Annotated in this window: 100 protein-coding genes and 2 tRNA genes (2 of these 102 cut by a window edge); 39 read left to right on the top strand and 63 right to left on the bottom strand. The window is 45.2% G+C overall.

Annotated features, from left to right (window positions below; translation table 11 throughout):
• The 4 genes from P2W84_RS08540 to P2W84_RS08525 form a co-directional block, all read right to left on the bottom strand.
• Positions 1-818, bottom strand: the 5' portion of a protein-coding gene (locus tag P2W84_RS08540) for a prolyl oligopeptidase family serine peptidase (protein WP_276089704.1). Its footprint begins 1810 nt before the window's first position; only the first 818 of its 2628 coding nucleotides appear in the window; it begins with the start codon at positions 816-818; the stop codon falls past the left edge of the window.
• A 20-nt stretch (positions 819-838) separates the two neighbouring features.
• On the bottom strand, positions 839-2290 hold the full coding sequence (locus tag P2W84_RS08535; RefSeq protein WP_276089703.1) for a RagB/SusD family nutrient uptake outer membrane protein: 1452 nt from the start codon (positions 2288-2290) through the stop codon (positions 839-841).
• Positions 2291-2306: 16 nt separating this feature from the next.
• Positions 2307-5663, bottom strand: coding sequence for a SusC/RagA family TonB-linked outer membrane protein (locus P2W84_RS08530; protein ID WP_276089702.1), 3357 nt, complete (start codon positions 5661-5663; stop codon positions 2307-2309).
• A gap of 277 nt (positions 5664-5940) precedes the next feature.
• Complete coding sequence (locus P2W84_RS08525) at positions 5941-7338, bottom strand: FecR domain-containing protein (RefSeq protein WP_276089701.1); 1398 nt, start codon at positions 7336-7338, stop codon at positions 5941-5943.
• A 218-nt stretch (positions 7339-7556) separates the two neighbouring features.
• On the opposite strand from P2W84_RS08525, the gene P2W84_RS08520 reads away from it, so the two are divergent.
• Positions 7557-8642, top strand: a complete 1086-nt coding sequence (locus P2W84_RS08520) for an ATP-binding protein (protein WP_276089700.1) — start codon at positions 7557-7559, stop codon at positions 8640-8642.
• A 54-nt stretch (positions 8643-8696) separates the two neighbouring features.
• Here the strand turns inward: P2W84_RS08520 and P2W84_RS08515 are convergent, their stop codons facing one another.
• Complete coding sequence (locus P2W84_RS08515; protein WP_276089699.1) at positions 8697-9263, bottom strand: RNA polymerase sigma-70 factor; 567 nt, start codon at positions 9261-9263, stop codon at positions 8697-8699.
• A 619-nt stretch (positions 9264-9882) separates the two neighbouring features.
• On the opposite strand from P2W84_RS08515, the gene P2W84_RS08510 reads away from it, so the two are divergent.
• Entirely contained in the window at positions 9883-10665 is a 783-nt protein-coding gene (locus tag P2W84_RS08510) for a sce7726 family protein (protein ID WP_276089698.1), read from the top strand.
• Here P2W84_RS08510 and P2W84_RS08505 read toward each other — a convergent pair.
• The 9 genes from P2W84_RS08505 to P2W84_RS08465 all read right to left on the bottom strand — a co-directional run bounded on the left by P2W84_RS08505 (position 10662) and on the right by P2W84_RS08465 (position 16042).
• Positions 10662-11729: a hypothetical protein gene (locus tag P2W84_RS08505; RefSeq protein ID WP_276089697.1), complete on the bottom strand. Its 1068-nt coding sequence runs from the start codon at positions 11727-11729 to the stop codon at positions 10662-10664. The genes P2W84_RS08510 and P2W84_RS08505 overlap by 4 nt on opposite strands.
• Positions 11730-12545, bottom strand: a complete 816-nt coding sequence (locus P2W84_RS08500; protein WP_276089696.1) for a hypothetical protein — start codon at positions 12543-12545, stop codon at positions 11730-11732.
• A 216-nt stretch (positions 12546-12761) separates the two neighbouring features.
• Positions 12762-13079: a DUF3892 domain-containing protein gene (locus tag P2W84_RS08495; protein ID WP_276089695.1), complete on the bottom strand. Its 318-nt coding sequence runs from the start codon at positions 13077-13079 to the stop codon at positions 12762-12764.
• Between the two features lie 44 nt (positions 13080-13123).
• A complete protein-coding gene (locus tag P2W84_RS08490; protein WP_276089694.1) occupies positions 13124-13336 on the bottom strand; it encodes a hypothetical protein in 213 nt (70 codons plus the stop codon).
• Between the two features lie 10 nt (positions 13337-13346).
• Complete coding sequence (locus P2W84_RS08485; RefSeq protein ID WP_276089693.1) at positions 13347-13943, bottom strand: DUF6338 family protein; 597 nt, start codon at positions 13941-13943, stop codon at positions 13347-13349.
• Between the two features lie 9 nt (positions 13944-13952).
• Entirely contained in the window at positions 13953-14330 is a 378-nt protein-coding gene (locus P2W84_RS08480) for a hypothetical protein (RefSeq protein ID WP_276089692.1), read from the bottom strand.
• A 1-nt stretch (position 14331) separates the two neighbouring features.
• On the bottom strand, positions 14332-15279 hold the full coding sequence (locus P2W84_RS08475; RefSeq protein WP_276089691.1) for a caspase family protein: 948 nt from the start codon (positions 15277-15279) through the stop codon (positions 14332-14334).
• Between the two features lie 2 nt (positions 15280-15281).
• A complete protein-coding gene (locus P2W84_RS08470) occupies positions 15282-15860 on the bottom strand; it encodes a toll/interleukin-1 receptor domain-containing protein (protein WP_276089690.1) in 579 nt (192 codons plus the stop codon).
• Positions 15861-15862: 2 nt separating this feature from the next.
• Positions 15863-16042 carry a hypothetical protein gene (locus P2W84_RS08465; RefSeq protein WP_276089689.1) on the bottom strand — a complete coding sequence of 60 codons (180 nt, stop codon included), beginning with the start codon at positions 16040-16042 and terminating at the stop codon, positions 15863-15865.
• A 758-nt stretch (positions 16043-16800) separates the two neighbouring features.
• Between P2W84_RS08465 and P2W84_RS08460 the strand changes: the two genes are divergently transcribed.
• Positions 16801-17037, top strand: a complete 237-nt coding sequence (locus P2W84_RS08460; protein WP_276089688.1) for a hypothetical protein — start codon at positions 16801-16803, stop codon at positions 17035-17037.
• Positions 17038-17049: 12 nt separating this feature from the next.
• Here the strand turns inward: P2W84_RS08460 and P2W84_RS08455 are convergent, their stop codons facing one another.
• The gene (locus tag P2W84_RS08455) at positions 17050-17223 is read right to left on the bottom strand and encodes a hypothetical protein (protein WP_276089687.1); all 174 of its coding nucleotides are present in this window, start codon (positions 17221-17223) and stop codon (positions 17050-17052) included.
• Between the two features lie 342 nt (positions 17224-17565).
• On the opposite strand from P2W84_RS08455, the gene P2W84_RS08450 reads away from it, so the two are divergent.
• The 3 genes from P2W84_RS08450 to P2W84_RS08440 all read left to right on the top strand — a co-directional run bounded on the left by P2W84_RS08450 (position 17566) and on the right by P2W84_RS08440 (position 20608).
• Positions 17566-17739 carry a PD-(D/E)XK nuclease family transposase gene (locus tag P2W84_RS08450; protein ID WP_276089686.1) on the top strand — a complete coding sequence of 58 codons (174 nt, stop codon included), beginning with the start codon at positions 17566-17568 and terminating at the stop codon, positions 17737-17739.
• Positions 17736-18113 (top strand): PD-(D/E)XK nuclease family transposase, encoded by a 378-nt coding sequence (locus tag P2W84_RS08445; protein WP_276089685.1) that lies wholly within the window; start codon positions 17736-17738, stop codon positions 18111-18113. Before P2W84_RS08450 ends, P2W84_RS08445 begins: the two co-directional genes overlap by 4 nt.
• Before the next feature lie 128 nt (positions 18114-18241).
• The gene (locus P2W84_RS08440) at positions 18242-20608 is read left to right on the top strand and encodes a PDZ domain-containing protein (protein WP_276089684.1); all 2367 of its coding nucleotides are present in this window, start codon (positions 18242-18244) and stop codon (positions 20606-20608) included.
• Between the two features lie 520 nt (positions 20609-21128).
• On the opposite strand, the gene P2W84_RS08435 is transcribed toward P2W84_RS08440, so the two are convergent.
• The 15 genes from P2W84_RS08435 to P2W84_RS08365 all read right to left on the bottom strand — a co-directional run bounded on the left by P2W84_RS08435 (position 21129) and on the right by P2W84_RS08365 (position 39011).
• Positions 21129-21953: an FkbM family methyltransferase gene (locus P2W84_RS08435; RefSeq protein WP_276089683.1), complete on the bottom strand. Its 825-nt coding sequence runs from the start codon at positions 21951-21953 to the stop codon at positions 21129-21131.
• Positions 21954-22067: 114 nt separating this feature from the next.
• Positions 22068-22697, bottom strand: a complete 630-nt coding sequence (locus P2W84_RS08430) for a hypothetical protein (protein ID WP_276089682.1) — start codon at positions 22695-22697, stop codon at positions 22068-22070.
• Positions 22698-22701: 4 nt separating this feature from the next.
• Complete coding sequence (locus P2W84_RS08425) at positions 22702-23391, bottom strand: glycosyltransferase (RefSeq protein ID WP_276089681.1); 690 nt, start codon at positions 23389-23391, stop codon at positions 22702-22704.
• A gap of 476 nt (positions 23392-23867) precedes the next feature.
• Complete coding sequence (locus tag P2W84_RS08420) at positions 23868-25157, bottom strand: hypothetical protein (RefSeq protein ID WP_276089680.1); 1290 nt, start codon at positions 25155-25157, stop codon at positions 23868-23870.
• 2 nt (positions 25158-25159) lie between these two features.
• The gene (locus P2W84_RS08415) at positions 25160-27331 is read right to left on the bottom strand and encodes a peptidase domain-containing ABC transporter (protein ID WP_276089679.1); all 2172 of its coding nucleotides are present in this window, start codon (positions 27329-27331) and stop codon (positions 25160-25162) included.
• Positions 27332-27340: 9 nt separating this feature from the next.
• Complete coding sequence (locus tag P2W84_RS08410) at positions 27341-29218, bottom strand: lanthionine synthetase LanC family protein (protein ID WP_276089678.1); 1878 nt, start codon at positions 29216-29218, stop codon at positions 27341-27343.
• Complete coding sequence (locus tag P2W84_RS08405; RefSeq protein ID WP_276089677.1) at positions 29205-30053, bottom strand: thiopeptide-type bacteriocin biosynthesis protein; 849 nt, start codon at positions 30051-30053, stop codon at positions 29205-29207. Before P2W84_RS08405 ends, P2W84_RS08410 begins: the two co-directional genes overlap by 14 nt.
• On the bottom strand, positions 30053-32683 hold the full coding sequence (locus P2W84_RS08400; protein WP_276089676.1) for a lantibiotic dehydratase: 2631 nt from the start codon (positions 32681-32683) through the stop codon (positions 30053-30055). The genes P2W84_RS08405 and P2W84_RS08400 overlap by 1 nt, the downstream gene beginning before the upstream one ends.
• Positions 32670-33398, bottom strand: coding sequence for a DUF6065 family protein (locus tag P2W84_RS08395; RefSeq protein ID WP_276089675.1), 729 nt, complete (start codon positions 33396-33398; stop codon positions 32670-32672). Before P2W84_RS08395 ends, P2W84_RS08400 begins: the two co-directional genes overlap by 14 nt.
• A gap of 7 nt (positions 33399-33405) precedes the next feature.
• On the bottom strand, positions 33406-34257 hold the full coding sequence (locus P2W84_RS08390; protein ID WP_276089674.1) for a hypothetical protein: 852 nt from the start codon (positions 34255-34257) through the stop codon (positions 33406-33408).
• A 7-nt stretch (positions 34258-34264) separates the two neighbouring features.
• Positions 34265-35362, bottom strand: a complete 1098-nt coding sequence (locus P2W84_RS08385) for a glycosyltransferase family A protein (RefSeq protein ID WP_276089673.1) — start codon at positions 35360-35362, stop codon at positions 34265-34267.
• The gene (locus P2W84_RS08380) at positions 35352-36350 is read right to left on the bottom strand and encodes a glycosyltransferase family 2 protein (protein ID WP_276089672.1); all 999 of its coding nucleotides are present in this window, start codon (positions 36348-36350) and stop codon (positions 35352-35354) included. The genes P2W84_RS08385 and P2W84_RS08380 overlap by 11 nt, the downstream gene beginning before the upstream one ends.
• Positions 36340-37344: an MsnO8 family LLM class oxidoreductase gene (locus tag P2W84_RS08375; RefSeq protein WP_276089671.1), complete on the bottom strand. Its 1005-nt coding sequence runs from the start codon at positions 37342-37344 to the stop codon at positions 36340-36342. The genes P2W84_RS08380 and P2W84_RS08375 overlap by 11 nt, the downstream gene beginning before the upstream one ends.
• 168 nt (positions 37345-37512) lie before the next feature.
• A complete protein-coding gene (locus tag P2W84_RS08370) occupies positions 37513-38067 on the bottom strand; it encodes a hypothetical protein (RefSeq protein WP_276089670.1) in 555 nt (184 codons plus the stop codon).
• 86 nt (positions 38068-38153) lie between these two features.
• On the bottom strand, positions 38154-39011 hold the full coding sequence (locus tag P2W84_RS08365) for a hypothetical protein (RefSeq protein WP_276089669.1): 858 nt from the start codon (positions 39009-39011) through the stop codon (positions 38154-38156).
• A 276-nt stretch (positions 39012-39287) separates the two neighbouring features.
• Here P2W84_RS08365 and P2W84_RS08360 point away from each other — a divergent pair, with 276 nt between their 5' ends.
• A complete protein-coding gene (locus P2W84_RS08360; RefSeq protein WP_276089668.1) occupies positions 39288-40070 on the top strand; it encodes a glycosyltransferase in 783 nt (260 codons plus the stop codon).
• A 363-nt stretch (positions 40071-40433) separates the two neighbouring features.
• Here P2W84_RS08360 and P2W84_RS08355 read toward each other — a convergent pair whose 3' ends face one another.
• A complete protein-coding gene (locus tag P2W84_RS08355) occupies positions 40434-40634 on the bottom strand; it encodes a hypothetical protein (RefSeq protein WP_276089667.1) in 201 nt (66 codons plus the stop codon).
• A 228-nt stretch (positions 40635-40862) separates the two neighbouring features.
• Between P2W84_RS08355 and P2W84_RS08350 the strand changes: the two genes are divergently transcribed.
• Positions 40863-42338 carry a PLP-dependent aminotransferase family protein gene (locus P2W84_RS08350; RefSeq protein WP_276089666.1) on the top strand — a complete coding sequence of 492 codons (1476 nt, stop codon included), beginning with the start codon at positions 40863-40865 and terminating at the stop codon, positions 42336-42338.
• Here P2W84_RS08350 and P2W84_RS08345 read toward each other — a convergent pair whose 3' ends face one another.
• Entirely contained in the window at positions 42339-43082 is a 744-nt protein-coding gene (locus tag P2W84_RS08345; RefSeq protein ID WP_276089665.1) for an NAD(P)H-binding protein, read from the bottom strand.
• A 177-nt stretch (positions 43083-43259) separates the two neighbouring features.
• Between P2W84_RS08345 and P2W84_RS08340 the strand changes: the two genes are divergently transcribed.
• On the top strand, positions 43260-44501 hold the full coding sequence (locus P2W84_RS08340) for a S41 family peptidase (RefSeq protein WP_276089664.1): 1242 nt from the start codon (positions 43260-43262) through the stop codon (positions 44499-44501).
• A gap of 12 nt (positions 44502-44513) precedes the next feature.
• Positions 44514-45623, top strand: coding sequence for a carboxypeptidase-like regulatory domain-containing protein (locus P2W84_RS08335; RefSeq protein WP_276089663.1), 1110 nt, complete (start codon positions 44514-44516; stop codon positions 45621-45623).
• 42 nt (positions 45624-45665) lie between these two features.
• Here P2W84_RS08335 and P2W84_RS08330 read toward each other — a convergent pair whose 3' ends face one another.
• The 6 genes from P2W84_RS08330 to P2W84_RS08305 all read right to left on the bottom strand — a co-directional run bounded on the left by P2W84_RS08330 (position 45666) and on the right by P2W84_RS08305 (position 51382).
• Positions 45666-45863, bottom strand: a complete 198-nt coding sequence (locus P2W84_RS08330; RefSeq protein WP_276089662.1) for a hypothetical protein — start codon at positions 45861-45863, stop codon at positions 45666-45668.
• Positions 45864-45896: 33 nt separating this feature from the next.
• Positions 45897-47330 carry a S41 family peptidase gene (locus P2W84_RS08325; RefSeq protein WP_276089661.1) on the bottom strand — a complete coding sequence of 478 codons (1434 nt, stop codon included), beginning with the start codon at positions 47328-47330 and terminating at the stop codon, positions 45897-45899.
• 18 nt (positions 47331-47348) lie between these two features.
• Complete coding sequence (locus tag P2W84_RS08320) at positions 47349-48188, bottom strand: SDR family NAD(P)-dependent oxidoreductase (RefSeq protein WP_276089660.1); 840 nt, start codon at positions 48186-48188, stop codon at positions 47349-47351.
• A gap of 79 nt (positions 48189-48267) precedes the next feature.
• Positions 48268-49170: an AraC family transcriptional regulator gene (locus P2W84_RS08315; RefSeq protein WP_276089659.1), complete on the bottom strand. Its 903-nt coding sequence runs from the start codon at positions 49168-49170 to the stop codon at positions 48268-48270.
• 50 nt (positions 49171-49220) lie between these two features.
• Positions 49221-50666 carry a serine hydrolase domain-containing protein gene (locus P2W84_RS08310; protein WP_276089658.1) on the bottom strand — a complete coding sequence of 482 codons (1446 nt, stop codon included), beginning with the start codon at positions 50664-50666 and terminating at the stop codon, positions 49221-49223.
• Between the two features lie 203 nt (positions 50667-50869).
• The gene (locus P2W84_RS08305) at positions 50870-51382 is read right to left on the bottom strand and encodes a hypothetical protein (RefSeq protein WP_276089657.1); all 513 of its coding nucleotides are present in this window, start codon (positions 51380-51382) and stop codon (positions 50870-50872) included.
• A gap of 191 nt (positions 51383-51573) precedes the next feature.
• Here P2W84_RS08305 and P2W84_RS08300 point away from each other — a divergent pair, with 191 nt between their 5' ends.
• From P2W84_RS08300 to P2W84_RS08290, 3 genes are all read left to right on the top strand, one after another.
• Complete coding sequence (locus P2W84_RS08300) at positions 51574-52473, top strand: winged helix-turn-helix domain-containing protein (protein WP_276089656.1); 900 nt, start codon at positions 51574-51576, stop codon at positions 52471-52473.
• Positions 52474-52550: 77 nt separating this feature from the next.
• On the top strand, positions 52551-52775 hold the full coding sequence (locus P2W84_RS08295; RefSeq protein WP_276089655.1) for a CDGSH iron-sulfur domain-containing protein: 225 nt from the start codon (positions 52551-52553) through the stop codon (positions 52773-52775).
• A 91-nt stretch (positions 52776-52866) separates the two neighbouring features.
• Positions 52867-53103: a hypothetical protein gene (locus P2W84_RS08290; RefSeq protein WP_276089654.1), complete on the top strand. Its 237-nt coding sequence runs from the start codon at positions 52867-52869 to the stop codon at positions 53101-53103.
• 23 nt (positions 53104-53126) lie between these two features.
• Here the strand turns inward: P2W84_RS08290 and P2W84_RS08285 are convergent, their stop codons facing one another.
• Both P2W84_RS08285 and P2W84_RS08280 read right to left on the bottom strand, forming a co-directional pair.
• Positions 53127-55163, bottom strand: coding sequence for a plastocyanin/azurin family copper-binding protein (locus tag P2W84_RS08285; protein ID WP_276089653.1), 2037 nt, complete (start codon positions 55161-55163; stop codon positions 53127-53129).
• 9 nt (positions 55164-55172) lie between these two features.
• Positions 55173-55898 (bottom strand): hypothetical protein, encoded by a 726-nt coding sequence (locus P2W84_RS08280; RefSeq protein WP_276089652.1) that lies wholly within the window; start codon positions 55896-55898, stop codon positions 55173-55175.
• A 162-nt stretch (positions 55899-56060) separates the two neighbouring features.
• On the opposite strand from P2W84_RS08280, the gene P2W84_RS08275 reads away from it, so the two are divergent.
• Positions 56061-57200 (top strand): serine hydrolase domain-containing protein, encoded by a 1140-nt coding sequence (locus tag P2W84_RS08275; protein WP_276089651.1) that lies wholly within the window; start codon positions 56061-56063, stop codon positions 57198-57200.
• Positions 57201-57234: 34 nt separating this feature from the next.
• Here the strand turns inward: P2W84_RS08275 and P2W84_RS08270 are convergent, their stop codons facing one another.
• From P2W84_RS08270 to P2W84_RS08215, 12 genes are all read right to left on the bottom strand, one after another.
• Entirely contained in the window at positions 57235-57789 is a 555-nt protein-coding gene (locus P2W84_RS08270; protein ID WP_276089650.1) for an NADPH-dependent FMN reductase, read from the bottom strand.
• The gene (locus tag P2W84_RS08265; protein WP_276089649.1) at positions 57764-58597 is read right to left on the bottom strand and encodes a hypothetical protein; all 834 of its coding nucleotides are present in this window, start codon (positions 58595-58597) and stop codon (positions 57764-57766) included. The genes P2W84_RS08270 and P2W84_RS08265 overlap by 26 nt, the downstream gene beginning before the upstream one ends.
• Positions 58598-58702: 105 nt before the next feature.
• Entirely contained in the window at positions 58703-59827 is a 1125-nt protein-coding gene (locus P2W84_RS08260) for a glycoside hydrolase family 43 protein (protein WP_276089648.1), read from the bottom strand.
• Between the two features lie 157 nt (positions 59828-59984).
• Positions 59985-62351 carry a glycoside hydrolase family 127 protein gene (locus P2W84_RS08255; protein WP_276089647.1) on the bottom strand — a complete coding sequence of 789 codons (2367 nt, stop codon included), beginning with the start codon at positions 62349-62351 and terminating at the stop codon, positions 59985-59987.
• Between the two features lie 25 nt (positions 62352-62376).
• Positions 62377-64062 carry a sodium/sugar symporter gene (locus tag P2W84_RS08250; protein ID WP_276089646.1) on the bottom strand — a complete coding sequence of 562 codons (1686 nt, stop codon included), beginning with the start codon at positions 64060-64062 and terminating at the stop codon, positions 62377-62379.
• A 21-nt stretch (positions 64063-64083) separates the two neighbouring features.
• Positions 64084-65574 (bottom strand): L-arabinose isomerase, encoded by a 1491-nt coding sequence (gene araA, locus P2W84_RS08245; protein WP_276089645.1) that lies wholly within the window; start codon positions 65572-65574, stop codon positions 64084-64086.
• Between the two features lie 22 nt (positions 65575-65596).
• On the bottom strand, positions 65597-66295 hold the full coding sequence (locus P2W84_RS08240) for an L-ribulose-5-phosphate 4-epimerase (protein WP_276089644.1): 699 nt from the start codon (positions 66293-66295) through the stop codon (positions 65597-65599).
• A 1-nt stretch (position 66296) separates the two neighbouring features.
• Entirely contained in the window at positions 66297-67991 is a 1695-nt protein-coding gene (locus P2W84_RS08235; RefSeq protein WP_276089643.1) for a ribulokinase, read from the bottom strand.
• A 31-nt stretch (positions 67992-68022) separates the two neighbouring features.
• Positions 68023-69792, bottom strand: a complete 1770-nt coding sequence (locus tag P2W84_RS08230; RefSeq protein ID WP_276089642.1) for an alpha-L-fucosidase — start codon at positions 69790-69792, stop codon at positions 68023-68025.
• A gap of 93 nt (positions 69793-69885) precedes the next feature.
• On the bottom strand, positions 69886-70641 hold the full coding sequence (locus tag P2W84_RS08225) for an NUDIX domain-containing protein (RefSeq protein ID WP_346348956.1): 756 nt from the start codon (positions 70639-70641) through the stop codon (positions 69886-69888).
• 1 nt (position 70642) lies between these two features.
• Entirely contained in the window at positions 70643-73009 is a 2367-nt protein-coding gene (locus P2W84_RS08220; protein ID WP_276089641.1) for a beta-galactosidase, read from the bottom strand.
• Positions 73006-75153, bottom strand: a complete 2148-nt coding sequence (locus P2W84_RS08215) for a family 43 glycosylhydrolase (protein WP_276089640.1) — start codon at positions 75151-75153, stop codon at positions 73006-73008. The genes P2W84_RS08220 and P2W84_RS08215 overlap by 4 nt, the downstream gene beginning before the upstream one ends.
• A gap of 186 nt (positions 75154-75339) precedes the next feature.
• On the opposite strand from P2W84_RS08215, the gene P2W84_RS08210 reads away from it, so the two are divergent.
• Together P2W84_RS08210 and pckA are read left to right on the top strand one after the other, a co-directional pair.
• Positions 75340-76458, top strand: a complete 1119-nt coding sequence (locus tag P2W84_RS08210; protein ID WP_276089639.1) for a histidine decarboxylase — start codon at positions 75340-75342, stop codon at positions 76456-76458.
• Positions 76459-76562: 104 nt separating this feature from the next.
• Positions 76563-78200, top strand: a complete 1638-nt coding sequence (gene pckA / locus P2W84_RS08205; RefSeq protein ID WP_276089638.1) for a phosphoenolpyruvate carboxykinase (ATP) — start codon at positions 76563-76565, stop codon at positions 78198-78200.
• A gap of 16 nt (positions 78201-78216) precedes the next feature.
• On the opposite strand, the gene P2W84_RS08200 is transcribed toward pckA, so the two are convergent.
• A complete protein-coding gene (locus P2W84_RS08200; RefSeq protein ID WP_276089637.1) occupies positions 78217-79260 on the bottom strand; it encodes a glycoside hydrolase family 43 protein in 1044 nt (347 codons plus the stop codon).
• Positions 79261-79384: 124 nt separating this feature from the next.
• Between P2W84_RS08200 and P2W84_RS08195 the strand changes: the two genes are divergently transcribed.
• Positions 79385-80119 carry a porin family protein gene (locus P2W84_RS08195; protein WP_276089636.1) on the top strand — a complete coding sequence of 245 codons (735 nt, stop codon included), beginning with the start codon at positions 79385-79387 and terminating at the stop codon, positions 80117-80119.
• 106 nt (positions 80120-80225) lie between these two features.
• Here the strand turns inward: P2W84_RS08195 and P2W84_RS08190 are convergent, their stop codons facing one another.
• Positions 80226-81209: an outer membrane beta-barrel protein gene (locus P2W84_RS08190; protein ID WP_276089635.1), complete on the bottom strand. Its 984-nt coding sequence runs from the start codon at positions 81207-81209 to the stop codon at positions 80226-80228.
• A gap of 173 nt (positions 81210-81382) precedes the next feature.
• Here P2W84_RS08190 and P2W84_RS08185 point away from each other — a divergent pair, with 173 nt between their 5' ends.
• Both P2W84_RS08185 and P2W84_RS08180 read left to right on the top strand, forming a co-directional pair.
• The gene (locus P2W84_RS08185) at positions 81383-82015 is read left to right on the top strand and encodes an NAD(P)H-dependent oxidoreductase (protein WP_276089634.1); all 633 of its coding nucleotides are present in this window, start codon (positions 81383-81385) and stop codon (positions 82013-82015) included.
• Positions 82016-82153: 138 nt separating this feature from the next.
• Positions 82154-84880: a carboxypeptidase regulatory-like domain-containing protein gene (locus P2W84_RS08180; protein ID WP_276089633.1), complete on the top strand. Its 2727-nt coding sequence runs from the start codon at positions 82154-82156 to the stop codon at positions 84878-84880.
• Between the two features lie 13 nt (positions 84881-84893).
• Here P2W84_RS08180 and P2W84_RS08175 read toward each other — a convergent pair whose 3' ends face one another.
• Positions 84894-86462, bottom strand: coding sequence for a PspC domain-containing protein (locus P2W84_RS08175; protein WP_276089632.1), 1569 nt, complete (start codon positions 86460-86462; stop codon positions 84894-84896).
• The gene (locus P2W84_RS08170) at positions 86459-86791 is read right to left on the bottom strand and encodes a PadR family transcriptional regulator (RefSeq protein WP_276089631.1); all 333 of its coding nucleotides are present in this window, start codon (positions 86789-86791) and stop codon (positions 86459-86461) included. The genes P2W84_RS08175 and P2W84_RS08170 overlap by 4 nt, the downstream gene beginning before the upstream one ends.
• Positions 86792-86960: 169 nt before the next feature.
• Between P2W84_RS08170 and P2W84_RS08165 the strand changes: the two genes are divergently transcribed.
• A complete protein-coding gene (locus tag P2W84_RS08165; RefSeq protein ID WP_276089630.1) occupies positions 86961-87125 on the top strand; it encodes a hypothetical protein in 165 nt (54 codons plus the stop codon).
• A 25-nt stretch (positions 87126-87150) separates the two neighbouring features.
• Here the strand turns inward: P2W84_RS08165 and P2W84_RS08160 are convergent, their stop codons facing one another.
• A complete protein-coding gene (locus P2W84_RS08160) occupies positions 87151-88293 on the bottom strand; it encodes a putative sensor domain DACNV-containing protein (protein WP_276089629.1) in 1143 nt (380 codons plus the stop codon).
• 36 nt (positions 88294-88329) lie between these two features.
• Entirely contained in the window at positions 88330-90366 is a 2037-nt protein-coding gene (locus P2W84_RS08155; protein WP_276089628.1) for a TonB-dependent receptor, read from the bottom strand.
• Positions 90367-90482: 116 nt separating this feature from the next.
• On the opposite strand from P2W84_RS08155, the gene P2W84_RS08150 reads away from it, so the two are divergent.
• From P2W84_RS08150 to P2W84_RS08130, 5 genes are all read left to right on the top strand, one after another.
• Positions 90483-91148 (top strand): metal-dependent transcriptional regulator, encoded by a 666-nt coding sequence (locus P2W84_RS08150; protein ID WP_276089627.1) that lies wholly within the window; start codon positions 90483-90485, stop codon positions 91146-91148.
• A gap of 9 nt (positions 91149-91157) precedes the next feature.
• A complete protein-coding gene (locus P2W84_RS08145) occupies positions 91158-92441 on the top strand; it encodes a DUF2130 domain-containing protein (RefSeq protein ID WP_276089626.1) in 1284 nt (427 codons plus the stop codon).
• Positions 92442-92443: 2 nt separating this feature from the next.
• Complete coding sequence (locus tag P2W84_RS08140) at positions 92444-92764, top strand: hypothetical protein (RefSeq protein ID WP_276089625.1); 321 nt, start codon at positions 92444-92446, stop codon at positions 92762-92764.
• 28 nt (positions 92765-92792) lie between these two features.
• Positions 92793-93518, top strand: a complete 726-nt coding sequence (gene recO, locus P2W84_RS08135; RefSeq protein WP_276089624.1) for a DNA repair protein RecO — start codon at positions 92793-92795, stop codon at positions 93516-93518.
• Between the two features lie 80 nt (positions 93519-93598).
• A tRNA-Val gene (locus P2W84_RS08130) sits at positions 93599-93673 on the top strand.
• 131 nt (positions 93674-93804) lie between these two features.
• Here the strand turns inward: P2W84_RS08130 and P2W84_RS08125 are convergent.
• The gene (locus tag P2W84_RS08125) at positions 93805-94533 is read right to left on the bottom strand and encodes a YoaK family protein (protein ID WP_276089623.1); all 729 of its coding nucleotides are present in this window, start codon (positions 94531-94533) and stop codon (positions 93805-93807) included.
• 217 nt (positions 94534-94750) lie between these two features.
• Between P2W84_RS08125 and P2W84_RS08120 the strand changes: the two genes are divergently transcribed.
• Positions 94751-94828: transfer RNA gene (locus P2W84_RS08120), tRNA-Val, on the top strand.
• A 40-nt stretch (positions 94829-94868) separates the two neighbouring features.
• Here the strand turns inward: P2W84_RS08120 and P2W84_RS08115 are convergent.
• Positions 94869-95612, bottom strand: coding sequence for a dienelactone hydrolase family protein (locus P2W84_RS08115; RefSeq protein ID WP_276089622.1), 744 nt, complete (start codon positions 95610-95612; stop codon positions 94869-94871).
• A gap of 146 nt (positions 95613-95758) precedes the next feature.
• On the opposite strand from P2W84_RS08115, the gene P2W84_RS08110 reads away from it, so the two are divergent.
• The 3 genes from P2W84_RS08110 (at position 95759) to P2W84_RS08100 (ending at position 103313) form a co-directional block, all read left to right on the top strand.
• Positions 95759-96322, top strand: coding sequence for an acyl-CoA thioesterase (locus P2W84_RS08110; RefSeq protein ID WP_276089621.1), 564 nt, complete (start codon positions 95759-95761; stop codon positions 96320-96322).
• Positions 96323-96391: 69 nt separating this feature from the next.
• The gene (locus P2W84_RS08105; protein WP_276089620.1) at positions 96392-97087 is read left to right on the top strand and encodes a hypothetical protein; all 696 of its coding nucleotides are present in this window, start codon (positions 96392-96394) and stop codon (positions 97085-97087) included.
• Positions 97088-97130: 43 nt separating this feature from the next.
• Complete coding sequence (locus P2W84_RS08100; protein WP_276089619.1) at positions 97131-103313, top strand: MG2 domain-containing protein; 6183 nt, start codon at positions 97131-97133, stop codon at positions 103311-103313.
• A gap of 7 nt (positions 103314-103320) precedes the next feature.
• Here P2W84_RS08100 and P2W84_RS08095 read toward each other — a convergent pair whose 3' ends face one another.
• A complete protein-coding gene (locus P2W84_RS08095; RefSeq protein WP_276089618.1) occupies positions 103321-104145 on the bottom strand; it encodes an ATP-binding protein in 825 nt (274 codons plus the stop codon).
• Positions 104146-104261: 116 nt separating this feature from the next.
• Between P2W84_RS08095 and P2W84_RS08090 the strand changes: the two genes are divergently transcribed.
• The 8 genes from P2W84_RS08090 to P2W84_RS08055 are packed head-to-tail and all read left to right on the top strand — an operon-like array spanning position 104262 to position 113400.
• Complete coding sequence (locus tag P2W84_RS08090) at positions 104262-104630, top strand: transmembrane 220 family protein (protein ID WP_276089617.1); 369 nt, start codon at positions 104262-104264, stop codon at positions 104628-104630.
• Positions 104631-104638: 8 nt separating this feature from the next.
• Complete coding sequence (locus P2W84_RS08085) at positions 104639-105307, top strand: EboA domain-containing protein (protein WP_276089616.1); 669 nt, start codon at positions 104639-104641, stop codon at positions 105305-105307.
• A gap of 19 nt (positions 105308-105326) precedes the next feature.
• Positions 105327-106313 carry a TatD family hydrolase gene (locus P2W84_RS08080; RefSeq protein WP_276089615.1) on the top strand — a complete coding sequence of 329 codons (987 nt, stop codon included), beginning with the start codon at positions 105327-105329 and terminating at the stop codon, positions 106311-106313.
• Between the two features lie 11 nt (positions 106314-106324).
• Positions 106325-107236, top strand: a complete 912-nt coding sequence (gene eboC / locus P2W84_RS08075; RefSeq protein WP_276089614.1) for a UbiA-like protein EboC — start codon at positions 106325-106327, stop codon at positions 107234-107236.
• A gap of 16 nt (positions 107237-107252) precedes the next feature.
• On the top strand, positions 107253-108407 hold the full coding sequence (locus tag P2W84_RS08070) for a 3-dehydroquinate synthase (RefSeq protein WP_276089613.1): 1155 nt from the start codon (positions 107253-107255) through the stop codon (positions 108405-108407).
• A gap of 4 nt (positions 108408-108411) precedes the next feature.
• Positions 108412-109620: a metabolite traffic protein EboE gene (gene eboE, locus P2W84_RS08065; protein WP_276089612.1), complete on the top strand. Its 1209-nt coding sequence runs from the start codon at positions 108412-108414 to the stop codon at positions 109618-109620.
• An 18-nt stretch (positions 109621-109638) separates the two neighbouring features.
• Positions 109639-110991 (top strand): nucleotide pyrophosphatase/phosphodiesterase family protein, encoded by a 1353-nt coding sequence (locus tag P2W84_RS08060; RefSeq protein WP_276089611.1) that lies wholly within the window; start codon positions 109639-109641, stop codon positions 110989-110991.
• A gap of 27 nt (positions 110992-111018) precedes the next feature.
• Positions 111019-113400: a phospholipase C, phosphocholine-specific gene (locus P2W84_RS08055; protein ID WP_276089610.1), complete on the top strand. Its 2382-nt coding sequence runs from the start codon at positions 111019-111021 to the stop codon at positions 113398-113400.
• On the opposite strand, the gene P2W84_RS08050 is transcribed toward P2W84_RS08055, so the two are convergent.
• Together P2W84_RS08050 and P2W84_RS08045 are read right to left on the bottom strand one after the other, a co-directional pair.
• Positions 113397-113636, bottom strand: coding sequence for an isoleucyl-tRNA synthetase (locus P2W84_RS08050; RefSeq protein ID WP_276089609.1), 240 nt, complete (start codon positions 113634-113636; stop codon positions 113397-113399). The genes P2W84_RS08055 and P2W84_RS08050 overlap by 4 nt on opposite strands.
• Before the next feature lie 219 nt (positions 113637-113855).
• Entirely contained in the window at positions 113856-114071 is a 216-nt protein-coding gene (locus P2W84_RS08045) for a hypothetical protein (protein ID WP_276089608.1), read from the bottom strand.
• A 231-nt stretch (positions 114072-114302) separates the two neighbouring features.
• Here P2W84_RS08045 and P2W84_RS08040 point away from each other — a divergent pair, with 231 nt between their 5' ends.
• Complete coding sequence (locus P2W84_RS08040) at positions 114303-115073, top strand: helix-turn-helix domain-containing protein (RefSeq protein ID WP_276089607.1); 771 nt, start codon at positions 114303-114305, stop codon at positions 115071-115073.
• 69 nt (positions 115074-115142) lie between these two features.
• Positions 115143-115343, top strand: the beginning of a protein-coding gene (locus P2W84_RS08035) for a DUF1398 family protein (protein ID WP_276089606.1). The gene runs 228 nt beyond the window's last position; 201 of the gene's 429 nt are visible here — the first part of the coding sequence; its start codon is at positions 115143-115145; the stop codon falls past the right edge of the window.

Here is a 115343-nt window from a genome sequence, read left to right as displayed (position 1 = left end):
ACAGAATCACGATAGATAACATTAAAGAAAATTCCATCATTGGCTTCGTTGAAAGAAAGAGAAATATTGGCTAATTCAAACTTCTCTTTAATCCCCTGAGAGAAATTTGATACAACTTTGTATAATGTATTATTAACCGTATTGTAAACAAATATGCGCCTATCCGTATTTTTGCCAGCGAAGAACGCAATTTTACTTCCGTCTGCACTCAAAACGATATTTGAACATTCATCATCATATATAATTTGATCTTTCTTTTCGTTGAATCTAGCCAAACGCAAGCCTGCTTTTGAATAGGTTATCACATAATTATTTTTCGGGTCGACAAAATATTTATCTGCCTTTCCATAAGACTTGTGTTTAAAATGATATAGATCATAGACAAAAAGTTCTCCCGCCTTATTATAAAATAAAAACGGCTTATTATTTCGATTGATGAGCTTATAATTATTAATTCCATGAAGATAAGTGGATGATCGATCTTTCATCCTAAATATACCCACACTATCATTATGACAGGTATAAATGAGGTATGCACTATCTTCGCTAAATTGAGGACTTCTTATCCCTTGAATTCTTTTTACTACCTCGCCATTAAAGTTCAGTAATGTGTATTCAGAACCTGAGGAAGGATTCGAAGTCTCATAATAAACCCACTTTCCGTCATTACTTATGTTATAAGATGATAGCCTTTCCCACTCTTTATAGGAAGTATTATTAACCGTTTTCTTTTGAGCGTGACAAAAAAGACTAATCAAGCAAAACATTAATAAATATCTATTCATTTTTCTCTGTGGAATAAAGAGGGGTGATTCCATCGAATCACTCCTCAAGTTTTCTACTGTTCTGGGTAGCCTGGATTTTGATGGCCAATAAGAGCGGAATTGTATTTAAATTCATCGGAAGGGATTGGAAGCAATGCTTTGTAAGAACTCCAAGTTCCCCCCTTTTCTACCGTTGATTTCGACATCACTTCATCGAGCAGCTTTTGTCTTTTTAAGTCAAGCCACCTATGGCCGAATTCTGTAAAAAGTTCAATTCTGCGTTCCTGCATAAGTGCCACGATGATTTGGTCTTTATCGTCTAACACTAGAGAAGATAGATTTGCTCTATTTCGGACTTTATTAATATCGCTCAACGCGCCATTATCTCCTGAGAAACGTCCTTGCATGGCTCTAGCTTCTGCTCTGATAAGATATTGTTCACTCAATCTCAACACTGTTACAAATTCCTCTTGGGTTGCATTCTGACTAATGTCCTTGTTTCCTAGCTTATACTTATACGGAACTATATAATGTATTCCATTAATATTAAAATCTTTTGTCCATTTATCTCTTCGGTCATCCCCAGTCTCAAACGCATTTAGCAGTGATGTTCCAACTTTAAAAGACACATTTTCAAACCTCATCGTCGATGGTATAAATGCCCTCCCATCACCCGTATTAAAATTCCCCATAAAATCCGAAGGATTTGGTTGTAGTTGCCAAATAGCCTCTTTACTGCTTTTGGTGAAGACCTTATCAAGATTCTCAAGCTCATAAACGTTAGATTGGCTAATAATCTTGGATGCTTCTAATTCCGCAAGATCCCATTTTGACATATACAGATACGCTCTTGCAAGAAGGGCAGTCGCAGCACTCTTATTCGGCCGGATTTTCTCAGGTACACTACTTGCTAAATCAACACCCAAATATTGGTCTTTGAGACGGATCTGCGCATCTAATAAATCAACAACAATCTGCTGATAAATGATATCAGAGTTACTTCTCGATATACTGACATTTGACTTAATATCTGTTGTTAAGACAAGAGGAACGTCCCCATAGTAGTTAACTAGATAAAAATACATCCAAGCTCTTGTGAATTTAGCTTCTCCAATCAGGATATTTTTAGCATTTTCGGGCAACACTTTAGAAGAACTCACTCCTTCAATTATAGAATTGCAACGAAAAATTACATTTCTATATGCATCATTCCAAAAATTGAACCCTCGATTGGGTGATAGATCATTTATATAAGTAGGGTCTTTAGTTATCTTGTTTAGGTCATCTGCCATTGATGCAGGATCAACTGATAACTGAGTGCTCATAGCTAACGTTATATAAGCATAAATCCCTGTCATTGCGTATGACGATAACAGCGGATTATTATATACATCATTTGCTGTCGATTTATCAACGGGAAGACTAACATCAAGTATTTTTTTACAAGATTGAAATATTGTTAATGTGAAACATGTAACTAATAGCCATATCTTCCAACAGAATAGCTTTTTAATCATTGACTTCATAAATAAGATATTATCGTTATAAACTAAGTTGAATACCTGCAATAAAAGTTCGAAGTTGAGGCAATCTGCTACTACTTTGAGTCTCTGGATCCAAACCTTTGTATTTTGTTATAGTTAAAAGATTTTGAGCTCGTATATAGCATTTTAACTCATCCAGCCCGGCCCGCTTTAACAGTGATTTCGGAACATCGTAGGAAATAGCCACATTCCTCAATTTTATAAAAGAAGCATCTACCCAGCTATCATTACTATTGAATTTGTTATTGAATGTATCAAATGCTGTAGCTGGACTACCCTGGACTTGGCCTGTTGCAGTGAATCGTTGAAATTCCGATATATCTCCAGGTTTTCTCCATCTTTGCATAACATCAGTCAACTGGTTCCCTAAATATCCCGACTGATTTGTTCCGGGTACTGCAAAAAGCCCTTCATATTTTACATCGCGTCCTAATTGCTTTACGAATTGCATGAATATATCAAGAGTCACTCCCCTATAAGTAAACGCATTTGAAACACCTCCAGAAAATTGAGGATTAGTATTAATCAATTTAGAATACAAGTATCCGAAACCTAGAGGATTGATATTTCCTTCTTTGTCTGAGAATCTAAACATTCCAGTTTCCTTATCAACACCTTTAGATTCATATACCGGAATCATACCTGAGAAAGGACGTCCAACGGGATTCTCTTTTCGCTCCTTAAAGTACTGAATACTAGGCGTAGTCGATGTATATGAATCAGGAAGAACAAGCAATCTATTCCTTTGATACCCCATATTCAAATTGGTAGACCAGGTGAAATTCTTTCCATCGATCGTCCTAATATTCGCAGTATAATCCCACCCGGTATTTTCAATTTTCGCTGGCTGGTTAATTGTTATTGCATAGCCCCCGGTGGTTGCAGGTAAAATCAATTGACCCAACTGATTTGAAGAGATATTTGTCCATCGCGACGCTCCAATAATAACCCGATCTTTGAAAATTCCAAGATCCAATCCTACTTCACCCTTTCTTATATCTTCCCACGTATAATAAGCATTAACAGCTCCAGGGGAAACTATTGGCTTAACTCCCTGATATGTTACACTGCCAAACAACAAGGATTCGAATAACTCCAAGTACTTATAATCTCCAATGTTGTCATTCCCGCCACTTCCATAGCTTGCCCTGATCTTTCCAAAACTGATGACTTTTAGCGATGATTTAACAAAATCCTCATTTGAAAAATTCCATGCGCCAGCAACCGACCAAAAATTACCAAACTTATCCTTTGGCCCAAAACGACTGCTGCCATCACGTCTTAGGTTGATATTACCTATATACTTATCTTGCCAATTGTAGTTTATTCTGCCGAAGACTGATACGGACTTATATTCGGAGCTTGTATTTCCGCCAGAAATCAAACGGTTATCAGCTTTGCTAATATCCTTCAATAAAGCGTCACTGGTAAAGCCACCACCACTAATCCGCTGAAATGTGTTAGTTTGCTTCTGCCAAGAACCACCAATCATAATCTGCAATTGTCCTTGATTTATCTTTTGGATGTATTTTAAGTATGGATCTAAACTTATAGAATTGGCTTTTCCCTTCCCGAAAAATGCGCTTCCGCTTGCAAAAAGATTAGTCGGATTTTGGGACGCGATAGTTATTGGAAAATAATTGTCAGAATACGTATCTGAAAACCCTAAAGACGTTGCGAGTGTCAAATTTGATAGTAAAGCATAATTTAAAACAGTTGTTGCATTAATTATACTGACCTTTGAAGTTGATACATTACGTACATTTGCGATAGGATTATCGAAAGTGCTATATCCCGTTTGAGGATCAATTTCCCAATTTAGAGTTCCATCATCTTTATATAGTGATGGAGCATTTGGAGCCAAACTCATTGCTAAAAAGGTTACATCGCTCCCTGAATTGGTAGCCGCAGTAGAAGTGAGTCCTCCATTTAAATCTAAAGCGAATCTTTTGTTAAGTGACTTCCCGGAAATGCTGAATCTACCAGCTCCGGTAATAAACTTATTATCACCAGGAAATAAATATCCTAACTTATTTAATGACCCACTGACAAAATATTGAACATTGTTAGACCCGCCCTGAATTGATCCTTGAACATTATATTGTTGAGCCTGGCCCGATAATAGTTCTTTTTGCCAATCATTCGATCTTTCTTCGTCCCAAAAAGTTAAATCGTAATTTTCAAATGTTCTATCTGCCACTGGTGAATTTTTTGATGGGATGGATAACCCATCATTAGAATATGCTTCCCTTCGCATTTCCAAATATTGGGAAGTATTTAAAACATTCAAACTTCTTTCAATTTCTCCATATCCACTATTCAAAGAGAAATTCATTTTTGTGATACCTGGTTTCCCTTTTTTTGTCGTTATAAGGATCACTCCGTTGCCGCCTCTAGATCCATAAATTGATGTCGCGTCTGCATCGGTAAGTACATCGATTGACTCAATATCTGAAGGATTTATAAAGCCTAAGGCGGAAACGCTAAAGTTATTATATCCAAAATAAGATCCAGACAAAGTGTTAATAAAAGGAATACCATCTATCACAATCAATGGCTCACTCGTTAACCCTGTCAAACTATTTTGCCCTCTTAGCTGAATTTTTATAGGGGTTCCTGGCAGACCTGTCGCGGGAGTGACGATTAAGTTCGGTACACGGCCTTGAAGTGCCAAAAGCGGATTATTAATATTCTGCTTTTCTATGTCTTGGGCTTTTATTGTCGTAATATTTCCTGTGCCTAATCTCCTCGATGTAGTCCCATATGCAATCACCTGTACTTCATCGAGCTTGGAAGTACTCATCTGTAGTTGAATATGGTTGAATTCCTTACTAGCTGGCTGTTCCTTAGTGACGTAGCCCAAATATGAGATAATTAAAACAGCATTTTCCTCCACATTCTTCAAATAAAAATCCCCATTTGCAGCAGTCTGCGTACTCTGCTTCCCATTCTTCACACTCACCGTCGCCCCGGCCAATCCATTCCCTAAGGAATCCACAACCTTACCTCTGACATCAATGCTCTGAAATCGCGCAATGAGGTTATCCAGAAATCCTTTTTCTTTTGCACGGCTGACGATCACTGATTTTTCTTCGATGGTGAAGTCGAGGTTTTGGTTTTTCAGGCACAGTTCCAGTGCTTCGCTGAGTGGCGCGTTGCTCACGTTGATGTTTACTGGCTTAGCCACTTTCACAACTTCTGCGTCAAACAGGAAGTCGTATCCGGTTTGCTGCCGCATTTTCTGGAATACCTTTTCCAGGCTTGTGTTGCGCTCTGCAAGGGTAACTTTCTGGCCAAAGGTCGATGCGCTAACCTGCATCAGGGTGGTGAATAATATAATTATGATCAGCTTCATAATTAGCAATAATTTGGGCGGCAGCCACAAGCGCGGCATGCCTATGTTAAAAGCATTTAAATTCATAGCTTTACGTTGGTTTGAGTTGATTCAATAACTGTTTGCAATAAATCGTTCTTCCCGCTCCGGCATTCCGGCCAGTCGGGAAAGGTTGACTCAAACTCCGGAGGATAGTGGTCGCAACACTATCCTTCTTTATTTTAGTCCCCTTTGCTGCTTAACTTTCCGTTCGTAAATGTCTTTCCATTTTCTTTGGTTTGGTTTGTTGGTTTACTGTTTAGTTGATTGGTTTATAGGGAATGACAATTATCTTTCTATCCTTTATCTGAAAATCCACCCGCTTGGTCAGCTTCATCATCTTCAGCACTGCAGATATGTTCTTGCTCCTCGACACAAAGCCACCCAGCCGGATATCCTTCAGGCTATCATCTGCATAACTCACTTCTATGTTGTACCACCTGCTCAGCGCTATCATGATATCGCCCAGCCGCTCGTTGTTGAATATAAAATCCCCCTTCTTCCAGGCAATCTCCCGCTCTACGTCTACTTTGTTTACCTTTATCCTGCCATCCTGCAACGTCCCCTGCTGGTTAGGACTTAGCGTTACCCCTTTGCCGTCATTGTTTTTCCCCGTCATCTCGAGCGCAGCGAGAGATCCCTTGTCCATGCCATTCAAGAGATTCCTCCTGTCGTCGGAATGACGGGCTTGGGTGATCGGAATGACGCGGGCCGAGCCTTCCACCAGCGTCGTCTTCACACTTCTTTCATCCGCATAGGCATTAATGTTAAACTCCGTCCCGATATCCTCTACTAACTGTCCCTTTCCATCTGGCGTTTTACTCACTACCCTAAACGGTTGTTGATCATTATGTTTCACCGCAAAATACGCTTCACCTTGCAACAATATTTTTCTCTCTTTTCCAGAAAACTGGTTAGGGAACTCTAATCTTGAATCGGCATTTAACCAGACCCTGGTTCCGTCAGGCAATGTAAAGGAATACGTCTGCCCTTTGGCCGTTGTCGCGATAAACTTCACAACGTCATCCCGAGTTCCGTCATGTCGACGCGAGGAGACATCTCTTGAATTAGCATCGCCAAGAGATCCCTCGTTACCTCGGGATGACGAATTAAGACGATCGTCATTGCGAGATGGCGCAGCTTCCGAAGCAATCTCAGCGCCATCCTCATACCTTAAAGCCACCGCTCCCGCAGCGCCTCCTACAACCACGCCTTTCTTCGCACTGTCCAAATGGATCACATGCCCATTCGCCAGCGTAATCGTCGCGCCATAACCACCTGGGGCCACATCATTCACCAGTTCCCCGTTAGGCCCCGGCCCGTCATCGCGAGTCTGCGAGGCAAACTCAAACCTGTACAACCACACCCCAAACACAACCACCGCCACCGCAGCCGCAATTCCCGCAAACCTCGGCCACAGCCTCACCTGCTTCCGCACATCTTTTAAATCCTCATTGTTGTACTCCCCGATCTGCGCGTCAATTCCTTGTTTAGCCGCCACCAGCATTTGCTGCTTCTGCACCGGCGAAACCTCGTCCCAGCTGTTCTGCCGTGCCTGGTATTCATTATAATAGCCATTATACCGCCTAAGCTCAGCCTCAGTCGCCGTTCCCCCCGCTACCCGATCTGCCAGTATAATGAATTCTTCACGGTTCATACAATCGTCTATACCTGTAAAGCACAAAAAATCACCCCACCCCCCAAACGAATGCAAACTTTTTTTTTAAATCTGTAGTTTACACATTTTAATGCGGGATTTTAATTACACATGTCTATTAACGCCTCATATTTCTCCATGATTAGCCTTCATCACTTTTTCATGCATTATTCGTAACTTAGATCGCCCCAGCGATGGCGGTAAAAAATCATCCCATAATGAATAAACAAGAATCCCGGCAACTTGATGCACTGCTGGAGTTAAACGAAGAACTCGAAAATTACTTCTCCAACACCATTATCCCCCAGTTATTTGTCGATGCAAATCTGATTTTACGAAAGTTCACCCCTCCGGCCATGAAGCAGTTTAACCTGAAGGATGAGCACATCGGCATGCACCTGGAGGACATCAAAGAGAACTTCCGCTTTCCCACAATCCTTGATAACATCGGGGTGGTCATCTCCACTTCCAAAATCCTGCAAAAAGAGATTCAGACCACCGACATGCACTGGTACCAGATGAATATCCTGCCTTACATCAGGCGCAAGGATAACAAGACGGACGGGGTCATCATCACCTTTGTAGACATTACCCCGCGCATCAGGGACCTTAAAGAACAGGAGCGGCTGATCGCCGAGCATGAGTTACTGCTGGATACCATCGCGCATGACATCAAGAATCCCATTCTGGCGCTTGGCCTCACTATAGAGATGTTGAAAAGAGTCCCTCAGCAGGAGCCGGAAATGTACCCCGTATTGATGGAAAATGTCGAAAGGAGCCTGGGCAATATCAAAAAGGTTGTCAATGACCTGGTAGACAGCCGCTGGAAACCGCAGCGGCACCAGGCTGCAGAGGAACTGATCGATCTGGAGAATATCCTGGAAGATGTCAGGCTTGCCCTGGCGCACCAGATCACAGAATCGAATGCGGTGATCAGGACAAACCTGAAATCAGGTGAGGTCAAATTTGTGCGGCGCAAACTGCGTAGTGTCATTTACAACCTGATCGCCAATGCCATCAAATATTGCCCCATAGAGCGCACACCGGAAATACTGGTCAGCAGCGGGGAGCAAGACGGGTACTTTGTAATCAGCGTATCGGACAATGGGATAGGCATCACCCCGGAAGCGCAGCGATCCATTTTTGAAAAATTTGAGCGCGTTAAGCAGGACAACAATGGCTCGGGAGTGGGCTTATACCTGGTCAATACCATCGTTACCGGCGCCGGCGGAAAGATCGAACTGGACAGCAAACCCGGAGCCGGATCGGTATTTAAGGTATACCTTCCTGTGCTGCGTACCTGATCAATTCTGGATTAGAATAGACTGGACTGCGGGCCTTTCAGCCCCCCCCCCGCCCTACAAGAACAGTGTAAACGCGCCATTCGGTCCCAGCTTCTCCCGCAGCTTCTTTAGTGCAATGGTCATCTGGTTTTCTACCGTCTTCTCACTTATCCCCATCCTGCCGGCGATTTCCTTATTGCTCAGGTGCTCATACCGGCTCAGCCTAAATATCTCCCCATACTTGCCGGGCAACTGGTCAGCCAGCGACCGGATCAGGCTGCTCAGTTCCTTCACCTCCAATGCACTTTGTTCGTCCTCGTCGCCCAGGTCAATTTCAGAGATCGCGGTAAAAAAGCCCTTGTGCACCTTATTGTTCCTGATGTAATTGGCCATCTTAAATTTCACCGCCGTCAGCAGATAACCCCTGCAGCTCTCCAGCTGCCACTGCTGCCTGTGTTCCCAGAACCAGATGAAGATATCCTGCACGACATCCCTGCAGGCCTCCCGCTCCCGCAGGATATTATACGCAGCCCCATACAAAGCATCCCCATGCCGCCCATAGAGCTCACCAAACGCAGCATAGTCATCCGCCTTGATCAAAGCCAGCAATTCCCGATCGGTATATGCGCTGTACGCACTCATTTCATTTCTGAGGTCGCCCCCCTTCCCTGATATTAAGTTAGTTAAATTCCCGGAAAAGTTAATACAAATTTTCTGTTATCCACACATCCAGCCAATATTCCATATGGTAATCTCCGCCACTGCCACGTCTTTGCGAGAATGCACAGCTTTCGAAGCGATCTCGATTGCAAGATTTATTCAGGTAATAATTATCATAACAGAATTCTACAAATGTCTATCCCTGCTTTAACTAAATACACTCCAATATTTAGCAACAATTGCATTTCTAATTTTTGTTCACTATTTCTGAGTGTTCACGTAACGTGTACACAAACCATTAATGAACATGGAAGAGCAGATTTTCGGTGCCTTGAAAAGACTGGAAGCAAATACAGGCTTTAAGTGGAATTATAAAAACATATGGATCGAAACCTAGATAGTACGGAAAGCCTTCTTATAAATAACAAGATGGAACATTTTACTGTAGAACTCAAAAAGAAAAGCTACTTAATTAAGTGAAGTTTTCCGCCATGTAAAGACTCCGAGATTTGGAGAATTTACAGCTGAATAGTGAAAAATAAATACCAAAAACATGATAATAGATAGATTATGCGCTATATTTGACACGAGATTATATTGAATGAATAATAAGCATCGTAATCTTGGATCCGATAAAGCTAGTGCACTTGCAAGAAGCTATTCACCTTTACTATATTTCAGCAGGTTAAAGCAATTGATACAATCGGTAAATCCTGAAGTAGATTTATCTTCTTTCAATAAGTACCAGTTACATAGTCATATCAACTCGATTTTGCTAGGAAATTACTCTGGAGAAGAGGTGATTAAATACCAAATAGCAAAGAAATACCTGAATATTGACACAATTGGAGGATTTGAGTTAAAAGTCAGGAATAGTCGGGCAGATTTTGTGAGCATAAATGGTGTATCAAAATGTTATGAAATTAAAACGCAGCTTGACAATCTCAGCAAGTTGCCCAAACAGGTGGTTGATTATAAGGCTGTTTTTGAATACAATTCTATAATTCTTGACAAAAAGCATCTTCCAGAAGCCCTAAATATTTTACCTCAGACCTTCGGCATTTACTCGATTGAAAAAGGTAGATTGAAGACGCTTCGTCAACCTACAAAAAACACTGATTTATGCTCAAAGTCCCAACTTGGACTACTCACAGTTAAGGAATTGAAAAATTATTTTGGCAGCAGCAGAGATGAAATCGATGACCTGCTGAAACATCTTAAACCGACTACAATCAACAAAGTATTTAAAACTATACTTAAAGCCAGATATGCGCAGAGATGGAATTTTTTAAAAACCCATCAGCATCAGATTCTTCCTATAGATTTCCAGTTTTTTTTTAGCACACAGGAATCTCCATCATTACTTTACCAAAAGGACTTTTAAATTGCTCCTTGCGATATCAAAACCTTCATGCAGTGCAGATAGTGCATTATGGAAATCCATTTGTACTTAGCCTGGCTTCGGGATGGTTCATGCCCGTTACGAATATTGATCAGTCTATCATAGCCGGGATTACCTTCAATGAAAGCGGAGTTCTTCTCTGTCCATGAGTTCACAAAACCCATTTGAAGTACGGCAGGAATAATCGTCTGTTCAAATTCCAAAAGATTTTTAGTAGGACCTCTAAAACCATAATACAAATTCTCATCAGGATTATAGAACACCAGTCCGGGACTAACCCCTCCTCCAGATGTTATATCATCTTTTTTTACACCTGCATAGTCACCAAACGCGCTAAACCTCCATTGTGGCATTTTATATAGGTCACGCAAACTGTTGTCCGCTTGTCCGATTACCTCCTCATGGTCCAAAGCCACGTTTTGGATATCTGTATTAATCGCACTTCTAATAATAATCTTGTATAAATGATCATAAAGCAAGTCCATGCTCTTTTTATGTTTTGATACTATAGGATTGGTGATATTTGTAGTGTCCAAGTCGTAAATAATCAAATCATCAGGACGCAATTCGAGCAATTGTAGTTCACTTATTGCGGCATCAAAATTATTGTAGAAAATCCTAAATGCCAACTGGGGGAAAATCGAAGCAAGAACTTCAAATTGCTTTATTAGCGTGTCAGTTTCTTCAGAAACCGGTTTAAGAATTGATATTACTGGGATAATCTTATCTCTTAACCTCTCGAATTCGAGGTAGAAAGCAATCCTATTATGGAGATTACTAATGGTAGAGAGATAAAAAGTTCTTACTTCAGCACTGGTACTCACTTTTGGGGTCAGATAGATCGGTAAATCTACAATCACTTTTTCTGATTGTACAGCGTTAAAAAGCTTGCTATAAATAGTATACCTGCTTTCAGGGTTATCCTTGCGGTCTTTCTCTTTAATGATTTCAACAATCGGTATGATCTGGCTACCGAAATCGAACTTCTGCAAAACATCAATCTCTTGCTGTCTCGCCCTGAGAACCGGAAAATATTTAGCATTCATTTAGTTAATCTTTAATGTTTCAACTTTTGCCAGATAGCCTTCTTCATTTAGTTCTGGCTCCAGTGTTTCAATATTTCTTATATAGTAGCCCAAAAACTCATTGAATCGTTCAGCAGACCAGCGGTACTTTTCAAAAATTTTCTCAACTCCCTTATGCAAATTCAGCGAATATGATATCCGTTCTTTATATGCTTTAAGAAAGTCAATCTTCGAAGCAGGATCCTCGAAATTAAGTACTTCAAGGTAGTAATTTATAAATATTTGTTCGTCATCTGATATCAAAATCTGGTCAAGTATAAACACCTGCCGGTCATCAAATTGGTTGTTTGCTTTATAAGCGTTTATAATATTAACATAGTCCATAGAAATAAGTACCCTGGGGTAAACAGCCTTTTTGCTTTCCAAAAGATATGCGTTTACCAATGGCATCCCAGCCGCGATATCCCTGCTGTCTAAAAACCATCCCACATCGATACCTCCTCTTAGAAAATATCCTTCTTTCACAAATTCATAATTGAGAATATTGATAAGTTGAAGTATATCTACAAAAAGTCCCGAATATTCGGTGTCCTCGACGATATAATTGATGGTAATACAAATGTTATCACTGAACAAATAATAGTTGCAATTCCTAGCCTCAATCAAATTTATGGCATCTCTGAAGATGGTTAGTAACCTATTTAATGATTCGGATTCATGATAGTCGCCGTCTTCAGGATTTGAATGATTTAAGGCCTCTTTTTCGAACTTAGGCAGCATTACGCTGAACCCCAATACATCAAGAAAAACAACAATTTGTCTGGTATACTTTGGCACTCGCTATTTTTTTGTTTACTAAAGTAACCAAAATTCGTTTTTCTCACTATTTAGGTAACATTAAGCTATCAATAGTCCCAAAAAACCTCGAATTCATCTAATCTTTGATATCTTGTATTTTCTTGGCCTGCATAAACAAGTTAAGAAATACTTAACCATGAAATAAGAGCGATGGAAAATCCACAGCTTATTTTGTTTTTTTAGAGCAAACAAATATCAAGGGGCAATCCAATCAAAATTGATCAGATGACCAAGATTATCAGTCAATTTGTTGTCGGGATTAGACCTAAGATATTTATTAGTGCCAGTTCCAACTACTGTGACGGTTTCGCCAATGTCAAACCTCGCTGTTTTATAATTCCACACCCAAGTAGTTACGCTATTACCAGCTAATTCAACTGTAGCAATAGCTTGAGCTTTTGATTTCTTTTCTGCTCTGGTGAGAGTAATAGTATTGATAACCCTGTGAAAAGCATATGCGGTAATCACACCATCTGTATTTTTCCAAATACCAGATATCCTGTATTCTGTCATAGTCAATGTTAATTAATTAATTAATGCTTAATCATCCATACACTCTATTCTTCTTCCCCTTTATCAGGCTTGTCTGCCCCTGGAGGAAGCCCTGAAATATTTTTAGTAGGCTGATATCCCTCGTTAAGACCTCCTTGAATTCCTTTTTCAATACTGGCATCGGGGCGAGAGGGATTTTGCCGCTTGTGAATTAATTCTTCGATTTCCTTACGGTCGAGACCTTCAAAGGGATTTTTGTGTTTGTTTTCCTCTGACATAATATTAAGTTTAAGTGGTAAAAAATTCAATATATTTTATATTTCCATTTAGTATCAATAATCCATTGGTTTGCTCTGCTACTTTTTTAAACTTCCGCTCATCTGAAACATCTCTTAATTCCCATGCAGTCTCCAGATATAATGCTTCTTTACACGGATATCTAGAGGCATAAGAGTTCGTCCCGAAATATCCTCCAACTCTGGTTCCATCATTTAAATGGACAATGACATAGGCAGACCGTCGGAGATTAAAATAATAATCCCATGCCGATTTCTGATTGCTAAGCACATAGCGCTTAAGAATCCTCCATCTTAGTAACCTATTTAAAATGATTGGCCATAATACTGGCGAAATAAAAAATATCCAAAATATAGATGGGTAAATCCAACTGCTTTGGATAAATATCCAGTCATTGCTGATTCCAAGTAAAATAAGCCAGGAATTGAGTAGAAAATTTATGACGCTATAGCCTATAATTTCTAATAGGTTTTTTGAAAAGTCATAATTATCATTGGCAACTATGGAATGGTACACCTTAACAGATATGAAACCCGGAAGAAACATGGTAATGAAAAAAAACAAGTTTTCTGCTTTTAAAAATTCCATGTTTTATTTTTATAAGCTTTTAACAAATCTTGCCAGTTCCTGATGGTTCCATGAGCAGCAATCTACCTTACCGGCCATCTCTGCCGGAATACTCAAATAATTTGCGCCTTTTATAAATACGCCCTTTACTGGAAGTCCCAGATCTAAAGCACATTTCACCTCCCACAATGCACCTTCTGCATGTCTCAAATTAGGTGATACCAATACAATTGTGCCGTGACAACCAGCTATTCTGGTTCTGCAGTTGGTTTTCCACGCAGAATCCCATGGTGTTTTAACTGACATATCCACAAATTCAAATGGTACTGCATCATTTTTAGCTTGCCCGGTGAATAAAAACTTTTCGGTCTGATCTTCTATAGCAAATGCAACAAATATTCTTTTCATGTTAAATTTTCCCTTCTTTTACTAGTCTCCAATATTGATAACCCATTGCTGTTAACTTGCATGAGGTAGAGTTCATTGCTGCATAATACATATGCTCCTCACCAACCGGCAAAACCAATCCAACGGCTACAAACTTTTGCAATTCTTTAAATATCTTGACCTTCTCCGGGTCGTGATCAGCCTCGCTATCCTCATATTTGGGTGACAACTTGTGATCGGCTTCAGGCGTATCGAAGTAGGTTGTCAGATTCCTTAGCATCTCAAGAGGCACTTTAGGTGCAATCTTCCTGATTGGAGTAAACCTGCCAACATTAGTTTTAAAAACTGGTCGTTGGTCCCAGGCGCCCAAGGCCTCATCTACATAGGCATAAATACTCCCGGGAGTTATATTCCCTCTAATGTCAGCGGCCCCGCCTTGAAGCGCATCAACGATTAAGGTCGTAAATATACCTCTTCCATTACTTTCTAATGAAGTTTCGTCATTATGACATGCAGTAAGGATGGTCATCCCTTCACCCAAGACTGAATTGGTATCAACACCCAGTCCCAACTCCCCAAAGCTACCCGAATTGCAGCAATCCAGAATAATGATCTTGTCTTTGATTTTAGATGAGATGGCGAGCTTTAATATCTCGTCCATCGAAATCCCTTCGTCATGTACTATATAGTCTGACGTAATCAGATATCCGGTAGATGATTTTAACAGTCCATGACCAGAAAAATACAATAGTGCTACGTCCGCTTCTCCTCTGAATAGATCAGTAATAGCTTTCCGAAGTATCGCTTTAGAAACCCTGGTTGAAGGCTCCACTAACAATTTAACCTGAAAGTTAGGAGATCCATCGCCATCCCGTTCTAGTACATTCTTCATTGCCATAGCATCATTGACACATCCCGCCAAAGGTGCTGTTGGATAATCGTTTATCCCTACTATCAATGCCTTTCTCATAGTTATAAAATTGCGCTGAACTGATACCCTGGTTTGGTTTTATACTTTAACCAATTATCGAAACTCGAGTAAATGTTATTTGACTCTGCTACAAAAAGATCAGAATAATTACCATTTCTTTTAACATACGGATACAATAACAAATATTCTCTCCGATTGAAAACAGTAACATTTGCATTGCTTGTTTCGATCGGCACTAATGCGCAATTACCAGCGTGTCCATCTACATAACCCAACTCCCAAGGCATCCATTTGGACAGATCGGCATTGGTCGATACTGCCAGTAACAAACTCTTAGAATTTTTTAGTCTTTTGCGGATCAATTCAGCTGTTTCTTTGGTGACATTGTTTCTGTCGAGTTGAGGGTCGACAATCCAATCTACATAAACACTGTAGCCTTGATTTGTTAATTCAGTGTATAGTCCCCCTATTGTTTCTTTATCAGCAAAACTATGACACAGAAATATGTCGAATACAGCGCTTTCTGGTTTTGAAAACACTCTTGCTCTGGCATTCTCCACTAAATTAATTGTTCTACGTTTATAGACCTCTTTTAAATAAGAGCTGGTAAATAATGCCATGCTTAGTTCCCCCTCGCCTTTCTGACTTCTTTGAAGGGGATACCGTCTATTTTTACTTCTCTGAACCTGTCAAAGTTGGCGTTCCTTTTAACCCATTGCGCCGGTTTGGGGTTGAGTATTTGAAGCCCTTCTCTTATAGTCGCTTTTTTTTGACCGTCGCCAGCCTTTCCGTTTGTTGCCATAATATTGATTTAAATGTACAATCGCCTACTCTGCTTGGCAAGCAGCAAGCATTAACTTTCATTTTAACTTCGTAAAATGACTTCTCAAAACATATCGTGTACATTAAAGCGTCAAACGACGGAACAAATAATTCCTATAGCAAAAACTATTTATACCTTTAATTTGTTCAATAACTGTACAGTTTGGGATAGTCATCCCGACTTCCTATGCTTTTGTAAATGGGAGCCTGCATCAATCCTCGAAAAATTCTTGCAGGCTTTACCAACTTCTACTGTCAACGGCTATGCCAAAACTATCTAATGTCAGTAGTGTCACACCGCTTTATTTAATGCTAATTAAATTGGCATAATTATTGGAAAACCTGTGTATTAACTCAGTTATTGAAGTGAAAATCCAAAAAAATTAGAGTTAACGGGAAATTTAATCCCCAGTATTATCAAATACTTTTTTTTCTGAAACAAGAAAAAATTATTTTTATCAACATTGTCATTTATAGAAATCCGCTATTATGGCAGCCTTTAACGTTATCATGACATTGCTAACATTCTGTCAGTTAGTGTAATAAGTACACGTATAAATTTATTAATGCTCAAAATCTATATTTCTTTATTGTCACATCAGCTAATAATTAACGCTAAGAGTCATTCAGGTGATGTGATTAGCAGTCAAGAATCCAGTTGCCATCTGAAAGACACGATTTTTTGGTAAACTTTACAGCGTTGGCGAATATGCCAACCTAACCAGGGAGGAACAAAAGATGTACGATCAGGAACTCAAAAGCAAATGGGACAACGCAGCGGCGCTTTCGCAGGCTAAGCTTGAAAGAGAAGCCATTGGTCAGGCAAAGGGCAAAACCGAAAAAGCACTGGAAATTGCTCAGAAACTTCGTAATAAAAATATGCCCATAGACGAAATCGCCGAATTAACCAGTCTCTCTGTTGAAGAAATCGAAAGCAACAACCAAGTAATTATCTCTTCCATATTTATATCCTAACGGGTAAAAATTCTAGAACACAAAACTCAACCTTCTTGATATGATAGGATCAATCTTGTGCATGATCAGCCATGGCTTGCTGTCCAGCAAAGCTCTGGGATAGTTCAAAACCTTCGCAAGACTATATTTCCTGGATGCGATAACCTCCGTGTCAAGGAATTCGCGGATGCCTTGATCAGCAATCAAAAATGGAATCCAGTTAGTGCTTGAGGTCGTAATTTAGTGTTTCTTGCGACCCGCGTGACAGATTGAAAAGTGAAAGTAGTGACAGCAGGAGTAGCTTCATGATCGGTTAACAGATATTGTTCAAGATAACAATTTATGGACACACATACTAATACACCGGAAATTACGTCCGGTATTGAAGGAGTCGGAATCTGCTTTCTTAAGCGGATGCTATATCTCCCCCTTTTGCCTCGCTTTGTAAATTATACAATTTTGTCGCTCTCAGTAAGTCTTACAATTCTCAAAAATTCCGCATAAGTTATCCAGGTTACCACTTCCGGCAGCAATTACTCCAACTAACTTATGCAACATTCAAAGTACATCAACCCCCTGCTCGATCTCTCGTTCAAAAAACTGTTCGGCACCGACCTCAACAAAGATCTCCTGTTAAACCTCCTGAATGCCGTATTCAATGGCCGAAAAGAACTCATAGACCTGCAGTACAACAAAATCTCGGTTACATCTATATTGATTTGACTAATTTTGTAAAGACCGATGAGGAATGTAACCTTGCGCTGGACAGGTGGCTATACGAACTTAAGCACATGCCAGAGCGGGACGATTGCCCGCCTCATCTGAAGGACACGATTTTTGGTAAACTTTACAGCGTCGGCGAATATGCCAACCTAACCAGGGAGGAACAAAAAATGTACGATCAGGAACTCAAACGCAAATGGGACAACGCAGCGGTACTCTCGCAAGCTAAGCTTGAAGGAAAAGAAGAAGGAGAAGCCATTGGTAAAACTGAAAAAGCACTCGAAATCGCTCAAAAGCTTCTAAATAAAAATATGCCTGTTGATGAGATCGCCGAGCTTACGGGCCTTTCTGCCGACGAAATTAAAAACCTGTAATTATTAGTCTAGGGGGCATTGCCCCCTTTAATTTCGATGATATTTAGAATTGACTAAATTCGTGTAGGTATATATAACCAATATACAAAAACAGTTATGTCATATAAATTCCAGCCGAAATGCGATCAATGATAAACACGCACAAAATGGTGCGCAGCTGGCTCTTGATATTCCTGTCTTTATTGAGCTTTCCATTGTTCGCGCAAAAAATTATTTATGTCTCACCCGCCGGAAGTGATAAGAATACGGGAAGCTCCAGGTCGCCATTCAAGACCATCGATTTTGCCAGGGTAAAAGCCAGAAAAGTTAAAGGCCCCGCCGAAATTCGGCTAAGTGGAGGAGAGTATCACATTGAAAAGCCTATTGTGTTTGATTCATCAGACTCCAGGGGTATCTCCGAAAAACTGGTCCTTAAAGCTGCGCATAATGAAAATGTAGTGGTAAGCGGTGCTGCACTGTTGAAGTTGAAATGGAGGCCTTACAGGAATGGCATCATGCAGGCAAAGGTGGAAGGAGATTATGTTTTCGATCAACTATTCGTTAACGGTCAGCGACAGCACATGGCGCGCTACCCCAATTTCAATCCAACTGAAAGGATTTTAAATGGTACATCTGCTGATGCCAACAGCGTCACTAAAGTCAAAAGCTGGGCAAATCCCGAAGGTGCATACTTACATGCGTTGCATAAAAGCGAGTGGGGTGGATTCAGCTATCTGATCAAGGGAAAGAAAAGTAATGGAGAACTTGATTTGGATGGGGGCTGGCAAAATAACCGGAAAATGGGTATGCATGACCAGTATAAGTTTGTCGAAAACGTATTTGAGGAACTGGATACAGTCAATGAATGGTACTATGATAAGGATAAAAAGATACTATACTACTATCCGCCTGCAGACCTGAAGTTATCTTCAGCAAAAATTGAAAGCCCCCAGCTGAAGCATATTTTCGAATTCAGAGGCTCGCAAAAGCGTCCGGTTTCCAATATCAGTATTCAGGATATCCACATCACACACACAATAAGGACGTTCATGGAAAACAAGGAGCCGTTGCTGAGAAGCGACTGGACGACCTACCGTGGGGCTGCCGTATTTTTTGAAGGCGCAACAAATTGCAGTATCAAAAATTGCGTTCTCGACAATCTTGGTGGTAATGCGATATATTTCAGTAAATACAATCTTAAAAATGAAGTGTCAGGATGTCACCTTACAAAAATAGGCGGGAGCGGGATCAGCTTTGTCGGCGATCCGGATGCCGTAAGGTCTCCCAGCTTTGAGTATAACGAGTTTATAAAGCTCAGCGACATTGACCGGACGCCAGGTCCTAAAACCACTAACTTTCCTAAAACGTGCAGCGTCTACGACAACCTTATAGAGCAGATTGGTCAGGTTGAAATTCAAAGCGCGGGTGTTCAGATTTCGATGTCTATGGACATTACTATCGCCCACAATACCATATGCAATGTGCCTCGGGCTGGGATTAACGTCAGCGAGGGAACCTGGGGCGGACACCTGATCGAATACAATGATGTATTCAACACCGTAAGGGAGAGCGGAGATCACGGCTCATTCAATTCCTGGGGACGAGACCGATACTGGCATCCCGATAAAGCTGTCCTGGATACCATCGTCGACCGGCATCCTGAATTGGTGCTCCTGGATGTGATACACCCTATCATATTGAGAAATAACCGTTTCAGATGTGATCATGGCTGGGATATCGACCTTGACGACGGATCAAGCAACTATGAAATATACAACAATCTTTTACTCAACGGTGGGTTAAAATTCAGAGAAGGCTATAATCGTAAGGCCGAGAACAATATCATAATAAACAACACGTTTCACCCGCACGTTTGGTTCAGCCGCAGCAAAGACATTTTCAGAAAAAACCTGGTTTTCCGCAACTATGCGGCTATAGGTATGCCCCAGAACGGCCTTTGGGGAGATGAAATTGATTCCAATATATTCACAGATGAAAGTGAACTGGCCAAAGCGCAGGTTAACGGGCGTGATAAGAACAGTGTCTTCATCAGCCCTGACTTTGTAGATCCTGAGCATGGTGACTATCGGCTAAGAGCGGGGTCAGCAGCTTTTAAAACAGGATTTAAAAATTTTGACATGAACAACTTTGGAGTTGTTTCCCCGAAATTAAAGCGCATAGCTCCTAAAGTCGAATTCCCTAAAATCGTGGCACTCCATTCACAACGGAGTAATGAAATCGTGAACTTCATGGGTTTGGAGCTCAAGAATCTGAGCGGGCTGGGCGAGCGTTCTGCGACAGGAATGGCTAAAGATGCAGGTGTACTGGTTTTGAAAGTTGAAGAAAAAAGTCCGCTTAAAGACCTCATTAAGGTAAACGATGTAATCCTAAAAGTCAATGGTAAAAGTATTACCGGGTTGGGCGACTTGCAACCAAACCTTAAAGCCGAAGGTGATAAAAAGATCGTTTTGTTCAGAAACCAAAAGGAAATGGAGGTAACTGTCAGAACTAAATGAAAAACGACTGATCTTCAATACCGCATAACTTATTTCAATATAAATCCCGGGCTTTAGAAGCAATCTCCCCGCCTGTTCGTCATTCGCCGGCACGTCACTGCGAGAATGCGCAGCTTTCCAGCAATCTCCATTACAAAATTTATTCAGGTAATAATTATGAATAACGGAATTCGACAAATTCCTACCCCTACTTTAACTGACGTCCTCCCTTTAAGCCGCTGCTGTTTTTGGGGGGAAAGTCAATCTTCTAGGTAAGTCAAAAAGGGCTTATTTAAAATATTTGCCTAGCCAAAATACGTCTTTGCAAGGTCGTTAGTAAAGAAACGATCGCTGAAGCGGTACTTGACCGCAGTGTATTTTTGTAAAATAAGAGTTGCTAACCCGGACTAAAACATCCGTTCAAAAAACCTATCTGCACAACGTTTTTTTCTTTCATCCCTCAACTCTGAATGGACAGTTTGCTGTGCGAGAGGGGGATAGTTAATTGGTATATCCACCTGATACTAAATGTTCTAACCAATCATTGAGACACGTTAAAGTCCAGATCCGGTTCGTAGGGATTGTTTGGAAAGTCCAACTTAATTGGGGGAATAAATTTTTCGTCCACAATGTCACTGTCGCTGATATTGGACTTGCGTAGAAAAGTCATTTCGATAACTTTAGGCAAGTTAACTACCTTGTCTTCTGGCAGGACTATACAAGAAAATTGTCCACCCCAGTTGTTGCCATGAACATGTATAACTTCATAATTATATTTAAGCTTTTGAATGATTTTTTTAAATCTATCAAAATGTACATCAAGATCATGAAATTCGATAATTATTTGAACAACATTATTAAAATATAAAAAGATGTCATCGTCCTCGAAAATATCGTATTCATTTCCTTCTATATCAATTTTTAACAGAAGTCGTTTTTCCTTGAGGCCATATTGCTCTATATGGGTTTTGAAGTTATTGTATTTTTTTGAGCGATTTGCCGCGATTCCTTCATTTACGAATAAAATATTGTGTTGACGCAAAGCCTTTAGTTCCTTCCATTTTTTTCGAGCAAAATTTACATAAAAAAGGGACTCTAATAGGTTGCCGGAGAAAAGTAGACTTTTAAAATACGGAATATCTAACACGTGTTTTCCGAACATTGTAGGATCAAACATTAATACCTCTTTACCAGTAAGTTCATTGAAATGCTTTTCGAAGCGAATTTCCCAGCCTACACCATATGTCACCAGAACATCTATATCTTTTAATGTTTGATTATAGATGACATAACCTCCGTCGCCGTTAGGGCCGAGTCTTATTTTATTCTTTAGGTTTATCGGATTTAAAAAATGAATTGTCTTCATAAAATAATAAGTATTTGTCCATGCTCAATCAGCGAGATTTTCCTGTCAAGTCGATAATGCCTCTAAAGCACATACACAAAGTTTGGTTTATTCCGATGTGAATTTATTCCTAAACTACGTAAGTTTTTTAGGGTGATGAAGCCCTAAGTAATTGGAATCCAAAGGGCTAATACCAGACCAAGAAATAGTTCGGTTACAAACTGGGTTTACGATTGGATCTAACCCGAGTGAAGTAGCGACCGTTCCAAACCTGAGCTCACTGTTTAAGCCATAATATTCAGGCTTTAATATCTCCTGCGACACTTTTTTCATCGCAAAATTGGATAACAATATTCCACAGAAGGGCACTACTCCTGTTGTGTATTTTCTTACACGCTCAGGTAGTTTGTCAATTGTAGAAAACCAGTACCAGTCATCACGTTCAGGATATTTAATTCCCGGCACAACTATGTCACAATCCCAAACGCGTTTATAATACGCATACATGTCACAATTGCACCAACAGTCCCACTCAACTATAAGATAGCGTTGGGCACTATGCATATGCCCGTTTTCCAAATACCATTTAAAACAAGATAGGTCTGTATTAAGCCATGCCTCCATCCCTTCAAAGGGTGTCATGACTGTGATGATATCCACATCTGGGTTATGGTCTGCAAATGATTTTTTATTTTCTTGAAATGCATGTACTCGATCTTCATTACTTTCCTTATGCCATGCGATTAGAATTATTAGCTCTTTCATAAATTTAGACAATTTCTGACCACCAGTTTCCCCAGAAATAATGAACAGCAAACGCTGTATCTAATTTTTCCCGAACGTCTGAAGTAATATTACCATTGATTGTAGCCTGAACTTCTTCGATAGTAAGTGGACAAATAACAGAGGGTTCTATGATACTAATGTCAAAAGACGCTCTGTTTTCCGCAACTAATTTACTTAATTTGAACGGACCAGTAGTCTCTAATACCGATGTAATAGTCTTTGTATCTTGCTGAATTGTGTCTTCCATAGATCTACACAATAACTCGAAAAATGGATCTTTCTTCTTGCAAGCCATGAAGGCATTACTTACAATCATATCCATATTAAATCTCATACAGTGCCCAGCTGGCTCAGATCCGAACACAGCTGATTTATTTTCTAATAATGATTGGACGCTTTGAAGACATTCATAATCGATATCCACATATAGCCCGCCCATTGTATAAAGTATGAAATAGCGAATGGCATCTACCCGCTGTATATTAGTAGGATAAGAATCGAATTTCTCTAAAAAGCTAGGAAAATGGTTTTGTATGAACCGTCTGTTGTCTTCATCTGTCCAGAGTATATAAGTCCAGTCAGGATGTAATTTGATCCAGGTCTCCTTAAGCAATCTAAAATGTTCTGGAATCTGCTTAGTTTTCCAAGTCTGGTGTATAATTTTTGGTATCAATTCCCAAGATTAAATTCTATACAAATTTTAGTTACATAAGAGCCGCCAAAGCGGCTCTTATTTTACAACCACTAGCTGTTGTTAGCACACGACAAATATGGAATTGTCGGGCAAGTCGGTGGCGGACACATGAAGTGTGTAGGACAACCCATTGTAGATGTGGGTGGTGCTGGTGGTGGACATTGTAACCTAGCAGATTTACAAGTCATTGACATGTCTGACGTCTGACCGGCCGGTGTTGGCGTCAGGACATAAATAATGGTGCAAACTACTGGTCCTGTCATCGAAGTTGCATCTTCCCCGTCGGCACGTAGTGCCTTCAGAAATTCTGGATCAGGGGTTGTCAAAAAGCTTTCCAAACGGAAGTCTTCCAAACTTACTTTCTTTTTTTTCATAAAAAAGTTTGAGGGTGAATTAAAAGGTTAATTAATGTAATGTAATATAAAAAAACTTATTTTCAAAATAATTTTACAAAATTAAATTGATTGCAAAACTCTAATGTATTTGTTAAAAATGCGTTTTAACAAAGTCTCATTTTTTGCCTTGAAATATGCTAATCCATCAATTCCGGATACGAATCGAACCTGTTTATGAGTTGAAGTTTTAAGATCGTTTGTCAGGCTGATCACAATTTTCCCATTCGGGTCACTTGTGGCACCGTAAAACCGCTCTATTCGACCCACTATGTATCCATCTTCATCTACTCTTGTGCCAGTTAATTCGATTCTTCCAATATCCCCAGGCTGTATCTTATGAAATTCATTCTTGTTTAATAATCCAGTAGCAATATATTTTTTCCCTGCGTATACAGGGTTTTTCTGACTATCGGTTTTAAAGTAAAACAGTAGTTGCCCCTCTTTGATGAAGTCATCCTCTAAAATTCGGTCTGAAAAGTATACTTCTCCTTGCGATGGCGCGACAATAAGATATTTGTTCTGCCATTCGTTCAAGTTTCCTTGTAAGGTATATATAGCCGAATTGATCGCTTTTGAAAGATCAATCAACCTCAATTTCAAATCCTGTTCTCGTTCCAATATGCGGCTCTTCAATTCAAGAACTTGTATTTTGTTGCTTGTTTTACTATTCTCCGAATTAATAAGTTGACTCTCAGCGATTAATTCACTTTCCTCACTACTTCTGATTTCTTGTCGACTTATAATTTTTCTGTTATACAAGCTTGCACTTACTCGGGATTCTTCCGCTTTTATGTCGAAGATCCTTTTTTTGATTTTTGATTCTGAGTCATTTATTGAATTCATCTCATTGAGTAGTGTTATTTTTTGTGAAATGAAGTCTTTTTCGCTCTGTATAGACTCTCTGAGTAGATGAAGGCTTTCCAATTCGACAATTTGGTTTTTTAGATTGTTATAAGACGTTTGTAACGTAATATCTCCAGATTCGACAGATCTTAGTGGATAGCTTTTTTCGAAAAGATTGATCCTTTTCAGAGTATCAATAGCCTGCTGAAGATAGATGACTTCAGTCAATGAAGTTACATTAGCAATATAAGCTAGTTTATCACCCTTTTTGCACTTGGATCCGTCTGATACGTACATTTTTATTTTTCCCTGAGCATTGGATACCAGACCCAATTTTTGCTGTCGCTCCGACAATTGAACTGGAAAACTTGTATAAACAGGTACTCGTATTGTAGCCGCTATGCAAAAAAAAACGGCCAGAATGATCAGGCTTATCAGTAGTCCCCATCTGAATATAAACGACTTCTGAAATCGAGTTACATCACTCCAAATATCTATAGTTTCCATAGCTAAGTAGTTTGTAGTTTGTACAATTCACTGTATCTGGCATGATGCGTGATCAGTTCTTCATGTGTACCTTCCTCAAGTATTTTCCCATTTTCAAGGACGACTATTTTGTCCGCATCCTTTATTGTGGAAAGACGGTGGGCAACTGCGATTATTGTAATATCGCTTCTATGACTTTTGATGTTTGTGAGAATCTGCCTTTCATTGAAGCTATCTAGTGCATTCGTAGCCTCATCTAAGAATAGGTATTTCGGGTTAGAATATAGAGCTCTAGCGATTAATAATCGCTGTTTTTGCCCCTGACTTAGGGAAAGATTTTCCCCACCAATTAACGTATCATACGCTTGTGGTAAATTCTCAATAAACTCATCCAGATTTACAACCTTGCATAAATTTACAACCTTGTCGAAATCAATCTCGCCGTTTATTGCAATGTTCTCAGCGACTGACATGTTAAATATGGAGCTCTCTTGCAAAACCGAAGAACAATGACTTCTCCAATTTTCATTACTTATACTATAAAAATTGTAATGGCCGAGCGTAACAGTGGCTTTGGAGGGTTTATAAAGTTTCATCAAAATTTTAAGCAAAGTAGATTTGCCAGATCCACTTAATCCAACGATCGCCACGAAGCTATTTTCTTTAACAAAAAGACTGATATCTTCTAGCGTCCATTGATCTGCGCTATCGTCATATTTAAAGGAGAGGTTTTCTATTTTGATCGGTAAGTTTCCTAAATTATAGTTTGTACTGAGAAGCTTCCCGTTTAAAACTTCCTCTTCTGAACTTGCATCGTTTATGTCACTAAGCCTTTCAAGACTTATTTTAGCATCTTGATAGCCATACATTAACCCAATAACTTGCGAAAATGAACCTTGAACTTGCCCGAGTATATATTGCACTGAAAACATCATTCCAAGAGAGATTTTTCCTTCTATAACTAACTTCGCGGAAATTAAGGTGATGAGTATGTTTTTAACCTCTTCTAGAATTCCGACACCAATGGAGTGTTTTTGATTAAATATGGTTTGCTCTTTACTCAACCCAAACGCTCTATATTGCAGTTCTTCCCATCTCATTCTTTCTTCCCTTTGAATGTTCAGGACCTTAATGTCAAGGGCATTATTCATAATTTCAATAGTTTTCGAGCTGTTCTCTGTAGATACCTTGAACATTTTATGATCAAGTATTTTGCGCTTTTTCAAAAAGTACATTTGGTAAGCCACATTGATAATGTTAAAAACTAAAAAAACTATGAAAAGGGAATAATTAAAGGATATTAGAACAAATGCAAACACGATACCTGTAAACAAACTAAATATCGTATTCAAGGTAGCGTTTGAAATAAATGCTTCGATTCTGGAATAGTCTTCCATTCTTCTTAATAAATCTCCAATACTGTAACTCGAATAATAATTTATAGGCAGATTTAGAACCCGTTTAATGAAATCTGATACACTGGATAGATTTACACGATATGAAAGGTGTAAAACTATCCAATTTCTAAGCATGTCTATTGCATTTCTACTTAAAAAGAGTATAAACTGAGCTGCCAAGATTACGTAGATATAGTTTAAATCATTGTTTTTTATGCCAGTATCAATGATGGTCTGTGCAAAGAATGGGACAACTAGAGCAAGTAAGAAATTGATTAATAGACCAATAAATAGCTGGAAAAGAAAACTTTTGTTTGGTAATAGAAACTTTAGAAAATCAGAGAGTTTAAATTCAGCATCTTCCTTTTCATTGTAAAACCTCGGTGAGGGCTCCAGGAATATACCAGTTCCAGTTTCTGCACCTTCAGACCATTCTTTTTTGAATTTTTCCGTACTTAGCTTTCGTATGCCTGAATTAGGATCCGCTATTTTGACTGTTTTAGACTTCAGATTGACATCCAGCAGCACAACGAAATGATCTTTGCCCCATGGGACAATGCAAGGAAGCGGACTGTCCTGGAAATGGTCGAACTTCAAGTTAGTCACCAGGGTCCGGCAATGAAATTTTTCTATCGCGTCCGTAATTTGTAAAATGCTTAAGCCCTTTGACGTAATGCGTACTTTTTGACGAATAGTAGCAATATTAAAATAACGACCCCAATATTGAAAAATCATTTTCAAACAAACCAACCCGCATTCATTTGCGGTATTCTGTCGATAGAATATAAACCCCTTCATCTTGTTTTATTAGGCAGTTTGTTTTTTTATATAGATAAGCTCCCTGGCACAAAAAGAAAGCAGGATATTTTCTACAATCTGTATTTTTTGTTTATCTGTATACTGGTGAAAATCTTCGACCACATTAGTTAGGTAAGCTAATGACTCCTCAAATCCTCTTGGCGTTCGGAAGAAATTTATAAGCAATTTTTCCGCGCTTGAGCAGCTTCTAACTGATAGTTGAGAATTTTCGCATTCGAGGAAATACGTACCCTCGCTTATGTCCTTGGTACGATGTGTGTTCAAATGAAAGTTAAATTCATAACCAAATGTGGTATTGGAATCAATCTTTCTTTTAAAATAGTTTATAGAGACCAGTCGTCGAACCTTACTCTCAAATAAGTGTATGTAATTTTTCTTAAACTCCAGAATCTCTAAATCGATATTGTAGCTTTCCAGACAATTCCACTCCTCCAGTGAGGCTTCGATAGAACTAAAATCATGACTGATGATTTTGTTGAGATCAAGAATATTCAACAAGTGACTTTGCTGAGAGTGAGAGAGAGTTGTCCAACTGAAATATAGAGTCTTCTTCAGAAAGATAGAACTAATAGCAAGGGAATCAATTTCGATACCCTTGTTTGTATTTGTTACAACTGGGAGGAAAACATCAAAAGGACTGCCTGTAGCTTCAAGATTAGTAGAGAACACCTGAAGCGCGCCTGCGATTCCATTAAACAAAGTGCAATCAAGTGAGGGGTCTGGAAAAGACCCTTCAGTTGATGAGATTCTGTCTATATGTTGAGAAATCTTGATTTCTATTTCTCTCAATAATTCTTCAACCTTTTCGGTTGTTGAATTTATGCAGTATTGCCTTAATAATAGATAATTACCAATTATGCCATGGCATACAGAAGTAGTTAATTGCTCATTTGTCAGAATATAATTGATATCATTTATGCAAGATTCCAAACATCGTTCAATATCCTGAGTGGTTTGAATCATAGTTAAAGTTTGATCAGTTTGGAGCTTTAATCTGGATAAACCGATGCCAATTCCACCATGGCACCAAGCATTAAAGTATACCGGAGCATTTAAATGTTGTATATCGCCTGAGTTCAATATCGATATAAAAGACTGCTCGTGCTCTTCATTAAATATCCCCTTTCTGTAATCTGGCCAATCACCTAGATTGTGGTTATAATGTCTGCTTTCCTTTAAAAGAGTGTGTATACCGAGTGCTCTAATTGACTCGTTTTTAGTAATTTTGAACAGCTGCAGCAGTGTATATCCGACCCCGGACATCCCGTGGGAGAGGCCGCATAATTCTTCACTGGTTTCATTTGAATAGTCCCATATAACAGAATTTTCTAAGACAGTCGCTCTATCTAAAAGCATCTGAAATACTTGTATTATTAAGGCGTCTAGCTCAATATCGGGATCACTGTCTCGTAAACTCATTAAAGCTATTAGACTACCACTCAAACCATTAATGTACTCGCAGGGTAATGATTTATCTTGTTTTAACTTTTCAGAACTACTACTAATTAACCTATGTTTAAATGCGCGATAGTCATCCGTACACAAAATGGTTTCCAAATAGTTAAAGCAGTAGGCAATGCCCAACTCTCCCGTCAAAAAAACAGGGTTTAGACTAAAATCATAGTTTTGCCTAATCCAATTTGCAGACGATAGGATAATATGCCTGAGAAAATCAGATTTATTAAAGCGGTATTGCGTTATCAATGAGAATAAAATGCCAGCATTTCCCCCGTACAGATCGTAATGGATCGCAAGATGATCGTGCTTGTTACCACGCCAATATCTACCATGCTCGTCGGTTAAACTAGCGCCTAGAATTGTATCTAATATTTTTTGATTAGTATGATGCATCTTATATAGTTGCATTAAATAGCAAAAAACTTAAGTAACCTTCGTCTATTAGTTTTATCCCCATTCGATTGTTATTCATGTGGATATAACTGGCAATTATTGAATTGATTGGTTGGCTAAAGCTGCAATTTGAATACATGTCTAAAGGGTTTACAATTTTTGCAGATGCCTTGTCCAGTCTAGTCTTAAGCAACTTAATACTCTTTTCATAAGCCTGTAATCCACGGCTTGCAGATCCGAGGCTTAATAAGCCTTCGTCAAATAAAGTCGTCATTTTACTAACTATAGGTTTGTCATCCCCCAGTCGTTTGCGGAATATATCGAAGATTTCGGCAGAGGTCCTCGGAGAGTAATAGTGATCCGGAAACCAGAGTTTAGTATAATCCTCCAGGAATGGTTTGCGATGCTCAGGTGGTAAAAGGTGCTTGATGGTGATATAATTCAATAAAGTGGCTCGAAGAATAATTTGTGGGTAGCTGTTATCTTTATTTAAGAACAAAAGCTTAAATGAGCATTTAGAGGAACTATGAAATAAGTCCTCCGCTAACTTTATGCCCGTAGTTCCGCCATACCTTGTTACCTCAGGAAGGTACTCCTGAGTGACAATCTTACAAGACTTAACCATTGATGAGGCTTTAAAGCGATTCTTGATATCTGCCAGTATACTTTCGTGTAAGGTTGTATCGGCCAAAACTCTAAATCGTATATGATGATGATCATCATAATACCTGATATAAAAGAACTTAAGACGTTTAATCTTTTCAGTTTTTACATAGTCTTCAATCTCTTTGAGTACAAATGCAATTAGATCTATACGATAATATATATATATACTAAGCCATTTTTTCATTAGTATGCGAATTGAGTTAATATTTCGGTTGAATTATTTAAGGAACAGGCAATTGTATCATCGTTATTTGGTAGCATCTCGGTGATGTTAACAAATTCACTTTTGGAATTTCGAAGCATTTTTCCCAGGTAGGAAACGAATAAAGGACTTGTAAGATTTATGTACATCGGCTTGTAGTAGTCCTTTGAGTTGGAAGTACTTTCTTGTCCTTCATGTTTTATTTCTGAAAGTATTACAAATACTTCAGTTGGTAGACCTATCTTTTCACGAAGCCCTGCCATATCTATAATTGGGTTCGGAGATGATAGTAACGCAAGGATATCTATAGTATAGATGGTCCAAACCTCCCGTTCAAGTACGATATTTTTAAATGTTAACCGGGGAAATCTTTTAAACCGAATTCTGTTTTGATTAACGTGGCAAAAGTGTTCCATGTAATCATAATGGAGAAGTAGCGAATCTGTGAAGTAGGATAGACTAATATTTGTTACTGGATTAAAATAATCCAAAATCCTAAATAACAAAGACCTACCCATTATTGAATAAAATCCACAATCAAACGCATTTATAAATTTGCCTGTAGGCTCGTGATACAATTTGAGATTGCTTTCACCGATTTTTATCGAAAGGTCTTTTAATGACACTCGGGTATCAATAGTCGAACTGGATTGAATACCACCTGGTATGCAAATTTCTCGATCAAACAACAATGGGTGAATATTTGCATTCCCACAGGTAGCGTCGACATTTTCAATATTTAAATAATCTTTAGAGGTTTGACTGGAATTAAAATTTATCAAAAGTTTTGTGTTTTCAGTGGAATCATGATTTAAGAATCGGCTGAACCACTTACCGTAACCAATCGCAAATCCATTCAATACAAAGTAGGACTCTCCATCAGACTTGTAGTACTGCATGAACACAGATTTAGATTCTCGTTTATTATCCTCCGGTTTAGTCCATAAAGGCTTTAAATTTCTAAATTTTTTAATCAATGCATCATCTAGTTGTACTCTCCAGGGAACTTGGAAATTCTCAAGGTCAACGGCTAAACTATCGCGAGCAATTTCATTCATTGCTGCTCCCAGCATTCTTACATTGAATGTTCTGTCATACTCGGGATTGGCAATTGTGTAATTGGAATACGCTCTATAAGCGTCCAGTAGATTGATGGTTTTTTTTCGGGGAAAAAGGCTTTTTATGATATTGAAAAAGTTATACTGATCGTCCTGTCTTAGATCCAAGAATGCTATTTCCTTTAATAGATTCATTATCTCTGATAACGAATCATTAAATGCTTTTTGGTCCAACTCGATACTGTGATTTGAATAGACGTCCTCAAATATGAGATTCTCTAAATTTTCATGTTTATGCGCTAAGAAATACTCAATCATTTCATCATTTTCGATCCCGTCAGAAGACAGCTTGCAAATTCTGGTAAATAAAGCATCAATAGCAGATTTTATTTTCGAGATTCTCAGCGATGAGGGTCCAGAGTCTTGGCCTATTTTTTCTTTTGAAACTAGATTTGATTTCAATAGATCAAAATTTTCTTTAAGTAATAAATGATCCTCCCCTTGAACACACTGCAGGACAAAATTTTCAAAGTGCTTTAAAAAATCGGTATTCAGTACGTTTAACCCATGATTTAAAACCAAATAATTATTATCAATTAAATGCATTACCAAATCAGTTAAACTTTCATTCTGTGCTGTTGAAGAGAACGTTTGGTTTAGTTCATCAATCAAATTGTTGAATGACACTGGATTATAAGCGAGACGTTTAAATAGATGGTCTAATAAGGGATTTCGCTGCATATCATTGAAATAATCCCTGTTATTAGACGTATGATAGTACGTATATTTTCCTTTGTCCTTTCTTACAGTGGAGTTCAGTTCAACAAGCATGCTCTTGCGAAAAAATTTGCTTCTTTTCATCAGGTGCATTAGATGTAGAAACTTAGCTCGATTTAAAGAGTAGACACTTGTGAACTCGATTTCATATTGCGGTTTCACCTCAGTCAGATCTTCTATAGCTACTAGATGGGTTGTCGTAAAATAACTGAAAGGTGACGTTTTATACGCCATTCTTGCAAAATATTTAGTTATTCCGTATAAGGTTTGTCTTTGCTTTTTTATTTTTAAATCTGGAAATTTTGCTATTGACTCCAGTAAAGTGGGAGATGCAATTAACAGTGACTTTTGCATTTCCATTGATTGCCTGGAATATTTTAAAAGGGAGTTTTCTTCAAAAGTAGCTACCACACTAATTGTCGTAGTCAACTGCTTCTCAATTTTCTTCAGATTGTTATATTTCTGGTGTGCTAAAAGAATTCTTTTCTGACTTTCAATTGTCAGGTGTCCTAACTTCAAATTTTTGAATTTGCTGTCGTGAAGACTTCTTTTCAGTGATATCAATTCAGTTTTTGATTTGCCATTTAACTTAGAAATCAAAAATTCCATTTCTGCCAATAAGTTATTTTGGTAATCCAAGTAGTCTCGTTGTAAAGCAAGACAATCTTTAACTTTTATATCCAGCCCCCTCAAATGTTCGAATTGAGACTTATAAAAATCATTGCTAAGTCCGGATGAACGAAGCATTACTCTAGAGAAAATCTCATTTTTTTTCATCAAAACTTTTTAAATCAATTTTTCTCTGGTGATATTCTATTTTACTCCCATCTTTTAGAACTCCTTTGAAATAGTCCTTTTCCATCGCTTTTGGAGGATTTGGTTGTTTAAGTGATTCATTATGCTTTGCTCTGTCTTCACTCCATTTTATGAATTCCCCATGCACACCTTCATCGCTTCTGATGTCTAAGATCTCGGGCTCATGGGTTTCAATAAAATCTCTTTTGTAGGGCATGATTCTGCAAATTGGATCACCTTTATGAAATTCAATCCAAATATTTTCTCTAGTGAATTTCCAGTTCATTGTAAAAGTCATAGGCAGCCAATCAGTTTCGACAACTGCATCAAGAGCTTGGATTCCATCTTTCACAATATTGGGAGTGCCATTTATAAGAAGGTTTGTACCGTGTTCCGTCTTAAAAAGAAAGCCAGGATGGAACGTGAGGATGCCCATTCCGAAATGACTAACAACCTGATGATTCTCGGGAACATCATCTTTGAACTCGATTTGAATTGAGTCTGGTGAAAAACGTCCATTCCATATGGCTCTGAAGTTGGTTGCGCAAAGTATATCCCAGCCTAGCTCGTTAGCTATGACCAATGGCAGGCACCCATATGCTACTTTACTGTTTGTTAAATCCATCCAGTTTCGGTTTGGACTTCCCGTTACGATCTTTCCGTATTCTGCGAGCCGATAAGCAGTTAATTTACTCATGTGTATATTAAATTAAATTTTTTTGAAGTTTAGGGGTCTGGTTTAAGAGATTGGATAGTACGATATTCAATAAAAGGTAGTCATCGGAGCGGCCTAACTGCGTAAGTGTGTATTTTAGCACTTTCGCAAACTCAACGCTAGCATCCAGTTTATTATTGGTTTTTAAATAATTTGTTATCGATTGAAAGTGCATTTCAATCCAATGTTGAATCCATTCATTCTTTTTGGATTTCCCTTTAATTATCTTATGGGCTTTATCATATATTCTACGGAATAAATCTTCGTTATCTATATAATAGGTTTGGAAGGATTGTAGGAAGGCAAGATTATTATTTGCCAAGGTGGAAGGTATTGAAATCAGTAATTTAACTCCATTATTTAACCTTAAGAAAAGTCCAATAGCGAAGTAAAGCAAGTGAGTTATTGCTGAGTTGGTCGAAGTTGTTAGCAGCCTAATGTTTGAAATTAGTATAGTCGAGCTGGAATAAAAACTTTCGATTGGATATCTAATACCATCGATTAGGAAAAACGGAACGAATCTATGGCTTCCATATAAAATTGTACCAGGTGTGAAATCCATAAATAACTGATCGTTAAATTGGCCTTTAGTTTTTTTTATCGTTTGAAAAAAATTATGGATAGTTCGCTGAAGTTCTGATAGGAAAAAGCGTTTTAATGACTCTTCAATCCGTAGCGTTAAGCCGAGATAATATCCCCTAAAATGATCAAAATGTACAATTAGTTGCACGTTGCCGAACTTTTGTTCTCTCAACAACCCATTAAGGCTATTTTCAAGGAAACGTGACACGTGTGACCTGTCGATATGTAACGAAAAGAATATTGTTTTTAGATCGCTCATTTTTACTTTATACTTTTAGATGCAAGCCGTAATCAAAATTTTTATATACATGTCCTGAACCATATGTATTTGGGTTAGCCTGGACGACCAACGAATTCTTATTGTTGACCATCCTATTGAAATTGGGTAGTACACTGAAAAGATATAGCGCATCGTTCCTTATCCCGTCATTGACGATTCTTCTAAAATATTGGCCGCAATAAGAAAAGCTTTGGCAATCTTGCAGCGTAGCGTTCGATAAGCTAGTTTCGACATTTGCCTCTATGATTGACAGTCCGGTAGGTTTCTCACACCAATGACTCAAACTCCAGTCTTCCTCCGAAAGGATATACTTTGAAATGAGTCTTTGGCTTTTTCTAAGTGGTTTAAGCTTGGTCATATTTGTCGCTACATTATCAAGCACAAGACCGTGGTAGCATTCACCAGTATTGAAAAAGAAATATAACGCTGATTTGAAAGGAGTCTGCTGGCCAACGAAGATGGCCGCGATAGTACTAAATAATTGCATATTGCCAAACCTTTTTACGGCTGTATGGGATATAGCTTTTAGATACTTGTTGGTTTTTATCACTTTTCTAAAGCAACCAGCAATTTCCAACCTTTGCACAAAATCTAGATCTTCTAAACCATAGTACTTAAAACCCTCGTCAAAACCTTTCAGTCTGTGAAAATCCGATTTGAACAAACAAATCCTACCAAGTACGTCACTATTTGTACTAGGCTTACGTTTATAAATAGTAGTTAGAAATTGACTTTTAATGAGATTATTAGCAACATACGCTGCGAAGCCATTACCTATATAATTATCGGCATCAACCAAACAAATAATATCTCCATCAGCTAGTTTCAAAGCCATGTTTTTGGCATGGGGCATATTGAAAAATATTGGTTCCGTATTGTGATAATACTTCACAATTCCGGTTTTAATATACATCTGCAAATAGTCCCTGACATATTCACCTAGCCCGTCAGTGGAATTGTAATCTAGAATGATAAATTCGACATAAGGGTAATTGACATTGTCTAAGACGTTTTTTAAAAATGTCTGCTTAAAATGTTCGGTCCTGTTCATGCTGACCGTGCAGAATGAGATTTTAGGACGCATGTTGAATTCTTTTTTTATTCTTTTTAGTCTTTTTTAAAGCAAACAATACCTCTTGAACGTCACGTATTTGGCAAACTATCCCAATATCAATCAGTTCTTTTAAATTCTTATCAAACGCCTTCAATACCCGCTGTCTGTAGAAGTCAATGGCGTATTCCAAAGAATGCTTATTAACAGCGTCTCTGGAAGCTAAATGAAACGGCAGTAGCTTTTTTATTTCGTAGGTTCCCAACCACAGATCTGGAAAATTGCCCAGTATTTTATACTTGTCAAAAAAGTTTTGGAATCCGCAGATGGGATAGTGTAAAATAACGGGGAAATATTCTGATGTGAACTCTCGATGGTTGGAAAAATAGTGAGGACCAACGGGCTGGACATCTTGCGTTAATCGTGCAGCTGATTTTCCATTTCCATAGAAATTAAAATAATTTGAAGCAGTCCATCCGTTTTCTTGAAGAAATGTGTTTTGTATGTGTGTAAGATGTTTTTGATTTTTTTTAAACGTTGTTACTACTTCAAAATAGTTCTCTACATCAAAGCAATTTGGTATAGCCTCATAGTTGACATAGTTAATGCAATCAATTCCGTTGGTCTGGAGGTCATAAAAATGATTTTTAACGTTCTGCCAATTTCGACACCAGAAAATTTCATCTACGTCAATATGCAAAATCCAATCATAGCCTTCATCCCTAGCAATTTTTATCACATTAGACATGTTTATTACTTGTCTGGCAATCAAATCTGATTCCGTGTAGTCTTTCAAATTCTTATAAGTATCAAGACTATTTAAATAATCTTGATCAAAATCTGATTTCCGGAGTGTAGTCACGTTCGAGCTTTTTGCAGCTTTACTCGGGATCTCATCGGGATCGTCGTATACGAGGAAAAAATGATCGAAACCGATTGTTTTATGAAATAATACCCAAGTTTCCAATATATTATCGGGACAACCCTTGATTGTCGTAGCAATGCAAACTTTAAAGCTCATTTTCTTTGAGGTTAAATTCTTGGGCTAATAGACTGTAGGTAGAAAGCTTTTGATCAAGCGAACACACGCACATTGAAATAATTAACTCAGTGATTTTCGAGAAGTCAACTAGGGAGGACAATTTTAATCTAATTTCATGCGGCGCACCAATCAGCGTATTCTCTCTAGCTAAGTGTATTTCTGCCTTCTCACGATCATTGTATCGGTAATTATAGTTTGCTCTATATAGACCATCACTTTTTTGTTTAGAGCCGGAACGGACGATGTACCAATCAAAATAATGTAGCATTTGACGGAGTTGTGTTTTGTTATCACTGCAAATTATCCTTATAGCTAAAGAATAGCTAAACTTCTGATCAGATACATTTGTCGAGTAATTATTCAAAAAAGTTAGCACCTCTCCTGTTGATGCAGGGTTTAAAAAATGTGCATAGCTGAAATTGACTCCTAGTTGCAAAGCTAGTTTAGCGCTATTTATACTAGATCCTAATATCCATATTGGAGGGCTTTTAGGAATGCGAGGCACAACTTTGATTTTCGACTTCACGCTTTCAGAGATGTGTGTCTGGTCAAGAAAGTGTTTTAAGTCATAAATTTTTTCATGATAGCTAGCTAATTCACTATTCCTACTCTGACTCAGGAAATATGAAGTTAATTCATCACAGCCTGAGGCCCTTCCTACGCCCAAATCGATCCGATTTGGATACAGTAACTCAAGTTGCTTAAAGCATTCAGCAACTTTTAGTGAACTGTAATAGGGCAGTAGAATGCACCCTGATCCAACTCGTATTTTGGATGTTTTTGAAGCTAGATAGCCAATCAAAATTTCTGGAGCTGAACTAGCAGTCAGAGAAGTGTTATGATGTTCGGAAACCCAGTATCGAAAGTAACCTAATTGCTCAACGTGGCAAATTGACTTCACGCTGTCATCTACAGCATCTTTTGCAGAAAAACCATTACGCAAATTGAAAGTATCTAGCACACTTAATTTCATAGACAAAAACAGCTAGTAAAATTCTCTCCTTTATAGAGATAAAATGTCATGAAACTATATTCAACAGAAAATATTGTGCAATAGCCTGTTAGCATTGAGAGCGCTATATAATGTTCGAAATTATTGGTTAGTTTGTATAGAAAATATTATCAAAAGATGTCGTAACCATCAAAATATAAGTTTCAGATTGTCCGCCCACATGGTGCCAGATCCAATTAAATAGATTCCAACCATTACTGATTCTGCAATGCGGGGTATGTTAAATTTGATATCATATTGCTTCCAAGGACTACTACCTCTAACCGCCCGTGCTTTCATTTCATCACTTAATAGTACGCTATCTTTACCATTTACTATCAAAGAAAGGCCTGCGCGTCCCTGAACTGAGTGGCTAGATAGAAATCCTGATAATTTAACTTTTTTAGCCCCAATAGGAATGTCGATTTTTCGCGCAATGAAAGCAATGGAATCCTTTTCTAATCGTGAACTAATAGAGGATATTTGTAATAGGGATTCGCCTAAATGCTTTTTGTCCTGAACAATCTTAACTTCATATCCATTTGCAAATTTTTTCCAATCATCAGGTTCGTTTGAAAATGTATCAAGACTGTCAAAGGTGAAAAGAAAATTTCTTTGGATACTTCTTTGGCCATAAGCATGATTTTCTATGCAAGAAAAACAATGTATGAAGGTTATAAAAGAGAGTGTTAATATTTGGTTCATATACATATTTACGAAAAAAAATTCACAAGAAAAGCCTTTAGGTTTAAAATCACCAACGATGACACTAATATGACAAAGCCACATGATTACCTAAAACGCCAAAACGTTTCCCATTTTGAAAATCCAACTGTCCAATGGCAACTTCGTCCATATACTGGGTCTGGAAAATTACTAGCTATTAGATCGTATAGCGCAGGATCGTATTTTCGCAGCTTAGCTTGTGTGCAGACATCATTATGAATACCATTTGGTGTTTGTTCATTTTTGTTCACATTAAACCAGCTTTGAACACCTTCAGCAAAATATTCCGATGCACTCGAGCTAGCATAGGTTCTTTCCCATAGTCCTTTTGAGATTGCTGCGTGGTAGATTTTATCTAGCTTTTCTGAAAATTTCGGGACTAATGTATTGAGACCAATTTCATGGATTGTATGAGCAAATTCATGGATCAGTATATCTTCACCTTTATATCGGTCATTTTCAAAGCATAAAATATTTTCTTCGGCGCAGCTTGTAAGGGGAAATTCTTTGTTTCCGCCAAGCCCACGAGCCCGGGAATTAATGTAATCATCGATGTCAGAGTATTCAGGCAAATCATTTGTAAGTTCTTTACTTCCTATGATTGCAATGCGCGAATTGTTTTTTATGAGTGTTAATTTCAATAATGGAACTTTACTTAGCATCATTAATACGATCTTCCTTGTTCTATAAAATGCATCATCTGAAACCTTTGATGACCCTATAATAGGTATTCCAGCTGCGTTGAGGTACTTTTGATAGAACGTATTAAATCTAAACGCTGACGGTGGAGTAACTACGGCCGATGTTGAATCTGATAGTAATGCATCATTAATCATGATAGACCCGTATTTATCAGAAAATTTGCTTGCAACTACTGTGTCTTTTGATTTAGTTAAGATCACTTTTCTATTATCGCTAATCACAGAGTGGCTTAACTTGGTTATCAGTAGATCTTGAGAAGGCCCAAAATGAGATATCACAATATTTATAACTACACCTGAAATGAAATGATAAAGACACATAACTTAGTTTTATGAAATTTTAAATAGATTTAATATTGTGAAATTATATCTAAATGTAAGAAAATAAAAGCTAAATTGAGTTGTGAAATATAACATAAAAGGCTGTATGGATATCGAAGACATTTGAATCTCAAAGGCATTATTAAAAAGTTAATATACTAAAAAGACGATGCGCTTATGGCAGCGAAAATTATTCATCTAATTTTCTTAAACAAAGACGAAGTACTACCAGAGATATTTACAAAATGTGTGAAACGCATTCACGACTATCATCCCGACTGGCAGATCAATACATATGGTGAGGATGAAGCGTCACAAATTATTCATGTCAATTGCCCTGAGCTTTTTGATTGGTATAACAGCTACACTCATACTGTACAGAAAGCAGACATACTAAGAGTGCTATTAGTATATCTATTTGGAGGCTTTTACTTAGATATGGATATGTATTTGTACAACAATTTGGATGCATTGCTTCCTTACGATCTGGTTCTAGGAGAAGAAAAAACACTAAGTCAGGAAGATTTAAAACTCTACGGCGACAAACATGCACTGAGAGTTGCCAATTATATGTTTGGTGGGAATGCGGGTCATTTATTCTGGCTATATTATTTGCATGAAGCTATTTTGCGCTCTAGCAACGTCGTAGTTGGTGAGAATGACATTTTAGAAACAACAGGCCCAGGTTTAATGACTGATGTATATCATGCTACCAAAAAGACGTTTCCAAATACAGTTTTTTTGACAAACGATGATCGATATTGCGAAAGTCAACAACACCATGAAATTTCTTGTCACTTTGGAAAATATGCTGCGCATTTCCACTGTGGGACGTGGAGATCAAATAAAAAACCGCAAAATTATGATTCAGTTTATTCAGGATGCGCTAACGAAAGTATTGAGAATGCAAGGAGACATATAGCATATTTATTTTCTAAAGCAGTTGAAGCCAGGTCCTGATTCCTTAACTATAAAAGTTGGGATCTGGCTACCGAAGTTGAACTTCTGCAAAACATGAATCTCTTGCTGTCCGCCATAAGAACAGGAAAATATTTAGCATTCCATTAAGTTAATCTTTAATGCTTCAACTTTTGCCAGATAGCCTTCTTCATTTAATTCCGGCCAGTGTTTCAATATTTCTTATATAGTAACCCAAAAACTCATTGCCCCGTTCAGCAGACCAGCGGTACTTTTCATAGATTTTTCAACTCCCCTGTGTAAATTCAGCGAATGTGATATCCGTTCATTATATGCTTTAAGAAAGTCTCTTTTTGAAGCAGGGTAATCGAAATTAAGTACTTCAAGGTAGTAATTTATAAATATTTACTGTTCATCTGATATCATAATCTGGTAACGTATAAACATTTGCCGGTCATCGAATTGGTTGTTTGCTTCCTTGGGGAAAAAAGCCATTTTGCTTTCCAAAAGGTTAAGCGTTTTACCAATGGCATCCCAGCAACGATATCCGAACTGTCTAAAACATCCCACATTAATCCCTCCTCTTAGAAAATATGCTTCTTTCATAATTCATAATTGAGAATATTGATAAATGAAGTATATCTACAAAAAAGTCCCGAATACTCGGTATTATCAACGATATTTGATACTAATACAAAAGCTGCGCATTCTCGCGATGACGAGAGCCCGAAAATGTACAATCTGACACATTTTCAATGAAAATGCTGCTGCTTTCAGCTTTAAAGGGAAACCACCAATTTGCCAAACCTGTGATTTTTCGTAAAATTATACCGAATGACAGCCCAGACACTTCCCTTCGGCACACTCATTACCATCGACAGGCAATCTGCAACTCCAATATACAGGCAGCTTGCAAATGCTTTGATCGACCTGATAAAAAATGGACAAATCAGGCCCGGATACCAGTTACCACCAAGTCGCGACATGGCATCAATGGTGAAACTTAACCGCACCACAGTAGTTGCAGCTTATGAAGAATTGCAAATCCAGGGCTGGCTGGAAGGGATCGGGAGGAAAGGCAATTTTGTTTCCATGAGCCTGCCGCTGACCAGGCCTAAGACTTTTGAAGCTGTTCCTTCAGCACAACAGACCACCACTGAACAGGAGAACTTCTACAAGCAGATCGCCCTGCGTCAACCTGTTACCAGGGAGTTGAAACCCTATCAGCTGATGATCAATGATGGTTATCCAGATGCCAGATTAGCCCCCTTAGACCTGATCATCGACCGGTACAAGTATCTTTCACAAAAAACCGGCCTCCATGCCAGACTGTTGACCGGCAGTACTTCCGGCAGCGAAACATTGAGAACTGAACTCGCGTTATTCCTGTCCAGGACCAGGGCCTTGCACATCAGCCCCGAACAAGTTCTGGTCACGCATGGGGCACAACTTGCGATTTCTGTTGCTGCCAGCATGATCCTGCGTCCAGGTGATTCGGTGATCGTAGGGGATCCGAACTACGTCCTGGTGGACAGGCTTTTTGGGCAGTTGGGCGCAAAGCTGATCAGAGTTAAAGTTGATCAGGACGGTATTGATGTCGACGCTATTGAGGACATCTGCAAACAATCAAAGCCGAACCTCCTTTATATCATTCCGCATCACCATCATCCAACGACGGTTACCCTAAGTGCAGAGCGACGGGTGAAGCTCCTGGACCTCATTCGCCGCTACCACCTGCCAGTGATCGAAGACGACTACGACTATGATTTCCACTATGAAAACGCCCCTATACTACCCCTGGCCAGCGCAGACCACAAAGGATATGTTCTTTACGTCGGCTCGATCTCTAAGACATTGGCGCCCACCGTCCGTCTGGGTTACCTCATCGGCGGTGAAGATTTTGTTTGGCAGGCAGCCAGGCTGAAGCAGATGCTGGAAATCCGTGGCGATGTGTTGTTCGAAGAATCCGTTGCCCACCTATTCCATAATGGCGAGATGCAGCGACACCTGAGAAAATCTGTAAAGCTGTACAGAAAGCGGCGCGACGACTTTTGCGCGGTACTGACCGCCTGTCTGGGCGACCTGGTCACCTTCACACCTCCGCAGGGAGGTATGGCTGTCTGGACAAAGTTTGACCCCGGATATTCCGTGCCCGACCTCGCCGGAAGAATGGGTTCCAGAGGGATTTATTTGAACGACGGCAGTGTTTTCCGATACAACGATCATGTCAACGGCGTAAGATTTGGCTTTGCGTCATTGAATGCAAACGAACTGCAGACTTTCGCCCGGGCCCTGAAGGAATCGCGATGATTAAGCTTGCCTTACCCAATCCTCAAACCTGATCTTTCCGGGAAAGAACTCACCTGCAGGCACCAGAAGCGACCTTGCAATGTCTTCGAACATGTATTTGTTATCCTGGTTAGGGACAAGGACTTTATCTTCGCCTGTTTGCCTAAGGTAACTTTCCACGAATTCCGTCATCGGCCCGCGATCAGGCCCGGCGATCTCTACAATGCTGTTTTTCGGCTGTTGCAGAGCAAACCTCACGACGTAATCCACTACATCTGCCAAGGCAATTGGCTGATAGTCAACCGTAGACACATGGACATCCTTGCCTTCTCCCTGAACAGCGATGATCGTACTGGTATGTTCATGAAACTGGGTCGAGCGGATAATGGTATAGGGAATTCCGGATGCAATAACCGCATCCTCCTGGGATTTTTTAGCCTTCAGGTAACCGATATGCTGTGCCTCGTCCGTTCCGACAATGGAAAGCACCAGGTGGTGTTTGATATGCGCAGATTGTTCTGCAGCAATCAGGTTCTTCGCGGCAGCGCGGAAGAACTCCAGTGCCACATTCGCTTCCGGTGAACTGGAATTGGAAAGATCAATGACGATATCCGTTCCGGCCACCGCACCGGCCAGCCCTTCCCCTGTCAGGACATCAATACCGGCAGAAGGCGATCCTGCGACAACATCATGACCAGCATTTGCTAATTTTTCACAAACACCCCTGCCCACAAGGCCTGTCCCTCCGACTACTAAGATTTTCATAATTGTATATCTTTTAATTTCTCCTCAAAATAAGCGATTAACGAAGCGACCCCGGCCATCCAGAATTCAGATTTAAGGCAGTCCAAACTTAGCAGTCCATTAATTTAAGGCCTCAGCAAAAGAGTCAGAAGAAGCTCAGGAATTTTCCGATATTAGCTTCAGAACCAAATTAACGCCATGAAATTGATCATCACCCTGATTACCTTAACCTTGCTTTCTTTTCACGCTGTAGGTCAAGATCAGGATCTGCATTTGAAGGACCTTGAAGCCCTTAACCTTGCGCTTCAGAAAACGCCCGGATACCGCGATCAGATCAGGGGCGAAAGGAAAAAAGCGTATGACCTACTTTTTCAGGAACTAAAATCCGCATCGATCGGACCATCCGCATTAGATACATTTTATCACTTCTCAAGACTCCTTGGCCCCATCAGAGACATGCATCTCGGATTCTGGCAGGTTTGGGACCGGACCGTCAGCATGGACAAGCTGCAGGATTCTGCCTATATCAGTGCTTATCAGCATACACCTGCTTTCAAGAAGGTTAGCTTCGTGACGCTAAACCTGGATTCACTGCAACACGCATTGCAAAAAATGCCCTTGGACAGCATCGAAGGAATCTATTCAGCAGGTAAGTTTGGAACGGTTGGCATCTTCCGTACTAAAGTCCGCGACAGCCTGGTGGCGGCATGCTTATCTCCAGGTTTCAGAAACTCCAGGCCTGGTGAGATTTTCGGAATTTTCCGCGAGCACTCCAAAGACAAGTTCCGGGGTGTCTACGTCAGCCCAATCACAAAGAGCCTGATCTACAGCCGTGACATCGGTTTCCAGAAGGGCATCTTCAGCCGGTTGGAGTTAAGAAAACCCGGCGCATCCACTCGGGCTGAACTATGGAACACCAAACCATTTACTTACGGAAAGCTTTCTGGAAAATTTCAATACCTCCACCTTGGCAGCTTTCAGTCTTCAAACAGTAACCTCAAAGTCGCTAAAGCATTTCATGACCAGGTCAAAGATTCCCTTTCCGCACCCGATCTGATTGTTGACCTTCGGGGCAATAGCGGTGGTGGCGACCGCTGTTCAGAACAGTTCTTAAAGCTTATCCGTACCTATGCCAGGCATGGAAGGGTACACATCCTCGTCAATCGCTTTGTGATGAGCAATGCCGAGCAGTTTACGCTGAAGCTGAAAGGTCGGAAGAACGTTAAGGTCTACGGAGAAACCACTGCTGGGGTAATCGCCTACGGGAAAAACTATGGCGATCCGGTTACCCTGCCGAGCGGCCGCTTCCAGCTGTACAACACCGACATGAAAGACACCGGAAATTACCTCCGGTATGAAGAAGTTGGAATCGCCCCGGACATACCGCTCAATGAATCTTCCGATTGGATCTCACAGGTGATGGCGCTTATTGGCATATAACTTTCCGGGGACATGACAACTTCAATCAAGACACTTCTATTGTTTCTTTTCGCTTCCTTTCAGGTGCTGTTAGTTAATGCGCAATCTTCTTTTAATATTGAAGGTCGGGTACTGAATGAAAAAGGAGAGGCTTTAAAATCAGCAACCGTATTTATCAATGGATCCCAAAAGATAACCGTAACCGATGAAGAGGGTAAATTCAAATTTGAAAAGTTAGCAATTGGAACATTTCCTTTAGTCGTAAACATGCTCGGTTACTTTTCTTATGTTCAGGAGGTACAGTTAGTAAATAAAAATGTGGTACTTGATGTTGTCCTGAAGGAAAAAACCTTCGCGCTGGATGAAATCGTTATCAGCCCGGACACGGACAGGGACAAAAATTACAAGTTGTTTAAAAAGAGCTTTTTAGGAACATCAAAAAACGCCAAGGATTGCAAAATACTCAATGACAGCATAATCAAATTTGGCTTTAATAAAAAAGAAGGGTTACTTAAGGCATCAACCGATGATTTTCTGATTGTAGAAAACAGGGCTTTAGGATACCGGATTAAATACCTGCTTAAAACGTTTCAATTTAACGTTGCTACAACCATTACAATTTACGACGGTCAAGCGGTTTTTGAAGAGCTGAACGGCACAAAAAAGGAAAAGCTCAAGTGGCAGGAAAATAGAAAAAAAGTCTATTACGGGTCTTTCATGCATTTCCTGCGCTCGGTCTACCAAAATACAGTGCTAAAGGAAGGCTTTCTGGCGCATCATGTATTCTCATCAACCTTCTATGAGTCCATGCAAGCGACCCAGTTAAGCATTGATCCCAGACCGGTAAGATTTGACACCATTGTTAACATTGTGGATTCAGCATTTGTATCCCTAAAGTTTAGTAACGGGCTTTATGTAAATTACGAGCCCAGGAAAGCCTCCAAAATTAAATCCGATACAAGCCCGGAAGCTGAGAATATTTTCCTGAATTATGGCGGCACTTCACTTAAGCTTTATTTAAACGAAGCCTTGATTGATGAAAAGGGAAGTCTCGGTCACTACAATACCTTTTTCATCGAAGGCTTTTGGGGAGAAAAGAGGCTCGGTGATCAATTGCCGTTTGAATATCATCCCGACTTATGATCTACTCTTGGTTAGATAGCTTCAGTCGACTTCGACCAGATATTATGATTCCTTTGAATCAATTTTAAAATCTTCAGAAGAACTGCCGGTATGACTTTCATCATCCGTATTTTCATCGGGTTTTGTCGAAGAACCTGTGAAGCCGTCATCGCTTAAGGAATCATAACCTTGGGTTCCGGTATTGTCAAATCCGTCCCTTGGACTGATCGGTGTGGATGGTGTGATCTTTTTATTTGCCATAACTTTTATCGCTGTTACATTAAAAAACACGTCTCATCCGCATTTGTTCTCCCCTAATATTAGCCCCCCATTTTTCCCGATATCCTTAAGCACCCAGTCCAATTCCAGATCTTTACCCGCAAGGTAGTCTTCGACCTGGTAAGTAACCGGAACATCCGGCATAACACCCCTCCCATCGATAGTGCTGATGTCTCCAAAATATCCGGGGATAACCCCATAACGCAACAACAGCTGGCTATGAGGCAATGTAATGCTCTTCTGCACACCCGCGGTTAAGACATTCTTACTGCCCCCGGACTCTTCCCCAACAAGCGTTACGTTTTTCAGACCTTTTAAATTCGCTGCAAGTATGGCGCTCGAAGAAAAGGAACCGCCATCAATCAACACATAGATCTTTCCTTTAAATGTGGTGGAATAAGGTTGGATCACACCGTAGTCCGATATGGATAATTTATCGATCCATCTTCGTATCCGCTCGTTACCATAAAGCGCTTTCTGCTGTTTTAACTCCTGAGGAAGCCGATAAAAATACTTCGGCGAATCGATGAGGTGACTGTATACACTCGCTGCCCAGCCCAGCTCCCCGCCGGTATTACCCCGTAAATCAATAATAAGTGTCTTTAACTTACGTTTCCCGATGTCTTCAAAAATGCCATGATAACCGGCATAATCATTTCCGTTATAAAAGGTCCGTATCTTCAGATAGGCGATATTGCTGTCTGCCGTAAGCAGTTTATATTCCGTATTGGGCGGCTTCACGCCGCCAATGCTGTCGAAGCCCTTCTCCAGCCGTGGCTCCAGCTTAATTTTCCGGAGAATTCCAGATGATTTGAGTGAAATATCCAGTGGATCTTTTTGGGGAAACAAAAAACGGTAACGTTCTGCAAAAATACCCGCATTCATTAAATGCCTCTTGTAGGTTGTATTGTAACCATCTCCCGTGATATAACTATTTAAGCTATCGATCAATCTTGCAGCAGGCACACCATTGATGCTCAGGATCTCTGAACCCCGCACATTTTTCGGATCGTCCGATAAATTCTTCGTGATAAACAACCTTTTCCCCGTTACATAGTAGCCGAACTGATAAATAGGGTGCTGCAATGATGGCTTTTTCAAAAAGGCAATGTCCTGCGGCGTCAGTTTCGAATAATCTATCTCCAGCACCAGATGACCGTCGCCAACACTACTGATCACCCGCTGCAACCTGATATATAGTGCAGTAGCTGTAATAGGCTTGTCTATGGCTTTTCGTAAACTGTCAAATTTATAGTCAAGTGCTTGTTTACTGATGTACAAATATAAATTCGGGTGTTCTCTTTCCAGGGTAGTCTGTACGAGATCTATATCCTTCTTAAGATCAGATGGCGGATACAATTGCTTGGACAGCTGATCCAGATACTGCGCATTTAAACCGGCTGTTGTACCAAAAAACAGGACAAGAAACACAAAGGCTGAAAATTTCATGCCGCCAAGATAAAAAACTTACCCATGATAAGCCATTGCTTTTGACAACTCCTCATTCAGCAGATACTCCGACTTCAGTCGCTCTAATTTTGACATTGCGCGTTGATAAGCATCCTCGCCGAGCAACAGGTACAGCGGGGGATTTTCCATAAGTGCAACGTCAATGATCGCGGAAGCGGCTTTTTCCGGGTCGCCATCCTGTGCGCCGCCTTTCTCCAGCATGAGCTGCTGAGTCTGATGAACGGCAGTATATTCCGGGATGGTATGCTGCGCAGTCCTGATCGAACCACTGTCGAGGAAACTTGTCCTGAAGGCGCCGGGAGCAACCACAGTCACCTTAACCCCGAATTCCGCGACATCCTGAGCCAGCACCTCGGATAAACCCACCACAGAAAACTTGGTCGCCGCATAAACCGCCCAGCCAGTGGTCGCGGTGATACCTGCAATAGACGATATATTGATGATGCGTCCAGATAGCTGCGCCCGCATATAAGGCATCACCGTCCGGATGACATTCAGGGTTCCGAAGACATTGATCTCAAAACAATCGCGTGTTTCTTTATCGCTCAGTTCTTCAATGCTGCCCCCAAGGCCATACCCAGCATTATTGATCACCACATCAATCCGCTTAAACGCCGCATTTGCCTTGTGCATAGCGCATCCGACACTGTCTTCGTTGGCCAGATCAACCTCGAGCGGAAGAAAATTGGGACCTGCTAATCCAACCGCATTGATCAGGGCATTGACATCACGTGAAGTAGCAACAACGTTCTGACCAGCCAGGAGTAATTGCCTGACCAGACTTAAACCAAATCCCTTTGAAGCTCCCGTAATAAACCATGTTCTGATGTTTTCCATATCTCTTTTATTAATGACACAAAAATAAAAGCGGAAGCGCATGGAGCGTATACGCTAATCAAACCAATGATTACGAAATTCAAACAGATCGAAAGGCCGAAGGTGTCGTTTGGGTTTGCTTCTTGAAGAAATTATTGAAATGAGTCGGCGCCTCAAATCCCAGGCAATAGCTGATCTCGGATACGTTCCAGTTGGTATGCCGCAACAGCGCCCTGGCTTCACTCGTCAGGCGCTCCATGATATGATCGGTAGTCGTTTTACCGGTCGTCTGACGGACGGCGCGGTTCAGGTGATTGACGTGTATGGACAGACGGTCTGCAAAATCCTTGGCAGACCGCAGGCCAAACCGCTGCGATGGGGATTCAATAGGGAATTGCCGCTCTAAAAGCTCGGTAAAAATTGCCGTAATGCGGGAATTGGCGTCCGGGTGCTGAAAAAGCCGGTTAGAGGGCTGTATCTTCATGGCGTAATGGATCAGCTCAGTAACATAGTTGCGCAGCAGATCGTATTTAAAAACGTAATCTGAACTGATTTCCGCCAGCATCTTTTCGAAGATGGCAAATACATACGCGTCCTGCTCCTGGTCAAGAATGTATACCGGGTTGGCCCCCGGCGCGAACATTGGCAGTTGATTGACATTATTACGTACCATTTCCGTAAAGAAGGACTCCCTGAAAATACAGAACCTCCCTGTATGGATATTGCTCATATTTTCAAAGGTATAGGGGACAATCGGATTGAAGAAGATCAGTGCCGATCCATCAACCTCGATACTTTTATCCGCATAGTGGACAAGGCCTTTACCCCTGAACAAACTGATCTTATAAAAATCCCTGCGGCTGTATTGAACAGGCTTTGCTCCGGGAATGTAACTGTCCTCAGACCTGAAAACATTAAAGTGACCGATGTCCTGGCTCAGGTTGTCAGGCAGGCAGCTGAACTTCTGCTTGTAAAAATCTTCTAGGGTTTCTGTGTTCGCCATGAAGCAAAGTTACACAATTCAAACCAAACTAACTGATATAGAGTTTTCCGTCACATCCTCCTGGCTTCGACTTCCTTGCCATTTTGAAATAAGACCAACCTGTTGACAGCTCCTGCAGCGTCCTTATAAAATTTAATACGTGCCGTCACCACCGTATAAAAAAAGTCAGTTTCAGACGCCGGATAAATTTCTACTTTGGGCTGACCGGTCAGCTGGGCGTAAACTTGCCCCATATAGGAGGTGATGCTGAAGCTGACAGTCGGCGCAGCCACTAAAGAATAAGTCCCTTCCAGCAATTTTAACTGTTCAGGGGAAAGGACGATACTCTTTTTAAAAGGCATAGACCTGGGTATATCGAAAGGCCGGTCAAAAAGGATACTTTCGATAGCAGAAGCCAGTTGATAGATGTTGATTACATTGTATACATTAGACAGCAGGATGATGGTTTTCTTTTTTTCCGCGTACCTCACAATAATGTTCATGTATCCCGGATAGCCCCCGGAGTGCATATACGATTTCCCGGAAAATTCGCTGGATGGCATCAGCAGCCAGCCAAACCCATATGGAGTTCCCATCAGCGCTGCCGGCGCTCCGTTGCTGAGCATAAAAGGCTGATAAGCTTTTTCCTGACCTGCTTTATTGATCAGCTTATCTGAATACAATGCCTGGTCCCATTTCAATAGATCCTGAGTGGTGCTGCTGATACCATAAGGACCGGATATGCCGTCAAAAACATATTCAAACCGGTTTGCCTGTATCAGGTCGTTAATCACGAATTTGCCTTTTGCCCCATCATAGATATGTCCGTAAGCATAATCCTTAATTTTAGGCTGATCGGCCCTTTGTGCATATACCCTGGTATGGTCCATTCCCAGCGGAACAAAAATATAGTGCTGAAGGTATTTGCCAAAGGGCATTCCCGAAGCCTTTTCCACGATAAGTGCAAGCAGTACATAGTTGGTATTTGAATAAGACATTTGCTCCCCTGGCCTGAAGTTCAGTGTCAGCGGATGTTTGATCATGGACTCAAGGATATCTCGGTTGTAGTTGATCCGGCCGGTATCGATCCGGCTTTCGCCCCATCCTAAAAACTCCGGTATCCCGGAAGTATGGGTCAAAAGGTGCTGGACCGTGATGCCACGGTAAGGAAACCCGGGAAAAAACTTCTCCAGACTATCTGTATAGCTGAGCTTTTTCTTCTCCTCCAACTGCATAATCGCCATGGCGGTAAACTGCTTGGATACCGATGCCAGTTCAAACATGGTCTGCCGTGTAACCGGTTGCTTCGTCGCGAAGTTGGCATAGCCCATTGTCTTCTGATACATAGGCAAACCGTCCTCAGCAACTAAGACAGAACCACTGAAGTTACTTTCTGCGCAGACTGCATTAAATAGGGAATCCAGCCTTTCCGTTTTCTGGGCTTCTGTCCGGAGACTGACATGAAACAATAAGCAATAAATGACAGAGCAGTAAAAATGAGAAGCCTTAACTTGCATGGTTCTGGGACTATTGGTAAACAGGTTTATAAAATCTTTCGGTTAGCACGGTGGTTATTCAAAATAACCGTTTTACCGCTACATATCCTAATGATCTTAATATTACTCTGCTACCAGGTTCCACGCAAGGTTGACCAGTCGCCAGATAACGATATCTTACATTAACCTTCCTGAATTCGTCCCGGAACACTAATTCCGGGCCGTCAGCAACCGCCTTTGCGAGGAACACGTTTAAAAATGAGTTTACCATTCCGTTCTGCATACTCGCACCATACGATCGGATATGAATATTTGGGCGCGTGCGATACGGTACGGCTCTTTATAACTATTTTATCGTCAACTTTCAGGCTTTCCAATTGCTTAAGCTGAGCCTTTTCCGGATCAAATTTTACAATATAATCATCACCGTCAATCCTGGCCATCACACCAAAACCTAACCTTGATCCCGACGGAAGAGAAAGCGAGGTAACCACGGCCTCCATATTGCTAAATGCATTGATGCGCCCCCTTATTTTGGCAGTACCGGCAAGCACTTTTTCACCAGCCGCAGACGCCCTCCATGCCTTGTACTTAATCCCATCAGGGCCAGCTTCCCATTTTTTCAATGCAGCTTTACTTTCCTTTTTAGCCGCTTCATTTTTAATTTCACGATTGGCAAATACCAGTCCGCTTACCACAACCAGTAGTAAGATCAGCGCACAGATGATTTTTTTCATATTTTTTCAGGTTTAATAAATAGCATCGATTCTTCCGATGGATACAACGAAGCTACTTTGATATTTTCTGGCGCAGCGAATCTGGATTGTAAATAAAAATGTAAATACCTGTAAATAAATCTTAAATCGCATTGCTGAGCAGCCAGGATTGTAAATAAAATTCCAAACTTTGTAAACAAAATCCTGACCTTATGCGTAATCGCCTAAACCTTCTTCCCGGGAAACGCAAGTACCTGTTCGTATGCATACTGCTGTCGTTTATCGCTGTAGCCGGTGTGGCTTTCAGTATGACCGGCGACGACGGCTTTGCTGTCGCCAGAAGGGAAGTCTTGCTCCGCAGGATCGGACATGAACTGCTTTTACAGTCTCGCGACAGTACATCCAGGGTACTTCCTGTAGAAAAGATCTCCGAAAATGAATACCGGATCAGCTTTGAACACGAGCTTACTTTTCAGCCAGACTCCCTGGTAAATACCACCCGTCGTTTGCTGGCGAAAGATCCACTCGCACTTGATTATGTAGTTAACGTGCTGAAGTGTGACAAGGCTGATGTAGCTTATGGATTCGCTATATCCAGGAATAAGAAAGATGATATCGTAACTTGTCAGCGCAGAGTGCAACCCACCGCATGCTACATCATCTCGGTTAAATTCAAACCGGAAGAAATGACTATAGCAAAGAACAGATATCTGCTGGGCGGCTTGCCGCTTTTAGCGTTTGTCGGTTTTATTATTCTGAGGTCGGTCAAACCGCGCGGTGTGTTAAAAACTGGCCGGTCTACTGACAAGTTCCCTTTAGGATCAATCATGTTTGATGCACAGGAAAGACAGCTGGTCATCAACAATGAGACGACAGACTTGACGGACACTGAAGCCCGGCTGTTGCGAATTTTTGCATCTTCTCCAAATGAGGCCATTGACAGAAGCCGGCTGCAAAAAGAGATCTGGGAGGATGAAGGTGTGATCGTGGGGCGCAGCCTGGATATGTTCATTTCAAAACTCAGGAAGAAGCTGGAACCAGATCCGGACGTCAACATTGTTGTAATACGTGGTAAAGGGTATAAGCTGGAACTGAAGAATACCAGAACCTGACAGAACGTTTCTAAATTGCAAACATATTCCTGCTGAAGGTTAGTTTATGGTAAGTTTGACGCCTAATCAAATTAAAGATGTCAAAAACGAAACTTACCATCAATAATAACGGTTCAGTGAAAATAGAAGGCGATTTTGAAATCGTGGACAGAAATGGGAATGCTTACGGCTTGCAGGGCCGTACGGTTTTGTCCATTTGCCGTTGCGGGCTTTCTAAAAATAAACCTTTTTGCGATGGATCGCATAACGGCCATTTCGAGCACGAAGCAATAGCCTTTGACCTGCCGCCAAAAAAAGCTTAGTCCTATTCAGCGGGAAACCCATTGTTAAGTTATTGTAAATAAGCAGTTCAGGCTCAATTCAGGCATAGATATTGTTTTTATTTCAATACCTATGAAAACGAGATTATTGACTGAAAAACTGCCTGAAGTATTGGACTATGCCTTAGCAATCGTCATCAGTTCCGTGCCCGGATTTGCTGAAGCCGACAGTGGTACTAAAGCACTCTATCAATCGATCACCAAGGAATTGCTGTCCCAGGAGTTAAAATCCAGGAAGGCGTTTGCGCGCAGGAACCTGCTTTTGCTTACCGGTAAGCAAAAGCAGCGTACTCTGAAAGCTACAGCCTAAGCTGACACCCAACGGAAAGACCGTTACTTCGTCACCCGGATCACCCCTTTCATCACCATATAGTGCCCTGGATAAGTACAGATAAACGGATAAGTTCCCGGCTGCTTTGGTGCAGTAAAGTAAATCGTATCCGACTGGCCTGGCTGAAGCAAAACCGTATGCGCCAATACTTTAGGGCTTTCGGGAACGAAATTGTATTTTTCGCCGTCCAGTCCCATTTTCATCACTAGCTCTCCCACTGCATTTCCTGAGGCCGGCGCCGCGAGTACAAAATTGTGCAGCATATCGTCACTGTTGGCAAAGGTTAGCTGGATTTTTGCCCCAGCTTTGACACTGATACTTTCCTTATCAAATTTCAGCCCTGGCCTGGTGCCCAGTGTGATGACCTGGTCCGGGCCTTTCGCCCAGCTTTCCGGCTGTTTGGTCATATGTTTTTCCGGCGAACGGCTTCCTTTTGGCGCCGGGCCGGAATTTGCCGGTGATTTCCCGTTCATCGTATGACCCATCGCCATGTGGTCGTGCTCCATCTTACCTACAGGTTGATTGCCCGGACTCAGTACGATTTTATCGCCGTCCGGAATCTGATTCAGGGTATAAAAGCCATAATTGTGCAACAAGGGGATTTTACTGCCTTCGGTACGCAGTCCTTCAGCACTGATTTCATGGATGTATCCCGCTTTCAGGCTGTCCAGTACCAGGCGTACGCGTTTGCGGTCAGCAGATACCACGACGCCTTTAAGGCTGCGCGGGCTTTGGTCAATGACCGGGCTGCCGTAAATGTGGTGGTACTTGTAAGTGAAGGTTGACAATTTCCATGAAGCCGCATTGCGGGCCGACTGTTCATCTACCGGCATGGTAAATTCCAGTTCAAAGCCGTCTGGCTGTGCTTTAACGGTTTGGATCTCAAAAGGAACGATTCCGGACCAGGTTAGCCTTTGCAGCCCGTATTCTTCCTTGCCTGTAGAGGACCATCCCCTCGAAGTCATGCCGACCAGCATACTGCCGTCAGACCCCCAGTTCATCCTTAATATACCGGAAGAGAATCCTTCACGGAAAGGAAAGACCATACCTTGGTAAACGCCCTTTACTTTTTCGAGTGAAATCCTGTTGATCTTACTCTGCGACTGGTCACCCACAAAAAGCTGCCCTTTAAAGGGGCCCATATTGGCATTGTCGGTATAGGTCAGTATCCCGGAGGTGGAATTGCCCATGATGGAGTGTGGTATCCATACACTAGGGGTTTTCAGTCCTGCTACCCGTTTGGCGACTTCGTATTTGGGTTCCCCGGTATCGGGAATATCTCCTTTCCGCAGTTTCACAGGTGAGCCGGGCTGGTCCGCCCAGATGAGCCCTGCAGGATTGCCGACAAAATCCCCTTCGGCTACATGCGTAATGCTGCCTGAACCTACCCAATCACCCTGGTTCTCAGCATAAAAAATATCGCCTTCCGTGTTGAGCGCAAAAGCGGCGGGCGAACGGAAACCTGTAGCAAAAGGCTTCATCTGAAAATCCGGTGTAAACTTGAGCATCCATCCGTGCCATTTGGAAAGGCTCTCACCGAAACCGATCCAGCCCAGGTTCAGGGTGACGACCATATTGCCTTCCTTATCGAGCATAGGCCCATAAGCATATTCATGGTAATTGCCCGAGAGCGGCCAGGAGTACATTGTCCGGTATTCGTCGGCTTCGCCGTCACCGTCGGTATCACGTAGACGTGTCAGTTCCGCTCTCTGGGTCAGATAGAGGTCTCCCTTGATAAAATTCAGCCCGAGTATTTCGTGCATACCATGTGCAAAAAGCCGGTATTTAGGTGGTTGCCCACCTTTCATATAGGGATTGCTGACGATCCATACTTCGCCCCTGCGCGTGGCTACTGCAAGTTCGTCATTGGGCATAAATGCCATTCCGCCCACCTCCAACGCAATCTCTTTGGGGATTGGAATAGTCGTAATCGGAAATATCTGTCCTTCGGTTTGGGGATTTAATGTGGTTTGAGCATTTGCAGATGCCATGCCCAATGCGATCAGCGCAACGGACAATAAATATTTGGATGGTGTCATGTTCAGGGATTACCAGGTGAGTGAATAACGGACTGATGGCTTGTTTTTGCCCAGGAGAACCAGGAGTTCCTGCCCGTCTTTTGAAGGGCGGATAAAGGCTTTTGCATCTCCGCCCACTTTGACGGCGTACCGTCCTGCATCAACGGAATAAATTCCGTTTTGGTTCACGATACTTTTGCCGGAAGCGATCCGGCAATACAGTTGCTTGTTTCCGCTAAGGCTTATCGTCCGTTCAAATGCATCTCCGGCTACGGTGATCTGGTCTTTGACCGTTGCATCGCCTATGGTGTATTCAAATACCGGCATTTTATTTTTGTCCAGGGTATAGCCTTTGTTCTGCAGGGCATCAAATCCGATAGAATCCGGCCAGGCGGCGTCTTTACCATCAAGTTCTGTTACCGCGGGTGAAGCGGAGAGTACCAGTACGGTTCCCAGGGGCTTGGCCAGCTGTGGCTCACCCCTGTCTTTCCACATTTCGGTCACATCGAGAAAAGCGCCGCGCCATACCTGCAGGAGCGCACCCGTTTTCAGGTCATAAGAATAATTTACCCCGGCAGGGTTACCCACAGAGATCACATGAGTTCGCTTTTTGCCTTCAAACATCAGGTAGCTGCGCATCAGGTAAGGCTTGCTGCCTACGGTCAGGACGTATGGCCCCGGGGCTTGGGCTGCAACATATCCTGCGCAGCACATCAACAAAGAGAGGCACATCACTGCCCTTTTCAAAATGTTCATCTTATGGTTTTATTTGGTCTTTTCAGGCAATACAATCGATTGCACGTAAATATATAAAAAAACATTTCATATGACCTAAGAATCCGTCACACTGAATGTTAACAAAAATCATCTTTCAAATAAAAACTGTAACAGCGGGTATACCCGGCCGTCTAAAATCAAATGAAAAAGCCCTGGCATGTATTTCTGCTAGCGACCACCGCGCTGGCCCTGAGCTTGCCGGTCTATGCACAGCAAAAACCCCTGACGGATAACCCCCTGCGTTCCCGGCTGGATAGCGTCGTTCACCGCGCGGCATGCTGGTATCTGAAGGACAGTGCTGCAAACGGGATCGTACTTGGTGTAATTGAACACGGAATCCCGCATTATTACCGTTATGGAGAAAATGTAAGGGGCACCGGCAAACTTCTGCCCGCCGGGCTGTACTATAATATAGGTTCCGTTGCCAAGACATTCGTTGCCACGGCCCTGGCGCAGGCAGTGATCGACAAAAAAGCAGCCATGAACGACGATATACGAAAATATCTGCCGGGCTCCTACCCTAACCTCCAGTATCAGGGCATTCCTATTAAACTGGTAGACCTGGCCAACCACACATCCGCTTTGCCCGGCAGTTTTCATCAATATTCACAGGCCAGCCTTAACAAATTGAAAGACAAATCGCTTAAAGAGCAGGCAGACTTCTTTTCATTGTACAATCAGGACAGCCTGTTACAGGATTTGTCTGCAATACGGCCCGACACCATACCGGGTACTAAATTCCGATACAACAGTTCTGCCTATATGCTCCTGACACTGATACTGGAAAGAATTTATCAGCAGCCGTACCGGCAAATCATCGACAGTTACCTGCAAAAGCATCTTCACCTTTCTCATATCAAACCCATACTGTCCGGAGCTGAACTCAGGCAATCCGCACAGGGCTACAATAGAAAGGGCGAACCTGTAAACTACATCAACCTGAGCGGATTTTATATCGGACCTAGCATGAATGCCACACTGATTGACATGGTAAAGTACCTGCAGGCGCAGTTGTCAGAAAAAGATGCCGCGATCCGGTTAACCCATCAGCAGACCTTTGGCCGCCGTGACGGCTTCGGCATGGGGCTTGGCTGGATGCTCAACAGCGAAAATGGCCAACGGTACATCTATCACGATGGCAATACCAAGATTGGATTCAATACGCTGATTACCCTATACCCGGAAATTCAGTCCGGCATAGTGATCATCGTCAACGAAACCTCCAGCCAGCAGCGTGTGGGTCAGCTTGAAAATAAGATCAACAGCGGTTTGATCAAATAAAACGCAAAACTGCCCATCATCTGGAAAGAAAACTTTATGAACCTTGGCTTGCGATCAATGCTTTTAAACCATCTGCAAAACGCCTGAGCTTGCTGACGACATCACTTTGAAACGTGTTACTTTCAGGATCAAAACGTCCTTTGATGCCGGAAATAATCAGGGAAGCATCATCGCTGAGCCTTGCCCCCAGTGTCTTCAATAACAAGTGCATTTGTGCATGTCCTTCCCTGCCATCCGCAGAAGCGATAATGATCCCAACTGGCTTTTCGGAAAACACCGTTGTGGCCACACACCACTCCAGCAGGTTTTTCACCCGAGCCGGAATACTGAAAATATATTCAGGAGAGCAGATCACCACGGCATCCGACGCGCTGATGGCGTTCAACAGCACCTCAACCTGCTCAGGTAAACATTCAGTTTTTGAAGGATTAAAATGCGGAAGTAAAGAAAGGTCAACCGCTGTATGCGATTCAAGTTCATTGGCGGTGAGTTTCCGAAAGGTCTCCATCAGCTTATGATTAGATGAATCGTTGCTGGCAGAGCCTATGATAATGAGTACCTTTTTACTCGACTTTCGTAAACCGTTCATCGTAAATTGCCGGCATATTATTTCCGCTGGTTAACGTTCCGGTGGTGTGCAGTTGATTATCTTCAATTTTCAGATTGAATTTTGCCTTCATGTTTTTATAATCCTTATAAGAGGCAAAATCAATGAATTCTTCATAAACTCCATTCTGCAGGCTGTACGGGCCGCCAGCGCAGGAAACAACAAGTTTTTCGTTATTTGCCTGCGGAATGATCCGTTCACTGATCACGATAACCATTCCCGGGGTAAACATTTTTCGCATACTTACAGCAGCGCTGTCGGCTGTGAAAACACTGCCATCGGGATTAGTGACTTTCTGAGATATCGCTTTCCAGGTGCCGGTCAATGTGTTGCCTTGTGCGGGAAGGTCCACTTTGCTGTACCATTCATCGTAAATGGTCGCCGCTCCGTTTGCGCCTGAAAGCGACCCTACGGTATGCATTTTGCCCTTCTCCATCGTGAGCTTGAATCGCACTTTCATGTCCTTGTAACCTGCATAGGAAGCAAACTCTGTAAACTCTTCATAAACATCGCCTTTTATGGAATAGTGACCGCCCGCACAGGAAACCACCAGTTTCTGGTTATCCAACTGCGGTATTTTTCTTTCCCCGATGTTGACGAACATTGTCGGCGTGTACACCTTGATCTGGTTGAGGGCCGCACTGTCAGCAGTCGTGACACCACCCTCAGGATGCGTTATTTTCTGGGATACCAATCTCCAGGTGCCTACGATGTCCGGAGTTTGCGCAGCCGCGCTGCTGGCAATGAATACGATCATAGTGACCGCAAGAGAGAGAAATTTAGCTTTCATACTTGTATCTGGTTTTCCCCAATATAGTCATCTTTATCGAGGAATGCAGCTATAATCTTACATAATGATGCGCCACGCATCCGTCTCGGAAGTCATGGTACTGGGCTATTTCAAAACCGGTCTGGGCTGAGGTGTGGTCGTAGGCCCCATAACCACCAGCTTACCTTCCTTATTGAAACGCATCCGGTCGATAAATACCACCCTGTCGCCGCCCGTAGCAAGTGTCCGGCCATGGTATACACAGAACATCTGTTTCCCGTCCGGAGAAAAAAGGACACTATTGTGGCCGGTGCCGCTTACCACTCCGCCCTGACTGGTATTTTTTTGGAGAACAGGGTTGTTATCGGCCTTCTTAAATGGGCCCAACGGGCTTTTGGATGTGGCATAGCCTATCGCATAGTTGGCCCCGCCAAAATAATTAGCAGAATACATCAGGTAGTAAGTGTTGCCCTTTTTAAACGCAAAGGAACCCTCGGTCCAGCGACGGTTGACTTCCTTTGACGTTACAGAACGGCTTTCCCATTCCGATTGGGGGTCGTTCATTTTCAATGGCGGACGAAGCAGCAACACCGGCTCACCGATCACCCCGCTGAAATCAGGCTTCAGCTCAACACCGTAAACCCAGCTTTCCTCAATTTCATTGAACCACCCTTTTCCCCTGGCCCAATCCGCGACCTCGCTTTTCACCGGGTTCTTATAACAGCACCTGGAATAGTAGAGGTATAATTTACCATTGGGGTCAAAATACACGTTCGCATCGATCACGGGATAACCGGGATCAAATATTGGTTTATCCGAGAGATCAGTAAAGGGTCCCGTAGGCTGATCTGCCACAGCTACCCCAATCTTAAAGTTCTCCAGCTCATTTGTTGGATTAAAGCCCCAGTGCGCGCTATAGAACATATAATATTTGCCTTTGTAAGCATAAACTTCCGGTGCCCAGAAATCCTTAACCCCCCAGGCACCTGGCTTGTTCCCGAAATAGACCTGCCCCTCATTTTTCCAGTTGATCAGGTCTTTTGAAGAATAGGTACTGAACCCATCCTTTGCGCCTCCGCCCGTACCATACATGTAATAAGTATCGCTGGCTTTATCAGAAAGAATATAAGGGTCGCCAAAGGAAACAGGCAGCGGATTTTTATACGTATCCTGCCCGACCGGGAACTGGGCAGACAAATAGGCCGGAAAAAGACAAATCGCAATAAGGAAAACTGAGATCCTGAACTTCATAATATATCTGGTTAAGGTCTTAAAAATAGGAATTAATAGCGCTTTTCGGTGCATCATTTTCATCATTGTCAGAATTTTGCTAAGGGTACTGAAGCTGAGAAAGGCCATGCCCGGACTGATCAAGACAACGTACATGAAATAGCCAACTGGATCAGTCCTAGTTCTTTCGGATCAGTCTTAGCTCATAGATACCGGCCGTAACAAAGCCTTCCTTTGCAACAAACTTAACATTCAGCTTATTGCTGCTGTCTTTGACTGAATCGGGTAACGGATAATCCACCGAATAGAACTTTTCCCCCATCGTCCCGTCCAGAGCGACATGAGCAATTAGTTGTCCATTAACGTAAATACTGAACCTCCGGTCCCGGTCACTGCCATAATAAGTCAGGCGCAGAAACTTTGCTTCATCACCGGGATCACTGAGTTCATAGCTGAACCATTTCCGGGCAGTACGCCAGTGTCTGTCCTGATAAACGCCCGATTCCGTGTCCTCCCCTTTAAAAGAATGGTCAGACTCAGGCTGCTGTTCCCCCGGATAAACCATATCAATGGTGATTTTCGAGAGACTGTCTGTAACACGTTGTTGGTCAGCGAGCTTACTTTTCAGGCTATCCAGTTCTGATTCCGTCTCAACTTGCCAGTAGACGATGTATCTGGAGTCGTGGATCTTGTAAAAGGGTTCAAGTTTCAGGCTTTTATACTTCTCGGGGTAGATTATTGAGGCCGTGCTGAAGGAAAGACCCTGACCAGGTATCTTCTTGATCTGAGCGGCAAGGGGTTTTTGATTGTCCACGAATAATGGCATTTCCTGAAGCGGGACCAGCTTTCCCGAAGCAATATGCCCCATCCTGCTGTCATCGGCAAAGAGGCCTTTCATTTCCGAGGTATCCGTTCTTGCTGCCAGCAGGATAGGCCCATGTAAAACGGCGACATAATTTGAACCGTCAGGCATCTTCTCCTTCCGCGTGTGCATGGGAAGCGTCAGCTCTACAAGATCCCCTTTCATCCATTGGCGGCTAATGGCAACGTAACCGCCGGATTGATTTCCGACGGGAATATTCCTGCCGTTCACACGAATCCTGAGCGCCCCGGGAGCAACCCAGGAAGGATAACGGACATGAAGTGTAAATGCCGTCCTTTGCCCTGAAATCACTTTAAACAGGGTCTTGTCTTCGTCGGGAAAATCTGTTCGCTGCTCGAACATCATACCTTTTTCCTTCCAGTTTAACCTTGAAGGCACAAAAAGGTTAAGGAAAAGCTGATCCTTATCGTAAGCATAGATCAGCTCATGATACTTGGCATGACTTTCCAGCCCTGACCCTACACAGCACCAGAAACTGGTTTCAGGCTGCGAATAAACCCGGTAATGCCCCGGCCGCATTGGTGTAAAGTAAACAAATCCTCCCTTCCCGGGGTGCTGGGAAGAGAGGATATGATTATAAAGGGTGCGCTCATAATAGTCAAGATACCTCGTAGCGCCTTCTGCCTGGTAAAACTGTTCAGTCAGCTTAAGCATGTTATAACTGTTACAGGTTTCTGGACCTTCCACGCTGCTGATCATACCGGAGAAGTCACCTATTGGATTGAAATGCTCCCTGACACTGTTCCCGCCGTTGGCTACACTTCGCTTTCCGACCACTTCATCCCAGAAAAAGGATGCAGCGTTTCCATAGACGGAATCCTGGTTAAGATCCGCTATCCTTTTGAAACCGATTACCTTGGGTATTTGCGTATTGGCGTGAATGCCATTTAGACGGTCCTCTCTCCGGGACAGCGGCTGAAGCAATTCCTGATCAGAAAAACGATAGGCAAGCTTAAGATACTTTTGGTCCCCGGTGATCTCGTAAACATCGGCAAGCACCTCGTTAATACCACCATGCTCAGACTTCAGCATTTTCTGAATCTGCTTGTCGCTGAGTTTCGCAGTAAGCCAGAGAAACCAGTTACTGTATTTGACCAGCATTTCCTTCGCAAGGGAATTTCCCGTATATCGGAAAGCATCCCTGAGACCCGCAAAAATCTTGTGAATGTTGTATAGCGGCACCCATTTGTCATTAAGGCTGAAAGTCCCGGCTTCGATCTTGCCTCCGGAAACCTCCGCCCACAAGGTATCACTTCCTGGAACGCCACCAATATATCCGTTACCACGATGATCCTGGCACCGCTTGAGTTCAGCCAGCATGTAGTTGAACCTTTGTAGTACGCGTGGATCACCTGTCGAAGCGTACATCAGTGCCAAAGCACTAAGGTAGTGCCCGCCGATATGACCGTCTAAACCTGAACCCTCCCAGTTGGGATAAGGATCGGCTTTTGGTGGCAATCCTGCCTCGCGCAGATAGGGTGCCAGCAGGCGATCCGCATTTAAAGCAAGCAGGTAATCCATGTCCGTTTGCTGCGCCCTTTTGAAAACCCCATCCAGCAAGGTTACATCATGGGCGCTAAATAATCGGATCGGCACCTTCTGCTGGCCGGATGCCAGCAAAAAGGAGATCGAACAACAAAAAAACACAAGCCTGAATTTCATACCACAAAACATTGATCAGATTCAGTTACCAAAACCTTACATAAAGCGCAGCAATGATCAGAATGGTGACCAGGATCAGTACCGATGTCGATTTTTTCACCCTGAACATTTCCGGATCCAGTTCAAACGCCTTCGGATTCACCTTAGGTCCCGCCAGGCTCATGCCCACCATGATGATCATCGTGAACAGAAATGATAAGCCCATGCAGATATGGAACGGGATCTCGAAGCCACCTGCTCCGTTAGGATATGCAGTATAAAGGAACGTTTCTTTACCCAGCATGGATGGAGCGAGCTCATTGAAGAAAACAGAAAACAGGAATCCCGCCAGCACACCGGCAATCGCGGCGTTTCCGGTAGTCCGCTTCCAGAACATCCCAAGGATGAACATCGCAAATACACCAGGGCTGATGAAACCTGTATATTTCTGGATAAATGTAAAGCCTCCCTCGCCTCCGATGCCCAGCAAATCATCCCAGGTGAACAAGACAGCCAGGATCATGCCCGCAACCACGGTAAGGCGACCGGTCACAACCAGGTTCTTTTCCCCCGATCCCTTGCTGAGGTATTTAGAGTACACGTCAAGCGTGAATATCGTAGAAATACTGTTTACCTTTCCGGCGAGCGAGGCAACGATCGCCGCCGTCAGCGCAGCAACCGACAGGCCTTTAAGTCCGGTAGGCAGGAATGTAAGCACGGCCGAATAGGCGCCGTCCTTCCCCCCGATCAGCTGGGGCAGATGCCCGCCCTGATAAAGTACATAGGCGGCGATACCAGGAAGCATAACAATCAGCGGCATGAGCAGCTTTAGGAAGCCTGCGAACAAGATACCGGTACGGGCAGTATGGAGATCTGCCCCAAGCGCACGCTGGGTAATGTACTGGTTACAGCCCCAATAATTCAGGTTAATGATCCAGATGCCTGCCAGGTACGATGCAAGTCCCGGAAAGGTAAGGTATTTACTGATTTCATGCTGAGACGATGAGGCGTCCGGCTTGGGAATGATCATCCGGAAATGTTCAGGGGCACGCTCAAGCAGGACATTAAATCCGGCGAGCGCACTGTTCCCCACCCCGAACTTTTCAGCGACCACTGACAATGCGATATAGGTGGTCACCAGACCACCAAAGATCAGGACAGCTACCTGGATCACATCCGTATAAGCGACAACCTTCATGCCTCCAAGGGAAATCACCAGGGCGAATACGGCCAGACCGACCATGATCAGGTGTAGATAGCCTCCGCCCATGAGCCCATTGATGGCGACGGCACCCAGATAAAGAATGGACGTCAGATTGACGAAAACATACAGAAAAAGCCAGAATACTGCCATGATCAATGCCACAGACTCGTTATACCTGGTTTTCAGAAACTGCGGCATGGTGTAAATCTTGTTTTTGAGGTAGACTGGTATAAACCAGACGGCCACAATAATCAGAGCGATAGCAGCGATCCATTCGTAAGCGGCGACGGCTATACCGAGAAAGAACCCTTCTCCACTCATCCCGATGAATTGCTCTGCCGAGATATTGGAAGCGATCAGGGAGGCCCCGATCGCCCACCAGGTCAACGTACCCTCAGCGAGGAAAAAGGCCTTGGCGTCGTGCTCATCCTTCTTGCGCTTACGGTAAACATAATACCCGTAACCGGACACAATCAAAAAATAAATGATAAATACTACATAATCTGTAGTCGTTAAACTCCTATTCATACAATATTTGGTTGGGTGATATTATCTGTAAAAAAGTTCGTTCCATTGCAGTTCGTTCCTGAACTGGTCGATCCTTGTCTCTGCACCGATACGAACGTATTCGATTCCCGAGATATTGGCAAAATCCTGCAAGTGGGCATTGGTCAGGTTCTGACTGTAAGCGGTGTGATGCGCACCACCTGCATAAATCCAGGCTGCACAACCCGTTTTCATATCTGGCAGCGGCCTCCAGAGTACTCTCGCTACCGGCAGTCTTGGCAGGTCATAGACAGCATCAATCGCTTCAACCTCATTGACCAGCAAACGGAAGCGGTTGCCCATATCAATCAGTGCAGCATTAAGCGCAGGTCCTCCTTTAACATTGAACACCAGTCTTGCCGGATCAGATTTACCGCCGATTCCAAGCGGGTGGACTTCCAGACTGGCCTTACCGTCAGCCAGGGCCGCATCGACCTCCAGCATATGTGAACCCAGAACCATAGGATTCTGAGGGTCCAGATGATAAGTATAATCTTCCATAAACGAGTTTGCACCTGCAAGCCCTGAACCCATTACTTTACATGCACGGACAAGTGCCACAGTCTTCCAGTCGCCTTCCCCGGCAAATCCATAGCCTGCGGCCATCAATCGCTGAGCGGCAATACCAGGCAGCTGTACCATGCCATGCAGATCCTCGAAAGTGTCAGTGAAGCCCTTGAAATTTCCGGCCTCAAGGAACTTACGCAGCCCAAGCTCGATCCTGGCCGCCTCGTAAATCGAAGCGTGGCGGGGCCCACCCCTGCGCAGGCTTGTATCCATATGGTACAATTCTTCATATTCCCCGACCAAGCTATCGGCGTCCTCCCGGCTTACGCCGTTGATCACTTCTACGAGATCCCCGATTCCGTAGGTATTGACAGAAAAGCCAAACTTCATCTCTGCCTCAACCTTATCGCCATCGGTTACTGCAACGTAACGCATATTGTCTCCGAAGCGGACAAATTTCGCGCCCTGCCAGTCATGCCACGCGGCAGCGGCCCTGCTCCATATCCCTACCTGCGCAATGACCTCCGGATCCTGCCAGTGGCCTACGACGACCTTCCGGTCCTTACGCATCCGGGACATGATGAATCCGAATTCCCTGTCTCCGTGGGCGCTCTGGTTCTGGTTCATAAAATCCATATCGATGCTGTCCCAGGGAATGTCACGGTTAAACTGCGTATGGAGGTGCAGTAATGGCTTGCTCAGGATGTTTAGTCCCCGGATCCACATTTTAGCGGGTGAGAAGGTATGCATCCAGGTGATCACACCAATGCAGTTTGCCGCGACGTTCGCTTCCTGCAGGGTAGCGAAGATTTCTTCCGGAGTCTTTACAATGTCTTTGAATACAATGCTTACCGGTATGCCTGCAGAGCCGTTAATGGACTGGGCAACTTCACGGGCGTGCCGGGATACCACGTTCAATGTTTCTTCACCGTACAGGTGCTGGGTTCCGGTAATAAACCAGACTTCCAATTCTTTTAAGTTGATCATTTGATGATAGTTTATTTTCTTGTTATTGTCCGTAATAGCTGTCCGGACCATGCTTTCTTTCAAAATGCTTCCTGATGAGCGCATCTTTCAGCCTTGGAGCAGCCGGGTTGATCTGGCGGGTTAGCAAGGCCATCTTTGCCACTGATTCCAGAACTGCACTGTTATAAACCGCTTTCTCCGCGGATTTACCCCAGGTAAATGGTGCATGGTTGCCCACCAGGACCATTTCAACTTCCCGGTAGTCCAGGTTGTGCTGACTAAAGTGGGAGAGTATCTGGTGACCGGTCTCATGTTCATAATTGCCCTCGATCATTTCGTCACTCATTGGCGGCGCACAGGGAATATCTGATGTCAGATGATCAGCATGGGTGGTACCGAAAATGGGGATGTCCAGTTGCGCCTGTGCCCAGGAGGTGGCGTAGGTAGAGTGGGTATGTACAATTCCAGAGATTTCAGGCCAGTGGCTGTACAGGACCGCATGGGTCTTGGTGTCTGAGGAGGGCCTCAGGGATCCCTCCACAACGTTCCCGTCAAAGTCCACGATCACCATATCTGCTTCCCGCAACTGATCGTAGGGAACGCCGCTGGGTTTAATGGCAAAGACCCTGTCTTGCTGGTCCGCTGCACTGACATTTCCAAATGTGAACAGTACCAGGCCGAGGGCAGGTAACTGCATATTGGCTTGGTAGGCCTGTTTCTTAAGTTCTTGAAAATTTTTCATCTCAGTAAGGCTTAATATCTTTCTTTAAATATTTCTCGCTGTACCGGCCCAGGGACAGGTACTTTTGATACTGTTCCCTGTAGATCCTGCTGTAACTGATCCGCGGATCATATTGCGCCTGAAAACCTGTGCCCATAGCACCCATGGCAGAAGCCGTATCCGGGTACAGACCTGCAGCCACTGCAGCGAACATCGCCGCTCCCAGTGCGCAAGTGTGCGCACACCGGTGGATGCGGATGGGCATTTCCAGTACATCTGCCATCATTTGCATGATGTAAGGGGATTTCATAGCCACACCACCAATGCCGATGATTCCCTTAACCGGCACACCTTCCTCTCCGAAACGTTCTACTATACTTCTTGCGCCAAAACAGGTAGCAAGCGCAAGCGCACGGAAAATGCGCGGCGCATCAGTTCCCAGGCTGAGCCCGGTAATGGCGCCTTTGAGCTGTTGGTTTGCATCCGGTGTCCGTCTTCCGTTAAGCCAGTCGAGCGCAAGTTCAAACTCTTCGTCTATGGGCAGGATATCCGCCTGAACGCTAAGGGCTGAAATAATCTTAGATTCAATTTCCTGCTTCAATGCAGCCGCCGTTTGCTGGTCAATCAGTGAAGTACTGGTCAGCAAGTGTTCAAGCGGCCAGCAAAGCACTTTTTTGAACCATGCGTAAACATCTCCGAAGGCAGACTGTCCCGCTTCAAGCCCAGTCATTCCGGGAATCACGGATCCATTGACCTGGCCGCAGATACCTTTGACCAGCTTTCCCTCCATCTCATATTTCGGCGCGACCAATATATCGCAGGTACTGGTTCCCATCACCTTACTTAAATGATAGGGCTCAATCTGGCCGCCGACTGCACCCATGTGTGCGTCAAATGCGCCAACCCCGACAACTACTCCGGTATGCAGACCAAGTTTATCTGCCCATTCCTGGCTCAGGTGGCCGACCGGAACATCTGCAGTGTAAGTATCCCCTGCCATGGTTTCCCTGTAGCCTGAAAGCAAGGGATCAAGTCCAGAGAAAAATGATTCCGGTGGTAATCCCCCGAATTCCTCTGCCCACAGCGCTTTATGCCCGGCGGCACACCGGCTGCGCCTGATCTCAGGCAGTCTATGGATACCGCAAAGCATATTCGGGATCCAATCGCAATGCTCCAACCAGGATACCGCTTGCTCCCGAACCCTCCTATCCGCGCGCAGGATATAAAGCAGTTTTGCCCAAAACCATTCCGAAGAATAAATCCCACCTACATATTTCAGGTAATTAACCTCAAATCCGGACGCATGCCTGTTGATCTGCTCCGCCTCTGCAATGGCACTGTGGTCCTTCCAGAGGATAAACATTGCGTTCGGATTTTCCGCAAACTCAGGACTCAGCGCCAGCGGCATCCCTTCAGCATTTACAGCTACAGGGCTTGATCCCGTTGTATCCACTGAAAGTCCCCGTACCCGGGTTGCCGCCTCCGCTCCACCTGCCTTTTCAATGCACCCCGATACTACTGCTATCAGTCCTTCAATATAGTCGAGCGGATGCTGTCGGAACTGATTGACTGCCGGGTTACAATAAAGACCTTGTTTCCATCTTGGGTACTCAAATACCTCAGCCGAAATCTCTTTTCCATTTTTTGCATCTACAAGGATTGCCCGCACAGAGTCTGTCCCGTAGTCTACGCCGATGACGTAGTTGATATCTTCCATATTCATTTAATTTCTGTTGATTGAATCCATTTTATTCGATCCGGAATACAACGGCAGTTTTAAAGCGCATCTGCCCCGGACAAGTGATGTACAGCCCATCGGCATTCTGCTCAAACTTTATCGTAGCGTCGTGGCCCAGGAGCGAAACTTTTCGCACGATGGTTTCACCTGACTCACCTTTAAGTGGAAGAGACCTGACCAGAAGCTTTTCCTGAGCCTGTGGGACACTCATGACAAAGGCATATAGCGCCCCGTCCTTTCCTGTGGTGAAGCGGATGTCCTGTGCGCTGAATTTGAATTCTGCCTGATACTTTCCAAGTTTACCCCCCGGCAGCATCTTCAGCTTCCCGTCTATCAATTCCCCTTCACCCGGAACCTTCCATGCCCTGCTGCCATAGACCCCGGCCCCGTTGATCCGCATCCAGTCGCCTACTTCCCTCAGCATATCCTTGCTTCCTTTGTCGATCGAGCCATCAGGCAGTAAAGAGATACAGATCGCCGCATTTCCGTCCCTTGCTATTGCCTCAATGACATAACGGATCATCATACCCGAATCATAAGTAAAACCCGGAGCATAAAACCAGTCGCCCACGGGCGCTTCAGCAATCCATGGCTGATCTGTTTTAATATGGGAAGGGATCGCAAATTCCTCCGTGGTGACAGTGCCGTTTGTCTTATCCCGGAACTTCACGATGCTGAACGTATTTACCTTACCGCGCCGCTTCAGGGCAGTGTTGTAATAATCCGCGATTACCCTTTGCATTGCATCGGCTTTCAGGCCCGTTCCGGTACCGTCGCCTGTAAATGGTCCCTGGACAGTACCGTCCGTATAGATAAAATCAGGGTCATACTTGTGCACGACATCCATCATACGAAGGGCCCATTGTGAGGCATACCATTTGGCATACGCAAGGTGCCGGTTGAATATGCCGGGAGGCGGGGGAGACCAGTCTGTTTCTGCACTTTCAGCAACATGCTTGTACTCGCGCAGATCAATCCCGTACAAAAGTCTCGGATCAAGCCCTTCCCACCATTTGCCTTTCCCATCCTTAGCCGTCAGGTTTCCGTCATAAGGCACACCTTTTCGTGCTCCCTGATGATCACTTCCAAAAGCCGTCTGCCACCACCACCAGGTGTATTCATGATGAAAAGTTACCCCAAAGAACAGATTATTTTCACGGCATGCCTTTGCCCATTCTCCGATCAGGTCACGCCTAGGACCAATATTGACCGAGTTCCATGGCTGATACCTGGAATCCCAAAGATCGAAATTATCGTGGTGAACCCCCTGGATGAGCAGGAAACGGGCTCCGGCATCATGATAGATCCGGGCGAGTTCCTTCGGATCAAGTTTAGAAGGATTCCAGTCACGGAGCACTTCCTTATAGCCGGATTCTGATGGATGCCCCCATGTTTTCTGGTGGTTGGCATAGGCTTGCTTTCGCGGATTGTACAAGTACCTCGCATACCAGTCTCCGCTTTCTCCGGACGCCTGCGGACCAAAATGTACCCAGATACCAAATTTCGAGTCGCGAAGCCACTCCGGCTCCCCCGGATAGTTCATCTCTATGGAGGACCATGTAGGCTTGAAGGGACCTTCAGCAACAGGTATATCCAGTTTCAGTTCGTCAAAGCTCTGATCACCCATAGGGATACTGTCAACCGGCAACTTCCCAGGGAGACGGGGAAGTGGATAGGAGGTAGTGAATTTCCGCTGCTTCTTTTGAGCCCGTGCGTCCGCAATGTTCAGGACGGGGATAAAAAGAGAAAAATAAATAAATAACCAAAGGGGTCTGTTCATACTAAGCTGGTTTTAAACGTCAATTTAACATTTATTTTTGTGAGTAAAAAAAACCCGGGCAGGTTTTGCTGCGTTTGCCCGGACAAGTGTGGATTAATGAGCTTTCGAAAGAAGGTTAATGAACTGGAATTGCGCTGTGTGCCTGGGTTTGCCAAGTTTGAAATAAAAAGCCCCTTTCTTTGAGCCTGACTTATCTTTCTGGTCTTGTTTGATCAGCAGGCCGCTTGCAGTAATTTTCCTCACGAAATTGCGGTTGTCGACACGCGTATCATAAACCTCCTCATACAACACCTGTAATTGTGGAATTGTGAATTTTTTGGGTAAAAGTTCAAACAGGATAGGCTCGATAGCCGCACGGTACCTGAGTTTGCTGATTGCATCCCTTACCATCTGGTCATGGTCAAAGATCAGTTGCGGGACATCCTTCAAATTGTACCATTCTGCATGAAACTTGTCATTGATCTGCTGACGGTATTTGTTAATGTCGATCAACGCGAAGTAAGCGACAGATATCGTTCTTTCAATCGGGTCACGGTCAGAAACCCCGTAGGTCGCCAGCTGCTCCAGGTAGATGTCGTGAAGGCCGGTAAGTTCAAACAGGATTCGTTTGGCAGCATCTTCAAGACCTTCATCCTGACGGACAAAACCACCCATCAGGCTCCACCGGTCCTTAACCGGTTCTATTGCACGTTTGATGACAAGGAGTTTCAGTTTCTCCCCGTCGTACCCGAATATGATACAGTCTACGGCAACAAGCAAATGACATTGATCTGCATATCCGGTCATAAATTCTTCTGATAACTGTTGTTGGTCTGTAAAAGTACAACTCTTATTTAAAACTACGTTCATATCAGAATTTAAACGGTTCCTGCTTAACATAGATGCGGTAGTTCCCGATCATCCCCTCTTTCTTTTTATCAGTTCTGGGCAAATACCGCATGCCCGTGACCGGCACCAGATCGCCCATATCAATCACCAACTGATGTGGGTGCGTGACTTTATGACTGACCGATTCTGTCTGCCAATAGGTAGATTCCTGAAGATCGTAAACCCGGTCTGCGGCATGATTGCCACTGGTGACTTCTTCACTATCTGCGTAAATAAGCTTCCATTTACGGGTTGAGACCGGCTTTCCCCCGGGGCCAAGTATCTGTAGTTCCGCTATTGAGCTGGTCACGTCATTCTCCAGAAGGCTATTCAGCGCCTCAAAACAAAAATATCTTCCCTTAACTTCGTTCTTAAATAATACCTCCTGCCATACCTTGTCTTCAGTAAAACGTCCTTCTGAAATAGGCTGCTCGCCATTTAGTTCCAGAAGCTGCCCTGGTTTCCGTGCAAGCAACGACACATCGGGCACAATTTTATCGATGATGGGTTTTGCCAGTCCACGGATAGAAGCCTTTTGGGGTACCTCCAGGTCGAGGATCAATACCTCATTAATTCCCTTTTTCAACCATGGACCGGGTACGAATACGGTCTGCTGAGGGCCGATTTTCCAGAACCTTCCGATATTGTATCCATTTACCCATATCATGCCTTTTCCCCACGAAGAAAGGTCTAAAAATGTATCACCCGTATCGCTTAAGCGAAAACTGCCCTTATACCAGGCGGGTCCGCTTGCCGGCCTCTTCACAAACTTCCTGTCTGCCTGGAAAGAATAATCAACAGGGAAGCTATAGATCTGCCAGCGCGACAGCAGTTGCTGCTCATGACCTGCTTCAAGCATCACGCTATCAGTAATGCCTTTTCGGTCAATAATGGCCTCACCAAAATTCACCCGGCCTGTAGCTTCGACCAAAATATCAAGGGTTGCAACTTGAGGGGTAGCCGGAACTGTTATTGTATGATCATTCCGTCTCCGGTCAAGCTTACCGATCAGCCTACCGTTCAGGAAGATCGCAGCCCAGTCATGAACATCATGTACGACCAGTTTCCTGTCAACGCCCGAACCGTCGATACGCGTCCGGTACATGACCCGTCCCCAACCCTGTCCGAGATCTTCCATTGTTCTGATCTTATCCGAAATGTGCGCAGGAGGAAGCTGATCAAACAAAGAAGAAGTTTGCCGGAATGAGAACTCCGGTATCGTGATCACAGGCTTGGGCTCGGGGACAGCCGGTATTTTTTCCCCGGGATTCAGATAATTCTGCATCAGCGCCCTGACGGCATAGAACTTATCAGTAGGACTGCCTTGCTCGTCAATTGGTGCATTGTAGTCGTAACTGGTCACCATTGGCGAATAAGGTGGTGAATTTGCGCCTCCCCACTGACCAAAGGTGGTCCCGCCATGAGCCATATAAAGGCTAAACGAAATCCTCCGGTCGAGCATATCTTTCAGGCTTCCGATAAAGCTTTCCACAGACCTCGTCTCGTGCGGCCTGCCCCAGTTATCGAACCATCCGGTCCAGTATTCGCTGCACATCAGCGGTGCTGAAGGGTGCATTTTTTTAAATTTGCTAAATTCCTTTTCAACATCCGATCCCGCACCAAAGTTAAGTGTAACCGCGACTTCGGGCGATGTTTCGTACTTATCGAATGTAGATGACCAGTCACATCGCATGAGCTGGACCTTATCAAACCCCGCTTTTCTCAGGTTAACTCTTGTCGCTTCCATATAAGCGGCATCGCTCCCGAATGCTCCATATTCATTTTCAACCTGCACCATGATCACAGGCCCGCCATTCTGAATCTGGAGTGGGGCCAGCTGCTGTCCGACCTTCATAAGATACCTCGCCGACCGCTGCATAAAAAGGGTATCTTGCAGAGAACGGACTTTCAGGTCCTTCTTTTTCAACAACCACCAGGGCAGGCCGCCCATATCCCATTCCGCACAGGCATAAGGTCCAGGCCTGACAATGCAATACATCCCGTTTTGCTGAATCAGCCTGACAAAGGCCGCTACATCGCGCTGACCTGAAAAATCGAACTTACCCTCTTCCTGTTCATGCAGGTTCCAGAACAAATAGATACAGACAGTGTTCATACCCATTGCCTTCAGCATCTTGATGCGATGGTCCCAATATTGCCTTGGGATACGCGGAAAATGCACTTCGCCGGCCCTGATCAGGAATGGCTTTCCATTAAGCAGAAATTCCTTTTCACCCAGGGTGAAATCAGCGGAACCGACTGCAGATCTGCTTTTTGGCGCCATTTCCTGGCGGCAAAGACCCTGCAGGCAATGACTGCACACAAGTAAGAGTAAAATCAATTTTTTCATTTATCGGAAATTCTGACGCCTTTGGTAGTTGGAACCACCGGTTTAATAGATCCATCTTCGTTAAAATAAAGCCGGTCGATACAAACCTCGCGGTTGAAGCCAGCGGCCTCGCCCATCAGAATGCCTTTGGGACGGGTGAACCGATGATAAACAATATACCATTCATCTTTACCCGGTATTTTGAGTATCGAATTATGGCCGGTCCCGTAAATACCTTCGCTATCTTTTCTCGATAAGATACGGTTTTTTCCGGGTATTATGATCTTGCCGGTTGGACTATCAGCAATACCATATCTCACGGCATAATCTGCGTCTCGCGTATCATTTTCCGACCACATGAAATAGTATTTCCCGTTCCGGAAAAAAATCTCTGTGCCTTCACGGTACGTGTCATCAGGCGTTATGATGCTGATGCGTGAGGTGTCGATGGAAATCATATCGTCGTTAAGCGGAGCTGCTGCCATATATCCGTTACCCCAATACAGATAGCTTTTACCACTAACCGGATCTGTAAAAACATCGGGATCAATTTCCTGGCCGAAGTCAAGACCTTTAGGATGCCCCTGGATCAGCGGCTTCCCGCTATCGCGAAATGGCCCCGCCGGCTCTTCACTTACTGCGACCCCTATCTTTTGCGCCGCAGAGAAATAATAGAAATACCTGTAGCTTCCGGCAACCTTTTTCTCAGCAATTGTTGGCGCCCACGCATTACGGTCAGCCCACCGCACATCCTTTGGCAGATCCAGGATTATTCCTTCATCTTTCCAGCTCGATAAATCCTGAGAAGAAAAAGCTTTAAAATAATTCCCCGACCAGCCGTTGAAACCGTCGCTTGTCGGGTAGAGATAAAATTTGCCTGTCTTATTGGAATAAAGCACTTCCGGGTCTGCATAATACCCATTCAGAACAGGATTTTGATCAACCGATCCCGAGATATAGAAGTGCCTGGCAGTCTGTCCCGAAATTCCCACTTCAACCCGCAGAGGTCCGCGTGTCAGGTCATAGGGCGGCTTAGGACTGATCTTTATACCTGGAAACAGCATGAATTTAGGATCAAGGGCTTTTAGTGCTGCATTCTGTTTAACCGGGAAATAGGCACTTGCTGAAGCAGTGTCCAGCAAGATATTGTTGGTTCTAATATCCGGACTCTGCGCAGAAGCAATTACATCCCCGGCAGTATACCATCTTTTTATAAGTGCAGATGCTTCCTGAGCAGTAACCGGGATCACAGTCCCGTGACGCGGATGAAAATTCATACTGACTGCGTGGTCAACTAACCGGAACGACTTAAGGTCCGTGCTTTTGGTAAACTGGTACTTCCCCTTCGTATACAGATCATACATCAGAATATAGCCGGATCCGTCGTTCAGCTTAAAGACACCTGATCCTTCAACCGGATCCGTCGTCTGCTGAACACTTCCCGGCTGAAGTGTATATCCCCTTTTCAGATCATCCGATACGGCTACCCTTATCCCTAAATTTTTACCTTCTGTCTTGAAGAAAAGATGGTATTTTCCATTGTGATAAATAATATCCCCATCAATACAGGCGTGACCTTCAGGATGCTTAAATAGCGGTTCAGGCGTAGTTTCCAGATCTGTAAAGTCCTTATTTGCATAAGCCCAGTAAATGATATCCGGGCCTTCTCCATGCTGCATAGACCAGTATATCATGTATTTCCCCGCCTTACTATCGTAGATGGTTTGTGGCGCCCATACACGATGAAGGTTTTCCTGACCGGAAAAGCGCTTTTGGATATGAACAACGCTCGAGGTCCAGTTGATCAGGTCATTGGATTTCAACAGTACCATCGCACGATTAGAATTCCAGCCATTGGCCGACACCATGTCTGTCGCCACCATATAAAATGACTTTCCGTCAGCAGCCCTCAATATATGAGGATCACGTACACCGCCTGTGGAACTGATCCTTCTGGAATCAATCACCGGCTGATTGCCATTGAGCGCCCTCCAGGTGTACCCGTCTGTACTCAAGGCAAAGCGAATAGCTTCTTCTGACTTTTCGTTCCCGATGAAATACGTAAAGAGGTATGCCGCATACTTCTTTTCGGCCGGTTGGCTGAAACAGGAACAGCAGATGATCAGAAGTACAATAAATGGTAAGGTAAATTTTTGGGCGCTCATAATTCGTGTGTGTTGTTCAGCGAATATAAAAACAAATTATTAAATGTCAATATAACGTTTAATAATTTACTGTCTCAGCTTGATTTAAAGAAAATCTGAAATAATAAAGATATGTTGAAAGTAAGCAGCGGGTTTCCGAAATTTACCCGCTGGACTAAAGCCTTCGGGCAGCTTATTATTATTCAGATGAAAAAACTATCAGACACCGACCAGCGGGTGCTTAACGAATTTATCGGCAGCATTACCGGAAATACGCAAGCCTGCATCGGTTATCCCGCAAATACCGATTTCGACTTCTCCGAACTTGAAGCGCTGATGAAATATCCCCTTAACAATGTCGGTGATCCGATGATCAAAAGTGCTTATGTATTTTCCTCACTGCCGATGGAAAGAGAAGTAGTTGCCTTTTTCGCCGGTTTGTTCAGGGCAGAGACAGAAAATACCTGGGGCTATGTAACCAATGGCGGTTCGGAGGGCAACCTTTACGGGCTCTACCTTGCCCGTGAGCTTTATCCAAAGGCCATGGTCTATTACAGCGATGCCACGCATTACAGTGTCCATAAGAACATTCACCTGCTGGGTATGCCCTCCATAGCAGTACGTACACAGCCCAGCGGGGAAATTGACTATGATGACCTCAACCATACCATCAGGATGAACCGGCACCTTCCTGTAGTCATCCTGGCTAATATCGGCACTACCATGACCGAAGCCGTCGACGATCTGGACAAGATCAACCACATCCTGAAGGACAATGCCATAACAAGAAAATATATCCACTGCGACGGTGCGCTGGCCGGTAGTTTCGCACCATTCATGTCGCCAAAGCCAAGTTTTGACTTCATGGACGGGGCAGACAGCATCGCCGTGAGCGGCCATAAATTCTTCGGGTCACCGATTCCCTGCGGTGTCGTACTCGTAAGGAAAAGCAATCGCGACCGGATCGCCAGGGGTGTCTCCTATATTGACAGTATCGACACTACTATTACCGGCTCCCGCAATGGTCATAGCCCGGTTTTTCTTTGGTACACCATCAAAAGACTCGGTATCGGGGGACTACAGGAGCGTTACCAGCAATGCCTTGCCCTGGCCAATTATGCATTGGAAAAACTCACCGCCATCGGCATACCGGCCTGGAAGAACAGCCGCGCCATTACCGTAGTTTTGCCTGAGCCTGCGACAGCCATCAAATTGAAATGGCAGCTGGCTACAGAAAACGGATTTTCACATATCATCTGTATGCCTGGCATTACCAAAGACCAGATCGATGCCTTTACAGATGACCTTAAAGCAAGCAGATCCTGAGTGTGTACAAGGTACAATAAGTAAAATTTTCGTGCTTTTTTACGCCAAATCCAGGGAATTGTTCCCTACCTTTGGCGCGACTAACTAACTTATTATTCTTGCTTATGGACAAAGTGTCTATGTTCCAACCCGATCTTTCCGGACACGGACTTGATCAGCAAAAGGCATTATACCAGCTGAATGTCAGCGAACTGGTAGCCGCGATCACTGATCCGGACAAACCCGAAGGCTGGATTACCGATAAAAACGCAGTTGCTGTAGATACCGGCACCTTTACCGGACGCTCCCCCAAAGACCGCTTCATCGTCCGTGACGACATCACCGCCCGCAGGGTAGACTGGGGTGAGATCAATATCCCCTTTGAGGCAGCGCATTTTGACCGTCTGCTTGGCCGTATGATTGCTACGCTGAACGAAAAGCCGTTTTACGTGCGCGACTGCTATGCCTGTGCACATGAAGCCTACCGCCTGCCGGTACGCGTCATTACTGAAACCGCTTACCAGAACCTGTTCGCGCATAACTTGTTCCTGAGGTATACCGATTACGAAGGACTCAGATTAAGGGAGGAAGGCAACGACATGAAGGAGGCCTGGACCATTATCGCCGTGCCTTCCTTCCAGGCCGATCCAAAGACCGACGGTACCCGCCAGGGTAATTTTACCATCATTAGCTTCAGTAAAAAAATGATACTGATCGGCGGCACCGGTTACACCGGGGAGATTAAGAAAGGTATCTTTTCCGTGCTGAATTTTCTGCTCCCTGAAAACCACCATGTATTGCCCATGCACTGCTCAGCCAATGCAGGTCAGGAAGGCGATACCGCAATTTTCTTCGGCCTTTCCGGTACAGGCAAGACCACCTTATCTGCCGACGCAGGCCGCAGGCTGATCGGTGACGACGAGCATGGCTGGACCGCAGAGGGCATCTTCAATTTTGAGGGCGGCTGCTATGCCAAATGCGTCGGGCTGAGCGAAGAGAAAGAACCGGAGATCTACCATGCCATCCGGCCGGGCGCCCTGCTGGAAAATGTATGCCCTTTTTCCGGCACCAGCAAGGTAGATTTCGATAACATCAGCAAAACAGAAAATACCCGTGTGGCCTACCCCCTGGACTTTGTAGACAATGCATTACTGCCTTCCGTGTCGTCAACTCCCGGGAACATCTTCTTCCTTACTGCCGATGCCTGCGGGGTATTACCGCCAATTTCCAGGCTTACCACGGAACAGGCGATGTTCCATTTCCTGAGCGGTTACACGGCTAAGGTAGCAGGCACGGAAACCGGGATCACCGAACCGCAGCTGACCTTTTCGGCCTGCTTCGGGAAGGCCTTCCTTCCGCTTCACCCTTCCAGGTATGCCATTATGCTAGGCGAAAAGCTGAAGGAACAGCATGTAAATGTCTGGCTGGTCAATACCGGCTGGACCGGGGGGGCTTACGGCACCGGGCAGCGGATCAAACTGAGTTATACCCGCGCCATGGTCCGGGCGGCGCTGGACGGTAGCCTGGCTAAGGAAGCTTATGTAGCCGATCCTTTCTTCGGTCTGCAGATGCCGGTTTCCTGTCCCGGTGTTCCCGACAATGTATTGAACCCGCGCAATACCTGGACCGATACTGCAGGTTACGACCTCAAGGCTTCTGAGCTCGCAGAGGCATTCCTGGTCAATTACAAACAGATCAATGATCCGTCAATGCCCGACCTGAGCAGCGCACTGCCCCTGATCAAATATACCAGCATGTTATAAGTCCTGAAGCCCGATGCTATTCGCCGGGAAAGGCTTCCTGAAGGGCCTTTGCCTCTGCCTTGCTCAGCTTAGAGACACTGCCGTGCCGCGCATCAGGTGGCATGGCAATGTCCTTTTCGATCTTCCAGTGAAGGAGGTCCGGTGACGAGGATATGCCGTACCGGTCTGCCATAGGGTAATCATACAGCAGCAGCCAGCCTTTTTTAACCGGATCGGGCATCACGCTCGGCCCCTCAGTAATGGTCGGCACCAGCTGGCCTTTGTTCATCGGGCCATTGTAGACCTCATAGGGTCCTTCGGGGTTCCTGGAAGTAGCCAGGCGTATGGCCCTGCGTTCACCTGTCCTGGCCCCGAACTCCTCTTCTTTATGAAAAAGGTAATAAGTTCCCTTATGCTTCATTAATGTACCGTCGATAACCGAGTATGGAGGCGCGAACAGCACCTTTGCCGGGGTAAAGGTCTGCCAGTCCTTAGTCTTACAGTACCAGAGCCGGCTTTCCATCCAGCCGGCCTCCTTAAAGGTAGAAGACCAGAGCAGCAGGTATTCCTTCGTATCCTCGTCATAAAAAAACTCCGGCGCCCAGATGTTCCTCACAAAGGCACCCGATTCGTCCCTTACATCTTTCATCAGGTACAGGTACTTCTCAAACTTCCAGTGGATCAGGTCTTCGGAAGTCGCATAAGTACAGCTTGGCCCTTTTTCCCGGCGTGCCTCCGCACCGCCCCCGCCCCCCGTCGCTACAAGGCGCCAAAGGCCATCAGGCCCCTTATGGATATACTGGTCGCGCATGTGCCGGTCCCATATCGGCTTGTTACCGTTCAGGGGTTTCCAGTGACGTCCGTCGTCAGACAAGGCAATATGCAATTGCTCGATCTGCATCGGATCCGGCAAAGGCACTTCAACGACCTTGCCCTGTTTGTCAATCTCAATACGCGTGGGATAACGCTGCCGGAAATAAGTCAGCATCCAGGTATCTTTTTCTGCTTGTGCGCGGACGGTCTGTGCGCCGCTGAACAAAAGCCAAACTGTAGCAAGCCTGATGATTATTGGGTGTTTCATACAGTGGTTTCAATTTGACCGGGAATTTAACATTATCCTTTCATTTGCTACATCACGTTTTTGTGACCGGAAGAAAAATATCAGTTCAGTTTATTATATTTAGATACACACAAATACAACCTTTATGAAAAAGCTCCTCTTACTGGCCGTGGCGCTAAGCCTGGGCCTGGCTGCCCCTGCGCAGGTCACCTTTCAGAAATACATCCGGGTCGGTGTCAAGGCCGGTGTAAACGCTTCTGTCTTCACCCGGGATGTCGCTCCGTTTGATCCGCATATCCCAGGCTATTATGACACGTTTGAGAATTATGTCCGCCTATCCGGTTTTGGCGGTATCACCCTGGATTACGACATCACGCCCAGGCTTGCTGTAGGGGCAGAACTCCTGTATACTGCAAGAGGGATGTCTTACCGCGAAAAGAATTACGACGTGGTGATTTATAACGAAAACGGGGAAGAACAAGCCTACAACTATTATAATTTCCGGATAGACTATATGGAACTGCCCATTACCCTTGGCTACAATGTACTTCCGCTTCGCCTGAACACTTCGCTGAAGGTATATGGAGGGATCGCCAAAGGTGTCGCGGTACACAAGACCACAAAATGGATCTACCCAGATGTCGATGGTTACGATGCGCCAAAGAATGAAAAGCGGCAGCTGATGGATGTAAGGAATTTCAATACCAGCATCATTGCGGGACTGAGGGTCGCCGGAAGGAAAACCGGGTTCAATCCTTACGGCGACCTGCGCGGAAGCTATATGGTCAACCCGGTCTTCAGTAAGGAAAAGGCTTCCGACAGGGGTAACCTGGACACCAGGATGTTCACGCTGTCCCTTGCCCTCGGCCTTCAATTCTGATCGCTCCACCCTTCAGGCTGTCTTTCTCCACAAAGGAGGTACCTTTTGTGGAGAAAGGCAGTACCAAGCGGGGCCAGGCATGGTGACAAACCCGGCCGATGGCCATTTAAAAACCTATCTTAACCCCAACGTTCAGGCCAAGCCCGCCAATATTGATATAAGACCTCAGGTCGTCGGACGGCTTGCTGGAATCGTAGCCGGCACTGCCTTTTACGTTCATCGAAGAACCAATGGCCTTGTGATAGTTAACCTTTCTGTCGCCCGCCGGCTGGTCGTCCAGGGTCAGCTGTTTTGAACCTACCGGTGTATTGGTTGCATTAACAACAACGGTAGCCGTGCCGTCATACTTTTTGAGGTCTTTGTCTTTGCCCCCAACGGAAACATTGCGGTATTCCAGTTCTGCGAACAAGCCGATCCGGTTACTGACTTTGTAGTCGAAACCGAGTGCACTCTGAAAACCGATGGTGGCCTTAGGGTTAATGCGTTCTTCACGCTCCAGTACCAGATTGGTCCGCGTACCGGCAGGAGAAACAATGCCCTGCGACGCCGCGATCTGGCCGGTCTGGTCATTGACTGATGTATGGATCTGCAGATAGCCGCTGAATGGAACGATTACACCAACCTTGCTGTAAGGCTGAAAGTTACCGCGCACAGGAATACGGAATACGAGTGCCGGTGCCAGGTCAAAAGCCGTAACGTTTCCTTTGGAATGCAGGCTCAATACCGTAGTTCCATTGTTGATCACGGACTGCCTCAGCATATCCTGGTCTTCGCTCTTATAATAGTTTACGCCCAGCTCAACGCCAACAATATTACTGAACTGATAACCGCCCACCAGACCTGCCCTGAAGCCCTGTCCGAAGGACCCGGTAAGTGCGGTCTCCTCAGTAGTCGTCGTTGCCCCCGCACCCGTACCCGTGATGTTGGTTGTCCTGTCGCGGGCGAGCTGTCCGTTTATAGATGGGAATTCGACTGGGGTTACCTTAATGAAATATCCGCCGGTAGGTTTAAGGTAAAATCCCTTTTCCTGCGCTGTAGCAGTCAGGGAAACAGCGGCTAACCAGAAGATGGATGCAATTAACTTTTTCATAGCTCGAATAATTTGTATGAATAACCCCCGGGAATTACAAAAGTTATCATCTAAAAGTCATAAGCAATACGAAATTTTCCCGGAAACACTAACGTTACTAAATTTGCTAACACTGTTATTTATTTAACTGTAGTTAGCCAATAAGAATTCAAAAAAATTTCAATAATCACATTATGAGCACAATAGATGCACTTCAGTGGCGCTATGCCACCAAAAAGATGAACGGTGAAAAAGTTTCACAGGACAAAGTTGACCAGATCATTGCTGCTGCACGGCTGGCCCCTACATCTTCCGGCCTGCAACCATTCAAGGTGATCGTGGTCACCAATCCTGAACTGAAGGCAAAGATACAGGAAGTAGCTTACGGCCAGACGCAGATTACCGACAGCTCGCATCTGCTGATCTTCGCGGCCTGGGACAAATATACCGAGGAACGCATCAGGTCTGTATTCGCACGTACAAACGCAGAACGTGGATTGCCGGAATCCGCCACCGCAGATTACCTGCAAAGATTGCTGGGTATTTTCGGCGCGCAGACCGAAGAACAGAATTTCCAGCATGCCGCAAGACAGGCTTACATCGCCTTCGGCGTGGCCATTACTGAAGCCGCACTGCTTAAGGTGGACGCCACTCCGATGGAAGGCTTTGAGACAGATAAGCTGGATGCGCTCCTGGGCCTCAGGGAGCGCGGACTGCGCAGTGTGACCTTGCTTCCGCTGGGCTACCGGGATGAAGCGGGTGACTGGCTGGTGAACCTGAAAAAGGTGCGTACGCCGCTGGAAGACTTCGTGATCCGTATCGACTAGGCAGGATTCAAGGCCTGTTCCGTGCCTGCTGGAAGGGCCGGAAGGCCGCTGTCAAAAAATGTTAAATAGGTGTGGTATTTAACCGAATACATTCTTAAATGAATATATTAGCGGGATTATACCACACCTTTCTTTTGAATGAGATCATTAATTGCCATAATTGCTTTCCTCCTGTTTTCCGCAGGTCTGCACCTGGGTGCAAATGCCCAGCAAGATAGCCTGATCCTGGACAACATTATCAATACCTCCAAAAAAGCCACCGACAATTACCCCGCAGAGAAGGTCTACCTGCATTTTGACAAGCCTTACTATAGTGTAGCCGATACCATCTGGTTTAAGGCTTACCTGACCATGGAAGTGCATGTACCTTCACAGCTCAGTAAGATCCTCTATGTGGACGTAATGAACAGCCGCGATTCGCTGGTACAAAGCCTGAAACTGCCGGTGACAAATGGCGTAGCTACCGGCAACATTCCGTTAAACAAAGGATTGTACTACCAGGGCAACTACCACATAAAGGCCTATACGCTATGGATGGTCAACTTTGACGCAGATTACTTTTTCAGCAAAACGATACCTGTGGGCGAAGCGATAGACAAACAGCTGCTCACCAATTTCAGTTATAAAAACACCCAGAATGACAAAAGCCAGGTGATCGATGCCGTGGTGCAGTTCAGGAACAATGAGAATGTACCCCTGGCAAACAAACAGGTCAGCTGGGAGGTATTGTCGAACTTCGATGTCGTCAGTAAGGGCAAGGGCACCACGGATGCCGGCGGCACCCTTAAGATCAAGATTGATCCTAAGAAGAACGGTCCTATTACTGACGGTGAGCTGAAGACAGAACTGCTGATCGCGGAAAACAACATAGAAACGGCAACCTTTAAACTGAGGCCGGTAAAGAGTGACTTTGATGTACAATTTTTCCCGGAAGGTGGTGACCTCATCAGCGGAGTAGCCATAAGGGTAGGTTTTAAAGCGATCAATTCAGCGGGACAAGGCGTAGATATAAAGGGTACGGTAACGGATAACACCGGGGCCGCTGTTACCAGTTTCAATTCAACGCACCTGGGTATGGGATCGTTTTACCTGAATGCTGACGCTGCAAAAACCTACAAGGCCAACATCACCTTCAGAGACGGTACTTCAAAAAGCTTCGAGCTGCCAAAGGCACTGGGCTCTGGTGTTGCCCTGCAGGTAAACAGTCTTGACCCGACGGAACTGCAGGTCAAAATACTCGCCAACGATCCGTACTTCGCGGCCAATAAGGGAAAGACAATGTTCCTGGTTGCGACCAATAGCGGTATCATCTGCTATGCCGCAAAGACAAAGCTGAATGGCCAGCTGACCAGCGCGAAGATCGCGAAGGACAAATTCCCCTCGGGCATTGTACAGGTGACGCTGTTCTCAGAAAGCGGAATTCCTGTCGCTGAACGCCTTTCCTTCAATTACCCTTCAGCGCTGACGACAGTTTCCCTGAAAACGGATCTGCCGGCATATAAGCCGAGGCAGAAGGTAAAACTTTCGGTATCGGCAAAGGACGCGGGCCAACCTATGGAGGGCAGCTTTTCAATATCGGTAACGGACGAACAGAAGGTGCCGGTCAACGAAGACAACGAAGTCACCATACTGAGCTCACTGCTGCTTACTTCCGACCTGAAGGGCTATATAGAGAAGCCCAACTATTACTTCAGCAAGCCCGATGAAAAAAAGATCATGGCGCTGGACGAGCTGATGCTGAGCCAGGGCTACCGCCGGTTCAATTACAAGGACGTGCTGGCTGGAAAATTCCCGCCCATCAAGCTTTTCCCGGAGCAGGACATGCGGTTGTCCGGAACCTTGCGTGACCGCACGGGCATGCCGGTAAGAAAGGGATTGCTCCGGCTGACAGTTACCGGGACGACCTACGCCGCTGAGGCCGAGAGCAGACCTAACGGTACGTTTGTATTTCCAAAACTGAACTTTCCAGACTCTTCTGAGGTGGTCATCAACGCCAAGTATGCGGCCAACGGTTCCAGCCTGATGGTGCTGATGGATGGACAGGCAGGCCCGCCGGTGACCAAAAACCCGAATTTCCCGGATGAAGTATCGAACATCGACAGCGCATTGGCGCCTTACCTGAGCAACAGCAAGCGGCAGTACAGCTATCTCCGTACATTAAAGGAAGTAAAAATTGAAGGCGGCAAGGTGAAACGCCCCAGCCATAATGATCATTCCGCATTGTCGGGGCTTGGCAATATCAACGTCTATACGATCGACGGCGAGCGGTTCAGGGGCTGTAATAATTTTGCCCTTTGCCTTCAGGGACAAGCTACCGGGCTTACTTTTTATGAAGATAAGTTTTATGTGTCCAGGGACTACCAGGCAGGCAGCAGAGTACCGGTACAGATCTTCCTGAACGGCAACGCGGTCGATTATTTCGGACTGACTATGGTAAAGGCTGAAGAAGTAGAATCGGTAGAAGTCTTTACGAAGGACGAACTGGGCACGATAGACCGCCAGTACAATACGAAGGGTGTACTGGTGGTGAATACCAAGGCCCCGGTGAAAGGAACGAAGATCAGTCTGGCGCAGCTGAAGCAAATGATCCCTGAAGCTAACCTGGTCAAGTTCAAACCTAAGGGCTTTGCAAAGCAGCGCGAATTCTATTCACCGAAATACGTAAACGCCACAAGTACGTATAATTTCAATGACCTGAGAACAACGATCTACTGGAACCCGAAGGTAGAGACCGGTGCTGCAGAATTGCCTCCGCTTGAGTATTACAATGCAGATGGCAACGGTACGTACCGGGCGGTCATAGAAGGGGTAGACAAAAACGGAAATGTGGTCCGCTCTGTCTACCGCTATACGGTTAAGCCCTGATCATCCCTGAAGATTACTCCTCGTTCCCGGGCTTGCGCTCGTGCAGACACCTGACACCTTCTTCGGTCATGATCAGCTGGGTATAGCCGTCATGTGCCGGGTTATTCTCGCAGTCCCAGTAGATATTGCCGCTCATGTAACGCTGAAGCTCCCAGCTGAGGCTGATCATGGTACCTACCGGGACTTTTAAGGTCAGCGTTACCTCCTGGCCCCTCCAGCGGCTGTCCTTGCTCAGTTGCACCATAGGGTTAAAATTCACGAGAGAATCCGTTTGCTGGTAGTCGTAGCGGATCGCCTGGACATTTTTCAGTGCAGCCTGAAAAGTCTTCCCCCTTGACCGGAAGTTCTGAACAAGCAGGGTTTTGCCGTTGCCGCTTTTCTCGATCCAGAGACTGACATTCCTGGGGGCTTTGAACTCGTCGTCGATATCGGCGAGGATGCGTTTGCCGCGGTAATGCTCCGCATCGATACTATAGCTCAGGCTGTCTTCCCTGCTGAAAAAACGGGTCCGGTCTACGGTCAGCACATATTCAGGATAATTTTTGAGTTCCGCGGTCTGTGCATATTCTGCACCTTCCTTGAACTCGGATGAGATCCGGGTGATGTAAACAATGAGCGGGGCCAGTCCGGCAAGCCAGATGATGAGCAGAATAAAGGATAGTGTCTTGTTGACTTCACGGCTGCTGAAAGCCACACGGGCCGAAAAAAGGATGAGGGCCAGCAAGGGTATTGCCCCTACCACGAAGGTACTGATGGCCAGTGGATTGAAATACTCTTCGTTGATGATGTTAAAAGGAAAGTAATTGGCAACATCCGCATCCCAGATACCCATCAGCACGAACAGCATAACGAACAGGCCGATGAGGCAAATGGAAGCGATGACGATAATGAAGACCGCGGCAGTTTTGAAGATGACCCTCCCCGTGCCATTGAGGAACTCACCGATCACCTGGAAAAAACCAGCCAGGAACCCCTTCGATTCTGCCATGAAGGGATCAAGGTAACTGTCGGCAAAGCCCTTCAGATTGGCCTCAACTCCGCGCATGGTCATTTTTTCAGTTTTGGTGGAAGCCCTGGGGATCATGATCCAGAGGATCACATAAGCCAGTATACCCGAGCCGGCGATGAATACGGTAAGCAGGGCAATAAGCCTTACCCAGCGCACGTCGAGCTCCAGGTAATGGGCCAACCCGGCGCAGACGCCGGCAATCATGGCCTGATCGGTATCGCGGTAGAGTCTCCGTACAGTACGGTAAGGGTGGCCATAGGCGGTACCCTGCTGTCCTTCCGGCCGGTCACCGAGTGCTTCAGCCTCTGAGGATTCGAAATCGCTGACCGAGCCCATTTGACGGATGATGGTCTGCACATCGAAAATACCGATCACCTGCTTTTGCTGGGTTTCCAGTATTTCGGCACACATCTCGGCAATGCGGTTCTCGATGTCCGTAACGATCTCATAGTTGTCCGCGTTCCTGGCGAAATACTGCTTTACTTCACTGAGATAGGCGGTAAGCATTTCGTAGGCATCTTCCTCAATGTAGATAATGGAATTGCCGATATTGATATTGAGTGTCTTCTTCATGATTTCTTGGTTTTAGAGGTTTCAATCGCATAGGAAAGCTCCTGCCAGGTGGCATCGAGCTGACCCAGTATCTGACGTCCTTCTTCGGTAAGGATATAATATTTGCGCGGAGGCCCCGAACTGGACTCTACCCAGTTGTAACTGAGCAGGCCGTTGTTCTTCAATCGGGTAAGCAGGGGATAAAGCGTGCCTTCCACCACAAGCAGGCGTGCAGACTTTAATTCGGCGATAATGTCGGAAGCGTAGATCTGCCCCCGGGAGATGATCAGGAGCACACAGTACTCCAGTATCCCCTTACGCATTTGGGTTTGTGTATTTTCTGCTATCATAACATTACAAAGATATATGCTTTATATAGTAATATGCAATACATAGTACTATATAAATTTTGCAGACTAAGGACAGACTACCAAAAAGTTATCCACATTTCCACAGAAACCAAAGCATATGGCTTGCCTTTTGTACTGATATTCAAACATCTGCAAAACACATCTACCTATGTTAATCAAACTTCATCATACTGTCGCTCCGCTTTTTGCCAGGCAAAAGGCAGAGACCGCTGCACCGAAGAAGCTGACCAGAGCGCAATGTATTGCCGGTGACAGGATGGTGATGATCATCCTGTTCCTGGTTGTGATCGTAGCGGCAATTATCTTTTCCTGATTTTTTAGCTGCTCCCTGAAGGGATTTATAACAGCAGCGTATCGATCCTGTGGGCCTGCACCCGCTCCTGGCTGGGCGACCATGCATAAATCGTAAAATGTCCGTCCTGTGAGGCTACCAGGGCAGTAGCGTCGCGCTGGTCATGGACGAATTGCGCGGCAGAAAGGTGCCTTGTCCCTCCTATCCTGGAGGGATGAATCACAACGGCTTCGCCTCCGAGGATAGGTTCAGAAAAAGCGATCTCATCGATATTGTCCTTTCCCTTAGCCCTTCCGATCTTGGCGCCGAAGGCCAGCAGTTCGTAGTTATTACCGATCACGGTGGCACCGTCTACAGCGGTAAGCCCCGCAAGGTGATCTATTTCGCGCTTTAGTGCAGTCTGCCAAAAGATCTGACTGGCATCCTTCCGGTCCTGTCCGAGCAATTTGGCCAGGCCATTGAATGAAGGCTGTACATAATACTGTACAGGCTTAATGATAGACTGCAGCCAGTTACTGCTTTCATTGTTCACAACCAGCAGCGTACCTCCCCTTCCATGTGCGCGCATGGAGACCGCAAGCTGGATGAGCACGTTAACCGAATCGTTCCAGTACGAAGGTGCAGTAAGGTCAAGCAGCGAAAGGAGCATCGGCGGACAATCAGGAATGCCGGCACTGAGGCTGTCAACCATTTTCACCTGGTCACCCTTCAGCACTGCAACGTTGGTGAATTTACCGAAGCCATAGATCCTGCGGTGCTTAATGACGAGCAGCGCAGGTTCCGAAACATCAACGACAAAACAAAAATTGGGAATACTGACCGTCGTCCCCCAGATGTAAAGCCCGTCTTCATCTGACCAGATCCCAAGGTGGATGCCGGGACGTTCTATGCCGGGGGCCAGTTTGGTAAGTATGCCGGGATTGAGCTTGAAATGGTGCTTGAACAGCAAAGGATTACCGGCCTGCTGAGGTGGCAGGTAAGCCAGCGATATTTTTGGAGAATGCCCTTCTTCCTTGCGCAGGCTTGCCCAGAAAGTAGCATCTAAAATGGCTTCTACCACGTCCGCTGCAGGCAGGGGCGCCAGGTCCTCTTCCCCGTTTTCCCTTGCCGCGGCCAGGTGCGCGGCAAAGATGGCTTCGACTTTGGGCGCAATATGCTTTGCTGCCTGGTAGGTGGATAGATAGCTCATGCCATAAAGTTAAGGGATTTATGGAAAACAAAGCTATCATTGGATTGTCAATCTGAGCCCCAGAAAAGCCCGGATATTCTGGTTGGGCCCGTAGACATAACTGGGGTCGAAGCTAAGCTGATAAGGATTGTTCTGGTCCGGGGTCTTGTTGAAGGGGTCTCCGGTACGGGCAATGATAAACGGATTGCCTCGGTTCGGTGTCCAGTTGAGCAGGTTCTTGATACCCCCGTAGATTTCGAAGCGCCTGAAACCAGAATAGGTGAGTTGTATATTCTGTATACTCCAGAATGGGGAATAAGGCTTACGTGGGTCCAGTTCGCCGGCCAGTGGCAGACGCATAGGGCTGTACAGGTTGCCGGTATAGTCGATTCCCAGTTTAAGGGGCTTAACTTTATAGCTAACGGCCCAGTTGGCCGAAAACCGCTCGGTCAGGATCTGCTGTACCTTCCGGCCATGTTCCACCGTAGCGACATCCTGATAAGTAGCCCCAACGATAAACTTTAATCCGGCAGGGAAAGTGAGGTCGATATTGGTGCTGATCCCTTTGCTGACGGCATAGCCATCCAGGTTACTGTAAATGATCTTGCCCGGGTCGGTATCGAAATCACCGATAATCCGGTTATTGAAATGGGTATAGAATACAGAAGTTTCGGAACCGATGAAAACCTGCCCTGAGGTATAGATCTTTTTGAGGTAATTGAAGTTGATGTTATAGGTTTTTTCGGGATGGAGCCGGCCTGTGATCTCGACACTGCGGGCGCCGGTAAGCGCCGCATGGTCTTCGGTAAAGAGGTTGACCACCCGGAAACCAGTGCCGGCATTAAGTCTGAGGATGTTATTTTCATCGATGTTCCATTTCCAGGCGGCCCGGGGCGTAAAGATAGAACCGTGCACGGAATTATGATCATAGCGGAACCCTGCCAGGAGGCGATGTGCATCTGATAACCGGATCTCGTCCTGCATGAAAAATCCGGGCAGCCAGGTGTGCTGGTTCAGGGACTGGTTGAGCCTGGTGGTAGCAGGCGTATTGTCGTCATAAAATGTGTACCTCAGCGCAATGCCCGCAAGGAGGTCATGCGCGCCAAGCTGCTTGTCCCAGGTAAGCTGCCCGAATGCGATCTGCTGCGTGGCGATATAGGAGGTGGTCCCGTAGCGGCTGTCCTGGTCGTGCCTGTTCCAGGAAAACGAGAACAGGAGCTTTTCACTGACCGGCAGCTGATAATTGCCGATCAGCTCCCAGCGGCCTGTAAAAATACTTTCGCCATAGACCTGGTCGCCGCCACGGTAAGACTTGTTCCAGTTCATCTCCCCGCCCCAGCGGTCTTCGTACATATAGCGGGCGCCGAGCGTAAACAGGCGACCCTCCTTGCGTCTGAAATCCCACTTCTGGAAGACAGATATCCTGTCCTGCAGCGTGACATCTGTAAAGTGGTCATGATTGCGGTCTTCGGGGTTGCCATATTTAAAATAATTAATACCGGTAAGTACCGTGGCCCCGGAGAAAGGCCGGAGCCGGATTCCGATGTCGGAATTGTGTTCCTGGTAACTGGTTGTAAATACATCGGCGGAGAACACCGGGGCCTTATCTGCCTTTTTGGTAATGACGTTGATAAGACCGCCTACAGCCTCACTGCCGTACAGTGAGGAGGCCGGCCCCTTGACGATCTCTATCTGTTCTACGAGCGAACTGGGAATGCCAGACAAGCCATAGACACTGGACAAACTGCTGACGATGGGCATTCCGTCGATCAGTACCATCGTATATGGACCTTCGAGTCCGTTGATGTGGATATCGCCGGTATTACAAATATTACAATTGAGCTGGGGCCTTACGCCATTGATGTTTTGCAGCGCCTCAAAAAGGTTTGGGGTAGGGTTTTTTCTTAGGTAGCTATGTGTATAGACCTCTACAGGGACCGGGCTTTCCAGGCGCCTTACTTCTTTGAGCGTTCCCGTGACGACGACTTCGTTAAGGTCCTTCTTACTGGTATCTGCCTTTTCAGGCAGTGGCTCCTGGGCAAGCGCAACCAGACAAGGGACAGAGAATACCAGGAAAGCTAAAGTTTTCTTCATTTATCTAACTTGATTTTTAACAACACAAAACTATATAAGTTAGATTAATCTAACAAATATTATTTGACAAATATTATACTGTTGCTTTAGCTAAGATTTTGGGTTAAGTTTGTAGTATGCTATCGTACACTGAAGAAAACTATCTGAAAGCACTGCTGAAACTGAGCTTCCAGAACGAGGACAAACCCGAGACCGGAACCAATGAAATGGCTGCTTATCTGGGGGTTAAACCGGCCACGGCAACCGATATGCTAAAGAAACTTAAGGAAAAGGAGCTGGTATCTTATAAGAAATACGGGAAGATACTGCTGACGGAAATGGGGAAGAAGAGCGCCATGGTTATTTTGAGGAAGCACCGCCTGTGGGAGACCTTTCTTTGCGAAAAGCTGGATTTCAGCTGGGACGAGGTACACGAAGTGGCGGAGCAACTGGAACATATTCAGTCGCAGAAACTGGTAGATAAACTGGAAGAGCTTCTGGGCTTCCCGCAGTTTGACCCGCATGGTGACCCGATACCGAAAGCGAACGGGGAAATGCCGGAAATTACCAGGACGCTGCTTTCGGAACTGCAGGAGGGAGATACTTGTACTGTGGCTTCCGTGAAGGATACCTCGGCAATGTTCCTGCAATACCTGGAAAAACTGAAGGTGCGCATCGGCACCCGGCTGAAGATAAAGGAGGTGATCGATTTTGACGGTTCTATGTATATCGCGATCGGCGAAGGCGAGCCGAGGAGCGTGTCCATGAAGTTTGCGGAGAGTTTGTTTGTTCAAAAATTATAGCCTGAGAAGATGTCAACAGAGATAAAGTGTCCGAACTGTGCGCATACATTTCCCATTGAGGAAGTGATGGCAGAGGAATATAAAAGAGACCTGAGGGAAAAGATGCTTTCCTTTACCAAACAGAAGGAAGAAGAGTTTGCAAAAAAGCAGAATGAGTTTGCAGCACAGCAGAAGCAGCGGGAGGCGGCGTTTGAGCAGCAGCAGAAACAGCAGGCCCTGGCCTACGAGCAAAAACTGGCCGAGGAAAAAAAACTGCTGAGAGAAACCATGGAAGAGGACCTGAGGAAACGCATTGCCAGTGACTTTGAGAACAAGCTGCGAATGGCAGACGAGGCCAATAAGGAAAACGAAGAACGGCTGAAACTGGCCAGGGCGCGTGAGCTGGACTTTCTCCGCAAAGAGCAGGAAATGAAGAAGAAGGAAGAAGAGCTTGAGCTCCAGGTTCAGCGCAAGCTCCAGGAGCAGCGGATGGAAATGACGGAGCAGATCAGGAAACAGGAAGCGGAAAAAAACAGTATCCGGGAAACAGAGCATCAACTCCGGGTAAAAGAATTGGAGAAACAACTGGAAGACCAGAAGAAATTGGCAGAAGAAATGAAGCGTAAGGCCGAACAAGGCTCTATGCAATTGCAGGGCGAGGTGCAGGAGCTGATCCTGGAAGAACTGCTGCGCAATTCCTTCCCTTTTGACCTGATCACGGAAGTTGGCAAGGGCGTACGCGGTGCAGACTGTGTACACCTGGTGCGGAACCAGTTCGGCCAGGAATGCGGGCGTATCATTTATGAGAGCAAGCGCACTAAGGAGTTTTCGGTGGAATGGATCGAAAAACTGAAAAAGGACATGCGGGGCATGGGCGTGGATGTGGCAGTGATCGTTACCCAGTGCTATCCCAAAGGCATGGATTGCTTCGGGGAGCGCGACGGCGTGTGGATCTGTTCCTTCGACGAGGTAAAGGCCGTAGCCTATATCCTGCGCGACGGGATCATGAAACTCTACAGTGCGGCAAAATCGCAGGAGAACAAAGGCGACAAAATGCATATGCTGTATGATTACCTGACCAGCAACGAATTTTCGGAACAGTGGAAGGCCATACGCGAAGGCTTCATGAGCATGAAACTATCCATACAAAGGGAACGCGATGCCATGGAAAAGCTCTGGAAGGCCAGGGAAAAACAACTGGAAAAGGTCTTGCTGAACGCGGCGCACATCCGGGGCTCCATTGAAGGGATCGCCGGGACCGACAATATCCAGCTCAGCCTTACAGATGAAGACGATACCTTGCTGCTGGACTAATTATGTACGCGAAGAAGAAGGTACATCAGGCAGGGAACAAAGCAGAGCAAACGGCGAAGATACTTGCCAACGTATCGGCCTTAGAAGCAAAGCACCTGCTGAAGATCACGGGCAATGAGGTACGGGTGTACCCGCAGCTGTGGAAAGACAGACTTTCGGCAGAAAACTGGATGCAGTGCCTGCTGGTGTATTTTGTGGTGAAGAAAAAGGCAGCACCGGGTATCGGGATCAGGTTTGTCCATTATGAGAACGGGGAGCCCCTGGGCCATGTTAAAAACGGAAGGGCTGTGGTGGTCTGGAAGTTTGAAGGCGAGACCGGTTGAGTACCGGTATTACCACATAAGACGGGATATGTTACATAAAACCAGGGGAATCGTACTCAAGACCACGCTCTACGGCGACACCAGTGTGATCGTGCAAGTCTTTACTGAAAAGTTCGGCATCCAGTCTTACCTGATCAATGGCGTGAGGAAACCTAAGGCAAAGATCAGCATGAATATGCTGCAACCGCTGCACCTGATAGATATGGTGGTATATCACAAACCTGGCTCTAACTTGCAACGGCTCAGGGAAGCCCGTCCCTTTCCTGTGCTCAGGACCATTCCATATGACATGATCAAAAGCACGATGACGATCTTCCTGAATGAGGTATTGTATAAGAGCATCAGGCAGCAGTCGGCGGATGAGCATTTGTTCGAATTTATTTACAACTCGGTTTGCTGGTTTGACGAATGTGGCGAGGCCAGTGTAAACTTTCACCTGTCTTTCCTGCTGAAACTGTCCCGGTTCCTTGGGTTTGCGCCGCATGCGCAGGCCCGTAGCGGGGACAGTTACTTTGATCTGCAGGAAGGCGAGTTCAGGTCTGCCGTTCCCGTGCACCCGAATTACCTGGAACAGGAAGACGCACTTTTGTTCATTTCGCTCTACAGCCTGCCCTTTGAAAGGATAACGGAAATAAGGACCGGTAATAAAATGAGAAGGCACCTGCTGGAAAAAATTCTGATCTACTTTAGATTACATACGGCTTCCTTTGGCGAGATCCGTTCCCACCAGGTGCTGGAAGAAGTGCTTTCCTGAGCTTCCATAATGCTTCTTAAAAAAAATGATCTTTTTTTGCATAAATGATTTAAGGCTGTATATTTGCAGTCCCAAATCAGGGGAGATTAGCTCAGCTGGTTCAGAGCACCTGCCTTACAAGCAGGGGGTCACTGGTTCGAACCCAGTATCTCCCACTTTGCTGGACAGATCGATTAATTTCGATGCTGTCCAGTTCTTTTTTACACCCGGCTCACCGGTAACCAACCTTGTACTTTAGACAATGTAACCCTGGGATTGGCCTGAGTGTGCCCGCCGAATCGCGTTGCTAAATGCGCTGACGATGATGAATAACCACCCGTTTGATCCCGATACGGAAGTAATCGTAGCAAAGTGTCAACACCAATAACCCTGCGGGAATGTAAAAGGCAGCAAAGCTCAGCCTAAGGTAAATAAACCCACCTCCTATACCACCCAGCAGAAAAGAACCGATGATGGCACAACGCAGGCCGATCCGGCGCCTTTGGGGCGAACTGATATGTCCCCGTGATAATACTGCATGGGAAAGATCGATCCCGAGGTCGGTAAACATTCCTGTGAGGTGCGTTGTCCGGACCACGGAGCCGGATATCATCGATACCAGCGCGTTCTGCATACCCATGGCAAAAAGCAGGCTCCCGGCAAAGTATTCCGTTTCGGGCAGCGTATGCCGGTAACTATTTCCAAAGACGGCAATGAACAGCACCAGCACCAAGATGAGCACGATCGGAATTGTATAGGCGAAAGCTTTTTCCCTGCCGATGTGACCGATATACCAGCTGGAGCTGAAAGCACCCGCCAGAAACAACAATAACCATAACCCAACCATCCGCGCAGCCCGTAAATTCAGGCTGGCCAGGTGAACCGCCAGCAGCGCTGCATGACCGGTAACATTGGTGGTCAATACGGCAAAAGCCATGAACCCCGCTGCGTTGACAAAACCTGCATTCAGGCAGAGCAATACTGCAAGCCGAAGGTTATGACTGAAACTTCTTTTTTGGCCTGTATGACGAAGCATACGCTAAAGTCGTAAATCCTTTAAAATTCAAAGAATATATTTAAGATAAGAAACGCGATGTGAATTAAGGAGTTAACCCTCGTTCTGATGAACGATCATTGGTTATAAGTCCTGATTCCACATTTTTTTTCAAATCTTGCAAGAAATTGTTCGAAAATTGTATCTTTGCCACCACCAAAAACAGTTCACTTGACTGTTTCCAATCCAACAAGTGCAAGGGAGATTAGCTCAGCTGGTTCAGAGCACCTGCCTTACAAGCAGGGGGTCACTGGTTCGAACCCAGTATCTCCCACCAAAATGAAAAGACCACTTTTTACAGTGGTCTTTTTTGTTTTTTATTGCAGCACTTCTTTCAGAAACAACAGGGTATGCTGCCAGGCTCTTTTGGCCATTATCTCATTATAATCCGGTGATTTAGGGTCCGTAAAAGTATGCTTGGCATAAGCGTAGGTAATGATCTGCCAGTCGGCCTTACCTTCATTCATTTCCCTGATCAGACCGTCCATGATCTGCGGGGTTACACCCTGGTCTTCCGCAGGATTTTCGATCAGTATCTTTACCGGCAACGGGCCATTTGGCCTGGAGCTGTCCTTACCCAGTCCCCCGTGGATAGACACTACACCTTTTACCGGCAGCTTTGCCCTTGCAGCTTCCAGGGCACCAGTACCACCAAAACAATAGCCGATCACGGCCAGCTTGTCTGCATCGGCACCTGCCTTTTTCAGTTGTTCCAGCGCCAGCGTAATCCTTTTCTGATAAGCTGCGTAGTCCTGCTTATAAGTACCCGCTATCTTTCCGGCAGCCGCATTGTCTGCCGGTATGTTACCCTCGCCGTAGATATCGGCAACAAAAGCGATATATCCTTGCTTTTCCAGTGCAATTGCAGCATCTTTTGCCTCGCTGTCGATACCCTTCCAGGCGGGAAGCACCAGTACGCCCGGAAGTTTTTTACCTGCGTTGGCGGTAACCAGTCCATTCAGTTTTTGTGTACCGTCGGCATAGGCGACGGGTTTCAGGGACTGAGCGGAAACACCAAGGCCTGCGAGAATCGTAGCAATCATAAAAATTAACCTGCGCATAAAATTTAATTTTTATCAAGATACGCATTTTGCCGCGCATGGATATACGCCCATTGTATTGTCGATAAAAAAGTTACGCCAACCGCATTCCTGTTCTTATTTTAGCACCAGACCTGATACAGGGAAAGACCAACAGACTCATCAACATGCCAGAAGCCAGCCCGAAAACACCTTACAGACCTGTAAGCTATTCAAAAACCATACTTACCGAACTCATGATCCCCTCCTACTCCAATTTCGGGGGTAAAATACATGGAGGCATTATCTTATCGCTAATGGACAAAGTTGCGTATGTATGCGCCTCAAAACACGCAGGCAATTATTGTGTTACAGCCTCAATAGATACGGTGAACTTCCTTGCGCCCGTTGAAGTTGGCGATCTGGTATCGCTGATGGCCTCTGTAAATTATGTGGGCAAAACATCTATTGTAGTCGGTATCCGTGTCACATCTGAAAATATAAAGACCAATGAAAACAGGCATACCAACACTAGTTACTTTACGATGGTCGCTAAAGATGAAGACAACAATCCTGTAACGGTACCAGGGCTTGCCCTGGCCAGCAGTGACGACATCAGGCGCTTTCTGCGCGCAAAAAGCAGAAAGGAAATCAAGCAGAACTACAGGAAAGAACTTGAGGAAATCAGTATTCCGGCTAATGATGAACAATGCCGGATATTGCTCGAAGGAGAACGCTGCATTTTACTTTAACCCACATGGCTTTCTTTTAATGTATTTTGTTAACTTTATTCAAAACACTGATAACCAAATACGATGACCATGAGAGCACTTCTTATCTTCAGCCTGATTTTTTCTTTGACCAAAATTGTCCAGGCCCAGGAAATAACAGGCGCCTGGGAAATGAATGACGGCGATGCCCGGCATCAACTTTTTTTTGAAGACGGATTTTACTTTCACACCGTACACCAGGGAAACGAATTTATTTCCTCTCAGGGGGGAACTTATGAAGTGAGCAACGGTGTAATCAAAGGCAAATCTTTGTACAATACAACTGATCCTGCCAGCATCGGCTCAACGATGGATGTTTCCTATTCTATCAGTGGCAATGCACTTTCTTTGAGAATGCCCGACGGAGAAGCAGGCTTTAACCGGGTAGACAACGGAAAAGCGCCGCTTGCGGGGGTATGGCGCATCACCGGCCGTATGGGTGAAGACGGCAAAGTGGCCGATATCCATCAGACCGGCACAAGGCAAACTTATAAAGTGCTTACAGGCACCAAATTCCAGTGGGTAGCGATAGATCCCGGCAAAAAAGAATTTTCAGGGACAGGCGGAGGATCCTATACCTTTAAAGACGGAAAATACACAGAAAATATCGAATTTTTCTCCAAGGACAACAGCCGCGTGGGTGCATCCCTGAGCTTTGACGGTAAACTGGAAAACGGGAAATGGCACCACAGCGGGCTGAGCAGTAAGGGCGCAAAAATCTATGAGATCTGGAGCAAAGTGAAATAAGAAGACCAGCACTATGATTACCGCTCTCCACCGAATCTTTTTAATGGTATTGCTGTGCAATATCTGCAGCATTTTCCGGACTTCTGCTCAAAAACCAGATCACGAGCTTGCCCCCTTATTTTATAAAATCGACTCGCTTGCCCTGGATAACGAGACCCGAAAGGCAGTTGACCTGATCAACGGACTAGTGACGAAGACGCGGGAAGAAGGCAGCGTGGGCATGCAGGTCAAAGCGGTCATGTACCGGAATCTGTTCCAGAGTTATCTGAATGGCAATACACTGCTTCCGTTGCTCAATGCGATCAGGAAAGACGCAGACTCTGCCAAGCAACCGGCAAAAGGAATACTGCAATCGCTGCTGGGTCAGTTCTACTGGTTCTATTACCAGCAAAACAGGTATGCCTTTCAGGGGAGAACGACCGTAGCGGGCGAACTGGGGGATGATGTCTCCACCTGGCCGTTAAGTGCGATCCTGGCTGAAATGCGGAGGAATTTCCAGCTTTCCATTAAGGATACTGCGAGGCTGCAGAATACCAGCATCAGCATATTATCTCCGGCACTGAGCGGCGACAGCAGCAACAGGCAGCTGCGCCCGACATTATATGACCTGCTGGCACACCGGGCACTTGATGTTTACATCTATACGCAAAATAATTCCGAACTGCGTGACACGTCACTTTCCGCAGCCATCGGCCTTGATATTCGTAAGATTTTCGGAAGCTTGCTTAATTATCACCTGAAACAGGGGAACAATGCCGCCTATCTTGCCCTGAAGCTTAAAGAGGGAAAGTTTGCATCAGGTAACTTCATGGGAAGGATCTGGCATGATCCCAGAGATTCGCAATCCTTAAAATTTCTCGAGGACTTGCTCACGAAGGCAAAGGGAACGATCATCTATCCCGATATCCTGATGGAAATGGCCGCGCTTTACAGAAACGGTTATTTACCGGGGATTGACTCCAAAACACGGCAGATCAAGGCATTTGAACTTGCCGAACAAGCGAGTAAACTCCCTGGTGAATTGTCTGCCGGTAATGCCCGAAGCCTGATGAAGGAAATCCTGACAAAATCGTTGAGTATCAATATCAGAGCGTATGAAGCGACAGGGAAACCGATTGAATTTTATTTCTCCTATAGGAACATCGACTCGCTTTATCTGAGCATTTACCGGATACCCGTAGATGCCGGATACAGGCTCGATCTGTCACAGCAGCAATATGAACGCTTCTTGAAACAACATCGTGCTGAGCGTACGTGGTCGGTCGGCTTTAAAGATCCAAAGGACTATCTCGACCATTCATTCCAGGACTATATGGAACCACTTCCTGCGGGAAAATACGTCATGATTGTCCGGGACAGGCCACTTGCCGATACCGCCTTTAATGAGTATATGAGCGCCCATGCCGTTTTCCAGGTGTCGGGTATGACGGTAAGACGACGCACACTTGCAGCAAACCATGAGCAGTACCAGGTACTCAGCAGTGTTACCGGTCGGCCGCTTAAAGGTGCACAGGTCAAGCAAATGGTCCACAGGCAAAATGAATCCGGCCACAGAGAAGCGACACTCGACCAGACAGATGAAAATGGCCTGGCTTTGCCCCAGCCTTATCAATATATATCCTACAGCTGTATCATTTCCGGGCAGGACACTATTGTCCTGAGCAATAACGAGTCTTGGTATGGTGACCGAAAGCCACAAAAGCACGTCATCTTCTATGCTGACAGAAGCATTTACAGACCAGGTCAGACCATATTTTTCAAAGGACTTTCACTCACCGAACAGGCGGGCAAAAGCCAGCTACTTCAAAATGACTCTGTTGCCGTTAGCTTCCTGGATGTGAACGGACAGGAAATACAGCAGGCCAGTTTCGTGACCAATGAATATGGCACATTCCATGGCAGCTTCCTGATTCCCCAGGGAAAATTGAACGGCAATATGAACATCAGGACCAAGAATGGTGACGGAAGCATCAGTGTGCGGGTAGAAGAATACCGGCGTCCGACCTTTGAGGTCACCTTTGATCGGCTGCGCCCGAGATACAAACCGAATGATTCCATTACCATTAAGGGGCGGGCAACTGCTTTTGCCGGTTATGCGATCAGCGGTGCGACCGTGAGTTTCCGGGCCAGAAAGTCGGGAAAGGATATTGCCAAGGGTAACGTAATGACCGGAGCGGACGGCAGTTTCTCTTTCAGGATTTACATAAAAGATGAAGAACAGGACAGCTACGATATTTATGCAGAAGTAACAGACATTACCGGGGAAACACGTTTTGCAAGCACCTATTTAACCGCAGGTAAAGACCAGATCAGACTTTTTGCTTCCGCTCTGGACGAATTGTTCCTGGGCAATAATGCGGACTCCGTTAGGGTAATTGCTTCGGGCATTGATCCCCTGGTCTCAAAGCCTGTGCTGAAGGGCAAGCTTTACAGGCTGAAAAAACCGACGGGAAACCTCAGGGGAGAAAATATCTTCGAGGTTGCCCCGGAAAATTACCGGCTCGGAAAAAAGGACTATGAGAAGCAATTCCCCTACCGGAGTTACGGGCAGGATGAAAAATTGAGCAACTGGCCGGCAGAGGAAACAGCTATTCAGTTTACAGTCGACCCGGATGGGGGATCCGGCAGCCTTAAGTTCAGGCAGCAGGATTTGACACCTGGTTATTACAAGGCCGTATTTACAGCAACCGGAAGCTCGGGGGACACCGCCAGAACAGAACATCTGTTTCGGATTTACCACCAGCAGCCAGACAGTATATTACGGTTGTCAGAGTGGCTGGTCAGACAGCAAAACGGGATTAAAACAAATGAGCAGGCCATATTCCGGGTAGCAGGACCTCCGGGAGCTATGGTCTGGTATGAGGTCTGTCGTGAAGGAAAGCCTCCCGAAAGCAAATGGATAACTGTAGATGAACAGCAACAATTGATTAAAATAAGTCCCTTCCCCGGTGAATTGCAGCTTTCTGTGCAGTTCCGGATGTATTTCGACGGACACGAATATCAGTCAAATCAAAATGTTTATATCTTTGACCCCAGACAGGAACTGGACGTACGTTACCTTACCTTCAGGGACCACCTCCAGCCCGGGCAAAAGGAAACATGGAAAATACAGCTAACGAATAAAGCAGGGGAAAAGCAGCAGGCCGAACTCATGACCACCTTATACGATGCTGCACTGGATAAGCTCAGGCAGCACTACTGGTCCCCCTATGATCGACCTCGCTACAGGTATCAGCTTTTTGAATGGGACTCGGAAACGACAGCTATCCAGCGTGAACAACTCCTATGGCCAAAGTTCAACAGGTCCGCAAATATTCGCGAAAGGCAATACGAACAGATCAATGACTACGGGTACCGGTATTACGCGCCTTCAAACTCTATATTCTACGACTATCTGGAAACGGCAAAGCGTGAGGGCGAAATCCGCGATTCCACAGCGACGGCAGAACTCCTGAACACGCTGAAGAAAAGCGGGCTGTTATACGGCATCGTCACCGACCGCTCAGGTATTATCGTAAAGGGTGCCCGGATCTATATCAATGACAAATACATGGTGAGTACAAATGTCTATGGCATTTATGCTTTACCGGCCTTAAAAGGTGCGAAGCTAACCGTTAAATATGGTGGAAAAACCTGGCTGACTACCAGGGTAACCAGCATAGGCAGGCTGGACATCCCTTTAATGCTGCAACAGAGCTATAAACTAAAGGAAATCGCCATACGCGGCTATCAGAAACGCACCAGGGAGCAGACGACCGGTTCCTCCTTTATCGTCACCGGAAAGGAAGTCAGAGACATGCCCGCCAACGGACCGGTACTGCAGGGCAAGGTAGCCGGGTTTGCCATTCAGCAAACGCCGCGATATGGCCCATCTGTCGGGCTGGATGAAAAAACCGGGGAGGTAAAAGTGCGGACCAACTTCAATGAAACTGCTTTCTTTTTCCCGCAACTGCACACCGATGCAAATGGTGAGATCAGCATGGAATTTACCATGCCTGAATCGCTCACAAAATACAAGCTGATGGGCATGGCACATACCAAGGACCTGAGGACCATGACCTTCACCCGGGAAGTCATTGTGCAAAAGCCGGTGGCCATCTCCATGAACGCCCCCAGGTTCTTCAGGGAAGGTGACACCCTTATCCTGAGTGCAAAGCTGAATAACCTGAGCGGAAAACAACTCAAAGGCGATGCCTCGCTGGAACTGACCGATGAGCAGAGTGGCAACCGGCTGCAGCTTTTTGCAGATCCGGCTGCGGCAACACAAAAATATACACTTAAGAACCAGGAAAACCTGGCAATGACCTGGAAGGTGGTCATACCTGAAGGTATTGCTGCCATTACTTATAAAGCAATTACCCGGTCAGGGAAGTTTGCAGATGGTGAGCAGAGGACCATACCGGTATTGCCCAATTCTACCGTGATCACGGAGACATTACCGCTGAATGTCAGGGGCGGCAGCAGAAAGATCTTTGCCTTTGACAAGCTGTTAAGTTCAGACCAGTCTAGGAACTTGCGCAACCTCGGCCTGAGTCTGGAGTTTACGCCCAATCCGGCATGGTATGCCATTCAGTCCCTGCCTTACCTGATGGAGTACCCGTATGAATGTGCGGAACAGACCTTCAGCCGGTTTTATGCCAACAGCATCGCCACAGGCATTATCAGCAGTTCACCCGGAATAAGGGCTGTATTTGAAAAGTGGCAGAAAGCAGGGACCCTGGAAAAATCAGTACTTGAAAGGAATCCGGAATTTAAGGCGGTCATGCTTGCGGAAACGTCCTGGGACCGCAGCTCCACTGATGATACGGAGCGGAAAAAACGTATGGCCGCGCTTTTTGACGGCGCCAGAATGAAAGAAGAACTGACAAAGAATTTCAAAAAGCTCAGGGATATGCAACTGAGTAACGGCGCGTTTCCCTGGTTCAATGGCATGAACGCCAACAGGTATATTACCCAGCATATTGTGCTGGGCCTGTCGCAGCTCCAGTACCTGAACCTGATCGATGAAAAGGCGTTTCCTGAGTTGAGGACCATACTGAACAAAGCTTATATCTACCTGGACAGGGAATTTGCAGCAGATTTCAGCACAAAGAATGCCTACTATTATCTGCCGTTGCATTATCTGTACGCCAGAAGTTACAGCAGGCAGATCAATACCGATACAGCTTTTAAAAAAGCTGTCCGTTCGGGCCTGGAAACCATACAGCAGCAATGGCCGGGCCTGAATACCTATCAGCAAGGGCTTGCGGCACTGGTCTTCTACCGGAACGGCAAAACCTCAGAGGCGATGAAAATCGTTAAATCACTGAAGGAGAGATCTGTACAGGATGAAGAATCCGGCATGTCCTGGCCAGATAATCAGCCGGGCTGGTGGTGGTACCAAAGCCCGATAGAGACCCAGGCCCTTATGATTGAGGTCTTTGATGAGGTGGCAAAAGACCAGAAAGCAGTGGAAGAACTTAAGCTATGGCTACTCAAAAATAAACAGACCAACGACTGGCGTACAACTAAAGCCACTACTGCCGCGTCCTATGCGCTCCTGATGCGGGGGCAGGGACTGCTGACAGATGCCATCAGCCCGGAAATTACACTCGGGGGGAAGAGCTTCGGGGAGCTGGGTGTCGAAGTCCCCCAACCAGAAGCGGGAACGGGTTACCAGAAGATAACCATACCCGGTAAAGCGGTTAGGCCGGAGATGGGAAAGATAGCGATCAATAATCCGAATCCGGGAACGGGATGGGGTGGTTTGTACTGGCAGTATCAGCAACCTTACGGCGACATAGAGGCCTCCTCTGCAGATGGCGCGGTAAAGATCAGCAGGCAACTGTTCCTGCAGGACGGCACCGGCCCGAATGCCAGGCTCATCCCGCTTGATAAGGCGAATGGACTGAAGACAGGTGACATGCTCAGGGTGAGGATCGAGGTGCATACAGACCGTGATATGGAATATGTCCACATCAAAGACTTGCGGTCATCCGGATTAGAGCCGGTGAACCAGTTTTCCGGTTACCGGTATCAGGACAGGCTGGGCTATTATGAAAGCACTAAAGATGCTTCTACGAATTTCTTTATCGATTACATGGGAAAAGGCGCTTATGTCCTGGAATATCCTGTACGGGTAAACATCGCCGGGAGCTTCTCCAACGGGATCACCACCCTGCAATGCATGTATGCACCGGAGTTCAGCGCACACTCAAAAAGTCTTCGCTTCAAGATCGACCGCTAGCCGCGGCTCATTTCAACTGATAAGCCGCTACGCTTTTCTTGAAGAACGTTGGCACATACACCACCTTTTTCACCGGGTCATAGCCGATATCGGCGGTATTGATCTTTTGCAGGTGCGTATCCAGCAGGAGCTCATTACGTCCGTCGGCATATACATAATAAATATAGCCACCCCATGCGGAGAACAGGAAGTCTCCGTTGCCAATGGGCTCTATGCCATCTCCGCCCTGCGGAAGACTGGCCACATTGATGAGATTTTTGGCGGGGTCAGCCTTCAGCAGCTTCCTGCCGCCTCCGGCAATATAAAGATCGCCTGCTACTGCCTTTAATCCGTTTACCCCATCGATATTTTCCAGGTAGACCTCTTCTTTCCCGTTAGTGATCCTGTGGATCTTCTTTGTTCTGGAATCAGATACAAACACTACGCCTTTATCGTTCACGGTAACGTCGTTCAGAAACTCCGCGCCCGTAACCGGGATGGTCTGCACCACTCTGGCCGACGGCACGTCGATGACCACAACATCGGTAATGTCTGCAACATACAGCTTGTTCTTATAAAGGCCCATTCCTTTGGGCGAGTTAAGGCCCTTTACCCAATCCAGGTCAATGACCTTTCCGTTGAGATCAAGCTTTCCGACACCACCTATGCCATCTTTTGCATCTGCACTGTTCCCCATAATGGCGACATAAAGTACACCGGCCCGCGCATCCGGCAGCACGGATTCAGGCATATTGATGATACTGTCTGTTTCCCAGAGCTTTTCCAGTGTCTGCTGGGCCTTAAGGTTCATGCTCAGCATGAGCATCAGCGATAGTCCAACGATTCTTTTCATAAGGTCAAAATTTGGTTTTGTGATTGCGATCATAAATTTAAGCCAAAAAAATAGTTATTTTTATCTGTTTATTATTTAGTAATCAACACCACACACACAAATTAAATTTCACGACCATGCTTTTAAGCATCTTAAATTCCATTTTCTGCGTTGCATTTGTACTTTTTGCATACGTGAACCTCAACGACAGCGACTCCTGGCTTTGGGTACCCATATATATGGTAGCTTCCATTTGTTGCGGTTTTGCCATTTTTAACAAATTTTATCCCAATGTTTACCTTGGAGCCATAACTTTCTACCTGGTCTATGCCGTGGTTCTGTTCTTTGCCAAAGACGGGGTGCGGGACTGGATCCTGAAATACAGAAGCCCGAGTTTGGTGGAGAGCATGCAGGCGAGCAAGCCTTATATTGAGAAGACCAGGGAATTCTTCGGATTACTGATCATCAGCGGAGCCCTTGCCCTCAACTATTTCGTGGCGGTTTAATAAAGAATATGATGCTTACAACAGTAATCGCGCAGATCATCAGGCGCAATACGGGTGACGAAGCTATGGATTGGCTCGAACAAAAGGCCGCACTGATCAGGACAGAAGAAAGATCCCTGCAGCTGAACCTCGCTTTTGCGCATACACCGAGATATACAGAGAAGAAAAACCTGCAGCTGGAACCACAGGAAGTACAGCAACTTGCAGACCAGCTGCCGGGAGTAGCGGCAGATGGATGGACCGCAGACAGGCTGGCCAGGGTATGGCTGCTGATGCAGGTACCTGCGGAAAATAAAGACGCTTACCTGAAGAAAATCGACGGCCTGTTTGCCGCCGCTGAAATGAATGAACAGGTGGCATTATATTCTGCCTTGCCTGTATTCAGTTTTCCGGAGGCCTGGCTGCACCGTTGTACCGAAGGGATCAGGAGCAATATCGGCACTGTACTGGAAGCGATCATGTATCATAACCCCTATCCGGCCGGCCACCTGCCTGAACCGGCATGGAACCAGCTGGTACTGAAAGCCTTCTTTACCGAAAAAGACGTAACCCGAATCATCGGCTTCGAAGAACGGGCAAACCATCAGCTTTCTGAAACCCTTAAGGACTATGTACAGGAGCGCACCGCAGCGCACCGCACCATACATCCTGAAATCCACAAATTGATTGAACAATAACCAAAATAAAACCTGAATTATGTGCTGTAATGAAAATTTTGAAGAGCGGAATCGGGGAGAAAAAATAGAGACCACTTTAGACCTGAGCGACATCAGCGGAATGCGGTTCTTTGACCCGCATGTACACATGACTTCCCGTACAACGGATGATTATGAGGCGATGGCCGATGCGGGCATCGTTGCATTGATTGAGCCTGCTTTCTGGCTGGGGCAGCCGCGTACCGGGCTGGCAAGCTTTACAGACTACTATAGCAGCCTGATCGGATGGGAGCGCTTCCGGTCATCACAGTTCGGCATTAAACACTATTGTACCATAGGGCTCAACTCCCGGGAAGCGAACAATGAGCCGCTTGCCGAACAGGTAATGGAGATCCTGCCCAATTTTATATTCAAGGAAGGCGTAGTCGGTATCGGCGAGATCGGTTTTGACGACCAGACTGCCGCAGAGGAAAAATACTTCCGCCTGCAGTTGGACCTGGCCAAAGAGGCCGGGCTTCCCGTACAGATCCACACCCCGCACCGTGACAAAAAGAAAGGCACGCAGCGGAGCATGGACATTGCCATAGAACAAGGACTCGACCCCTATAGCGTCATTGTGGACCATAATAACGAGGAAACTGTAAAGGAAGTACTTGACAGGGGTTTCTGGGCTGCCTTTACCATTTATCCGTTTACCAAAATGGGCAACGAGCGGATGGTAGAGGTCGTAAAGCAATACGGCACGGAAAGGATCATGGTCAATTCAGCAGCGGACTGGGGCATCAGCGACCCGCTGGCCATTCCAAAGACTGCTGCGCTCATGAAGAAATCAGGGGTCAGCCTGGCTGATATCGAACTGGTTACCTACCGCAATGCAATTACTGCTTTCGGCCAGAGCGGGCAGATCAATGAAAAGGACTTTGATGCCGTTAAGCACATTGACCAGAGCCTGAAATTTGAAAGCAACTCGGTATTGAGGGGCGGACAGCAGCCACGTATCGATAAGAATTCCATCATCATTTCTTAAGCAGGAACCTGGTGAAGAAGTTTTTAGGCTACATAAGGCTGATGCGCCCGGCAAATGTCGTTACGGCAATTGCCGATGTGCTGGCCGGTATGGCGATTGCAGGTTATTTTTTAGGTCAACAGGACGGCTTCTGGCTGGGAGGACCTGCATCGCTGTCTTATATACCTGTTCTTTTGATCTGTATTGCCACAATTTGCCTCTATGCAGGCGGCATTATCCTGAATGATGTATTTGATGCGGAACTCGACAAAATTGAACGTCCGGAACGGCCAATACCCAGCGGGCTGATCAGCAGGAATGCCGCTGCCATTTTTGGCGGTGTGTTTTTCTTTATCGCCATTTTTGCCGCGGGGCTTTACAGTGATGAGGCGAGATACCTGGCCGTAGCCATTATGGTATCCTGCCTGGTCTATGACAAGTACCTGAAGCACCATGCGGTCTTCGGGCCGTTGAACATGGGGCTGTGCAGGGGGCTGAACCTGCTGCTCGGCATCAGCATTGTTCCCGGCATGGTGCAGCAGTTGTGGTACCTAGCCATCATTCCCATTCTCTATATCGCTGCCATTACCATGATCAGCCGCGGTGAGGTACACGGGGGCAATAAAAATACGCTTTATTTTGCCGCAGCACTTTACCTGTTGGTGATCGGCTGCATCGCCGGCTTCGGCATCAGGAACAGTCAGGTTCCCCTTACCGCATTCTTTCTGGTGCTTTTTGCCGTGATGATCTTCATCCCGCTCTTCAGGGCCATGAAAGATCCCACTGGCCCCAACATCGGGAAGGCCGTCAAATCGGGCGTAATCGCCCTTATCCTGATGAATGCAGCCTGGGCCAGTGCCTTCGGCATCTGGCCTGTCGCTATCGTCATCACGATATTGTTACCCATATCTTTATTGCTGAGCAAGGCTTTTGCCGTTACTTAGCAGACACACACCTAACATGAGCCATTTACAACAATCTTTTAGTGTAAAATTCGAGTACAGCGTATATTTCACCAATGCGCTTTTCAATACCGGCAATACTACCCTTGCAGATTTCTTTAAGGAAAGGGTCTCAGCTGCCGTCAAAAAAGTCTTATTCGTGATCGACAGGGGTGTGGCAGATGCACATCCGGAACTGAGCGACAACATCCGCAGCTATTTTCAGCGTTATACAGATGTGCAGCTTATTTCTGAGATCATGACCATACCGGGCGGAGAAGCCTCAAAGAACGATACCGCACTGTTCGACCAGATCGTGGAAGCAGTAAACGTACACGGCATTGACCGGCATTCCTATATCGCAGCCATCGGCGGCGGCGCAGTACTGGACCTTGTCGGTTACGCTGCCGCGGTTTCGCACCGCGGCATCAAACACATCCGCATACCCACAACCGTACTTTCACAGAACGACTCGGGCATCGGGGTGAAAAACGGGATCAACTATAAGCGGAAAAAGAATTTCCTGGGCACCTTTGCACCACCTGTGGCCGTTTTCAATGATGAGGTTTTTCTGGATACGCTCAGCGACCGTGATTACCGTTCCGGCATCTCAGAGGCCGTTAAGGTGGCCCTCATCAAAGATGCTGATTTCTTTTTCTGGCTGGAGGAAAATGCCGGTAATCTTGCCGCAAGGGATAAGGAGGCGATGTGTTACCTCATCAAGCATTGCGCAAAGCTGCACATGGACCACATTGCCGGTGCGGACCCTTTTGAGTCCGGTTCTGCAAGGCCGCTGGACTTTGGCCATTGGGCGGCGCACAAACTTGAACAGCTCAGCAATTTTGAAGTGCTGCACGGAGAAGCCGTAGCAATGGGTATTGCCCTGGACAGCGTCTATTCCTTCATGAAGGGACTGCTTTCTGAAGAGAAGGCCCTCCGTATCCTGAAGGTGCTGACCACCCTGAATTTTGACATTTCGAATTCACTCATACAAATCAGGGACGCGGAGTCCCCGATCCTCAGGGGGCTGGCAGAGTTCCAGGAACACCTTGGCGGACTGCTGACCATTACATTGCTGACTGATCTGGGTACCGGTAAGGAAGTACATGAAATGGATCAGGAACTGCTGATCAAGGCAAGCGACTATGTAAACAGGTATACCAACAGCCATTAGTATCATGAAGTTACCAAGCGGTCATCTTACCTATTGTACAAATATCCATCCCGGAAAAAACTGGGACGATGATTTTGAGGCACTGAAGCTTAACTTTCCCCGGATCAGGAAGGCAGTGGCGGGCGACCAGCCAATGGGTATAGGCCTGAGGCTTTCCCATACCTCCAGCCTGCAGCTGGCAGAGGCTGAGGCACTGAACACCTTTAAAGCCTGGATGCGCGACAACGAGGCTTATGTGTATACCATGAATGGTTTCCCCTACGGAGAATTCCACCGCACGGTAGTTAAGGCGGATGTACATGCACCTGACTGGATCACCGATGAACGCCGTGACTATACCATAAGGCTTTTTCATATCCTGAGGCAACTGCTGCCGGAAGGGATGGACGGCGGCGTTTCCACCAACCCCTTAAGTTACCGGCACTGGTTTAAAGATGGCCCCGGACTGGAGGCAGCGATCAATGCCGGCACCCTGAACGTAGTGGAAGTCATTAAAGAGCTCGTCCGCATCCAACAGCAAACAGGGCAGGTCCTGCACCTGGACATTGAGCCGGAACCGGATGGCATTATGGAAACCGGCAGAGAATTTATCGACTGGTTTAAGAACGACCTGCTGCGCATCGGCATACCGGCACTGGCTACCGAATTCAGCCTGGATACAGATGAAGCGGAGGCCCTGATCAAAAAACACCTGCGCCTCTGTTATGATGTATGTCATTTCGCGATTGGTTACGAGCCGCATGAAACAGTACTCCTTGAGCTGGAACAAGAACAGATACAGGTAGGAAAGATACAGATCAGTGCTGCACTTAAGGCCAGGCTAGACAGACCGGCCGAAGAAAGGACCAGGTTGAAGACTGCCTTTGATCTCTTCAATGAACCTGTCTACCTGCACCAGGTGGTCGCCAGGAGACCGGACGGAAGCCTGATCCGTTACACCGACCTGCCGGAAGCGCTGGACGCTTTTGACCAGACGGATGCCATTGAATGGCGCGCACATTATCATGTACCCATATCCATGAAGGAGATCGGTCTGCTGGGGACTACCCAGGAAGATATCCTCAAAGTATTGCAACTGCAGCAGGAAAACCCATTTACCAGGCATCTGGAAGTAGAGACCTATACCTGGGAGGTAATGCCGGACCAGATCAGGCTTCCTATCGCCGAATCCATCAGCCAGGAACTCAACTGGGTAACAGGTATTTTGAAATAATCAAATAACTTAAACAAGATGAAGAAAACTGTAGTGATCGATGTTGTTGGCCTTTCGTCCAACCTGATCGGAAAACACACCCCTTTCCTTTCTGCTTATACTCAGAAGAACGCCCTGCACACGATAGCCCCGATGCTGCCTGCAGTAACTACAGCAGTTCAGTCTACCTATCTCACGGGCAGGCCGCCGAGGGAACATGGCATCGTAGGGAATGGCTGGTATGACCATACCGATGCCGAGATCAAATTCTGGAAGCAGTCCAACAAGCTTGTCCTTGCAGAAAAAATCTGGGACAGGGCGAAGAAGGAAGACCCCAACTTTACCTGCGCCAATATGTTCTGGTGGTACAATATGTACTCGAACGCCGACTATTCCGTAACCCCCAGGCCAAACTACCTGGCCGACGGCAGGAAAATGCCCGATTGCTATTCGCACCCTGCGGAACTCCGGGATACCCTGCAGGAAAAACTGGGGCAGTTCCCGCTTTTCCAGTTCTGGGGCCCCGGTGCCAATATCAAATCCAGTAAATGGATCGCAGACGCGACCCTGATTACGGATAAGCTATATGATCCGACCCTCACCCTCGTTTATCTGCCGCACCTTGACTATTGCCTGCAGAAATTCGGACATGATGAAAGCAGGATCAGTAAAGATCTGGCAGAAATTGACCAGGTAGTCAAAGACCTCGTGCAACATTATGAGCAGCAGGGGGCCAGCATCATCATCTTGTCTGAGTACGGCATTACCCCGGTAAACCAGCCGATACATATCAACCGGTTGCTCCGGCAGAACAACCTGCTGGGCATTCGTATAGAACGTGGTCTGGAACTGCTGGATGCCGGTGCTTCCAAAGTTTTTGCCGTGGCCGATCACCAGGTGGCGCATGTTTACGTCAACGACCCTTCGGTAAGGGACAAGGTAAAGGCTTTGCTGGAAAATACCCCCGGTATCGCCGAGGTCCTGGACGAAGAAGGCAAGAAAAAATACGGCATCGACCATAAACGCGCGGGCGATTTTGTGCTGATTGCAGCCCCTAAGGCCTGGTTCACTTATTATTTCTGGCTCGACGATGCGGTTGCGCCCGATTACGCCCGCTGCGTAGATATCCATAAAAAACCCGGCTACGATCCTGTGGAAATGTTCATGTCCTCAAAACCGAGGGCTGCCTATAAGCTACTGCGTAAAAAAGCCGGGTTCCGCTATGTCATGGATGTGATCCCGCTGGATGCGACGCTGATCGCCGGATCCCATGGCAGCCTGAACAATCCTCAGGAATTTCACCCGGTACTGATCACCAGCGCCGGTCTCAACCTGGAAAACAGACAGGCGACAGAAGTCGCGGACCTCATCTGGAAGGCCCTGCACAGCTAACCGCAGGAATCCCTTAAATTCAGCCAAATGGATTCTAGAAGAGCTTTTTTGAAGAAGGCCGCCCTGCTAACGGGGGCTGCTGGCCTGGATAACGTAATTCCGATGTCTGTTCAGCAGGCGATGGCCATACAGGCCAATCCGGGTTCAACCTTTTATGATGCGGAACACGTCGTGATCCTCATGCAGGAAAACCGGTCCTTCGACCATATGTTCGGTACCTTAAGGGGAGTCAGGGGATTCAACGATCCAAGGCCGTTCCTGCTCCCTGATCAGGATAAGGTATGGCTGCAAAAAGACGCGCAGGGCAATACCTATGCACCATTTCACATCGATATCAACAAAACAAGGATCACCTGGCAGGGTGGCCTGCCGCATTCCTGGCCAGACCAGGTCGCTGCACGCAACGGTGGCAGGTATGACCAGTGGGTACCGGCAAAATCTTCCATGTGCCTCGGACATTACGAAAGGTCAGACATCCCTTTTTATTACGCACTTGCCGATGCCTTCACCATTTGTGACCATCATTTCTGTTCTTCGCTGACGGGTACTACCCCAAACCGGCTTTTCATGTGGACCGGCACCATCCGCCCGGAACAGAACGGCAGTTCCATAGCTGCAGTTAACAATTCGCAGGCAGAGTCACGTGAAGATGCCTTTGTAGACTGGGATACCTTTCCGGAAGTGCTGGAAGACAATGGCATCAGCTGGAAGATCTATCAGAACGAATTGTGGACGAGTGATCTCCAGGGCGAAGGTGTGGACGACTGGCTGGGAAATTACGGGGACAACGCTATAGAATATGTAAAAAGGTACCATGTCCGGCTGTCGGCCTGGTTCCGAAAAAACGGAGACTCAAAGCAGAAACTGAGCGCTCAGCAAGTCCGGGAAAAATATGACAAACTCTCCGCAAGAGAAAAAAACCTGATCGACAAAGCCTTTGCCACCAATATCAATGCCCCCTTCGATTACCTGGAGCTTGCCCCTTTTCACTATACCGACGAGCAGGGAAAAAGGCAGACCCTGAAGATTCCGAAAAACGACATCTTTCATCAGTTCCGCAGCGACGTGGACAACGGTAAGCTGCCTTCCGTATCCTGGCTGGTGGCTCCGCAGCGCTTTTCGGACCATACCAGCTCACCACTTTACGGCACCTGGTACGTATCCGAAGCGCTGGATATACTCACCAAAAACCCGGAAGTCTGGAAGAAAACCATCTTTATCCTTACTTATGATGAAAACGATGGTTACTTTGACCATATACCACCCTATGTCGTCCCCAAGCCATCAGATGCTGCAACCGGAAAGGTTTCGGCAGGTATAGATGTCAGTCCTGATTACGAAACCGGCAAGGACAGTCCGATAGGTTTAGGCTATCGTGTTCCAATGCTGATTGCCTCGCCCTGGAGCAAGGGTGGATATGTAAATTCCCAGGTATTTGACCACACCTCGACCATTATGTTCTTAGAGCATCTGTTCAGCCATAAAACCGGCAAAAAGATCAGGAGCAACCAGGTGAGCAGTTGGAGAAGAGCCATTTGCGGCGATCTCAGTTCTGTGTTCCGGCCTGCTAACAGCGGCAGAGGAACCGTCGCACCCACACCTGAAAAAAGGGAAGCGGTAATCAGCAGCATACAGAAGGCAAAGGACCGGCCGCCGCAGCATAAACCTGCACCGCTTACAGAGGAAGAGATCAGAAAGATCAACGCATACCTCCCTTTTGAGCAAGGTGCATCCGGTTTTATACCGAGGCAGGAACGCGGTACGCGAAAGTCTTGTGCATTACCTTATCAATTCCTTTCGGAATGCACTTTAAATGAGAACCGTGACCAGCTGATACTGCATTTTGCAGCCCTTGTTCCCCTAAGCACCCGGAATAGCTCTCCTACTGGCGCCCCCTTCAGTGTTTCCAGCAGGGGGCCCTTCAGGGAAGCTACCGGTAAGACCTGGTCTTATGCGGTCAGTGCAGGAGCTGAACTTAATGACAAACTGGACCTGTCCAATTTTAAAGACAGTAATTACCACCTCTGCGTACATGCACCGAACGGTTTTTACCGCTGCTTTAAGGGAAATGCAGCAGATCCCATGCTGGAAATAAGCTGCCAGTATGAAAGCGCGGGACTGTTGAATAAGCGTCCGACCGGCAACCTTGAACTCCTGATCATGAATAAGGGAGATGATCCGTTAACCGTGCAGCTAACAGACAATACTTATAAAAGTAACAACGGACGAATACTAACCGTTGGCCCGAAAGGTAAGGTAAAAGCCCATATCGCGCTCCGGGACAGTAATGGCTGGTATGATATTTCGGTAACGGTAAAAGACAGTGCAGACTACATGAGGCAGTATGCCGGCCACGCGGAGAACGGCTCAGATTCCGTTTCCGATCCTTATATGGGCGGAATTGTTTAAAGTTCTGTCTGCTTCTCCGGATCCAGCTCTACACAGTCTTCATCCTTTATTTTCTTTGCGGACAATATAGGATACAAGAACAGAAAAGCGCCTGCTATCAGCAACAGGCCCGATAAAGTCAGCAAAAATGTACCTGAATTCGGACTGTCTTCGTTGATCACCTTATAGGCGACCAGTGCTGCAACCCCTAATATAAACGCGATTATGGCCTTCTGTAGTTTTAATATCCTGATCATGGCGTAATCATTTAGTCCAGTGACCTTTTTGCAAAAATCAAACCATAAAAAACCCGCATACCGGATCGGGTGCGGGTCTTTCTATGCTTTGCCTGCCCTCCGCGGATCGCCCGCTCACAGGACTTTTGTACCAGGTTACAAGTTGTATTTCCTGATAACAATTTAGTCATTCGGGAGTTTTAAAAGGAATAATATTTATGCACAATTCAACATTACTTCTCAGGTATCTGCACTGGCTTCATTAATGATCTGTAACAGTCTGTTCAGTCTGTACCTGATGACATCCTGCTGCCGTTCGGTTCTTACATGCCTGAGCAGGTTGATCTGGGCCTTTACAAAGAAATCTACGTCTGGAACAAAACTCCCCGGGAACAGCTGAACTTGCCTGGGTAAGGAAATGCCATGAAAGGCGGCTTCATAATCATCTGCGGTCATTCCGCAAAAATAACGTAAAAGAGGATTGAACAGGCAAAGCCCTGACAAAAAAAAGCGGGGACGACCAATCCAGTCTATCCCCGCTTATCTAAATTAACGCTCTCGGGCACAAATGTACAATATTCATACCAACTTATTTACCCAAACCGGAAATGAAACTTATAAATGACATTTGCAGGATATTCCGACACTTCCGGGATACCTGATATTTCTTTGTAAATTGCATTTGCAATGAAATTCGATTCCTACATCCCCTGTGAGGTGCTCAGGCCATATATTAAGGCCCTGGTCATTTCTGAATCGGAAGCTGGAAATATATACAAAGTAATTCCTGAGACCGGGCTGGTCATGGGATTCCAGTATAAGGGTGGCCTGTCCTATGTCCGGGACGCAGCAGAAATACAGCTGACTACTTCTGGGATTACCGGCATGAACGATAGCTATCGTATGTTTAAAAGTTTACCCACTACCGGAACTGTCCTGGTTTATTTCAGAGAAGGTTATGCAACTGCCTTCTTCGACCAGCCCGTTCATGAATTCTTCAGGGAAAGCCTTTCTATCGATAACATGATGCTGCGTTCTACCCTACTCATTCTGGAAGAACAGTTGTGGGCGGCAAAAACCGATATTGAGCGTGTCTCTTACGTGGAAGCTTTTCTTAAAACACAGTTAAGGCGCTTCATCCCAGACCATCTGGTGCTTCAGGCCATCGCGCTTATCTGCAGGCGCAAGGGTAATATCCGCATCAAAGAACTGATGAATGAGTTGCACATCAGCCAAAGCCCGCTCGAAAAACGCTTCAGGTCTATTGTCGGTGCTACCCCCAAAAAATTTGCCTCCATTGTACGGCTTCGGCATGCCATCCAAAGCTACGACGCTCAGCAGCCGCTAACAGATCTGGGCTATCAGGCCGGGTTTTATGACCAGGCGCATTTCATTAAAGAATTCAAGGCCTTTACCGGAACTTCCCCGGAAGTCTTCTTTAAAAGAAAAGACCAATAAACGATTTTTTACAATTACCACGCTGATGCAATCCTGACCTTCGATGGAAGATACCAAAACATCAATATCATGTTCAGTCAATTACAACAGGAATACTTTAAATGCAAATTTACCCTTGCCCAGATCAAAGCCGCACATCAAAAGGTAAAAAGCGGGGCTGATTTCCCGTCATATATCCGGGAACTTATACAGTTGGGGATTAGAACTTACAACATCTATGTATCCGACGGCCATGCAGCCTATTTCGGGGCAGGGGGCTATCAGGTCTTG

It is taken from the genome of Pedobacter sp. JY14-1, from assembly GCF_029269825.1.
Lineage (GTDB): Bacteria > Bacteroidota > Bacteroidia > Sphingobacteriales > Sphingobacteriaceae > Pedobacter.
The sequence above is the reverse complement of the archived record's forward strand: the minus strand, read 5'-3'. Positions and strand labels throughout refer to the sequence as shown.

Excerpts from the sequence above, each read along its gene's own strand:
- P2W84_RS08535 (WP_276089703.1), bottom strand. The coding sequence starts at position 2,290 with ATGAAGTCAATGATTAAAAAGCTATTCTGTTGGAAGATATGGCTATTA.
- P2W84_RS08530 (WP_276089702.1), bottom strand. The coding sequence starts at position 5,663 with ATGAAGCTGATCATAATTATATTATTCACCACCCTGATGCAGGTTAGC.
- P2W84_RS08525 (WP_276089701.1), bottom strand. The coding sequence starts at position 7,338 with ATGAACCGTGAAGAATTCATTATACTGGCAGATCGGGTAGCGGGGGGA.
- P2W84_RS08520 (WP_276089700.1), top strand. The coding sequence starts at position 7,557 with ATGAATAAACAAGAATCCCGGCAACTTGATGCACTGCTGGAGTTAAAC.
- P2W84_RS08515 (WP_276089699.1), bottom strand. The coding sequence starts at position 9,263 with ATGAGTGCGTACAGCGCATATACCGATCGGGAATTGCTGGCTTTGATC.
- P2W84_RS08510 (WP_276089698.1), top strand. The coding sequence starts at position 9,883 with ATGAATAATAAGCATCGTAATCTTGGATCCGATAAAGCTAGTGCACTT.
- P2W84_RS08505 (WP_276089697.1), bottom strand. The coding sequence starts at position 11,729 with ATGAATGCTAAATATTTTCCGGTTCTCAGGGCGAGACAGCAAGAGATT.
- P2W84_RS08495 (WP_276089695.1), bottom strand. The coding sequence starts at position 13,079 with ATGACAGAATACAGGATATCTGGTATTTGGAAAAATACAGATGGTGTG.
- P2W84_RS08490 (WP_276089694.1), bottom strand. The coding sequence starts at position 13,336 with ATGTCAGAGGAAAACAAACACAAAAATCCCTTTGAAGGTCTCGACCGT.
- P2W84_RS08485 (WP_276089693.1), bottom strand. The coding sequence starts at position 13,943 with ATGGAATTTTTAAAAGCAGAAAACTTGTTTTTTTTCATTACCATGTTT.
- P2W84_RS08480 (WP_276089692.1), bottom strand. The coding sequence starts at position 14,330 with ATGAAAAGAATATTTGTTGCATTTGCTATAGAAGATCAGACCGAAAAG.
- P2W84_RS08475 (WP_276089691.1), bottom strand. The coding sequence starts at position 15,279 with ATGAGAAAGGCATTGATAGTAGGGATAAACGATTATCCAACAGCACCT.
- P2W84_RS08470 (WP_276089690.1), bottom strand. The coding sequence starts at position 15,860 with ATGGCATTATTTACCAGCTCTTATTTAAAAGAGGTCTATAAACGTAGA.
- P2W84_RS08465 (WP_276089689.1), bottom strand. The coding sequence starts at position 16,042 with ATGGCAACAAACGGAAAGGCTGGCGACGGTCAAAAAAAAGCGACTATA.
- P2W84_RS08460 (WP_276089688.1), top strand. The coding sequence starts at position 16,801 with ATGTACGATCAGGAACTCAAAAGCAAATGGGACAACGCAGCGGCGCTT.
- P2W84_RS08450 (WP_276089686.1), top strand. The coding sequence starts at position 17,566 with ATGCAACATTCAAAGTACATCAACCCCCTGCTCGATCTCTCGTTCAAA.
- P2W84_RS08440 (WP_276089684.1), top strand. The coding sequence starts at position 18,242 with ATGATAAACACGCACAAAATGGTGCGCAGCTGGCTCTTGATATTCCTG.
- P2W84_RS08435 (WP_276089683.1), bottom strand. The coding sequence starts at position 21,953 with ATGAAGACAATTCATTTTTTAAATCCGATAAACCTAAAGAATAAAATA.
- P2W84_RS08430 (WP_276089682.1), bottom strand. The coding sequence starts at position 22,697 with ATGAAAGAGCTAATAATTCTAATCGCATGGCATAAGGAAAGTAATGAA.
- P2W84_RS08420 (WP_276089680.1), bottom strand. The coding sequence starts at position 25,157 with ATGGAAACTATAGATATTTGGAGTGATGTAACTCGATTTCAGAAGTCG.
- P2W84_RS08415 (WP_276089679.1), bottom strand. The coding sequence starts at position 27,331 with ATGAAGGGGTTTATATTCTATCGACAGAATACCGCAAATGAATGCGGG.
- P2W84_RS08410 (WP_276089678.1), bottom strand. The coding sequence starts at position 29,218 with ATGCAACTATATAAGATGCATCATACTAATCAAAAAATATTAGATACA.
- P2W84_RS08405 (WP_276089677.1), bottom strand. The coding sequence starts at position 30,053 with ATGAAAAAATGGCTTAGTATATATATATATTATCGTATAGATCTAATT.
- P2W84_RS08400 (WP_276089676.1), bottom strand. The coding sequence starts at position 32,683 with ATGAAAAAAAATGAGATTTTCTCTAGAGTAATGCTTCGTTCATCCGGA.
- P2W84_RS08395 (WP_276089675.1), bottom strand. The coding sequence starts at position 33,398 with ATGAGTAAATTAACTGCTTATCGGCTCGCAGAATACGGAAAGATCGTA.
- P2W84_RS08390 (WP_276089674.1), bottom strand. The coding sequence starts at position 34,257 with ATGAGCGATCTAAAAACAATATTCTTTTCGTTACATATCGACAGGTCA.
- P2W84_RS08385 (WP_276089673.1), bottom strand. The coding sequence starts at position 35,362 with ATGCGTCCTAAAATCTCATTCTGCACGGTCAGCATGAACAGGACCGAA.
- P2W84_RS08380 (WP_276089672.1), bottom strand. The coding sequence starts at position 36,350 with ATGAGCTTTAAAGTTTGCATTGCTACGACAATCAAGGGTTGTCCCGAT.
- P2W84_RS08375 (WP_276089671.1), bottom strand. The coding sequence starts at position 37,344 with ATGAAATTAAGTGTGCTAGATACTTTCAATTTGCGTAATGGTTTTTCT.
- P2W84_RS08370 (WP_276089670.1), bottom strand. The coding sequence starts at position 38,067 with ATGAACCAAATATTAACACTCTCTTTTATAACCTTCATACATTGTTTT.
- P2W84_RS08360 (WP_276089668.1), top strand. The coding sequence starts at position 39,288 with ATGGCAGCGAAAATTATTCATCTAATTTTCTTAAACAAAGACGAAGTA.
- P2W84_RS08355 (WP_276089667.1), bottom strand. The coding sequence starts at position 40,634 with ATGAAAGAAGCATATTTTCTAAGAGGAGGGATTAATGTGGGATGTTTT.
- P2W84_RS08350 (WP_276089666.1), top strand. The coding sequence starts at position 40,863 with ATGACAGCCCAGACACTTCCCTTCGGCACACTCATTACCATCGACAGG.
- P2W84_RS08345 (WP_276089665.1), bottom strand. The coding sequence starts at position 43,082 with ATGAAAATCTTAGTAGTCGGAGGGACAGGCCTTGTGGGCAGGGGTGTT.
- P2W84_RS08340 (WP_276089664.1), top strand. The coding sequence starts at position 43,260 with ATGAAATTGATCATCACCCTGATTACCTTAACCTTGCTTTCTTTTCAC.
- P2W84_RS08335 (WP_276089663.1), top strand. The coding sequence starts at position 44,514 with ATGACAACTTCAATCAAGACACTTCTATTGTTTCTTTTCGCTTCCTTT.
- P2W84_RS08330 (WP_276089662.1), bottom strand. The coding sequence starts at position 45,863 with ATGGCAAATAAAAAGATCACACCATCCACACCGATCAGTCCAAGGGAC.
- P2W84_RS08325 (WP_276089661.1), bottom strand. The coding sequence starts at position 47,330 with ATGAAATTTTCAGCCTTTGTGTTTCTTGTCCTGTTTTTTGGTACAACA.
- P2W84_RS08320 (WP_276089660.1), bottom strand. The coding sequence starts at position 48,188 with ATGGAAAACATCAGAACATGGTTTATTACGGGAGCTTCAAAGGGATTT.
- P2W84_RS08315 (WP_276089659.1), bottom strand. The coding sequence starts at position 49,170 with ATGGCGAACACAGAAACCCTAGAAGATTTTTACAAGCAGAAGTTCAGC.
- P2W84_RS08310 (WP_276089658.1), bottom strand. The coding sequence starts at position 50,666 with ATGCAAGTTAAGGCTTCTCATTTTTACTGCTCTGTCATTTATTGCTTA.
- P2W84_RS08305 (WP_276089657.1), bottom strand. The coding sequence starts at position 51,382 with ATGAAAAAAATCATCTGTGCGCTGATCTTACTACTGGTTGTGGTAAGC.
- P2W84_RS08300 (WP_276089656.1), top strand. The coding sequence starts at position 51,574 with ATGCGTAATCGCCTAAACCTTCTTCCCGGGAAACGCAAGTACCTGTTC.
- P2W84_RS08295 (WP_276089655.1), top strand. The coding sequence starts at position 52,551 with ATGTCAAAAACGAAACTTACCATCAATAATAACGGTTCAGTGAAAATA.
- P2W84_RS08290 (WP_276089654.1), top strand. The coding sequence starts at position 52,867 with ATGAAAACGAGATTATTGACTGAAAAACTGCCTGAAGTATTGGACTAT.
- P2W84_RS08285 (WP_276089653.1), bottom strand. The coding sequence starts at position 55,163 with ATGACACCATCCAAATATTTATTGTCCGTTGCGCTGATCGCATTGGGC.
- P2W84_RS08280 (WP_276089652.1), bottom strand. The coding sequence starts at position 55,898 with ATGAACATTTTGAAAAGGGCAGTGATGTGCCTCTCTTTGTTGATGTGC.
- P2W84_RS08275 (WP_276089651.1), top strand. The coding sequence starts at position 56,061 with ATGAAAAAGCCCTGGCATGTATTTCTGCTAGCGACCACCGCGCTGGCC.
- P2W84_RS08270 (WP_276089650.1), bottom strand. The coding sequence starts at position 57,789 with ATGAACGGTTTACGAAAGTCGAGTAAAAAGGTACTCATTATCATAGGC.
- P2W84_RS08265 (WP_276089649.1), bottom strand. The coding sequence starts at position 58,597 with ATGAAAGCTAAATTTCTCTCTCTTGCGGTCACTATGATCGTATTCATT.
- P2W84_RS08260 (WP_276089648.1), bottom strand. The coding sequence starts at position 59,827 with ATGAAGTTCAGGATCTCAGTTTTCCTTATTGCGATTTGTCTTTTTCCG.
- P2W84_RS08255 (WP_276089647.1), bottom strand. The coding sequence starts at position 62,351 with ATGAAATTCAGGCTTGTGTTTTTTTGTTGTTCGATCTCCTTTTTGCTG.
- P2W84_RS08250 (WP_276089646.1), bottom strand. The coding sequence starts at position 64,062 with ATGAATAGGAGTTTAACGACTACAGATTATGTAGTATTTATCATTTAT.
- araA (WP_276089645.1), bottom strand. The coding sequence starts at position 65,574 with ATGATCAACTTAAAAGAATTGGAAGTCTGGTTTATTACCGGAACCCAG.
- P2W84_RS08240 (WP_276089644.1), bottom strand. The coding sequence starts at position 66,295 with ATGAAAAATTTTCAAGAACTTAAGAAACAGGCCTACCAAGCCAATATG.
- P2W84_RS08235 (WP_276089643.1), bottom strand. The coding sequence starts at position 67,991 with ATGGAAGATATCAACTACGTCATCGGCGTAGACTACGGGACAGACTCT.
- P2W84_RS08230 (WP_276089642.1), bottom strand. The coding sequence starts at position 69,792 with ATGAACAGACCCCTTTGGTTATTTATTTATTTTTCTCTTTTTATCCCC.
- P2W84_RS08225 (WP_346348956.1), bottom strand. The coding sequence starts at position 70,641 with ATGAACGTAGTTTTAAATAAGAGTTGTACTTTTACAGACCAACAACAG.
- P2W84_RS08220 (WP_276089641.1), bottom strand. The coding sequence starts at position 73,009 with ATGAAAAAATTGATTTTACTCTTACTTGTGTGCAGTCATTGCCTGCAG.
- P2W84_RS08215 (WP_276089640.1), bottom strand. The coding sequence starts at position 75,153 with ATGAGCGCCCAAAAATTTACCTTACCATTTATTGTACTTCTGATCATC.
- P2W84_RS08210 (WP_276089639.1), top strand. The coding sequence starts at position 75,340 with ATGAAAAAACTATCAGACACCGACCAGCGGGTGCTTAACGAATTTATC.
- pckA (WP_276089638.1), top strand. The coding sequence starts at position 76,563 with ATGGACAAAGTGTCTATGTTCCAACCCGATCTTTCCGGACACGGACTT.
- P2W84_RS08200 (WP_276089637.1), bottom strand. The coding sequence starts at position 79,260 with ATGAAACACCCAATAATCATCAGGCTTGCTACAGTTTGGCTTTTGTTC.
- P2W84_RS08195 (WP_276089636.1), top strand. The coding sequence starts at position 79,385 with ATGAAAAAGCTCCTCTTACTGGCCGTGGCGCTAAGCCTGGGCCTGGCT.
- P2W84_RS08190 (WP_276089635.1), bottom strand. The coding sequence starts at position 81,209 with ATGAAAAAGTTAATTGCATCCATCTTCTGGTTAGCCGCTGTTTCCCTG.
- P2W84_RS08185 (WP_276089634.1), top strand. The coding sequence starts at position 81,383 with ATGAGCACAATAGATGCACTTCAGTGGCGCTATGCCACCAAAAAGATG.
- P2W84_RS08180 (WP_276089633.1), top strand. The coding sequence starts at position 82,154 with ATGAGATCATTAATTGCCATAATTGCTTTCCTCCTGTTTTCCGCAGGT.
- P2W84_RS08175 (WP_276089632.1), bottom strand. The coding sequence starts at position 86,462 with ATGAAGAAGACACTCAATATCAATATCGGCAATTCCATTATCTACATT.
- P2W84_RS08170 (WP_276089631.1), bottom strand. The coding sequence starts at position 86,791 with ATGATAGCAGAAAATACACAAACCCAAATGCGTAAGGGGATACTGGAG.
- P2W84_RS08165 (WP_276089630.1), top strand. The coding sequence starts at position 86,961 with ATGTTAATCAAACTTCATCATACTGTCGCTCCGCTTTTTGCCAGGCAA.
- P2W84_RS08160 (WP_276089629.1), bottom strand. The coding sequence starts at position 88,293 with ATGAGCTATCTATCCACCTACCAGGCAGCAAAGCATATTGCGCCCAAA.
- P2W84_RS08155 (WP_276089628.1), bottom strand. The coding sequence starts at position 90,366 with ATGAAGAAAACTTTAGCTTTCCTGGTATTCTCTGTCCCTTGTCTGGTT.
- P2W84_RS08150 (WP_276089627.1), top strand. The coding sequence starts at position 90,483 with ATGCTATCGTACACTGAAGAAAACTATCTGAAAGCACTGCTGAAACTG.
- P2W84_RS08145 (WP_276089626.1), top strand. The coding sequence starts at position 91,158 with ATGTCAACAGAGATAAAGTGTCCGAACTGTGCGCATACATTTCCCATT.
- P2W84_RS08140 (WP_276089625.1), top strand. The coding sequence starts at position 92,444 with ATGTACGCGAAGAAGAAGGTACATCAGGCAGGGAACAAAGCAGAGCAA.
- recO (WP_276089624.1), top strand. The coding sequence starts at position 92,793 with ATGTTACATAAAACCAGGGGAATCGTACTCAAGACCACGCTCTACGGC.
- P2W84_RS08125 (WP_276089623.1), bottom strand. The coding sequence starts at position 94,533 with ATGCTTCGTCATACAGGCCAAAAAAGAAGTTTCAGTCATAACCTTCGG.
- P2W84_RS08115 (WP_276089622.1), bottom strand. The coding sequence starts at position 95,612 with ATGCGCAGGTTAATTTTTATGATTGCTACGATTCTCGCAGGCCTTGGT.
- P2W84_RS08110 (WP_276089621.1), top strand. The coding sequence starts at position 95,759 with ATGCCAGAAGCCAGCCCGAAAACACCTTACAGACCTGTAAGCTATTCA.
- P2W84_RS08105 (WP_276089620.1), top strand. The coding sequence starts at position 96,392 with ATGAGAGCACTTCTTATCTTCAGCCTGATTTTTTCTTTGACCAAAATT.
- P2W84_RS08100 (WP_276089619.1), top strand. The coding sequence starts at position 97,131 with ATGGTATTGCTGTGCAATATCTGCAGCATTTTCCGGACTTCTGCTCAA.
- P2W84_RS08095 (WP_276089618.1), bottom strand. The coding sequence starts at position 104,145 with ATGAAAAGAATCGTTGGACTATCGCTGATGCTCATGCTGAGCATGAAC.
- P2W84_RS08090 (WP_276089617.1), top strand. The coding sequence starts at position 104,262 with ATGCTTTTAAGCATCTTAAATTCCATTTTCTGCGTTGCATTTGTACTT.
- P2W84_RS08085 (WP_276089616.1), top strand. The coding sequence starts at position 104,639 with ATGATGCTTACAACAGTAATCGCGCAGATCATCAGGCGCAATACGGGT.
- P2W84_RS08080 (WP_276089615.1), top strand. The coding sequence starts at position 105,327 with ATGTGCTGTAATGAAAATTTTGAAGAGCGGAATCGGGGAGAAAAAATA.
- P2W84_RS08070 (WP_276089613.1), top strand. The coding sequence starts at position 107,253 with ATGAGCCATTTACAACAATCTTTTAGTGTAAAATTCGAGTACAGCGTA.
- eboE (WP_276089612.1), top strand. The coding sequence starts at position 108,412 with ATGAAGTTACCAAGCGGTCATCTTACCTATTGTACAAATATCCATCCC.
- P2W84_RS08060 (WP_276089611.1), top strand. The coding sequence starts at position 109,639 with ATGAAGAAAACTGTAGTGATCGATGTTGTTGGCCTTTCGTCCAACCTG.
- P2W84_RS08055 (WP_276089610.1), top strand. The coding sequence starts at position 111,019 with ATGGATTCTAGAAGAGCTTTTTTGAAGAAGGCCGCCCTGCTAACGGGG.
- P2W84_RS08050 (WP_276089609.1), bottom strand. The coding sequence starts at position 113,636 with ATGATCAGGATATTAAAACTACAGAAGGCCATAATCGCGTTTATATTA.
- P2W84_RS08045 (WP_276089608.1), bottom strand. The coding sequence starts at position 114,071 with ATGACCGCAGATGATTATGAAGCCGCCTTTCATGGCATTTCCTTACCC.
- P2W84_RS08040 (WP_276089607.1), top strand. The coding sequence starts at position 114,303 with ATGAAATTCGATTCCTACATCCCCTGTGAGGTGCTCAGGCCATATATT.